Genomic DNA, 115,343 nt, shown 5'->3' on the forward strand with positions numbered 1-115,343 from the left:
GGATCAACCCGTCCGTGATGCAGGGCACGCGCAGCATCATGGTCTATGTCCGTGTGGAAAATGCCGACGCGAAGCTGCGCGCGGGCATGTTCGCGCGCGGCGCGCTGGTGCTTGGCGAGCGGTCCGCCGTGGTGGCCGTGCCCGTCTCGGCGGTGCGCATGGAAGGCGAGCGCGCTTTCGTCTACGCCATCGACAAGGATGTGCTGGCCGAGCGTCCGGTGCAACTGGGCGTGCGCGACGAAGGCAGCGGGCTGGTGGAGATCGTCTCCGGCCTCGACGCCGGCACCGAGATCGTGCGCACCAACCTCGGCACGCTGCGCAGCGGCAGCCAGGTGCGGCGCGTGAAGGCCTGAAGCTTAGCCACAGAACGGAACGCGCCCCATGTGGTTCACTCGCCTGTCCATCCGCAACCCCGTGCTGGCCACCATGATGATGATGGCCTTCATCGTGGTCGGGCTGTTCTCTTACCAGCGCCTGCCGGTCGACCAGTTCCCCGACATCACCTTCCCGGTGGTGGTGGTGCAGACCGAATACCCGGGCGCCGCGCCGGAATCGGTTGAATCCGACGTTACGCGCAAGGTCGAGGAGATCGTCAACACCATCTCCGGCATCGACGAGATCTTCTCGCACTCGTACCAGGGCACCTCGGTCGTGGTCATCAAGTTCGACCTCAGCGTCGATGTCGGCCAGGCCGCGCAGGACGTGCGCGACAAGATCGCGCTGATCCGGCCGCAGTTCCGCGACGAGGTCAAGGATCCGCGCGTGCTGCGCTACGATCCGTCCGACGCGCCGGTCTTCCACCTGTCTGTGTCCAACGCGACCGGCGCCAACCGCAGCCAGCGCGAGCTGACCACTATCGCCGACCAGATCGTGCGCAAGCGGCTGGAGACGGTGCGCGGCGTGGGTGCGATCAATATCGTCGGCGGCACCAAGCGCGAGGTCGAGATCCGCATCCGTCCCGCGCAGCTGGAAGCGCTGGGCATCGGCGTCGACCAGGTGATGAACGCGATCCGCAACGAGAACCAGGAGCTGCCCGCGGGCGAGCTGCGGTCCTCGTCGACCGAAACCGTGGTGCAGATCAAGGGCCGCGTGCCCACGCCAGATGCCTTCCGCAAGATCATCGTGGCGCGCCGCGCCGGCCAGCCGGTCACGCTGGGCGAGATCGCCGACGTGCGCGACGGGCAGGAGGAGCAGGAAAGCCTGGCGCTGCTCGACGGCAAGCGCGCCCTCTTCCTGTCGGTGGTGAAGGCACAGGGCCAGAACACCGTCGATACCGTAGACGGCCTGGCGCGCATGACCGACGAGGTGCGCAGGCTGGTGCCCGCCGGCGTGCAGCTCAACGTGGTCAACGACACCGCGCGCGGCATCCGCAGCAGCGTGAAGGAGGTGCGCTCCACGCTGCTGGAAGGCGCGTTCCTGACCGTGGCGATCGTGTTCCTGTTCCTCGGCTCGTGGCGCAGCACGGTCATCACCGGCCTGACGCTGCCGATCGCGCTGATCGGCACCTTCGGCGTGATGTATATGTGCGGCTTCACGCTCAACGTGATCACGCTGATGGCGCTGTCGCTGTGCGTGGGCCTGCTGATCGACGATGCCATCGTGGTGCGCGAGAACATCGTGCGCCACAACCTGATGGGCAAGGACCATCGCAGCGCGGCGCTGGACGGCACCAACGAGATCGGGCTGGCGGTGCTGGCCACCACCTTCTCGATCGTGGCGGTGTTCCTGCCGGTGGGCTTCATGGGCGGGATCATCGGGCGCTTCTTCCACCAGTTCGGCATTACGGTGGTGGCGGCGGTGCTGATCTCGATGTTCGTATCGTTCACGCTGGACCCGATGCTGTCGTCGGTCTGGCACGACCCGGATCTTCACGGCACCGGCAACAAGAAGAGCTGGTACGGACGCACCATTGGGCGGATGCTCGACTGGTTCTCGGCACGGATGGATCGCCTCGGCAATGGCTATGCCGCGATGCTGGGCTGGGCGCTCAAGCACCGGCTTGCAACCGCGATCATCGCTGCGGTGACCTTCTTCGGCAGCTTTGCGCTGGTGCCGCTGATCGGCACGGAGTTCGTGCCCAATGCCGACCTGGGCGAAACGCAGGTCGGCTTCACCACGCCGGTCGGCACGTCGATCGAAGTGACCGAGGCCAAGGTGAGGCAGGTGGAAGCCGCGCTGAAGTCCTTCCCGGAAGTCGCCTACACCTACGCCACCATCAACTCGGGCAATGCCTCGGGCCGCAACAACGCGCTGGTTTCGGTGCGCCTGATCGAGCGGCGCGCGCGCAAGCTTTCGACCGCGCAGCTCAACCCGCTGATCCGCGAGCGGCTGGCCGGCATCGCCGGCATCACGCTGACCATGGTCGGCATGCCCGATGGCGCCGGCGGCCAGAAGGCGATCCAGGTTTCCATCCAGGGCGACGACCTCAACGAGTTGCGCCGGCTGTCGCAGGAAGCCAGCAAGCGCATGCGGGCGATCCCCGGCCTGGCCGATCTGGACTCCAGCATGAAGGACGATCGCCCCACCATCGAGATCCGCATCCGCCGCGAGCTGGCCTCTGACCTGGGCGTGGGCGTGGCGCAGATCGGCAACGCGCTGCGGCCGCTGCTGGCCGGTGACGCCATCAGCTCCTGGCGCGCGCCCGATGACGAGAACTACGACGTGCGCGTGCGCCTGCCCAGGGACGCCCGCACCGGCATGGCCGACCTGAGCGCGCTGATGATCGCCAGCAGCCAGACCAACGCCGACGGCTCGCCAAAGATGGTGCCGCTGCGCCAGATCGCCGAACTGGTGCCGACCACCGGTGCCAACCAGATCAGCCGGCGCGACCTGAACCGCGAGGTCGAGCTGACCGCCAACGTGGCCGGGCGCTCCGCCGGCGAAGTGGCGCGCGACGTCAAGGCCACGCTGGACGGCATGAACTGGCCGGCGGGCTACAAATACCGTTTCGGCGGCTCGACCAAGTCGATGAACGAGTCCTTCGGCTACGCCGTGTCGGCGCTGGCGCTGGCGGTGATCTTCATCTACATGATCCTGGCCTCGCAGTTCGCCAGCTTCTTCCAGCCGATCGCCATCATGACCTCGCTGCCGCTGACGCTGGTCGGCGTGTTCGCGGCGCTGCTGCTGTTCCGCTCGACGCTGAACATGTTCTCGATCATCGGCTTCATCATGCTGATGGGGCTGGTGACGAAGAATGCGATCCTGCTGGTTGACTTCGCCAACCAGGCCCGGCGGGGCCATGTCGATGGAACGGACGGCAGCGACGGCCGCCAGCCGCTGTCGCGCGAGGCTGCGCTGGTCGAAGCCGCCCGCGTGCGCCTGCGCCCGATCCTGATGACGACGCTGGCGATGATCTTCGGCATGGTGCCGCTGGCCTTCAGCCTCGGCGAAGGCGCCGAGCAGCGCGCGCCGATGGGGCAAACCGTGATCGGCGGGATTATTACCTCTTCGATCCTGACGCTGGTGGTCGTGCCTGTGATCTATACGTATCTTGACGATTTCGGCGCGTGGCTGCGCCGGCTGTGGCAAGGAAAAGCGGCCGTGCCCTCCCCGGCCGCGCCCGCCCGGCCGGCCGCACAGGAATCGCCGCGGCCCACGGAAGCCAGCGCGGAATGAACCCGACGGCGCCCACAAGGTTAAAATAGCAGGTTAGACAAGACTGTCCGGCCGTGGGCACCGCGCGGCCGGCGCACAGAACGACAGCGGTTGGCCTTGGTAAGGAATGGCAAGATGGATCTCGAAAAAGCCCGATTCAACATGATCGAACAGCAAATCCGCCCGTGGGACGTGCTGGACCAGGAAATCCTGGACCTGCTGGCGGTGGTCAAGCGGGAGCAGTTCGTCCCGGCCGCGTACGCCTCGCTGGCGTTCGTCGACATGGAGATTCCGCTGCCCGCCGGGCAGAACATGCTGCCGCCGCGGGTCGAAGCCCGCCTCCTGCAGGACCTGGCCGTGCGCAAGCATGAGAACGTGCTGGAAATCGGCGCCGGCTCCGGCTACATGGCCGCCCTGCTGGCCAACCGCGCGCGCCACGTGCTGACCGTGGACATCGTGCCCGAGCTGGTCGAGCTGGCCCGCACCAACCTGGCCAACGCCGGCGTCACCAACGTCGACGTCGCCGAAGGCAATGCCGCCGACGGCTGGGCCGCCGCGGCGCCGTACGATGTGATCTGCATCTCGGGCTCGCTGCCGGCCCTGCCGCAGTCGATCCTGTCGCAGGTCAAGGTGGGCGGCCGCATCGCCGCCATCGTGGGCGATCTGCCGGTGATGGAAGCGCGCCTCATCACACGCGTGTCCGAGACCGAGTACCAGGTCGTCAACCTGTTCGAGACCGCGGTCAAGCCCCTGCAGGGCGCGGCCCGTCCGTCGCAGTTCCAGTTCTGAGGACGGTTTCATCATGCAGGTAATCAAGCCGACCGAACTGGCCCAGTGGCTGGCCGATGCCAGCCGCGCCAAGCCGGTCCTGCTGGATGTGCGGGAAGGCTGGGAGGTGCAGACCTGCGCCATGCCCGGCATCACCCATATCCCGATGCGCGACATCCCGGCACGCGCTGCCGAACTGGACGAAGACGCCGACATCGTCTGCATTTGCCACCATGGCATGCGCAGCATGCAGGTGGCCGCGTTCCTGGAGCGCCAGGGCTACGCCAAGGTCTACAACCTGACCGGCGGTGTCGACGCCTGGGCCAGCGAGGTGGACCCGGCGATGCCGAAGTACTGAAGCGCGTTGCGGCCTGCCCGGTCAGGCCGGCCGCTCCCGCTCGCATCTCAAGCAGCATTCCGAAGAAGAAACGACCGTAGGCCGAGGCTTGCGCCCGGCATTCTGGAGGTGTCATGACGTTTGCGCCCAACGCCCAGTCCGGAGCGATCCGGACGCGCCTGGCGATCGCGGCTTCCCTGCTCGCCCCGCTGCTGCTTGCCGTGCTGCCCGCGGCACCGGCAGGCGCGGCCGACCTGCTGCAAGTCTATCGCGATGCGCAATCCAATGACGCGCAGTTTGCCAGCGCCCGCTCGCAGTTGCTTGCCACGCGCGAGAAGCTGCCGCAGGGCCGCGCCGGGCTGCTGCCGCAGGTCGTCGGCACCGCTGGCGCCAACCGCACCAAGCTCGACCAGACTGCCTCGCTGCCGATTGGCGGCTCGCCCAGCGCTTCGGGCACGCGTTTCTTCAACAACAACAACTGGCAGTTGCAACTGAGCCAGCCGCTGTTCCGCTGGGACCGCTGGGAAACCTACAAGCAGGGCGAGCTGGCCGCGATGGCGGGTGAAGTCACCTTTCACCAGGCCGAACTCGACCTGATCACGCGCAGCGCGCAGGCATATTTCGACGTGCTCGCCGCGCAGGACAACCTGTACCTGGCGCGCGCGCAGAAGAAAGCCATCGGCGAACAGCTGGAACAGGCCAAGCGTAATTTCGAGGTCGGCACCGCCACTATCGTCGACTCCAATGACGCCCAGGCGCGCTACGACCTGGCCACCTCGACCGAGATCGCCGCGCAGAGCGACCTGGAGATCAGGCGCGCCACCCTGCAGCAGATCACCGGCAAGCCTGTCGACGAACTGATGGGCCTGCGCTCCGAGGCGCCCATTCCCGGCCCGCAGCCGCCCGACGTCAACGCCTGGGCCGCGCAGGCCGAGACCAGCAACCCGCAGGTCAACCTGGCCGGCTACAACCTGGAAACCGCGCAGCGCGAGACCAACAAGGCCAAGGCCGGGCACCTGCCGTCGGTCGACCTGGTGGCCTCGTATGGCTTCAACAACCAGACCGGCAGCGCCACGCAGGCAATCTCGACGCACTACAACGCTTCGCAGATCGGCGTGCAGTTGACCATGCCGATTTTCTCCGGGGGCCAGATCCAGTCGCGCGTGCGCGAGACCATTGCACTGGCCGACAAGGCCGCCAGCGACCTGGAATTCGCGCGTCGCACCGCCGCGCAGAGCGCACGGCAGACTTACTCCGGCGTATCCAATGGCCTGGCGCAGGTCAAGGCGCTGGAAGCCGCTGAGCGCTCGGCACAGAGCGCGGTGGAATCGAACCAGCTGGGTTATGAGGTCGGCGTGCGCATCAATATCGATGTCCTGAACGCCGAGGCGCAGCTGTTCTCCACGCGGCGCGACCTGGCCAAGGCACGTTATGACACCATCATGAACGGACTGCGGCTGAAGGCTTCGACCGGTGTGCTGGAGGAAGGCGACGTGGTGCAGATCAATACGCTGCTGACGTCGGTGCCGGGGACGATGTACAAGCTGCCGGTGCCGGCGCAGGCTGGCGGCAAGGCGCCGGCAAAGGCGCCGGCCACCGCGGATCGCCGCGGTGCGCGGCGCGATGGCGGAACACCGCGCTCCTGATCCCACTGACACGATACAAACGGGCCGCAATTGCGGCCCGTTTTCTTTGTGTTGGGATGCCAGAGCGGCGTTTGCCCCTCTTGCCGCACCGCAAAAGCGCTGCTACTGCGCACGCGTCCGCGACTCCACCTTCAGCAACTGCCACCGGATCGACGAAGCATCCGCCGGCGGGTTCGGCACCTGGTATTCGCGCACGCGCAGCTTGTACGAAACCCCCTGCTCGAAATCCAGACCCTCGATCGGCCCATACCAGAGCTGCCACGGCGCGTCCGGCGACTCGCGCCAGCGGTAGCACATCATCTTGCCGACGCCCGAACACTCCACGCGCTGCGAATCGATATAGACGACCTTCTCCACGCCGCCCGCTGCAGCGCTGGCGCCGCGCTTGCCCACGCCCTCGCGCTCGACAAACTGCAGCAGGTCGCCGCTGGCAGTCTTCCACATGATCTGCCGCCCGGTGCTGCCCGCCGACGGCTGCGTGCCGACAGTGGTGAACGATGCCTGCATCGCCTTGAGCAGCGCCGACTCCAGGTCCATGCGCGGCGGCGGGCAAGCCATGCGCGTGCCGGCCACGCGGTCGAAGCGCACGCCAGTGTCGGTCTTGCCGTAGCTGCCGGTAAAGCGGTTGCAACCGCTGGTGCCGCTGACCGTGCCCTGCGCGGCGTCGATGCCATCGCTGAACTCGAAGATGATGGGCTGGCCGTTGTCGCCATGCGGGATGTCGCGCAGCGTGCCGTCGGCCTGCTGCCAGCGCACCAGTTCCCAGCGGCTGGGACCGGACGGCTGCGTCTGGTTGAGGTTGGCGCCGGCACTGGGCAGGCCGGGGGCCGGCGCGGTGGTGCAGGCGGCAAGGGTAGCGGCGGCGGTGACAAGCGCAACGGCTGCGCTGCGCAGGCCGATGTGCCGGCCTGTACCGCGAAGGGATGTCTGCATTTCTGTAAGCTCCTGTGACTGGGTGTGAAGGCTGCTTCCGGGACGCTTGTGGCCCCAAATGGGGGGGCCAGCTGAGTTCTGTCGCGGCCTCCACGCTTCATGCTGGCTTAGAGCCTGGCGGATTCATCAGTTTGCGCGAGAAACCTCGGCCTTCAGGCCGGGGAGGGATAGCGCGCGACGCGAGGCGTCGCTCCTGGTCTCGCTCTCCATAGTTGAAGGCGGTACGAATGAATAACCATAGCCATCGCCGCGCTGGATCAGTTTGCAGTGCTTGTAGGAAATGCCCTGCACCGGGCCAGCGGCGGTCTGGATATTAAACGAGCCGGTTGCGCGGATTGCGACCCTCCCAACGTGCGTGCCCGCTTTCTTCCCAGACGGAACCACGGCCTTGACCATGTCACCGGTCTGGAAGCCGAATGCGCGTTTGCTACGCATGAGGTAGCCGCGGGGGAAGCCGTGTGCGGTAAGACGGGTCCGCTGATAATTACCCCGGCCGGTACACTTGATACGTAGCACCGGGCGTTGCCAGTTGGCGATGGAATCCACATGGCCGACGCAAACGGCGTCGAGAGCGTGCGACTTCGGGACCTCCAGGCGTCGCCGGTTGAACTTGGTCTGTCCGCCGGAGCCGGTTTCAACGGGCAGCCCAAAGGCTTTGATCGCGTCCAGCAGAGCGAAGCGGGTGGCATTCACGGCTGCGGCGTCGCGAAGCGGCGCTTTGGCACGGGCGAGAATGCGCCTGGCCCGCTCGGGATCCTTACGAAGAAAGGCTTCCAGCGGCAGATCTCCCTTCTTTTGGTTGCATGGGCGGCAGGCGAGCGTCAGATTGGAGACGCGACTGGATCCACCGTTGGCCTTGGCGACGATGTGCTCAGTCTCCAAGGGGCAATCGCTCGCGTCACAGTATGAGCAGACCCGGCCGAACTTCGCTAGCAGATACTCCTTGACCTCGTAGCCAAGGAGAGTGCCTTGTTGGTACTCAATGCCCGAGATCTCCGGATTTTCCATGGCCTGCATGTCAAAGCGCACCAGTTCCATGCTGAGCGCGCTCAAGGGGGCGAGTCTGATGAATCGGCTCACCCAGGCTGCGGTGGTATCGACGCGGTGGCGCAGGCTGGGCGCGAGCCAGCCCGTCGGCCTGCGTCGGTTGTCAAAGCGAGGCGCGCGGTAGCGTGTATTTCGTCCCCGCCGAGCGCGTCGCATGGAACACCGAGCTGTCAAGGCCTCGCTGATCTTCCGGCCGCGGTGGATGATCTCGGCCAACGACAGCACGAATGCATCGGGCGCGCCGCCCACGTCCGAGGCCACTTCACGCACGATCGCGACGCCGGTTTCCTTGCTGCCTGGATCGAGCTTGAGGCGTAGCGGCTGGCATTCGCTATCCGCTGCCAGGCGGTCCGTCAGTCGGATCACGAACGGTATCAGCCGATGCACACGCGCGCGCCGACGCTGGAGCAGCAAGCGTGCGCGCTTCTCGCTGCACGGCATCAGCGGTTTGCCGTGCTTATCCAACACAAAGACTGCCATGGCAATCTCTCCCAATAGTTGCCCTTACGGGCCTGGTTACGCGCCCCTTGCGGGGCGTCTCCCTTTGGCAATGTTGCGAACCGGCGATCTGCCCCGATCCGTTTCGTGCTTACCCTGTCGCTTGTCTGCAACCGGGGCTTCGAGAGGTTGGGACTAAGGAAGCATCCCAACGTCGGTCCTGCACCTATTCGCAACGTAGCGGATTGGTTACCGCTTTGCCTGGTCAACCCGAGCTTGTCAGTTGCCTTCCAAGCTCCGGCCTTTAGGTTTAGGCCGGGGTAGTTGACGCAAGTTCAGCATTGCCGGCTACACAATAATCAGTGTAACGTGCGCCGGATACCTCGCCGCGGCGACACCGACGCGCGGCTCTTTCATGCCCATATTGCCTTGGTCGCCTTGGTTGCCCCTGCCCCTCAAACCTCCCTGCCCGGCCGCAACATCTGCTTGCTGACCGGCACGTTGAACGCCATGGCCGGCGCCGAGCGGATGACGGCAACCGTCGCCAACGCCCTGGCCGGGCTCGGCCACAATGTCACCATCCTGAGCCTGTGGGACACGGCCAGCCAGTTCGCGCTGGACCCGCGCATCCGCCACGAAGCGCTGTTCGCGCAGCGGCCTTCGTTCAAGCGCGCTTACCTTGCGACCGTGGCCGGCATCCGCCGCCATTGCCGGGTCCACCAGATCGACGTGCTGGTGCAGGTCGACACCATGCTCGCCCTGTTCGTGCTGCCCGCCACCATTGGCCTCGGCATACACCACATCGCCTGGGAGCACTGCCACTTCGACGAGGATCTGGGCAAGCCCGCGCGCAAGCTGGCGCGGCGCCTGGCAGCGCGCTTCTGCCGGCAGGTGGTGGTGCTGACCGAACGGGACCGGCAACGCTGGCGGGAAGCCTTGCGCCCGCGCAGCGATATTGTCTGCCTGCCGAACCCGCTGCCCTTCCCGATGCCCGCCGCACCCGCGCAGCGCGAGCAGAAGACCGTACTTGCCATGGGACGGCTGGTCGCGGCCAAGGGGTTCGATGTGTTGCTGCACGCCTGGCAGAAGGTTGCCGCGCAGGTGCCGGGTTGGCAATTGGTGATCCACGGCGAGGGCGAGGAGCGCCCTGCCCTGACCGCGCTGATCGCCGAACTCAGGCTGCAGGACCGGGTCAGCCTGCCAGGCATCTGCCACGAGCCGGAGCAAGCGTACGGACGCGCGTCGGTGTTCTGCCTGAGTTCGCGATACGAAGGGTTCGGGCTGGTGCTGATCGAAGCCATGGCGTTCGGCCTGCCCATCGTCTCGACCGATTGCGAGACCGGCCCGCGCGAGCTGCTTACGCCCGGGCAAGACGCGGTGGTGGTCGCGACCGGCAGCGCGGACGCGCTTGCGCAGGCACTGCTGGCCGTGATCCGCGATCCGGAGACAGCCGCCCGGCTTGCCGGCGCCGGGCGCCGCAAGGCCGCCGGCTTTGCACTCGAGCGGATCGCGCTGCAGTGGGATGCCCTGGTCAAGGCTTCTGCGGCACACTGATCTGGCCGCTTAGTGTTCCAGCGCTGGCGCCAGCGCCGCCAGCGTGCGCACGGTAGCGCCGCGATGCAGCCCGGCAAAGGTCTGCGCATGGGCCCGCATATCCGCCAGGCGCGCCCGGTCCGACAGCACGCTGCCGGCGGTGCGCACCAACTCGTCCGCGTTGTCCACGCGCACGCACGCGCCCGCGGCAATGGCGTCTTCGGTCGCCTGCGCAAAGTTGAAGGTATGTGGGCCGATCAGCACCGGCGTGCCGACCGCGCAGGCCTCGATCAGGTTCTGCCCGCCCAGCGGCAACAGGCTGCCGCCGATAAAGGCAAGGTCCGACGCGGCGAAATACATCGCCATCTCGCCCATCGAATCGCCCAGCAGGATGTCCGCGTCCACGGGCGCCGTCTCGCCACCGAGGTCCAGCGCACTGCGGCGCGCCACCGAGAACCCCATGCGCGCCGCCATCGCCGCCACTTCATCGAAGCGCTGCGGATGGCGCGGAATCAGCAGCAACGCCGGACGCTGAACGTCGCCGGCCAGCACCTGCCAGCGCGAGAACGCGTCGAGCAGCAGTGGCTCTTCGCCTTCGCGGGTACTGGCCGCGGCCAGCACCTGGCGGCCATTGAACGCCTTGCGCAGCCGCTCGCCCAGCGCGACGCCCGCCGGCGCCGGCTGCATGTCGAACTTGAGGTTGCCCGTGATCTGCACTGCCGGCACGCCCAGCGCGCGGAAGCGCTCGGCATCGCCAGCTGTCTGCGCCAGCACGCCGGCAAAGTCCCGATACATGGTCGCCGCCGCGCGGCCGAAACGCGCCGTGCGCCGGAAGCTGCGGGGCGACAGGCGCGCATTGACCAGGTACAACGGCACACCCGCCTTGCGCGCGCCGCGCACCAGGTTCGGCCATACCTCGGTTTCCATCAGCATCCCCGCCTCGGGCCGGAAATACCGCAAGAACCGCCGCACCAGCCATGGCAGGTCGTATGGCAGGTAGCACTGCAGGATGCGCGGCTCGTTGCCGAACAACTGCGCGCCGGTCTGGCGCCCGGTCGGCGTCATGTGCGTCAGCAGCAGGCGGTGGTGCGGATAGGCGCCGAGCAAAGACTCGATCAGCGGCTGCGCGGCACGGGTCTCGCCCACAGACACGGCGTGGACCCACAGCCACGGCCCCTGGTTCGGCAGGCTGCCATATGCGCCCAGCCGCTCGCCGACATGGTGCAGGTAGCCGGGCTCCTTGCGCGCGCGCCATGCCAGCCGCAACAGCGCCAGCGGCAGCACCGCCACCCACAACAGGCTATAGACGAGGCGCAGCATCAGGCAGCCACCCTGCGCACGCGGCTGGCGGCCTCGTAGACTTCATCGACCGATGGCACTACGCCGTCGTCGCCGACGTTGGCGATGCGGTCGGACCAATAGCCTTCCGTCTTCCAGCGCCACGTGGCGGTATAGATTTCCACCGTCGGCCGGCACAGCGCCGCCGCGATATGGACCAGGCCTGTATCGACGCCGATCACCACTTCGGCCCGGTTGATCAGGCCAAAGCCCTGCATCACCGAGAACCTCGGCAGCACGCGGGCCTGCGGCACGCCTGCGGCGATCTCTTCGGCGGCCTGGCGCTCCTTGTCGTTGCCCCACGGCAGCAGCATCGTCAGGCCTTCAGCAGCCAGGCGGTTGCCCAGCGCGTGCCAGTTCTGCACTGCCCATTTCTTGCGCGCCCCCGCTGTCGCGTGGAAGCAGACGGCATAGCGCGCCGGCAGGTCCGCCCACAACGGATCATCGACATGCAGCCCCTGCGCCGCCGGCCCAAAGAACCTTGGCGGCTCCGCCGGCGTGATCCCGGTCAGCGCCGCGCCCAGCAGGCGCGAGCGCTGCACCGAATGGGTCTGGCGCGGCACGCGCACCGCGTCCGTGTACAACAGGCGCGCCGCCGGCTCGTAGCCCGAGCCCTGCGTCGCATTCCCCAGGCCGATAATGGGCGCACCGGGCGCGCGCGTCGCCACGCGTGCCACCACCGCGGTCTTGAGCAAGCCCTGGCTTTCGATCACGGCGTCGTAGCGCTCCTGGCGCAAGGCGTCGCGCACGGCGCCCATTTCCTGCCAGGTCGCGCCCTGCAGGATGCGCTTGCGCCAGCGCCGCAGTGCGAACGGGATGACCCGCCGCATGTCGGGCAACAGGCGCACCAGTTCCACATAACCCTCTTCCACCACCCAGTCGATCTCGGCACCGGGCCAGCGCGCGCGCAGGTCGTGCACCAGCGGCATGTTGTGCACCACGTCGCCGAGCGAGGACACCTTGACCAGCAGGATGCGCGGCCGCTCCGGCAGCGTGAACGGCACTGCGGCCGGCATGGGCTGCGCCACGCCGGCCGCGCCAACGGCATCGGAAGCCGGCGGTGCGGGCGGCACCGCCGTGCGCTCAGAACGGGAGTTGAGCATCCGGTTTCTCGGCCAGGATCACACGCTTGAACTCGGCCTGGATGCGCGCCAGCGCGGCATCGTTGTCCGCCTCGAAGCGCATCACCACCACCGGCGTGGTGTTCGACGGACGCGCCAGGCCGAAGCCATCGGCATATTCCACACGCACGCCATCGATCTTGTTGACCTCGCGCGCGCCTTCGAACTTCGCGTTCGCCTTGATCTTGTCGAGCAGCGTGAAGGGCTCGCCTTCCGCGCACTTGAGCTGCAGCTCCGGCGTGTTGTTGGCGTTCGGCAGCGCGTTCAGCACTGCGCTCGGGTCGGCGTGGCGCGACAGGATCTCCAGCAGGCGGGCGCCGGTGTACAGTCCGTCGTCAAAGCCATACCAGCGGTCCTTGAAGAACACGTGGCCGCTCATCTCGCCGGCGATCGGCGCGCCGGTTTCCTTCAGCTTGGCCTTGACCAGCGAATGGCCGGTCTTCCACATCAGCGGCTCGCCGCCGTGCTCGCGGATCCACGGGGCCAGCTTGCCGGTGCACTTCACGTCGTAGATCACTTGCGCACCCGGATTGCGCGACAGGATCTCCTCGGCAAACAGCATCAGCTGGCGGTCCGGGAAGATCACCTGCCCGTCCTTGGTCACCACGCCCAGGCGGTCGCCGTCGCCGTCGAAGGCCAGGCCCAGTTCGCAATCGGTCTCGCGCAGGGTCTTCATCAGGTCCTGCAGGTTCTCGATATGCGCAGGATCGGGATGGTGGTTCGGGAAGTTGCCGTCGACGTCGCAGAACAGCTCGGTCACCTCGCAACCCAGGCCGCGGAACAGGTCGCCGACGAAGGCGCCGGCGACGCCATTGCCCGCATCGAGCGCGATTTTCATCGGACGGGCGAGCTTGACGTCGCTGGTGATGCGGTCGAGATACTTTTGACGCACATCCACCTGCTTGTAAGTGCCCGCGCCGCTGGTGAACTTGCCGCCTTCGATACGTTGGCGCAGGGCCTGGATCTGTTCGCCGTAGATAGCCCGGCCGGCGAGGACCATCTTGAAGCCGTTGTAGTCGGGCGGGTTGTGGCTGCCGGTGACCATGATGCCCGAGGTGGCACGGACGCCATCGAGCTCGATGTTGGCGGCGAAGTAGACCATGGGGGTGGCGACCATGCCCAGGTCCACCACGTCCAGACCGGCTGCGCGCAGGCCCTCTACCAGGCCCCCGAGCAGGTCGGGCCCGGAAAGGCGCCCGTCGCGGCCGACCACGATCGACTTCTCACCCAGCTCCACAGCCGCCGTGCCGAACGACAGTCCGATCTGGCGAGCGACCTCGCGGGTGAGCGTTTTGCCCACGATGCCGCGGATGTCATAGGCTTTGAAGATAGAGGGATCGATTTGCATGTGGTTTCCTGTCAGTCTTGTCGGGCACGCCGCACACCACAAGGGCACGCCGGCGATACCGGATAGGGCTCTTGGAAAGAACCAAAGGGGGGTATTTTGCCGGATTGCGCGACTGGCGGGCGGTATAATCGCGGCAATATACCGGACAAGCGCAATTTTCAGCGTCTGTCCTACACCTGAGGCTACACTTCGCCGCCCGCCAGGCCGCGCCCTTCACTGTCCGGGCACATCGGCCCCGGAAGCGATCGCCCGGCCACCCGAACATGCCATAGATCCCCGGCATCTTCGGGCCACGTGGCGGTTGCGGCCTAGCAAATTTCGTAAGCAAACTTGACGTCCGCCGCACAGCCCTCGCCGCGCCTGCGCATCGCCTATCTGATCACCAATTCGGAGATCGGCGGGGCGCAGTCGCATGTTGCCGACCTGGTGCAGGCGGCACCGGCCGATGCCGACCTCATCCTGCTGGCTGGCGGCGATGGACCGCTGTTTGACATCGCCAGGCGCGCCGGCGCGCAAGTCATCCGGCTGGCGCGGCTGGACAACGCCCTGTCGCCCTTGCGCGCGGTGGGTGCATTGCGGGAACTGCTGCAGGCCCTGAAGCAGGCGCGCCCGGACCTGATCCATGCGCACAGCGCCAAGGCCGGCGCGCTGGGGCGCATTGCTGGGGGGCTCCTTGGCATTCCGGTGGTCTACACCGTGCACGGCTTCGCCTTCAAGCCACAGGCACCCACGCGCCAGCGGCTGGCGGCACGCGTTGCGGAATGGCTGCTCGCACCGCTGACCAGCCGGTTGATCTGCGTGGCCGAAGCCGAGCAGCGGCTGGCCAAGTCACTGCCCATTCCAGCCAGCCGTATCGCCGTCATCCCCAACGGGATTGCCGACAGCGCCACGCGCGCCTCGCCTGCCGCGCCGATGCGCCGCATTGTCATGGTCGCCCGCTTCGCGGCGCCCAAACGGCCCGACATCCTGATCCGAGCCTTCGCGTACGCGAACCTCACCGGCTGTGAACTGGTGCTGGCCGGCGACGGACCGCAACGCACCGCCATGGAGGCACTCGCCGCGCAACTCGCGCCGGGACGCGTGGCCTTTCCGGGCAATGTCGCCGACATCGCGGGCTTGCTGGCGTCGGCACAGGCATTCGTGCTCGCTTCGGACCATGAAGGCTTTCCGTTGTCGGTACTTGAAGCGATGCGGGCCGGGCTGCCGGTGATCGCGTCGGACCTGCCGGGCATCCGCGAGCAGATCCAGGATCCACGGCATGGCCTGCTGGTCGACCGCAACGATGCCGACGCGTTTTCCGCTGCGCTGGCGCGCATCGCGGGCGACGGCGCCTTGCGGGCGGAACTCGGCATCGCAGCGCGCCGCCGTTGGGAGCAGTGCTATGGGTTGGACCGCATGACCGAGGCAACGTGGCAAGTCTATCGCGATGCCTTGCCAAGACTTCCCGCCACCGCGCGGGTGCCAACATGATGAACGCCAAGACCGACAGCCTGCGCCGCCACGCCTTGCGTGGCCGCATCGGCGGTTCCGAGACCATGCGCCGGGTCAGCCGGATGCTCGCCTGGGCAGTGCTCGGGTTGACGCTGTTTGCGCTCAGCGGCGTGTTCGCCGAAGCCGCGCATCGGTCCGGCCTGGTCACCTATGTCTTCACGCGCACGCTGCTTTGGTCGGTGATGCCGTACCTGGCGGCGTTCATGCTGCTCCACCGCTCCCTGCACCTGCCGGCGATGGAGGGCAACAGCCTGGTCGGCCTGGCCGTGACACTGCCCTTTGCCGGTTTGCTGTTTGGCTTCGCGGCCTTGCATATCGAATATTCACGCGGCGCCCTGCTGCTGTCATATCTCATTACGCTTGGCTGGATCTGGGCCGGTTATCGCCGCTACGTGCATAACTACGTGCCGCTGTTTGGGTACACCGATCCGCATACTTTGGCCCAGCTCGAAGGCATCCTCGCCATGCCCGGCGCCGCGCCGGCGGCACGCATGCGCTTTGAACCGGTCGGCTCCCTGGAAGACGCCGGGCATTTCGACGGGCTGATGGTGGATCGCAGCGTGACTGGCGATCCGGAGCGTACCCGGCTGCTCGCGCATTACAAGATGAGCCATGTGCGGATGTATTCGGTCGAGCGCGTCGGTGAGATGCTGACCGGACGGGTCGGGCTGGCGCATATCGATGAGAACTTCCTGGACGACTATGCCGCGCATTATCTTTATGGATATTTGAAGCGGGCCATCGATATTCTTGCGGTACTCTGCCTGGCACCGGTAGCCGTGCCGCTGGGGCTCGCCGTTGCGCTATCGATTCGCCTCGAAACTCCTGGTGGCGCGATCTTCCGCCAGCAGCGCACCGGCCTGTTCGGCAAGCCATTCGTGATGCTCAAATTCCGCAGCATGGGCATCGACAGCAGCGCGCCCGCCATGTTCGCCATGCGCCGAGACCCGCGCGTGACCCGCGTCGGCCGCATCATCCGCAAATACCGCCTGGATGAGATCCCGCAATTGTGGAACGTGCTGGTCGGCCACATGAGCTTCATCGGGCCGAGGCCGGAGCAGGTGCCGATGGTCGAAGAGTTCTCCGAAACCATTTCCTATTACCCCTATCGCCACCTGGTACGCCCGGGCCTGTCCGGTTGGGCGCAGGTGCAGCAAGGTTATGCGGGCAGTCACGAGGAAACGGTGACCAAGCTGAGCTATGACCTGTATTACGTCAAGCATTGCTCGTTGGCGCTGGACCTGTTGATTGCGGTGAAGACGTTGCGGACGTTGGCGACGGGGTATGGGGCTCGGTGACTAGCCCGTTTGCCCAGCGAATGCGCATTCTCCTGCTCTCCACCGGACTGAAGACCGGCGGCGCCGAACAGCAGGTAGCCGGCCTGGCGCAGGCGTTCGTCCAGCAGGGTCACGACGTCGCGATCGTGAGCCTCACGCCCGGATGTGAGGTGACCTTGCCACAAGGCATCGCTGTCCTGCATCTCAATATGCACAAGACGGTGCCATCCATGGCGCGCGCCCTGCGGCAATTGAACAAGTTCGTGAGGCAGTGGCGGCCACACGTCATCCATGCCCACATGGTACACGCCAACCTGATGGGCCGCACACTCGCGGCGCTGACGACTGCACCACCGGTTATCTGCACGGCGCACAGCGCCCGCGAAGGCGGGCGCCTGCGCATGCTGGCCTATCGGCTGACCGACCGCTGGGCGGCATTGAACTCGCACGTGAGTGAAAGCGCCAGGCAGGCGATGATCGACGCAGGCGCCGTGGCGCCGGAACGTATCGTTGTCATGCCCAATGGCATCGACACCAATCGCTTCCACCCGGATCCGGCACTGCGGGAAGCCTCCCGCAAGACGCTGGGCATCGAAACTGGCACCAGGCTGGTGGTCAATATTGGCCGCCTGGTGCCAGAGAAGGCCCAACTCAGGCTAGTCCAAGCATTTGCCGCCATGGCGCAAGACCCCGAACACGCCGACACCCGCCTGCTGATAGCGGGAGAAGGCCCGATGCACGGCGAACTGGAAACAGCCATCCGCCACCATCGCGCGGAGAACTTCATCACCCTGGCCGGTACCCGCCGAGACATCCCCGCCCTGCTCAATGCCGCTGACCTCTTCGTGTTGTCCTCGGACGTGGAAGGCATGCCGCTGGCCGTAGGCGAAGCGCTGGCCTGCGGCTGCCCGGTGGTTGCCACCGATGCGGCTGGCGTGGCTGAACTGCTTGGCGATACCGGGACCATCGTTCCGCGCGGTAACGAGGACGCTCTCGCCAAAGCCATGTCCGACGCCCTGGCGCGTGGCCCCGGATCCGACACGGACCAGACCCGCCGCCGCCAGCGCGTGCTAGTGCACTGCAGTCTGGACGCTGTCGCGCACCGATGGCTGGCATGCTATGCGGCTGTGGCCAACGCCCATGGCGGCATAACCTGCGCGGAGCCGTCCTGATGCGGCGTCAGGTTGCCAGCAACCTTGCCTGGATGCTGATCGAGCGAGGGCTCCAGGTAGCCGGCGGCATCGGCATCGTGGCCATGTTGGCACGAGGTTTGGGACCAGAGGGGTTCGCACATTTTCAGTACGCGCAGGCAGTGGTTTATATCGCTGCGTCCGTTGCGTTGATTTGCAGCGCAGAAGTGATCATCCCTCGGTTGGTCGCAAGCACTGAGCCGATTGCCCAGCATCGCTTGCTGATGCATGCATTTGGATTGCGCTTCGGGGCCGGCGTAATTGCCTACTTGCTGATCGGCGCATTTCTGCTGGTCACAGGCCAAGGTCCGGATATCTGGGTGCCAACGCTAATCCTGGGCGTTGCGGTCATGCTGCGCGAACCGTTTGGCGTGGTGACTGCCTGGATGCAGTCACGCACATCGACCAGGCCCAATGCCGTCTTCAATGTCTCATCGCTGGCAGTCAAGGCAGCCTGCGTAGCACTGCTGTTCTGGGTCGGCAACCAGAGCGTTCCTGCCTATGCGGCCGCGTTCTCCATCGAGCCGCTCCTTGTTGCGATCCTTCTGACTCTGTACTACCTAACCCGCGCACCACGCACTCATGTAAAGGCTGACCCGGCGCTCGCTGGCGATCTTTTGAGAAGCGGGACCTTGTTCTGGGTGAGCTTCGTGCTGATGATGGGATCGCGGCGCGTGGACCAGTTGCTGCTAAAGCCGCTGGTCCCGTTGACGGAGTTCGGCGCCTATGCGGCCTCGATGCAGATCCTCGACAATTTTGTCGTGCTTGCAACGATCTTGTCAGCTGGCATTGCTCCTATCTATGTCTATGCTAAGCCCACTCTCGCGCAGGCGCGGCGCAACATCATGAAGATCACCGGCGGGATGTTCGCCGTTGGACTGGCAGGCGGGCTGGCCATAGCTGCCTGCGCTCACTGGATTGTTGATTTGCTCTACGGCCCGGCATTTGCCGAGGCCACCTCTCTGCTGCAGTTAGCCGCTCTCGCCTCGACCCTCGTCTTTGCTGATGTTGCCTTGACGCTGTTACCCATTTACATGCGCCGGCCGCATCTGGTTGCCATCAAATGGGGGTTGGTGTGCGCAGCCACGATAGCCATCGATGTAGCTGCCATCCCGGTCTTTGGCGCACGGGGAGCTATTTTGGGGTACGCGGCGGCCAATTTGCTGGCCGTGCTTTTCGGGTTCTTTGTCTGGTTGCGACAGGAACCGGCGGTGCTCTCTCGACGGGAGGCCGGCGCAAAAGTCTAGCCAATCACTGGTTTCGGGTTTTGACTGCGCTGATTCCATTGCCGTGACCGTGAGCCCTGTGGTCACGCGCGTGCCCTTCTAATACCCCTTCATCAGCGAAATTAGCCGCCCCCGCAAAGGCTACGCCATGGCTTGAATGCAACCTAGCATGCCATTGTGGCGCGCACTTAACCTGCCAATCGCCAACGCATGGAGGGGATCCGGTTAAAATGCGCGCTGCGGGCCGATAATACGTTGCTCGGGCAAGCAACGTGGCAAGCCCAAGTGCCGGAACGGGCTTCCGGCGAGAGTTACTTGCGCGCTACGCCGTACGAAGAAATTCGTGCAATGACAACACAAACTAACGAGAGCTCTCAGCTTAGTAGGGGGCATCCGTAGGGTCATGCACGAAAGGAAACAGAAAACAATTTCAGGGAGGGGTTTCGTGGTTGCCATGCCACTTGTAGTCGACTTAGACGGTACGCTGATTCGCACAGACATGCTGCACGAATCTGCCTTGCGCGTATTGCGTGACAGCCCGACCGACATCCTGCGCATGCCGGTTTGGCTTTCGCGAGGGAAAGCTGTACTCAAAGCACGCCTGGCTGCACTCGTAAACATCGATCCCGCCTCTCTGCCGTACAACACAGAGTTGCTTGAATGGCTCAAGATTCAAAAGGCTGCAGGCCGCAAGCTAATCCTGTGCACAGCGTCGGACAAGTCAGTGGCACTGGCCATTGCCGAGCACCTGACCATCTTTGATGAGGTTATGGCTAGTGACGGAGTTACTAACCTTGCCGGCCCCAACAAAGCAGCCGCTCTCCACCAGCGTTTCGGGCAAGCAGGCTTCGACTACGTTGGCAACTCGAGTGCCGACATCACGGTCTGGCGCTGCGCGCGCAATGCCATTGTTGTAAACGGTTCCGCCAGCCTCGCTAAGGCAGCAAGCGACTGTTGCAAGGTTGAGCGCGTATTTCCTGCAGAAGGTCTCAGCCTCACGGCGTGGCGTCGCATGCTACGTGTTCACCAATGGCTCAAGAACCTGCTGCTGTTCGTGCCAATGTTCGCCGGCCACGAACTGACCAACGGCACAACTTGGATCGCAATGATCCTGGCATTCTTTTCTTTCAGCGTTTGTGCGTCGTCCGTCTATATCGCAAATGATCTACTCGACCTGGAAAGCGACCGCCAGCATCCCCGCAAGCGATACCGCCCGTTTGCGTCAGGCCAGGTTCCTGCATGGATAGGCGTGATAGTAGCGCCAGTGCTGCTGCTGATCAGCGTGGCGTTGGCACTATTCGTCGGTGGCAACTTCCTGCCCTGGCTGCTTGTCTACTTCGTCGTCACCTGCGTCTACTCTCTGGCACTCAAGCGAATCATCCTGGTTGATTGCATGGTGCTAGCCTTGCTCTACACGCTGCGCATCATTGCTGGTGCCGCTGCGGCAACGCTCCCGATGACGTTTTGGCTGCTGGCGTTCTCCATTTTTCTGTTTCTCTCGCTAGCCTTCGTCAAGCGCTATGCCGAACTCGAAGTTCAGTTGCAGAGTGGAAAACAGAAAGTCCACGGCCGTGGTTACTACACTACCGACGCCTCGCTTATCCAGTCGCTTGGGATCGGCTCCGGCATCGCTTCGGTGCTGGTTCTGGCGCTCTACCTGGATAGCAGTTCGGTCTTGATGCTCTACCAGACCCCCGAGTTTGTCTGGGGCGCAGTGCTTGTCATGCTCTTCTGGATCAGTTGGATGTGGATGAAGGCCCATCGTGGAGAAATGCATGACGATCCGCTGATCTTCGCAGTCAAGGACCGCGCCAGCCAGATCGCCGGACTTGCCTTCGCTGCGGCACTGATTGCGGGAACGGTGAGTTGGTGATGACCACTGTCACCTCGTGGGGCCGTCTCGGCAGATGGGAACATGACGTCCAGCTGCTGACCGACCGCTCAAGCATCGCCAGCCACCTCGCCGGGCCGCGCCCAGGCCTTGCGCATGGAATGGGCCGCAGCTATGGCGACGTGTGCCTAAACCCTGGCAATGTGCTGTGGAAGACCACGGCACTGGACCACTTCATTGCCTTCGACGAGACGCAAGGCAGAATCGTCTGCGAAGCAGGGGTGCTGCTGCGCGACATCCAGCGTCTCGCCGTAACGCGCGGGTGGATGCTGCCGGTGACACCGGGCACGCAGTTGGTCACCGTGGGTGGCGCCATTGCAAACGATGTGCATGGCAAGAACCACCACGTGTTCGGCACGTTCGGTGACAACGTCCGCCGGCTGACTCTCGTACGTACCGATGGAACCCAGCTCGATTGCGGCCCCGACGAGAACGCGCCCTGGTTCGCCGCCACCATCGGCGGCCTCGGACTCACCGGCGTTGTTGTCACCGCCGAACTGCAATTGCGTCGAGTCAGCGGCCCATGGCTCGACACAGAGACAGTACCGTACGCCAGCCTCGACGAATTCTTCGAGATCGCGGACGGTTCGGAAGCCGGGTGGGAACACACCGTGTCCTGGATCGACTGCCTGAGTGCTGGCAAGCAGCGCGGCTTATTCATGCGTGGCAATCCGAGCGAAACGGCGAACGGGCCCCAACCGAAGAGTCGGGTTAGAACCATGCCTTTCGTGCCGCCGGTATCTCTTGTCAACGGCTTGACACTACGTCCGTTCAACATGACCTATTTCCACCTAAACAAGTGGAAAGCAGGCCGCGGCGTCGCCCACTACGAACCCTTCTTCTATCCGCTCGACAATCTTCACGAGTGGAACAGGATGTACGGACCGCGCGGATTCTTCCAGTACCAGAGCGTGGTGCCACGCTCGGTGGGGCGCGACGCCGTGCAGGCCATGTTGCAGGAAATCGCCCGCTCTGGTGAGGGTTCGTTCCTCGCCGTGCTCAAGACTTTCGGCGAGCGAGTTGCACCTGGCATGCTGAGCTTTCCAGAGCCGGGCGTGACACTCGCGCTTGACTTCCCCAACCGGGGCGAAAAGACCATGGCGCTGTTCGATCGTCTAGACGCCATCGTCCGCGGTGCTAAGGGGCGCCTCTACCCAGCCAAGGACGCACGAATGCCACGCGACCTCTTCGAATCCGGCTACTCCCGCCTGACGGAATTCCTTGCTTACCGTGACCCGGGCATCAGCTCCGCGCTGTCACGTCGACTCTTGGGACACTGAACTTGCAGAACCAGAACAAACGAATCGTAATCGTTGGCGCCACGTCGGCTATCGCCGAACACTGCGCCCGCAACTGGGTCGCTGAACCCGGCGCAGATCTCACGCTGGTGGTCCGCAACCGCAGCAAGGCGGAAACTATCGCCACTGACCTGCGAGTGCGCGGCCCAAGCGCGGCGGTTCGGATCGTCGAAGCGGACTTCGCCAATGCCGCCGCAATCCGTCATCTCGCGAACGAACTCGCCGAAACCGGCCCCATCGACATCGTTCTGATTGCACACGGCACACTGCCCGACCAGGATCAGTGCGAACAGGACCTAGAAATGGCGAACGAAGCCATGCACATCAATGGCATTTCGCCCGTGCTGTTTGCCGAAGCATTCGCCGGCAAGATGGCTGCCGTCAACCGAGGCACGCTAGGCATCATCGGCTCCGTCGCCGGTGACCGTGGCCGCAAATCTAACTATGTCTACGGCGCCGCAAAAGGCCTGGTGACACGCTACGCACAAGGCTTGCAGCATCGCATGGCATTGACGAAGCGCTCTGGCGTGAAAGTCGTGCTGATCAAGCCAGGGCCTACCGCGACGCCAATGACCGCACATCTGACAGCACAAACCGGCAAGATGGCCCAGGTCGAGGATGTCGCTAAATGTATTGTCAATGGCATGGCTGCGGGCATGCCTGTAGTTTACGCGCCAGGCAAGTGGGCAGTGATCATGATGGTGATCCGCCATTTGCCGCGGTTCGTGTTTGATCGGATGGATATCTGACGACCATCGCACCGGAGTCGGAGACCGGCCTGGCTGGCGCAATAGCCAATACCGTATCAGGCGACGTCCGCCGGGCCTAGACAAGTGCATATACAAACCCGTCTGAATTGATTGAGACAAGCGTGAAGAACCTGAATGACAAGATCATCCTTCCGGGCGGAGCCGGCCTGGTCGGACAAAACCTCGTAGCCCGACTGCGTGATCTGGGCTATACGAACATCGTGGTGCTGGACAAGCACCGCACCAACGTCGACGTGCTCAAGAAGACGCAGCCCGATGTCCATGTCGAGTGCGTCGATGTCGCATCCACCGGCGAATGGCTCAAACATTTCGAAGGCGCATCCGTCGTTGTCATGCTGCAAGCCCAGATCGGTGGCACCGACTGGCAGGATTTCGTCCGAAATAACGTCGACTCGACACGCGTGGTTCTCGATGCTATCAAGGCGAACAACGTGCCATACTTGGTGCACATCAGCTCATCTGTTGTCGAATCGGTGGCCGATGATTTCTACACACGCAGCAAGAAAGCTCAGGAAGACATGGTGCTGGCCAGTGGAATCCCTTGCCCTGTGCTGCGCCCAACGCTAATGTTCGGCTGGTTTGACCGCAAGCACCTCGGCTGGCTCTCGCGTTTCATGCAGAAAGTCCCGGTTTTCCCGATCCCTGGGAACGGACGCTATATGCGCCAACCGCTATATGTCGGCGACTTCTGCCGCATCATCATCAGTTGCATCGAGAACCGACGCGGCGCAGGTGTGTACAACATCTCCGGCCACGAGAAGGTCAACTACATCGACATCATCCGCGAAATCAAGCGGGCGACCCGCTCCAAAACGCCAATCGTCCGCATCCCGTATGGGCTGTTCTATGCGCTATTGTGGACTTGGTCGCTATTCGACAAGAATCCACCGTTCACGACGCAACAGCTCGCCGCACTTAGCGCCAAGGACGAATTCGAAGTCATCGACTGGCCTGGCATCTTCGGCGTCGATTCGACCCCGTTCAAGAAAGCTGTCGATGAAACCTTTAACGATCCGCGCTACAGCCGCGTGGTGCTGGAGTTCTGAATGTCGCAACGCATCGCCGTACTCGGCGCCGGCCCAATGGGACTGGGTGCTGCCTACCAACTCGTGCGCGATGGCCATAAGCCCGTCATTTACGAGGCCGATGACCGCGTCGGGGGCATGGCAGCCTGTTTCGATTTCGGCGGCACATCGATCGAACGCTACTACCATTTCCATGCAACGTCGGACGTTGCCTTTTTCGAAGTGCTGAAGGAACTAGGCCTCACAGACAAGCTGCAATGGCGCGAAACCAGGATGGGCTATTACTTTCAGGGACAAGTACAGCCATGGGGCAATCCGATCGCACTGCTGAAGTTCAAGGGCCTTAGCTTCTTCGCCAAGTTCCGCTATGGCCTGCACGCCTTCCTGTCGACCAAGCGCAACGACTGGCGCCCCCTCGACAAGGTCGAGGCGACCGGCTGGATCCGTCGCTGGATCGGTGAAGAGGCGTGGGAAGTTCTCTGGCGGCGCTTGTTCGACTACAAGTTTTACGACTACGCCGACAACCTGTCCGCAGCCTGGATCTGGAGCCGCATCCGCCGAATCGGCCGCTCACGCTATAACCTGTTCCACGAGAAGCTTGGCTATCTCGACGGCGGTTCGGACACATTGCTGAACGCCATGCGCGACGCCATCATTGCCGGTGGGGGCGAGTTCCGCCTGTCCACGCCCGTCCAGCGCGTCGTCATCGAGAATGGCATCGTCAAGGGTATAGAGACCAAAGGTGGCGTGGAAAGCTATGACAAGGTGATCAGCACCGTACCGCTCCCTTATGTCCCCCGCATCATGCCCGATCTGCCCACGGACGTGCTCGACAAGTTCAAGAACGTCAAGAACGTTGCGGTCGTCTGCGTCATTGCCAAGTTGAAGAAACCGGTCACGGAGAACTTCTGGCTCAATGTCAATGACCCCAACATGGACATCCCGGGTATTGTCGAATACACGAACCTGCGCAAGATGGATGATCACATCGTCTACGTACCATACTACGTGCCAGGCGAGCATCCGAAGTACCAAGAACCCGACAACGTCTTCATAGACAAGGTGAAGTCTTACCTTATGAAGATCAACCCGTCGCTGCAGGAAAGCGATTTCATTGAAGTCCGTGCCAGCCGTTATCGCTTCGCGCAACCGATCTGCGAGCCGGGATATCTCGACCGCCTGCCACCGATCCAGCTTCCGGTAAAGGGCCTGCTAGTCGCAGACACTTCATACTACTATCCGGAGGACCGGGGCATCTCGGAGAGCATCGGGCTATCCCGCAAGATGGCCAGGATGCTCTGATGCCATCTCGCACATTCCTACTGTTCCTACTGACCGGTGGCTTCGCCGCTGTCGTAAATTGGAGCAGCAGAATTTTCTATAACCTCTGGATGCCGTACTCGTATGCGATCGTGGTTGCATACCTGACCGGCATGGTGACGGCATTCGTGCTGGCGAAGATGTTTGTCTTCACCACCTCGACGCAATCTACCGGACGTTCGGCGCTGATATTCACGCTGGTCAACGTGGCAGCGGTCGCGCAAACTTGGGCGGTCAGCATGGTGCTGGCGTACCATGTACTGCCGGCGCTGGGTATGACCTGGTACGCAAAGGAGATCGCACATTTCGTGGGCGTGGCGGTGCCGGTGTTCACCAGTTATGTGGGACACAAGCGGTTTACGTTCCGCTAGAAGGCGCTGGCCGACCGGCGCCGAAGGGGCCTCGACAATCGATGTTGCCGTGCGTCCCCCTGCCTCCTCATCGGCGTTCTCGTCTGCGCCCCCAGTTGATCGCGATCGCAAGCGCACCGCTGACAAACATCTGGCGAAAATACCAGCCGACTTCGTTTGGCTTGCAGCAGCTTCTGCGATAAAGAACACCGGAGTGAAGTGCCCGTTGCAGGACTTCAGCATGTAGTCGCGGATAAATGAAATCTGGTGCCCGGTCCTTGCAAATGCAACGTTCAAGTACAGCCCCGACTCTGCACGCAGAAATCCGATCTGAACTCCCAGATACCGACAATAGAGCCAATGCAAGAGCGCGAATGCACCGCTCGCAGCAAACCCGGCAGCGAGCATGGCCGGCCAACGCAATATTTTTGTATTTATGAACTACCTAAAATAAATGAATCCGGCAATGAACCCGCAAGAAAAGCTTTACTCTATCTCGACGACGTCGCACATGAACGACGCGATTCGACCAGCCGCAACAGCCATCGCGGTTCCGTGGCTATACTTTCCGTTCCGTATCGGCCGCCATTTTCAGCCCGCAGGATAGTATGAGCAACCATTCGAGAATTGCCCCATTCCGACCGCTCGTCCGCACATACTCGGCGCTGCTGCAGGTCGCGGATCCGACAGATCGGATGTCCGTGCGCATCGACCAGACCAGCGCAAAAAGCGAACACCGCCACCGTGCAGACGCGGACCTTCATCGCTCCCTGACCGCAACCGACGGCTCCATCGAATACATCACCAACACAGCACGCCGGGCTTTTCACACAGCGGAATACACGATCTTCCACCTGGCAGTTGCCAAATCGGCGTACTAGTCAATGACCCGAGTCATATTCCTGGCCATCCTTTTTGCGATTGGCTATCAGGCCGTGATGTTGCTACTGGGCGCCCGAATTCTCCGGCGATCATGGCTGCAATCCTGTACCCTCGATGACAATATTCGAATCCTGCTTGCTCCCATCGTTGGCGTACTCGCCCACGCGTTGATCACGGCGGCGGCGCTGTCCGTCGATGCACGCATCGTCAAGTTTGTCCTTCCGGCAATCTGCATATTTCTGGGGCTGACTTGGAGGAAAACCCAGCTGGACCTCAAGACCGCGTGGCCCTCTTTGGGTCTGAACTGGGCCTATGGGTTGTTTTGCTTCGCCATTCTGGTTTCGTTCGAGTATGGCGCAGCTCGGGGCGAGAATCTGTTCTGGACGCTCTACCGGTTGACCGCCATTACACCTGGCGACTCGCCGCAGGCCCTTTGGCAGGCGCAATATCTCCTGTATGGGAAAAGCCTGGCCAATCTGCAAAACTTTTCACTTTTCGACAGGCCTTTTCTCGGCGGTTTGATTACACTTGGCGCTTTGACCGGTATCGGACGTCCACCGGGCAGCGAATACAATCTCTTCCCTGCAGAGTTACTGTATTTTTACATTGCGCTCTGGACTTGGCTTAATGCCAATATTGCGCTCGCCGTGACCTGGATAGGCCGCCGATTCGTGGCTCACGATGCGCGGGTGGTGCTTTACTTCATTGTGCTCGCGTCACCAGCGCTCGTATTCAATATCACAGGAACTTGGCCGAAGTTGTTCGGTGTCTATGTAGCCGTTTGTGCCGCCGCTTTGATGTTAAGCGGTCGCTATCTTGTCGCAGCGGTTATGAGCGGGATTACCTTTCTGATTCACGGCTCGTTCCTGTGGGCGCATCTTTCGCTCTGCGGGGTCCTGATCCTATATCTGATATTCTGCGCCCCAACGGTCCCGAAGCGCCTGACTGCTGCAGGCAGTGTCCTGGCAATTGCAGCGGCATTCCCGGGACTATGGTTCGTAGCGGAACGATTGACCGGAGACTCTTCTGCGCTGCGCCTTTACTATCTTTATGATGTTTCCGTCTCGCATGGCTTTCACCATGGCATCGAAGAGATCGCACGGAATTTCTATCGTCAAACGACAGCAGGCAATCTCTCCTCACTGCCATTCATGAATCTCTTGAAGGCGCTCGTTCCGTATGAGTTATTCATCTGGCTGGGATCGTTCTCGTATAAGCATCAGGAACTCACTTGGCGAAGCTTTGCCTCTGCACTGTTCTTGACGCAGATGAATCGCCCCTTGTTTGGTTTTTGTGTTACCGCTGGCATTGTCGCCATAGTTGGCATGGCGAGATCCTTAGGCACTAATTGGAAGCTGTCTCTGGCGGTCATTGCTTTTTTCCTGCTACCACTCATTCCGGGCATGGCGCTCTATCGGCGTGACGATCACTTCATCCTTGGCATTATGCTGTTCGCGCTGGTTCCAATGGTACTGGCAGTTGGTGCAGGGCTGTCATCCATGAGCGCGAAGGCATCCATCCTGCTGCTGAATCTCGTCGGTTTCGAGTATTGGCTTGTCTATCTATCGCGCTACCCGAGCTTGCGTTACCCAGGCGAATTCCATGAATTCTATGTCTGGCTCGTCGGCATCGCCCTCGTCGCTTCTGTGCTCGGCGTCGTCGCCATGCGTATGCGCATGTCAGCGCACGGATCATGGAGTACGGTGAGATGATGAGAGTACTGCCGTTTGGACAGTTGCTTTTCAGTACTCCAGGTCGTGCTTGCCTGTCCGCCACGGCAGCAGTGCTGCTCGCTGGCACGTTGGGTCCGACTGCTTTACTCCACTTACTTCATGATGGCGGATTCCGTACCAATAGGCAGACCGTTGAGCTTGCGATGTGGCCGCAAATCGAAGGGAGCCGTACCGCCAAGGTCAACGGTGGCGTCAACACCGATTTGAGAACAATCGAGGGTAACTTCGAGCACAAAGATATCTTCCTCAAGACCGGGCACGCTGTCCACATGCGTAAGGTGCCGGTCCACGGGCCATCGACCTTGATCGTTCATGTGCGTATCGACCCCGTGTGGAATGCCGGCGCCGTCATGGAGCCGGTCGTAATGAAGCTAACGGCGGCGACCCCAGAGGAAGCGAAGTCCGTCGAGCTGACCCTGTCAGGACCGCGCAACGTCACGGACCGATGGCATGATCTGGCCATTGATGTTAGCCAGTTCGAAGGCAAGTTGCTTGTCGTTTCCCTGCACACAATGGCGCGAAGCGACGGGATCTGGACTAACTGGAGAGACCCGCGCATCGCTCCCAGCAATTAGGGCCAACGATGCGCGGCTGGGCTTTGCGGTTGGATCGCCGTTTCCGTTTGCATGCTGGCTGCGGCACCCACTTCGGGTCTCACCTCAAACTCCAGGGTCGATAATTCCATGGCAATCTCCGGCTCGTAGGCTTGGATCCACGACGTGGACTGCGCAATGCGGAAGGCATCGACCGAGTAAGGCGCCGCCTCTCCCTGCTCGATGGCTCGTGTCAGTTTCTCGAATTCCCGGCTATCGTTGACTTTGGGCGACAACAGAAAGCCGCCTTCGCCGACGCTTGCTAGGTATCGATAGCTTACCCAGCGACCGCTCACATCTTTTACGTCGATCCGCAGATGAGGTGGGCGAAAGAGCAACCCGAGCAGTTTCCCCGAAAGGGTTTTCTTCATTTCCACCCTAACCCAGACTAGCTCTCCCCGACGCTCTGCGATGGAAACCTCATCGCCTAGCCGCGCCCGAAGATGCGTCACCCTCGCGTACTTCATGTGTCGCTTGTCCTCCGCCTGGAACAAGAGTCCCGCCGAAGTGAGCCCAGTCAAAGAATAGTGACTCCAGATCTCCGGCCAGCTCCTGCCGTCGTCCATCGAGCTAAAGCGCCCATCGATCGGCTCGACATGAAACAGCAGACGGTCAGGTCTCGTCTGTTGTGACAAGTGGGTGGCGTTGGCCTCAGCCAGTGCTGCCGTATAGGCGGAATAGCTCTGCATTACAGGCCTTGGATTCCATACCGCACCGTTAGCTATCACCGCCGTCTGGTGGTACGAGTAGCTATCCAGCGAGCCTTTTCCCTTCACCGGATGTTGGCGCGCAATTTCCTTTAAATCGCGGCGAAACCGCTTTTCAAATGAATGCGGATCGCTTGCTAGGGCTATAACCCCAAGTAGACTTTCCTCGGCATGCCGCGCCCACGTTTCCGCCAGTTGCCGGGGACCGAGATTGGCCTGAACCCGTATGCTGTAGCAGCAGAGCACAAGCGAAATCAGCACGAGCCCCATCGTCCGGACATCCGGCTTCCGACCGACATGCCACAGCGAGATCAGCATTAGCGTACCGGCGGCGATGACCTCGTGGATATCCTGCCGTACATAGGCGGCTTTGAACGAGAAGAATAACGTCATCAGCATTGCCAATGCCTCCACCGACCTTCGCGCGGCGACGGAAATGAGGAATGCGATGACCGCACCGACAACGAACAACACGACGGGCAGTAGGGATCCATCCAGCGACATCGCATCCGTATAACCGGAGACGATCGGAATCGCCTCGACGAAGTAGGCGTGAAGATCGGCCGGTTGTTGGCCAGAAAAAACCCAAAGGAGCATTAAGCAAAGCAGGTAGAGCACAATCGGTGCAACTCGCTGCCACGCCTTCCCTGGCAGAAAGAGCGATAGGCAAAGTATCGAGATGCTCGCAATCGCGAATGTCAGCTTTACCAGGCTGATAGCTGCCAATAGAATCAGTCCGAAAAGCGATATCGTGCCGATGCCCGTCGAATCATGCTTATCTTGTTGTAGACTGCAAAGTACAAGGTATGGTGAAAACAAGAATAGGGCGTCGCGCAGATATAGCACGCAGATGATCGTGATCGCGAATGCCCAGACTACGAAATGTGAGGTATTGCCGCATCCATGGGCCGCATTCGCCATTTACATGCGAGTAGAACAAAGCCAAGCAACGCGGAGACAGACTGCGCCCAGAAAAAAATATTTGGATAATAATTCCTGGTATATACCGCGCTGAACGGACCGAACGTAAAAATGACATCCGAACCGAAACGAAGACCATTAGCTGCTGCATAGTTCAAGCCGAGTTGCCACGAACGTTCCAAATCCTCGCCAGGAAATATAGGGGCCCATGGCATCACGAAAAGCAGCACGACCGCTGACATTAACATTACCACCATCAAACCGAGCGTCGATTCGTTTTCCCATTTCCGCAACAACGTCTTCTCCTTCTTCGGGTAGGACAGGAGTATATCCTGTGCGTGCACCCGGATCCTGTGCGTGCACCCGGATGAACCGGCATCGGCTCTAGCTTCGTTCGACAATGCGGCACTGCTAGCCCGTAAGGAGGTCAAGCGACTTACGACGGAGAATCGGGGCACAGTAGCGTCACTCACCGCCACCACGGCGATCGAGGTACAATGTTGAGCTTCCAATGCATCTTCAAGGCGGACTTCTCATGGGAGGAACTCTCTCTAGCTTTCCGACGAACGCAGCGATGTTCATCAAACCGACCCGACTCGTTTTGAGCGCGTGGACCGGACATGTGCCATTTGGCGCATGGTTAGTGGCTGAAACCAAGCCGCGTATCTTTGTTGAACTGGGATCGCATACTGGAATGTCGTATGCCGCACTCTGCCAAACCGTGGCTGCTGAGCATCTCGACACTAAATGTTATGCCGTCGATACCTGGCAAGGTGATGAACACGCCGGATATTATGGTGACGATGTGTTTTTCGATCTCGCCAAGTTCAACGAAGACAACTTTGCAAATTTCTCCCGCCTAATGCGAATGACATTCGATGAGGCAGCAGAATATTTTGCAGAGGGCACGGTCGATCTTTTGCATATTGACGGCCTGCACACCTACGACGCTGTACGCCATGATTTTGAGACCTGGCTGCCAAAGCTTTCGGATCGCGCCATAGTGATTTTCCACGACACCAACGTCCGCGAACGTGGATTTGGCGTGTGGCAGTATTGGAGCGAACTCACCAAACAGTACCCGGGTGTCGAGTTCGACCATTCGGCAGGATTGGGAGTGCTGCTGGTGGGAAAAAATCAGAGTCCCGCGGTGACCCGGCTGCTTGAGATCGCCAAGGAACCGAAGTTACTGCAATATACGAAGGAAATGTTCGCCAGTCTGGGCGATTCCGTTCTGCGGCGATGGGAACTCGATCGTGCAAGACGTGAGCAGTTCCAGGAAGTTCAGAGACTGCGGGAGCAGGTGGCGACGCTTTCGGTCGAGTTGCGCGAAAAAATCGGACTGAACGAAGAATTACAGCGCGAGGTGGTCATTTCCAAGGCGTTGCAGGAAGTCGCTACCATGACCGAGACGATCAAGACCCTGTCACAGGACATCAAGACCCTGTCACAGGACAATGAGGCGCTACGCGGCAAACTGAGGCAGTCCGAAGAGGTGGCAAATCAGTTGAAAAATTCCGTGTCCTATCGCATGACATGGCCACTGCGTCTGGTGCGAGGGCTATTCCGTCATTAAGAAATGCATGAAATAAAAAGGCTCCTGGTGAGCCTTTTTTTATGGCCGCCCACGCCAACGTCGTGAAATCATTCGGCGGCTGAAGCGAACGAAGCGCCACGCATTCCGCGTTGCCAGCAAATGCAGGATCGTTACGGCCAGGAAGATCAGGAACAACACCTGCTCCGAAATTCCCAGCTTCCACCCCAGCACGCCTACAAGCCCCATCAGCGCATTGCTGACGAGAATGATCCACACGATCGCATCCGGGCTTAGTTTCAAGCGCAGCAGAATATGGTGAAGATGCGTTCGATCGGCGGCGAGCGGATTCTTGCCTTTCATCATGCGGCGTAGCACGACCGCCAGCAAATCGATCAGCACAAAGCCCAAAACCCACAGCATGACCACCGGCGGCACATGGCGGCCTGAATTGTAGGGCGCCTGGGATAATTCAACGGCAAACCAGACGATCCCGAAACCCAGCACCAGGCTTCCGGCGTCACCGAGAAACACACGCATTTTCCCGCGCAACGGCGTGCTCATATTGAAGACCAGGAAGCCCAGAAGCGCGCCACAGAAAATCACGGAGATTCGTTGTGCCGCGCCATTTCCCAACTCGCCGCTGAGATAGGCAAACCAGGCGAACATGGAGAACGCGAGTCCGCCGCACAGGCCATCGAGCCCGTCGCTCATATTCATCGCATTCACGACGGAGACCGCAGCAAACAGCGTTAGCGGAATTCCCCAGTTCGCCAGTTCGATTTCGCGACGGCCGAACAGGTCGCCGAGCGACGTCAGATAGACCCCGCCCCAAGACGTCATCAGGATCGCGGCAAAGATCTGCACCGCCAGCTTGGCAACCGGCGGTACGCCGCGCGAATCGTCTAGCACGCCAATCAGCATCATCACAGTCACCCCCCCGAGCAAGGCCACGTAGTAGCCTTGGGCGCGCATGAACAGCATGGCCCCCGCCAACACAGCGATCGTGACGGCAATGCCGCCGACCAGAGGCACTTCGCCTACATGCCGTTTGCGCGCATCGGGACGGTCGACCAGGCCGCCAGCGCGTGCCAGTGGGCGCAGCAGGAAGATAAAAGAGGCACTAATGACGAATGCCGCTAATGGAACCCAAAAGAAATCGAACATGCCAGCCCATCAGTGAATATTGTTGTTATGGCCCTTGATGCGAAACCGCCAATAGGCGACCGAGCTCAATAGTCGACAAAGGCTCCGAATATGCCACATACGGTAGCGCCAGTTTCGATGGCTCGTACGCTGCGCATCGTGCACGACAATTCCATTCTGGACCCAACTGACAGCGCGCCCGGCCAGATGCACCCGAAGGCAGATATCGACATCTTCACAATAGAGGCGATAACGCTCGTCAAAGCCGGAGACCGCGTGGAACGTGGCCCGGTCGAAGACCAGGCACATTCCCGCAAGCCAATCGACCTGCTGCTCGGACGGCTCGGTGGCATAGTCCGCTTCGAATTGACGGTGCCACCAGCGACTGCACAGCCGCAGCGGCGTGGGAACGCGCCGGGCGCTATCCTCGACGCGCCCCGCGGGAGACACGACGCGCGGGCCCGCCACGCCCGCCTTCTGCGCGACGCTGGCCAGCAACGGCGTCAGGCTTTCTGGAGTCAGGCGAACGTCAGGATTCATGACGCAGAAGAACTCCGTCGTGCACAACCTGAACGCGGAGTTGTGATTTTCGCCGAATCCACGCGGCACGGCATTCTCGATCCAGTCGAGCACAAAGCCGGTCTGCGATTCGATCTGCGTCCGTGGCTCCGGCAAATTCTGCGTCACGACAACATGCATCGGCAGCACGGCAGCCGCATCGCGCAACTGCCGCAACAACGGGTCAAGCAACCTGCCCTGGCCGTGACTGACGATAGACACGGTAAGGCGAGGCGATGTGGAGCTTGGCTGCGGGAAATGCATTGCGCTCCTCACAGGCGAACGAGGTCACGCAGGACGCCGCCATAGCCGTCCGCGAATCGATGATAGCCGTGCATGCGGAACTCGCGCAGTATCCCCGCGACGCGGCCGGGCAGTCCGTGCGGGAAGGCAATGCGACGATCGAAGTGGCTCACAGCCTCGTCCAGCAGGGACAGTTTGCATGGCTCAACGCCGACACAGCCGGCAAGCCGCTCGCGGAGCGCGCCAATGCGGCGGCGCTTATAGCGAAGATGCTCGTCGTGGGGTGTCTTCCTGACCCGCCGACCGTAATGGACCAGCCGCGCGAACAGATTGGTCGGTACGCCGATGGCGTTGGTCCCGTGCTGCCGGTACTGCGTCAGCCGATCCGGCAACATCGCGACCGTCTTCGAGGCAGCCGCGCACGCTGCCAGCCACTCGTCATGAATCCAGTCTTCGGGAATCGGCAGTGCAAGCGCGAGCAGTTCGCGCCGGAATGCGGCCGTCGTGCCGGTTACCAGATTTCGGCGACAGTAGACTTCGAAAAAGCGTGCTTCCGCGATCAGGTCCTGTTCCAGCTTTGATATGCAGAGCGCCTCGAACAAGCTCTTACCCAAGTCTCGCCCCTGCTCGTCGATCAGATCCGCATCGGTATGGACCAGCAGCACGTCCGGCAGCGCCTCCATCCGGCAGGCGATCACTTCGATCTTGCTCGCGCTCCAGACATCGTCCTGATCGGCCAGGAAGATCACATCGGTCCGGAGCTGCTCGATGGCTTGCTGGAAATTGCGTCGCACACCCAGACGGGGTTCGTTGCGCAGCACCAGCACCTCGATCGACGTCGATGCACGCACCTCGCGTGCCCATTGCTCGATGACTTCCCAGCTACCGTCATCCGAGGCGTCGTCGCTAATGACAACCTGCAGCGGCTGGCGGCTCTGGTTGACCAGCGACTCCAGCTGCACACGCAAGAAGGCACCGCCATTGCATGTGCACATGGCGATACCGCAAGTGAGAGGTGCTACGACCGTCGCCGTATCAACTGGAGAATGCATAGATCCATGAATGCGCCGCGGCGCTCCTGCGTCGATACCCTTGTGGGCATCAACCGTTATTTGAGTACCGTTGGGAGTCGCCCACCTTTCATGGCCACATAAGCGGCAAGGGTCGCGATGTTTACCACCACCTGGGCCCACGCCACCCGCTCGACCATTTTCCCGGAGCGGGCCGCCTGCACGGCTACCAGACCCAGCAGCACCGCCGCAAATGGTTGCCAGCCATGCAGCAGCGGCACCGCGTGGTTCGAAAAGACCAGGCTCAGCAACAAGCTCGCGGCGCCAAGGTAGACCACAACCACCTTGAAGTCGAGCATTCCAGCCGCGCCCGGCTGCGCATACGGCGCCCCGCCGGAGCCGCCGAAACGGTACGCGTTCAAAAGTCCAATCAGAAAAAGCAGCAGGCCCATCGCACCGGCGAGATTCAACTGCGACGCCGCGAAGATCGTGTCGTAAGGCGCCCCATATGCGAGCAGATGCTCGGGCACGACGGTGTGCACGATGTTCACGATACGCGCGAGCAGGAACTGATACGTCGACATGCCATTAGACGAGAAATTCTGATCGACCAGGTCAGAGTCGATGCCGATCACGAGCTTTGCCCAGATAAACCAGGGTGCCACGCAAACGGCAAAACCGATACTGAGCGCCGCCGCCTGCTTCAGCTTCTCACCAAGACCGCGACTGCACAGCAACAGTCCCAGGACACCCACCCCCACATAGCCGATCGCATAGGGATGGGACCAATAGGCAAGGCCAAGCAACACGCCTGTCAGCAGGCTCTTGCGATATGACACCTGGGCAACTACCGCGAGCAGCACGAAGAACCCGGCCAGCGCCTTGGGCCAGGTGAAGATCGTCTGGAACAGGAAGTACGGGCTCGTGATGAATAGCAGCGAGAACAGCAAACTCTGGCGCGTATTCGGATTGACCATGCGGGTCAGGATCAAGCCCGCACCCAGCAGCAAGCACGCGTTCAGGAAAATGCCGACGCCCAAGAAAATCGAGAGCGGCTTGACGTCGCGAGCGAGCACGCGGAAGTCCGGCCACTGGGTGTCGACATATTCGTAGCGTGGCAGGTCATGGAGCGGCGTCACCGCTGCCAATGCCACGCGGATCGGCAGCCCCACCAGGCTGACCAGGATGGGTCGGTTCGTGACATGCTGGCCAGGCAGGATCGGGCTGTTTCGCTCGAACGAGATATCGCGTGCCAGATACTCCTGTGCCACGTAAGGCACCACGTTATCGGCTGGCAGGTTGCCCGTCAGATACTGGATCTGCACGGGCTGGACGGACTCTTTATTGACGTAGGCCCCATCCGCCAGCTTGGCCGGCAACGGATAGCGGCCGCTCGACAACGCGATCGCGAAGACCGCCAGCGCGAACGCGGCGGCATGGAACAGGACATCTTGCGTGCCGCCGCGCGGAAAGAACACGCGCATGCCATCGCGGCGCAGCATGGCCAAGCCGGTCAGTATAGGCGCGAGCAGGCCGACCCACGCCACTGTCCGCCGCACGGGCAGCGGCACCAAAGCCAGCAGAAGCCCCAGCAATGCCAGATAGACAACCGATACTGCGATCGCGATCGCCGAGCGCTCGAGCAGGCTTGCCTCCCTCTCCTGCTGCCGCGCTATGGCCTGACTGACCAGCGGCAGCGCACCCAGAAAGCAGAATGCAATCATCGCACCCAGCCCCCCCAACCCGTACTTCAATTCCCCAAGATCAATCATTCGGCCTTTTCTTCTTCGTCTTATTGCAGCGATGCGAGCATGGACCGCGCCCGTGCTTCGTAGGTATGGTCACGTAGCGCCCGGTCCTGTGCTGCCTGGGCAATACTGCGGCGCCGCTCCGGCTCCCCTGCCATCGACTCGACCAACTCCGCCAGTTCGGCGGGCGAGTCGAAGATCAGCATCTCGCTGCCGACGTCGAAGTGATCCAGCAGTTCCGGCCCCTCAAAATAGGTGCACTGCACCGCGCCCGCCATCGCCGCCTCGAAGGTCCGTGGACCGGGCGTACTGGCATCGAGCGAATAGCGGCTGTTGGCAAGGTTATAACGTCGTCCGATATTCAGCGTCACCCGTGACGAGGCGTATAGATCCGGAAGCGCCTCGTTATGGACCCGTTCATTGCGACAGAACGGCAATGCGGTGTCCCACTCCGCGCCGAGGATTTCGACCTTGAAATTGCCGAGCAGCGGCACGCAATCCGCCACCAGTTGACGCCGGTTCGGAAAGCCCACGCCACAGAAGAACACGTCGCGCGCGATATCCTGGCCGACCGGCCGGAAATGAGCGTCGCGGTCGGCGGCCAAAGGCAAGTGACCGACGCGGGGATGATCGAAGTGCTGCGCCGCCCAACGGTCGTTTGAAAAGATCATGTCCGCATAGCGATAGATCTTGTAGTTGAAATCGAACTCGTAGGGGTCGTCATGCAGCCAGAACACCAGCGATGCACCGCTCCGGGCGCAATAGGTCCGCAGACCGGTGTAATCGCAGCTGTCGGGCATGCAGGAGCCGAACACCACGATCAGATCTGGCCGGAAACGCTTGGCACTCTCGACGGCCGAGTCCAGCGACGTCGCGATGACATGACCGGGCTGCAGCACGCCTTCGAATCCACGTGCGACGTAGTTACGTAATACCGCGTTGTGATTGACTCGGTCGGGCGAAGCGCTGCAGACCAGGACCTTGATATCGTTGTTCATATGCGCCTTGCCACATAGCGCACGCATGCGCGTGCCGTCGATGTCGCGCCATACACCCTGTAATGCCGCACTGCGCGCCCAACTAATCCGACGATCCGGCGACGCAGCGTCGGACGACTGACCACGGCGCCCGCGCTCGGCGTCACCGCCCAGACCGGCGAGCCCAATGGGCGTTGCAACTGGGCGCGGCGCAGGGTCCCGACTTCCTTGACCTGCGAGCTCGCGCGTCGATGGAAGACGAGCGGCTGATAGACGTCCGCCAAGCCGTCGAAGTGTTCGCGCGGATGGGAAATCGGCGCAGTGGCAATGCCCGCCCGCAGTCGTTCGAGCAGGCCAGGCATCTCCGCCAGCCGATGCAGCGCCTGTACGAGCTGCCCCTCCGAATTCGGCGCGATCTTGATGCCGTTGATGTTGTCGAAGACACGCTCGCCCAGCGCGCCGATATCGGTGACGATCGGCACGAGGCCGAGGTCCCAGGCCTCGGACAAGGTCAGGCAATAGGTCTCCGGCCAGATCGACAGATGCAGCGAGACATCGCAGTCGCGGATAGCCGCCGGGATCTCACCGGGGTTGTAACCACCGTGTACGTGCACGAACGGATACTCGCTCTTGTTGGCAAGCCAGCTATATTGCCCTTCCACGCGGCCAAAGATATGGAACTCGACATTGGAATTGGCCAGCAAGGGAATGACGCGCGCGATGATGTCGCCGCCCTTGTGTGGCGTGAAGTTGCCGAGCACCGCGACCTTCAGCACCTGTCCGGGCTGGCGCGTCGCCTCAACGACGCGCGACACCGGCTCGATCGGCACGGGCAGCACTACTGTTTTCGGATGCGCCGCCACTGACGGAAAAATACGCGAGGCAAGATCCAGCGCCCCTTGCGTATTGAAGACCAGCGCATCGCAGAGCGCGAGCACACCATCCCAATAAGCGCGCCGTGCCGCCTGGCCGCCTGGCAGTATATGGTGGCCATTCCAGAGGCAAACATCGCACTGCGACAGTGATATCTCGTCCGGATGGCAGTACGTACCGCGGAACGACAGCAGCGTGAAATTGTGGCAGATCGTGAAGTAGTCGTGGAACGTTAGGGCCGTCGCCACGCCGAGCGCGCTTGCCACTTCGATCAGGCTCGGCACATGACCGAGCAGATGATGGAAATGAACGGCGCTGATGTTGTACTCGGACAGCAGCGAGGCAAACGCTTCCTCGCGTTCAGGGCAGCTCAGTACCCACGGCGAATAGATCTCAGTAAAACTGAACTTGCGCAGCACCTCGCCCTCGGCGTTCAGCAGCACTGTGTTGCGCGTATCGCCCTGCCGTTCCGGCACATAGAAGAAAACGTCGTACTGCGCTCCCAGCGACTTGCGCACCAATTCGAGATAGACCTCGACACCACCGAAATGCCCATTTCGAACGACATTGTGCGCAACCAGCAATAGCCGTGGTCGCTTGGCGGTCGTGACCGAGGTGGGCTGCGCCTCGACTACGGCAGAACCGAGATGCCGCTCCAGTTCGTCGAGCACATAGGCCACACGGTGCTCGTAGCAATGCTGTTCCAGCGCCTTTTTCTGGGCGAGGAAAGCGATCTCGTTGCGCCAGTCGATATCGGCACGGAGTGCGGCGACCTGCTGGACGAGCTGGGGTGCATCCTCGAAGTAGAGAAACTCTTCGCCGGGCACGAAATAGTTTTCGGCTTCCGTCAACTTCGATTGCACGAGCTGCACCGTGCCCGACAGCGCGGCCTCGAACAGCCGCGGCGGCGGCGTTTCCGCGAAATCGCGGTTGCCCGATGCGGAGAACACGCGCGGCAACACCAGCGTCGCCAGGCTCATATTGGCAAACCGCGCGAAGTCAACCGGCGACGTGCGCCAATTCAATTGGCTCGGCGGCAGGTTGAGGTCGATCGGCGGCAGATGCTCATTGGTGGGCAAAGCGATCTTGGCGCGGATGGCATGCTCGCCCCAATCGGCGTTGAGAAATTCCTTCAGCAGGGCAACCCGGTTCGGCCAAGCCGTGCCGGCGAAGAACAGGTCGTAGCGCAGCTTCGACGGGGCGGCAGCGAGCGGAAGCAGATGAAAGGGCTTGGCACCCGCCAACGGCAGATGCCGCCCCTTTTCGCCGTAGGACTTTACGCTAGCCGAATCGTTGGTGAAGACGAGATCGAACAGGCCGGCATTGCGGACGTTGACCTCCAGTTCGTATGGATCCTCCGTCACCCACAGCACCGAGCGTCCACAGACCGCGGCAACGCGCGCACAAACGGCGGGATTAAGTTCTTCGCCATCGAAGGCAAAGAACAGATTGCAGCGTTGGCGGATCGCCTCGTTCACCGCATTGTCGATTCCGGCCTTGACGACGCACTCGACCGTCCCGGTTGCCTGCAGGGCACGCTGGATGGCGAGGCAGATATAGTGGTTGGGGTTGCTGCTCTTCGTATCCAGCAGCAGGACACGATAGCGGCTGCCTGCCGGCGACATCACGTCGCCCACATCACCGGTCGCGATGGGAATTGGCGTGCTGGCTAGCATTTGCCTCCTAGATTGAGTGAGCGCAGGCATCCGGCCGTTGCTTGGCTGGGCCGGACGCCGGAACGAGCGTCACTTCGCGCATCGGTAAACCCACCAATCCGCCAATGTCACCGATGCCCTGCGTCTTGATCCCCATGGCATCGTGAATCCAATGCAGTTGGACGTGGTCCTGTTGCGTACCGTCGGCAACCGCGATCGAAATGGTGTAGTCCCCATCCGCGAGGGCCGGGAACACGAAACGGAACGACGCGCGGAACCGTGTGCCAGCAGCACAAGCCATGCCTGCCGAAGCGGCAAACGTATTGGAACCGAATAACGTCTGGCCCAGGCGATCGCGTACAAAGAACCCGACGATCGGGGACTCGATGACATCATCCGCCGCCACCTCGATCTCGAACTGCACTTCGTTGTGGTGATCGACGCTAGCCAGGCGCGTGCCCGCCGCATCCCGGAATTGCGCGGCGACGATACGGGCACCACCGGCGCCAAAGTGTGCCGCGTCAGCGCGGAACGGCAAGAAGCAAACCGTTCCCAGCCCCGCGAGTTCAGACGCTTCCGCAGTAGTCTGCTTATCTGACAGGCTCGCGAGGTTACGCTCGACGTCGACGGCCTGCGCTTGCGCTTCCCGTTCGCTCCCCTGATTCGCCTCGATCATTTCGCCAAGATAGCGGTCGCATACCGCCTTGGCAGGCCCGCTGGCGATCATCCGGCCATTCTGCAACCAGACTGCGCGCGTGCACAGTGCCTTGACGGCCGCGGTGTCGTGGCTGACGAACAGCACCGTTCCCGTGCGCATGAACTCCCGCAGGAAGCGCATGCACTTCTGCGTGAAGAAGGCGTCGCCCACGGCCAACGCTTCGTCGACCACGAGAATATCGGCATCCACGTGCGCGATGACTGCGAACGCAAGTCGCACGAACATGCCACTCGAATATGACTTGACCGGCTGGTCGATGAAGTCGCCGATATCGGCGAAGGCAACGATTTTCTCGAAGCGCTCATCGACCTGCACCCGCGTCAGGCCGAGCAACTGGCCGTTCAGATAGACGTTTTCGCGACCGGTGTACTCGGGGTTAAAGCCGGAACCGAGTTCCAGCAGAGCGGCAACGCGACCACGCGTGGCGACCTCCCCCTGAGTCGGGTTCAGCGTGCCGCAGATGATCTGCAGCAGCGTGCTCTTCCCCGAGCCATTGCGCCCGATGATGCCGACGGTCTCGCCACGATCTACGTGAAAGGAGATGTCGTCCAATGCATGAAAGTCACGTGCGCGTGCGGCAGCCGCACAGCGCAAGCGCTGCTTCGGGGCGGCGCTTGGGATCATACGCGCCGCCAGCGAAAAGAGCCCCTGGACGAGCCTGTCCTTCGGCCTGTCGTAGATACGAAAGACCTTGGAGACGCCCTTGACCGAGATAGCGTGATCAGAGGACATCGGCAAAACCTCGGCGGATTCGCTGGAAGCAGAAGAAGCCGGACCAGCAGAACAATGCGGCGATGCCCATATAGGCACCCCAATGGGCCCAATTGAGTGACTCGCCCCAGAACAGCACATTGCGCGCCTGCTCGATCGGGAACGTCAGCGGATTTAATTGCGCCACCTTCTGCCAGCGCGGCGACAGCGCATGCAGCGGGAAAAAGATCGGCGAAAGGAACATGAGCGCCGTGATCAGGATGTTAATGGTCTGGGCAATATCGCGCAGATAGACACCGAGCGCCGCCAGCCACCAAGTGGCGCCGAGCACGAACAGCAGGTAGGGAAACACGAGCACCGGCAACTGTAACGCAGTGGGCGGCACCAAGCCTTTTACAAACAATTCGAATGTCAGCAACACCGTTACGCTAACACACGCATGAAACAATGCCGAGCCAAGAATCGTCACCGGCAGGATTTCCAGGGGGAAGACCACCCGCTTGACGTAGTTGGCATTCCCTATGATCAGGGACGGCGCCCGGCTGATGCATTCCGCGAAAATATTGAACAGGATCAGCCCGGCGAACAGCAGAATAGCGAATTCCCCCCGCGTCGCGCTGCTATCGCCCCAGCGGGCCTTGAAGATCTCGCTGAAGACGAAGGTATAAACTGCCAGCATCAGCAGCGGCGTCACCAAAGACCAGGCGACTCCCATCACGGAGCCACGATAGCGCCCAACTGCCTCGCGCTTGGTCAGATCGAGAATCAGGGAGCGGTTGGCGATCAGCGATCGTAAGATTTCTTGTGGAGAGCCGCGATATGCCTGCATCGTTAATACCCAATGTGTGAAGTAAAACGCCTGAACATCAAGCGAATACTTCAGCAAGCGCCAGCGACTTACCTTCCTTGTCTTTCTGCGACACCAGCGGTTCGCCTTCGACGGGCCACGCGATGTTCAACGTCGAATCGTTCCACACGATGCTGCGCTCGTGTTCCGGGAACCAGTAATCCGTCGTCTTGTACAGAAATTCGGCCGACTCGGAGGTCACCACGAAGGCGTGTCCAAAGCCTTCTGGCACCCACAGTTGTCGCTTGTTCTCCGCAGACAGCGTCACGCCGACCCACTGACCGAACGTCGGCGAAGACTTGCGCAGGTCGACGGCGACATCGAACACTTCGCCGGATACCACGCGTACCAGCTTCCCCTGCGGGTGCTGGATCTGGTAATGGATGCCGCGCAACACTCCCTTCGCGGAACGCGAATGGTTGTCCTGCACGAAGGTGCGCTCAACGCCCGTCGCTTCCGCGAACTGCTTGGCATTGAAGCTTTCGAAGAAGAAGCCGCGCGCATCGCCGAACACCTTCGGCTCCAGGATCAGGACTTCGGGAATCGCGGTGCGGATGACGTTCAGGCTCATTTGATGGCTTCCGTGATGATCTGCTGCAGGTACTTTCCGTAGGCGTTTTTGCACAGCGGCGCTGCCAGTTCCTCGACGTGCTCGGCGGTGATCCAATGGCTGCGGAAGGCAATTTCCTCAGGACACGCGACCATCAGCCCCTGCCGGTTCTGTAGTGTGGCAATGAAGCTGGCGGCTTCGAGCAGTGAATCGTGCGTGCCCGTGTCCAGCCAGGCGTAGCCGCGGCCCATGATCTCGACGTCGAGCTGTCCCTTTTGCAGGTACTGCTTGTTGACGTCGGTGATCTCGAGCTCACCGCGTGCCGACGGCTTGATGTCGGCGGCGATATCGCAGACCTGGTTGTCGTAGAAGTAGAGGCCCGTCACCGCGTAGTTCGAACGAGGCTTGAGCGGCTTCTCCTCAAGCGACAACGCGCGGAAGTTCTCGTCGAACTCGACCACGCCGTAACGCTCCGGATCGTGGACGTGATAGGCGAACACGGTGGCGCCGTCATTTACGCTGGCAGCACGCGTCAGCTGGCTGACGAGGTCGTGACCGTGAAAGATGTTGTCGCCCAGGATCAACGTGGACGGATCGTTGCCGATGAAGTCGCGGCCGATGATGAACGCCTGGGCCAGGCCGTCCGGTGACGGCTGCACCGCATACTGCAGATTCAGACCCCACTTGCTGCCATCACCCAGCATGTCGCTAAAGCGAGGCGTGTCTTCCGGCGTCGAGATAATCAGGATGTCGCGAATCCCCGCCAGCATTAGCGTGGAAAGCGGATAGTAGATCATCGGCTTGTCGTAGACCGGCAGCAGTTGCTTCGATACCGATCGCGTGATCGGGTACAGGCGGGTACCGGATCCGCCAGCGAGAATAATGCCCTTGCGCATGATGACTGTCAGGTAAGGATCTGGTCGAGCAGGTGATGCACACCGTCTCGCCAATCCGGGAGATGGATACCGAAGGTGTCGCGCAGCTTCGATGTGTCGAGCCGCGAATTGGACGGCCTGGGCGCCGGCAGCGGGTAGGCGGTGGCCGGGATCGCTTCGATCGCGGCCGGGTCGACCTTCAATTCGATGCCCAGCGCTGCGGCATAGACCAGCACTTCAGTGGCATAGCCGTGCCAACTGGTTTCACCAGCGGCGGCGAGGTGGTAGATGCCGAACGGAAAGGCGTCGCGATCGGTGGTGAGCCAGCGACGGGCGACGATCTGGGCGGTGACGTCAGCGATCAGGGATGCGCAGGTTGGGGCGCCAACCTGGTCGACAATCACGCGCAGCGCGTCGCGCTCGCGACCCAGGCGCAGCATGGTCTTGGCGAAATTACCGCCATGCTGGCCGGCGACCCAGCAGGTGCGGAGCACCAGCGCATTCGCGCCGCTGGCGAGCACAGCCTGTTCGCCAGCGAGCTTGCTCTTGCCATAGACGGATTGCGGATTGACGGCATCGTTTTCGACGTAGGCGCCGTCCTTGGTGCCGTCGAAGACATAGTCGGTCGAATAGTGGACCAGCAGGCTGCCGAGCGCCCTTGCCTCCTCTGCAAGGATGCCGGGTGCGGTGCCATTGATGGCAAAAGCCAGATCCGCTTCGGTCTCAGCCTTATCGACTGCCGTGTAAGCCGCGGGGTTAACAATCACGTCGGGCCGGAAGTCACGCATTACACGACGGAGTTCGTCCGGATGCGACAAGTCGCAGCCAGTACGATCCATTGCAACCACATTTCCCAGCGGTGCAAGGCTCCGGCGCAGTTCGAACCCGACTTGCCCGTTGCTGCCCGTTACGAGAATGGTCGGAACCGCCCGCTTACGCTGCATATTGCTTCGCCACCCAATGCCGGTAATCGCCGGACATCACGTCCTGCACCCACGCCTGGTTATCCAGATACCACTGCACCGTCTTGCGCATCCCGGACTCAAATGTCTCAGCCGGCTTCCACCCCAACTCACGCTCCAGCTTGCGAGCATCGATGGCATAGCGACGGTCATGTCCCGGACGATCTTTCACGAACGTGATCTGGTCGCGGTAGGAACCGGTGGCCTTGGGACGCAGTTCGTCGAGCAGGTCGCACAGGGTGTGCACCACGTCGAGATTGGTCTTTTCGTTCCAGCCGCCGACGTTGTAGGTTTCACCCAGCTGGCCTCGTGCCAGCACTTCACGGATGGCGGAGCAGTGGTCCCGCACGTACAGCCAGTCGCGCACGTTTTGCCCGTCGCCATAGATCGGCAGCGGCTTGCCGCCGAGCGCATTGGCGATGATCAACGGGATCAGCTTTTCCGGGAAGTGGTATGGGCCGTAGTTGTTCGAACAGTTCGTCGTCAGGACCGGCAGGCCATACGTGTGGTGGTACGCGCGTACCAGATGATCCGAGGCTGCCTTGGATGCCGAGTATGGGCTATTGGGCGCGTACGGCGTAGTCTCCGAGAACTGGGGATCGGCCTCACTCAGCGAGCCGAACACCTCATCAGTGGAGACATGGAGGAAGCGGAAGTCAGACTTGGCCTGCCCTTCCAGAGTGCCCCAATAAGCGCGAGCCGCTTCCAGCAGCGTGAAGGTACCAACGATATTCGTCTGGATGAACTCGCCCGGACCATGGATGGACCGGTCTACATGGCTTTCCGCCGCGAAGTGCACCACAGCACGCGGCTTGTACGTAGCAAAGAGTTTGTCCAGTGCCTCCCGGTCACAAATGTCCGTTTGCGAGAACACGTGCCTCGGATCGTCCTCGACCGACGCCAGCGTCTTCCGATTGCCTGCATAAGTGAGCTTGTCGACGTTGATGACCCCATCCGCCGATTTGTCGCCCAGCCATGCCAGAACGAAATTGGCGCCAATGAAACCAGCGCCCCCAGTGACCAAAATATGGGACAAAACTTGCTCCTTGCCTCGATATGTTTCGACGACCCGACAAAAGCCGAGCGCCCACCTTGTCCTCTTCCAGGACGGCGGGGCGTTAAGTGCCTGCAGAAGTGGCGGTATTCTATCCGACGGAATGGTCTAACTTACTGCCCCACCCCCGCTTTTTGTTGCCTCATGTAACCGAGCCACGGTATATCGGTCACAAAACTACAAATAGAAGCGAAATAGTTGCTCAGATTCTCAATGACCAAGACTTACGTACCCGATACGCCACATTTCGCCATCGGCGACCTTCAAGGCTGCATGCCGTCCCTCTCTACCCTGCTCACCAAGCTCGGCGAGCAGCCTACCCTCCGCTTTGTCGGTGACCTCGTCAACCGCGGCCCTGCATCTCTGCAAACCCTTCGCACCATCCATGCCATGGCTCCCCGCGCCGAAATGGTCCTCGGCAACCATGACATCCACCTGCTTGCCGTAGCCGCCGGCGTCCGCAAGAAAGGCAAGTCCGATACTCTGGACGACATCCTCGCTGCGCCCGATTGTGAGGACTTGCTCACCTGGCTCCGCCACCGCCCCTTGGCTCTGCTCGAAAACAACTTCCTCCTAGTCCACGCCGGCGTCCTCCCCCAATGGACTGCCACCCAGGTCATCGACCTCGCCCAGGAAGTCGAAGAGCAACTCCAGGGACCCAACTGGCAAGGCTTCCTCGCCGATATCTTCGGCAATGCCGCCAACCGCTGGCACGACGGCCTGCGGGGCATCGAACGGCATCGCGTGGTGGTCAATGCACTTACCCGACTGCGCTATTGCACCGTCGATGGCGTGATGGACTTCAAGACCAAAGAAGGGCTCGGCAAGGCGCCGGATGGCTTTTTGCCGTGGTTCGATGTGCCGGGACGGCGCACCGGGGATGTGACCGTGGTGTGCGGGCACTGGTCGACGCTGGGCCTGGTGATGCGGCCGGACCTGATGGCGTTGGATACCGGTTGCGTCTGGGGCGGCAAGCTGACGGCTGCGCGCATGGCGGCGGATCCGGCCGAGCGGACCGTGGTCCAGGTCGATTGCCCGCAATATTGTGATCCGTTGGCCTGAGGCGCAATCCCGCGTTGGCGGGGAGGACAATCGCGCTAGCTGATGGCAGCGGAGGCAGCTTCGGGCCTGGCGGCAGGCTCGGCCGGCTGATTCAGCCGGTCGACCGTTGCCACTGCCTCGTTGCTGGCGCCCTGGGCGAGATGCCCGACCACCTCGCGGGCGGCGTCTGCCAGTTCGCGGCGGCCGGCGGAGGCCGGCGCCAGTGCCGGGCCGATGACGAGCCGGGCCCTGATGCGCGGGGCGCGCAGGACGGCGTTAAGTGACTGCAGCAGCGTGGTGTCGTCGATGTAGGCGGCCGCCAGCGTCGGTTGCCCGGTGGCGGCGTCCAGGTAGTTCAGGCCGACCGGCTGCACCGGCAGGCCGCCGGAAATCGGGGCCTGCATCAGGTTGGCGTGAAACGGCAGTACCCTGGTGCCGTCGGTGGTGGTGCCCTCGGGGAACACGCCGACCAGGTCGCCCTGCAGCATGACGTCGGTGATGTCGTGCAGGACCCGGTGGGCGTCGCGCTTTCGCGCCCGTTCGATGAAGATGGTGCCGGTCTTGTCGCACAGCCAGCCAATCAGCGGCCAGGCGCGGATCTCTGACTTGGCAACGAACCGCACTGGCTGCCAGCTATGGATCACATAGATGTCCAGCCACGAGATATGGTTGGACACCACCAGCGCGCCCTGGCGCGCGGCACCGTGTGGAGCCTCGCCGCGGATGTCGACGACCTCGACCTCCACGCCGCAGATGCGCAGCAGCCGCCGCGACCAGCGCCGGATGTGCCAGGCGCGCGACCGCGCGCCCAGCCACGGGAACAGCACCGCGCAGGTCAGCAGCCCGCGCAGCAGGTGCAGCACCAGCGCCGTCTTGCGCAGCCAGATCATGCGCTGGCGTGGTTGCCGTTACCGTTGCCGTAGACGATCTGGCCGCCGACCAGCGTCATCCGCACCTTGCCTTCCATCTCGTAGCCGAGCCACGGCGTGTTCTTGCCCTGGCTCTTGATCGAGCGGCGGTCGACCTTCCACACCTGCCTGGGGTCGAACACGCAGACATCGGCGGCGGCGCCGGCGGCCAGCGTGCCGGCCTTCAGGCCACTCACGCGTGCGGGCTCGGAGGTGATGCGGGCCAGCGCCTGAGCCAGCGGGACCTTGTGCTCGGCGGCCCAGCGCAGGGTCAGCGGCAGCAGCAGTTCCAGGCCGGTGGCGCCGGGGGTGGCTTCGGCGAAGGGCAGCAGCTTCTCGTCGTCGTCCACGGGGGTGTGGTCGGAGCACAGCGCGTCGATGGTGCCGTCGGCCAGCGCGGCGACGATGGCGTCGCGGTCGCGGGTGCTGCGCAACGGCGGCGAGAAGCGCATCTGGGAGTTGAAGTAGCCGATATCCATGTCGGTCAGCGAGACGTGGTGGATATTGACGTCGCAGCTGACCGGCAGGCCTTCGCGCTTAGCCTGGCGCACCAGTTCCAGCCCGGCGGCGGAGGACAGGCGGCACAGGTGCACACGGGCGCCGGTGGAGCGCATCAACTCGAAGATGGTGTGCAGTCGCACGGTCTCGGCGATCACGGATACGCCGGACAGGCCGAGGCGCGATGCGACCGCGCCGCTGGCGGCTACGCCGCCGCCCAGGAACGGGTCTTCCGGGCGCAGCCAGACCGTGAAGCCGAAGGTCTGCGCGTACTGCAGCGCGCGCAGCAGCACCTGGGTGTTGCGCACCGGCTGCTCGGCCTGGCTGAAGCCGACGCAGCCGGCTTCAGTCAGCTGGTTCATTTCGGTCAGCACTTCGCCTTTCAGCCCCAGTGTCAGCGCGCCCAGCGGGTAGACGTGGGTCTGGTTCAGCGTGCGGGCGCGGAACTTGAGCATCTCGACCAGGCCCGGCTCGTCCAGCACGGGGTCGGTGTCGGGCGGGCAGATCAGGCTGGTGACGCCTCCGGCAGCGGCTGCGACGACTTCGGATTCGAGGGTGGCCTTGTATTCGTAGCCGGGCTCGCGCAGGCGCGCGGACAGGTCGACCAGGCCGGGGCACACGATCAGGCCCTTGGCGTCAACGACCTTGTTGGCGGTGAAGTCCGCCGGGGCGCTGCCGACGCCGACGATCTTGCCGGCGGCGAGATAGAGGTCCTGCACGGCATCGGTGTTGCTGGCGGGGTCGATCAGGCGGCCGCCCTGGATGTGAATCTTCATAGCTTGGCTTGTCGTATCGGTCGTGTCGCTTGGCGTGTTCGGTAGGTCTTGGCTATGCCGCATCGTTGTCAGTCGTTGTTCCCGGCCACGATGCCCATCACCGCCATGCGCACGGCGATGCCGAAGGTCACCTGGTTCAGGATCACGGACTGCGGGCCGTCGGCCACGGCGGAGTCGATCTCCACGCCGCGGTTCATCGGGCCCGGGTGCATCACGATGGCGTCGGGCCTGGCCAGTGCCAGGCGCTCTGGTGTCAGGCCGTAGGCCTTGAAGTATTCCTGCGCCGACGGCAGCAGCGCGCCGCTCATGCGCTCGTTCTGCAGCCGCAGCATGATGACCACGTCGACGCCCTTGAGGCCCTCTTCCATGTTGTGGAAGACGCGCACGCCCATCTGCTCCAGGCCAGACGGCAGCAGCGTGCGCGGGCCGATGGCGCGCACTTCGGGCACGCCCAGCGTGGTCAGCGCGTGGATGTCGGAGCGAGCCACGCGCGAGTGCAGGATGTCGCCGACGATGGCCACCGTCAGCTTGGTGAAGTCCTTCTTGAAGTGCCGGATCGTGTACATATCCAGCAGACCCTGTGTCGGGTGCGCATGGCGGCCGTCGCCGGCGTTGATCACGTGCACGTGCGGCGCGACGTGCTCGGCGATCAGGTAAGGCGCACCCGAGCTGGCATGGCGCACCACGAACATGTCGGCGGACATGGCCGACAGGTTGTTGATGGTGTCGAGCAGCGACTCGCCCTTGCTGGTCGACGAGGCGTTGATGTTCAGGTTGAGCACGTCCGCCGACAGCCGCTTGGCCGCGATCTCGAAGGTGGTGCGGGTGCGGGTGGAGTTCTCGAAGAACAGGTTGAACACGCTCTTGCCGCGCAGCAGCGGCACCTTCTTGACATCGCGGTCTGAGTCGGACAGCGATACGAACTGGCTGGCGGTGTCGAGGATGTGCGTGATCATGTCACGCGACAACCCCTCGATCGACAGCAAATGCTTCAGTTCGCCATTCTTGGTGAGCTGCGGGTTGCGGAACGTCTTGGTCATGGCAGGTCGGGCGCGGGCAAAAAACGGGGTGGTCTGGTCTCGTGGCAGGCGCCAGGCGCGCGCTACAGCGTAATGCGGCGCCTGGCTGACAACGCCGGCTCAGCTGGCGGCGGTATCGGTAGGTTCGGTGGCGAAGGCGAAGCGCGCGTCGGCGCCCTCGCCCTGGCGCGACAGCACCAGCGTCGTGCCGCGCGGCAGTTCGATGTCCGCGGCCACGAGGTCAGCGGCAATCGGCAGCTGGCGCCCGCCGCGGTCAGCCAGCACGCCCAGCGCCACGCGCGCCGGACGGCCGTAGTCGAACAATTCGTTGACGGCGGCGCGGATGGTGCGGCCGGTGGCCAGCACGTCGTCGATCAGCAGGATGTTGCGGTCTTCCACGGCGAACGGCAGCGTGGTCGACTGGGCCTGGCTGTGCAGGCCTTTCTTGGCGTAGTCGTCGCGATGGAAGGCAACGTTGATCACGCCATGCTCGGGCAGATTCAGGTCCTTGGCCAGGCGCGCGGCGATCCACGCGCCGCCGGAATGGATGCCTGCCACCGACCAGCGTTCACGCTCGGCGTCGGGGATCAGGGCGCGGGCCTGGTCCAGCAGCTTGCGGTACAGCGACTCGGCGTCGGGTGCGGAAATCTGCGTCATAGCGGGAATTGGTCGAAATACTGTTGCAGGATGATGCGCGCGGCTTCGGCGTCGAGTTCGCCGCGGCGCGCGCCGGCCATCGAGGCGGCGCGCGAGGAATAGCGCTCGTCCACCCATTCCACCGGCAAGTCGAAGCGTCCGTTGAGCTGGTTGCCGAAGCGCCGCGCCAGCCGCATCATCGGCTGCTCGCCGCCTTCCGGGTTGACCGGCATGCCGACGATCAGCTGCACCGGGTTCCACGCCTGGATCAGTTCGCCGACGGCCTCGAAGCGGCCTTCAACGGTGATATTGGGGAGGATGGTCAGCGCACGCGCCTCGCGCGTGATGAAATTGCCCAGCGCGACGCCGATCTTTTTCTCGCCGTAGTCGAATGCCAGGACCGTGCCGTCGCGGGGCAGTTCGCGCCCCACGGCGTCAGGCATGCCCGGCCTCGCCCGACAGCATGTTGACGTCGACGCCCAGCAGGCCGATGGCCGCGGCAAAGCGCCCTTCCGGTGGCACGCTGAAGATGATCTCGGGATCGGCCAGAACGGTCAGCCAGCCGTTGCGGCTGAGTTCTTCTTCCAGTTGGCCGGCACCCCAGCCGGAATAGCCCAGCGTCAGCAGGAAGCGATGCGGCCCGCTGCCATTGGCCACGGCTTCCAGCACGTCCTTGGAGGTGGTCATCTCCAGCCCGCCCGGCACCGCCAGCGAGGAGACATAGACGCCGACCGGGTCGTGCAGCACGAAGCCGCGCTCGGTCTGCACCGGGCCACCGAAGTAGACGGGCTGGTGCGCCACCGGCTGGATTTCAAGCTTGAGGTCGATCTTGTCGAACAGCGTGGCCATGTCGATGTCGATGGGCCGGTTGATCACCAGCCCGAGCGCGCCACGCTCGTTGTGTTCGCAGATATAGACGACGGAACCCGAAAAGGTCGGATCGGCCATGCCAGGCATGGCAATCAGGAACTGATTGGTCAGATTGATGGGTGCTTCGGGCTTCGCCATGCCTTGCATTTTATCAAATCGCCGGGGGTCTTCCGGAAAAGATTGGCGGGCGTTGCAGTGCAGCAATGGGCGCCCGCGCGGGCCGCTTGCCGGGAGTTACGGACCGATGATACGGCCTTCCTTCATGCCTTGCGGGTCAGCGCCGCGAGTTCGTCCGCCGTGAGCCAGCGCCATTCCCCTTCCGCCAGCTCCGGCTCCAGCTGCAGGCTGCCGATGGCGCTGCGGTGCAGGGCGTTCACGTGGTTGCCAGCCGCGACGACCATGCGCTTCACCTGATGGTACTTCCCCTGCAGCAAGGTCAGCCGGAGGCTGTGTTCGCCAGTGATCTCACAGGCTTCTGCAGCGATCGGCGCCGGTTCGTCCAGCAGCTGCACCCCGCTGACAAGCGCGTGCACCTGTTCCGGCGTGACCGGCTCCGCAGTCGTCACTTCATAGACCTTGGGCACCTTGCGCTTGGGCGAGGTCTGGGCGTGGATGAACTGGCCGTCGTCGGTCAGCAGCAGCAGACCGGTGGTGTCATGGTCGAGCCGGCCCACGGCCTGGACCTCGCGCTGGCGCAGCGGCACCGGCAGCAGGTTATAGACGCTGGGATGGTGGCGCGGGCGCTGCGAGCACTCATAGCCAGCGGGCTTGTTCAGGATCAGGTAGGCCTTGGTGCAGGCGATCCATTCCTCGCCGTCGACGGTCAGGCGCAGGCCGTCCACCTCGAACTGGGCGCGCGGATCGTCGCAAGGCTCGCCGTTGACTTCGACCAGCCCGGCGGCGACCAGGTCGCCGCAGTAGCGGCGGGTGCCGAAGCCCTGGGATTGAAGAATGCGGTCGAGTGTCATGTGCTTCGTTGCTGTAATCGTTGGTTGGGTGGCGGGTCGTGCCGAACCGTTATGTTAGGGTATTGGCGCGACGCACCCCCGCGACAGCCGTTTTCCGGCATATTCCGACATTTCCCGGCATCATTGCGCGCATTCCTTCGACTCCGTCAGGCAGCGAGCATGCAGCCAGCAGACCCTTCGGCATCGGGCCGCAAACCTTACCGGATCGGCCAGGATTTCGAGCGCGGCCTGGTCTGGTTCCGGCGCGACCTGCGCGCCAGCGACCACGCGGCGCTGCATTATGCCCTCAGGCATTGTGCCCGGGTATGGTGTGTCTTCGTGTTCGATCGCGACATCCTCGACCCGCTGCTGGCGCGCGGCCTGCAGGCGGACCGGCGCGTCGAGTTTATCCTCGATTCGGTGCGGGAGCTGGCCGACACGCTGGCCGCGGCAGGCGGCGGGCTGATCGTGCTGGACGACCGCGCTGTCGACGCCGTTCCCGCGCTGGCGCAAGCGCTGGACGTCCAGGCGGTCTTTGCCAACCACGACTACGAACCTGCCGCCAGTGCCCGCGATGACACCGTGCGCCAGGCGCTGGCGGCACAGGTACGCCTGCTGTTCACGTTCAAGGATCAGGCCATCTTCGAGCGCGACGAGGTTCTGAACGGCCAGCGCAAGCCGTTCTCGGTGTTCACGCCGTACAAGAATGCCTGGCTGCGGACGGTGCAGCCGTTCGACCTGCGCCCGTATCCGATCGACCCGTACCTGCACGCGCTGGCGCCGGTGCCAAAGGCGTATCGCAAGCCGTTGCCGACGCTCGAACAGGTCGGCTTCCGCACCAGCAACCTCGCCGAGATCGCCATGCCGACCGGCACTGCGGGCGCGCAGGCCCTGTTCGAAGAATTCACCGAGCGCATCGGCGACTACGGCCGCCGCCGCGACTACCCTGCCCTGCGCGGCCCCAGCTACCTGTCGGTGCACCTGCGCTTCGGCACCATCTCGATCCGCACGCTGGCTCGCACGGCGCACGAGGCCGTGCTGCGCGGCGGCGCCGACAGCGCGGGCGCGGCGGTCTGGTTGTCGGAGCTGGTCTGGCGTGATTTCTATTTCATGATCCTGCACCACCATCCGCAAGTGGCCGACGGCGCCGCCTTCCACCCGGCCTACGACAAGATCCGCTGGCAGGACGGCGAAACCGGCGAGCGCTATTTCCGCGCCTGGTGCGATGCGGCCACCGGCTATCCGCTGGTCGATGCCGCCATGCTGCAGATCCGGCAGAGCGGCTATATGCACAACCGGCTGCGCATGGTCACGGCCAGCTTCCTGGTCAAGGACCTTGGCGTGGACTGGCGCCGCGGCGAGCAGTACTTTGCCGACCAGCTCAATGACTTCGATTTTTCCGCCAACAACGGGGGGTGGCAATGGGCGGCATCGACCGGCTGCGACGCGCAGCCGTGGTTCCGCATCTTCAACCCGGTAACGCAGTCGCAAAAGTTTGACCCCCAGGGCCGCTTTATCCGCAAATACCTGCCGCAGCTGGCGGCGTTACCGGACAAATACCTGCATGCGCCATGGACAGCGCCCGACAATGTGCTGGCCGACGCCGGCGTGCGGCTGGGCGAGGACTACCCGCGTCCGCTGGTGCAGCACGACGTGGCGCGCAAGGAAACGCTGGCGCGGTATGGGGTGGTGAAGGAAGCCGGCAAGCGCAGCGTGGCCGGCATGGTGCAGGAAGATCCGGACGACTGAACGCCCGGCATTGCGGCAGCGGCTGCCCGCTTGCTCAGGCCGCCAGCATCGCACTTTCGCGATAGTGCCGCTGCGCGTCCTCGAAGCGCTCGGTTTCCTCGAACAGCCGGGCCAGCGCCAGGTGCGTGCGCACGCGCAGCCGGCGCTGCTGGTCGATATCGGCGTATTTCAGCGCGCGCTCGAAGCTGGACTGGGCCTTGCCCCACAGCTTCTCGCCCAGGCACAGCACGCCCAGCGTGTAGTAGAGGTCGGCATCGGCCGGATGCGCGGCCAGCCATTTTTCGGCCTGCTGGATCTGCGGCAATGCGTGGCCGGGCACCGCGCAGTCGGCGTAGCGCAGCACCAGGCGGCTGTCCCAGTTGACCTTGAGCGCGTCCTCGACGATGCGGCGGGCTTCGTTCTGCCGGCCCAGCGCGGCAAAGTAGCGCGCGGCGGGTTCGGCGATGCGCGTGGCGCGGCGCTCGTCGGCGGACAGCGAGCGCCAGAATTCACCGAGGGCGTCGGCATCGTGGCGGCGCTCGTCGAGCATGGCCTCGACCGCCATCTGCTTTAGCCGCAGCGCCAGCACCGGATGCAGCGCGTTGCGCTTCTCCAGCGAACGCGCCAGGCGCAGCACCTCGGACCAGTTTTTCAGGTGCTGGTGCGCGCGCAGCGCGATGCGCTGCACGTGGATCTGGCGTCCGCCCTGCGCCTGCAGCTGGGCGATGGTTTCCAGCGCGCCGTCGGCATCGCGGGCGTCGACCAGCAGCTCGGCCATCGACACCAGCCGGGCCTGCTCGCGCTCGGGGTCGGTCACCTGCGACATCCAGGCATCGCGCCGTTCGGTCTCCTGCATCCGGTGCGCGGCGCGCGCGCCGATCAGTGCCGCGGTCTGGGCCTGGTCGTCCCACGACTGGGCCTCGCGCGCGCAGCGCTCGGCGCGGGCAAAGCGGCCGGCGAACAGGTTCTCGATCGATTCGCGCAGCGCCGCCTGCGCCTTGTTCATGCGGCTGCGCTCGCGGTAGGCGGCGGCGCGGCGGGGCATGTCGCCCAGATGGCGGATGGTGGACATCACCGTCCAGACCACGAAGAACACCAGCAGCAGCAAGGCCAGCGCCAGGTTCAGCGACAGCTCGACACGGTAAGGCGGATAGAACAGCACCACATTGCTGTGGTTGAACTGCGTGAACAGCGCCAGCCCGACGGCGCCGCCGAACAGGACCGCAACCCAGAACAGAAGGCGCATTGGGCTTACTCCTTCTTCAGGGCGTGCAACGCGCCCAGGCTCTCGGACATGGTCGGCAACTGCACCGTGACCGCGCCCGCCTGTGCCTGCCTGAGCAGGGTCAGCACGCCCTGCACGCGGCGCGACTTGGTGTCGAAATACCGGCCGATCATCGCCTGCGCGGCTGCGAGGTCGTTACGGAACACCGCCTCGTTGCGCGACAGCAGCGCCAGCCGCGCATTGAGCAGGCGCAGCTTGACGTTCTCGCGCAGGAACCAGCCCTGGTCGCCGGACAGCAGCAGCGCCTCGGCATCGTCGACCTTGCGGATGCGGACGACCTGGGCCATTTCTTCGCGCAGGTAATTCCACAAACGCGAGAACCAGCCGTTGGTGGTGCCAGCGGCCGCGGGGGCGCTGGCCGCGCCCTTGCCGGCAGCGGCATCCTTGCGGGCATCGGCCTCGGTGCGTTCGAGCATGCGTTCGCTGGATAGCAGCGGCAACGCATCGATCTGGTTGATGGCTTCGTCCAGCTTGATCGCGGCGCCGGTCAGGTCGGTGTCGGGCACGGCCTTCATGCGCGCGATGTCGCGGGCAATGGCACGGCGCAGCAGGTTGTATTGCGGCTTGTCGGTGCGCGCCAGGCGGGCGTCGGCGCTTTGCAGCGCGGCCAGCGCGACCTGCACGTTGCCGGTCAGCTGCAACTGCTGGCCAGCGTTGGTCAGCAGTTGCTGGATCTCGGCGATTTCCCAGTCGTCGCGGTTGCGCATCAGGTCCTGGTAGACCTGCTCCAGCGCCACCTGCTTGTCGCGGGTCTCGCCGACCTGGTTTTCGAGCGCGCCGACCTTGGCCTGCAGTTCCTTGACGGTGTCCTGCGCATTGCGCGTCAGCACGCGCGACTCCTGCACCAGCGCATCGTTGCTCTGCTGGCGCCGGGCGAGTTCGCCGGTCAGGTGGTCCACGCGCTGCTGCAGCCACCAGAAGCCGCCGGCAGTGGCCACCACCAGCACGGCCACCAGGGCCCACAGCGCCGCTGGCTTGCGCACGGCGGCAGGATGGCCGGCGGCGGACGCGGAAGCGCCAGGGCCCGGAGCGGGCGCGGAGGCCGCCGAAGCTGCCGAAGCCGCGGAAGGCGGCGGCGTAGCGGAGGAGGACGTGGTTTCTTGCGTCACGCGTTCGACCTTCGTTGACGTTGCAGGGACTGTGACAGCCAGCGCGAGCGCCGGTGCCTCGGCGCGCGCCGGGCTGGTGTCTGTTCTAGCGCTGGCGTGGCCCGCTCCGGACGAACCGGACGCTCCGGCCATGCCCGGCACGGCGGCCACCGGAGCCGGATGCGGCACCGGACCGGCGTGGGCATCGGCCCATTGCCGGCACGCCACGAGCAGGCCGGCATCGCCCGGCGCGGCGCGCAGGATATGGCTGAAGCCCAGTGCCAGCGCTTGTTCGGCGATTCTCGCATGCGGCGCGATGCACTGCACCTGCCTCAAGCCTGCATTTTCCTGCGGCGACAGGTGTTGACGCGCGAGCGTATCGAGGTTACGCACCGCCTCGGAGCTGGTCAGCAGCCATACATGGGGCGGCGCGCCGGCCTGCAGGCTGTCGCGCACGGCCTGCCACTGCATCGCGCCAGGCTCCGGCAGCGTGCGCCGGTAAGCCTCGACGGCCTCGACCACGGCACCGGCCTCGCGCAGGCGGTCGCCGAGCCAGTCGCGGCCGCCGTTGCCGCGGACGATCAGGACTGGCTTGCCGGCGAGCGTGGCGGGATCGAGCCGGGCCCAGAGCGCCTCGGAATCGAAGCGTGGGCCGTCAGCGTCGTGGGTGGCGTCGTGATTGGAACCGTGATTGCCATTGTCGCCGGCATCGCCGATGTCACCGGCCCCCTGCCCGTTGGTGGCGGCGCCAGCCGGCGCGATCACCCGGCAGGCGGGCGGCGCAATGCCGCGCTCGGCCAACGCAGCTACGCTGGCCGGGCCAACCACGGCCGCCGGCACCTGCGCCGGCCATTGCGCCGTGGCGACACCCTGCACGCCGGCCAGCGCATCCAGCGCATAGGCGATGGCGTTGGGACTGACAAAGACCACCAGCGCAAACTGCTCCAGCCGCGCCAATGCCGCGCGCAGCGGCGCGTCGTCGGCGGCCGGGCCGATCGCCAGCAGCGGAAAGCTGAGCACGTCGAGACCCGCGGCCTGCAGCGCCTCGGTCAGTTGCCGGGACTGCCCGGCGGGTCGTGTGACAACGACGGTCGGGCGGGGCATCGGGCAGCCTCAGGCGGGTGCTTGCGTGCCGGAGGAGCCGGCTGCCGGATCGGCGAGCGCGGCGAGAATCGCTTCAGCGCCCTGCGCCAGCAGGTCGCGCGCGCAAGCCTGGCCGAGGGCTTCCGCGGCAGCCAGGTCGGTGGCCGGGCCGGCAACGGCGGCGCGCAGCCCGCGCGTGCCGTCGGGCATCCCGACAAAGGCGTCGAGCTTGAGCTGGTCACCGTCCCAGTGCGCGTGGGCCGCCAGCGGCACCTGGCACGAACCGTTCAGCATGCGCGCCACGGCGCGCTCGGCGGCCACGGCCAGCAGCGTCGGCTGGTGGTTGAGCGGAACCAGCCAGGCGGCCAGCTCGGGGCGATTGGACGGGATCTCGATGCCCAGCGCGCCCTGCCCGGCGGCGGGCAGCGAGGCCTCGACCGGGATCAGCGCGCGGATGCGGTCGCCCATGCCCAGGCGCTTGAGCCCGGCGGCAGCCAGGATGATGGCGCCGTATTCGCCGCGGTCGAGCTTGCCGAGCCGGGTGTCGAGGTTGCCGCGCAGCGGCTTGACCACCAGGTGCGGATAGCGGCTGCGCAGCAAGGCTTCGCGGCGCAGGCTGGAGGTGCCGACCACGGTCCCGGGCGGCATCTCGTCGAGCGAGGCAAAGCTGTTCGAAACCAGCGCGTCGCGCGGATCCTCGCGCTCCATCACAGCGGTCAGCGCAAAGCCGGGAGGCAGCTCCATCGGCACATCCTTGAGCGAATGCACCGCCAGGTCCGCGCGGCCTTCGTCCATCGCGAACTCCAGTTCTTTGACAAACAAACCCTTGCCGCCGACTTTCGACAGCGTACGGTCTAGAATCTGGTCTCCGCGCGTGGTCATGCCAAGAATAGACACGTCGCACGCGGGATAGTATTGTTGCAATGCAGCACGCACATGTTCAGCCTGCCACAGGGCCAGACGGCTCTCGCGGGAGGCAATGACGAGCTTTTGCGGAAGGTTGCTAGACACGACAGCGGTAGAGGAAGACGGGATGGCGGATGCTTGCATCCGTGAATGGTAGCACGCGACCCAATAGCCCCTCCGCACCAATATAGATAAGCAGACGAGGAGATTGCATGACGCAGCACGCTGCGCGCCCCACCGGCCGCAAGACCGCTTCGGGCCCATCGAGTGCATCGGCCGCGAAGGACCCGGCCGCCGGATCGGGTGAAGCAAACGGCGCATCCGCCACCAAACCGACCCGCGCGGCCCGCCGCAGCGGCACCGAAGGCAGCAGCGGCACCAGCGGCACCAAGCCGCGCACCGCCAAGCGCGTCACCAAACCCCAGCTTTCCATCGTGTCGAGCAACGGAACCACTATCGCGGCCGCTGCCGGCCGCCGCACCCCCGACAAAGACCTGCCGCTGCGCGAGGACATCCGCTTCCTGGGCCGCCTGCTGGGCGAATGCCTGCGCGAGCAGGAAGGCGACGCCGCCTTCGAGGTGGTCGAGACCATCCGCCAGACCGCGGTGCGCTTCCGCCGCGAGAACGACCGTGCCGCCGGCGCCGAGCTGGACCGGCTGCTCAAGCGCCTGTCGCGCGACCAGACCAACCAGGTGGTGCGCGCGTTCAGCTATTTCTCGCACCTGGCCAATATCGCCGAGGACCAGCACCACAACCGCCGCCGCCGCGTGCATGCGCTGGCCGGCTCGCCGCCGCAGGCCGGCAGCCTGCAGCACGCGCTGGAAAAGATTGACGCCGCCGGCGTGACCGGCAAGCAGCTGCGCAAGTTCCTGGACGAAGCGCTGATCGTGCCGGTGCTGACCGCGCACCCGACCGAAGTCCAGCGCAAGAGCATCCTGGACGCCGAGCGCGAGATCGCCCGCCTGCTGGCCGAGCGCGACCTGCCGACGACCGCGCGCGAGCGCGAGCACAATACCGCTCAGCTGCGCGCCAAGGTCACCACGCTGTGGCAGACCCGCATGCTGCGCGACGCGCGCCTGACGGTGGCCGATGAGATCGACAACGCGCTGTCTTACTACCGCACCTGTTTCCTGCGCGGCATCCCGCAGCTGATGACGGAGCTGGAAGAAGACATTGCCGCGGTGTTCCCGACCACGCGCAAGCGCAAGGGCTCCCCGGGCACGCAGCCGGCACCGCTGGCGCCGTTCCTGCAGATGGGCTCGTGGATCGGTGGCGACCGCGACGGCAATCCCAACGTGACCGCCGAGACCCTGGAGCATGCCTCCAGCCAGCAGGCCCAGATGATCCTCGACTGGTACCTGGATGAAGTCCATGCGCTGGGCGCCGAACTGTCGATGTCGACGCTGATGGTCGACGCCAGCCCTGAGCTGCTGGCGCTGGCCGAGCGCTCGCCCGACCATTCCGAGCACCGTGCCGACGAGCCGTACCGCCGCGCGCTGATCGGCATCTACGCGCGCCTGGCCGCCACCTGCAAGACGCTGACCGGCCACGCCGCGCCGCGCCGCCCGGTGGCGCCGGCCGAGCCCTACGACAGCGCCGAGGCCTTCGCCGCCGACGTGCAGCTGGTGATCGACTCGCTGCGCGAAAACCACGGCCAGGCGCTGGCAGGCGCCCGCATCGACGCGCTGGCGCGTGCCATCGGCGTGTTCGGCTTCCACCTGGCGTCGGTCGACATGCGCCAGGTGTCGGACGTGCATGAGGCCGTCATCGCCGAGCTGTTCGCCGCCGCCGGCATCGCCCCGGACTACGCCGCGCTGTCCGAGCAGCGCAAGCTGGAACTGCTGCTGGCCGAGCTGCGCCAGCCGCGCCTGCTGACGCTGCCGTGGCACGAGTACTCCGAGCAGACCCGCAAGGAGCTGGCAATCTTTGCCGCCGCGCGCGAGCTGCGCAAGCGCTACGGCAAGCGCATCGCGCGCAACTACATCATCTCGCACACTGAGACGCTGTCTGACCTGGTCGAGGTCATGCTGCTGCAGAAGGAGTCCGGCATGCTGCAAGGCACGCTGGGCAGCAAGACCGACCCGGCGCGCATGGAGCTGATGGTGATCCCGCTGTTCGAGACCATCGAGGACTTGCGCAACGCCGCCGGCATCATGCAGTCGCTGCTGGACCTGCAAGGCTTCGATTCGGTGATCGCGCACCATGGCGTCGAGCAGGAAGTGATGCTCGGCTACTCGGACTCCAACAAGGACGGCGGCTTCCTGACCTCCACCTGGGAGCTGTACAAGGCCGAACTGGCGCTGGTGCAGCTGTTCGAGGAGCGCAAGGTCAAGCTGCGCCTGTTCCATGGCCGCGGCGGCACCGTCGGCCGTGGCGGCGGCCCGACCTACGACGCGATCCTGTCGCAGCCGCCGGGCACTGTGAACGGCCAGATCCGCCTGACCGAGCAGGGCGAGATCATCAACAGCAAGTTCGCCAACGCCGAGATCGGCCGGCGCAACCTGGAGACGGTGGTCGCCGCCACGCTGGAAGCATCGCTGCTGCCGCAGCAGAACGCGCCCAGGGACCTCGACATGTTCGAGGCGGTGATGCAGCAGCTGTCGGACCGCGCCTTCTCGGCCTATCGCGACCTGGTCTACGAGACCCCGGGCTTCAAGGATTACTTCTTCGCCACCACGCCGATCACCGAGATCGCCGACCTGAACCTGGGTTCGCGTCCGGCCTCGCGCAAGCTGATGGACAAGAAGCACCGCCGCATCGAAGACCTGCGGGCAATCCCGTGGGGCTTCTCGTGGGGCCAGTGCCGGCTGCTGCTGCCGGGCTGGTACGGCTTCGGCAGCGCGGTGAAGGCGTTGCTGGACAGCGCGCCGGACGACAAGGCACGCAAGTCCGCCGTCACCACGCTGCGCCGCATGGTCAAGACCTGGCCGTTCTTCTCCACGCTGCTGTCCAACATGGACATGGTGCTGGCCAAGACCGACCTGGCGGTGGCTTCGCGTTATGCACAACTGTGCGATGACGCGGCGCTGCGCCGCACCGTGTTCAACCGCATCAGCAAGGAATGGCACCTGACCAGCGAGATGCTCGCGCTGATCACCGGGCACCAGGACCGGCTGGCGGACAACCCACTGCTGGCGCGCTCGATCAAGAACCGTTTCGCCTACCTGGATCCGCTGAACCATTTGCAGGTGGAACTGCTGAAGCGCTACCGGGCGGGCAAGGACGGGGACGATATCCGCGTACGGCGGGGCATCCACCTGACCATCAACGGGGTGGCGGCGGGGCTGCGCAATACGGGCTGACGGCAATCGCGGGACCGCCGGTTTGCTCCCCTCTCCCATCAATGGGAGAGGGGAGCAAACAATCGGCAAATCCTTGCCGCTTCAGCCAACAAACGCCCCCGGCACCGGGTCCTCACCCAGCGCATGCAGCAGGATCGCCCAGTGCATGGCCTCGTCCCCGAGGATGCTGCCGGCGGCCCGGGTCAGCTCGCGGTTGTGGAAGTTCGGCAGCACACCCAGGTAGGCGGCGGTCGCGCCCTTCTCCAGTCCCGCGGCAAAGCGCAGCACATCGGCCTGGTTCTTCAGGCTCTCGGTCGGAAACTTGTATTCCGACGCTTTCTTCGCCATCACCGGCGTGCCCCCCAGCTTCGACACCGTCCCGGCCAGCACCTGCGCATGGGCCTTGTGGTGGTCCTGGAACTTCACCGCGGTGGTCAGCACCGGCTTCTGCAGCAGCCCGCTCTCCGCGCCGACCTGGTAGGCGGCGATCGCCTGGTATTCCAGCCCCAGCGCGGTATTCAGGATATTGATGTCGTCCCTGGTGCTGCCCGACTGCGTCTGCGCCCACGCCGGCATCGACTCGCCGAGCGTGATGACGGCCAGCGAGCCGAGCGCGAACAGGCCGGGCGCCTTGAGCAAGCCGCGCCGGCGGGCATCCGGCAGCGTGATGATGGTTCCGGCCTCGCGCGCGGGCTTCTGTGACATGCGGTCCATGGTGTTCTCCTGTGAGGGATGACAACGCGGCGCCCCGTTTGGCCGGGGTGCCTGGCTTGCGCCTGTCACTTCTACGCACGCGCCGCGCGTTTGGATGCGGCGCTACCTATAATCCGGCAAAGCTCCCTTGCAAGGACCCGTCCCGGTGCCGTCTTCCCCCCAGCCGTCCTATGCCGCGCCCGCCGGTCCCGATCGGCTGGAGGCGCTGCTGCAGGCCGTGGCGGTGGGCGACCGCCAGGCACTGCGCGGCCTCTATGACCTCACCGCAACGAAACTGTTTGGCCTCGCGCTGCGTATCACTGGCAGGCGCGATCGGGCGGAGGATGTCGTGCAGGAGAGCTTTATCAGTATCTGGCACCACGCCGGCGACTACCGGCCGCACCTGGCCGCGCCGATGACCTGGATGACAGCGATCGTGCGCAACCGGGCGCTCGACAGCCTGCGCCGCGCTGCCGCGGCGCGCGTGTCGCAAACCGTTGAGCTGGAAGAAGACCTGGGCGAGTGGCTGGCCGACGACGCCGCCGGCCCCGCCGAACTGGCCGATGCCAGCCAGCAGGCGCGCGCGCTGAACCGCTGCCTGCAACGGCTGGAGCAGGCGCAGCGGCAGGCCATCGTGCTGGCCTACCTGCAGGAGCTGAGCCACGCTGAGCTGGCGGCGCGGCTGCGCGTGCCGCTGGGCACGGTCAAGTCCTGGGTCCGCCGCGGCCTGGAACGGCTGCGCCACTGCATGGAGGCGGCAACATGAAGCTGGCCGCCCATCCCGAACTGCTCGACCGCCTCGCCGCCCAGTACGCGCTGGGCGTGCTGCGCGGTGGCGCGCGCCGGCGCATGGAACACCTCGCGCGCGAAGAGCCGGCGGTGCACGCCGCCATCCTGCGCTGGCAGGACCGGCTGGCCGGCGTGTCCGAGTTGCAGGCGACGGCAGAACCGGTCGACAAGGTCTGGTGCGGCATCGAAGCCCGGCTGGGCTGGAAGCCGCCCGTCGAACGTCCGGCTACGGTGCAGGCGGCCTCACCGGTTGCCTCACCGGCTGCCTCACCGGCGGCCGGCTGGTGGCAGCGGCTTTGGTCGACCCCGGTGTTCTGGCGCGGCGCGGCGGCGGCAATGGCCGTGGTGACGGTGCTGTCGATCGGGATTGGCATGCATGGGGCGCAGCAGCGCGAGGCCGCGCCAGCCGCGGTCATCGCCGTGCTCAATGACGACCAGGCCAGGCCCGCCATGCTGGTGTCGTGGGACGCGAGCGCACGCAGCCTGATCGTGCGTCGCCTGGATCACATTAAGCTGAGCGAACAGCAGGTGCTGCAGTTGTGGGCACTGCCCACCGACGGCAAGCCGCGCTCGCTCGGCGTGATCGGACGGGCGCCGCAGGCCCGCCTGGCGATGGCCGCGGCCCCCGCCGCGGTGCCGGCCCTGGCGGTCAGCATCGAGCCCACCGGCGGCTCGCCCAGTGCCGACGGGCCGAGCGGCCCGGTGGTGTTCAAGGGGCCTGTGCTCCACAACCCGCTGTAACGGCGCCGGGCCGGTGCCGCCATGCCCCCCGCGGACGATATAATCGCCCTTTTCCAAAATCTCCAATTCGCTTGCGCCCGCCGACGCTCATGCGCCGGCCGCCCGCGGCGAGCCACTGCAGCCGACGTCCATGTCCACCTCCCAACTTGCCAAGAAAGGCGAAGCCTGGTCCGCCCGCTTCTCCGAACCGATGTCCGACCTGGTGAAGCGCTACACCGCCTCGGTGTTCTTCGACAAGCGCCTGGCCCTGTTCGACATCCAGGGTTCGCTGGCCCACGCGGCCATGCTGGCCAGGCAGGGCATCATCGCCGAGGCGGACCGCGCCGAGATCGAGCGCGGCATGACGCAGATCCGCGGCGAGATCGAGGCCGGCAGCTTCGAGTGGAAGCTGGACCTGGAAGACGTCCACCTGAATATCGAGGCGCGCCTGACCGCGCTGGTGGGCGATGCCGGCAAGCGCCTGCACACCGGCCGCTCGCGCAATGACCAGGTTGCGACCGACATCCGCCTGTGGCTGCGCAGCGAGATCGACAACATCATCGGCCTGCTCGGCGCGCTGCGCGTGTCGCTGCTGGACCTGGCCGACCAGAACGCCGACACCATCCTGCCGGGGTTCACCCACCTGCAGGTCGCGCAGCCGGTCACTTTCGGCCACCACCTGCTGGCTTACGTGGAAATGTTCACCCGCGATGCCGAGCGCATGGCCGACTGCCGCAAACGCGTCAACCGCCTGCCGCTGGGCGCCGCCGCGCTGGCCGGCACCAGCTACCCGATCGACCGCGAGTTCGTGGCGCAGCAGCTGGGCTTTGACGGCGTCTGCCGCAACTCTCTGGACGCCGTGTCGGATCGCGACTTCGCCATCGAGTTCTGCGCCGCCGCCGCGCTGGTGATGACGCATGTGTCGCGCTTCTCGGAAGAACTGGTGCTGTGGATGAGCCCGCGCGTGGGCTTTATCGACATCGCCGACCGCTTCTGCACCGGCAGCTCGATCATGCCGCAGAAGAAGAATCCGGACGTGCCCGAACTGGCGCGCGGCAAGACCGGCCGCGTCAACGGCCACCTGATCGGCCTGCTGACGCTGATGAAGGGCCAGCCGCTGGCGTACAACAAGGACAACCAGGAAGACAAGGAGCCGCTGTTCGACACGGTCGATACCGTCGTGGACACGCTGCGCATCTTCGCCGACATGGTGCCGGGCATCACCGTCAAGCCGGAAGCGATGCGCGCCGCCGCGCTGCAGGGCTACGCCACCGCCACCGACCTGGCCGACTACCTGGTCAAGAAGGGCCTGCCCTTCCGCGACGCCCATGAGGCCGTGGCCCACGCCGTGCGTGCCTGCGACAGCCGCCAGTGCGACCTGGCCGACCTGACCGTGGCCGAGCTGCGCGACGTGTCCGGCCTGGGCGACAAGGCCGCGCTGATCGGCGACGACGTGCACACCGTGCTGACGCTGGAAGGCTCGGTCGCCGCGCGCAACCATATCGGCGGCACCGCGCCGGACCAGGTGCGCGCGGCCATCGCTGCAGCCCGCGCCGCGCTGTAAATGCCAGACTGCACGCTGTAAGTTTCGCGTAAGTTTTACGCAAGAAAAAGTCACCGTGGCGCGAGCCCGGTGGCTTTTTTCATTGGCGCTACCCGCTTTGGCGCAATCTCGCCATCGTCCGTAGGTAGTAGCCCCTAGCGCCTCCACTTTTTGTTACAGATAAACTAGGCGCCGCAAAAACCGGGGAGACAACCCATGTATTACTTGCTTGGTCTGTCACGACAGATCGACAGGTTGAATCAGCACACGGGCAGGCTTGCAAACATCATGATCCTGCTGTCGTGCCTGATCAGCGCAGGCAACGCCCTTCTGCGCTATGGCTTCAACTTGAGCGATAACTGGCCGCTCGAACTGCAGTGGTACATGTTTGCCATTGCCGTGATGTTCGGCGCCTCCTACACCTTCCAGCGCAATGAGCACGTGCGCGTAGACCTGATCTACGGCAACGTCTCCGAACGCGCGCAGCACTGGATCGACATCTTCGGCATCGTGGTGTTCCTGCTGCCGTCGTGCATCCTGTTCACCTGGCTGTCGTGGGAATCGCTGTTCCTGCCCTCGTGGCGCATCCTCGAGCAATCGGGCAACTCCGGCGGCCTGCCGCGTTACCCGATCAAGCTGGTGGTGCCCGTCGGCTTCGCCCTGCTGACGCTGCAGGGTGTGTCCGAACTGATCAAGCGCTTCGCCGCCCTCAAGGGCCTGGTGCGCATCGAATCCAAGTACGAGAGGCCGGTTCAATGATTCCGTTGGAATATATGCCGCCGATGATGTTCGGCGGCCTGGTGCTATTCATGCTGATCGGGTTCCCGGTCGCATTTTCCCTGTCGGCGGTGGGCCTGGCCTTCGGCTTCCTGGCGATCGAATGGGGCTACTTCCCGCTCAGTTTCCTGCAGGCAGTGCCTAGCCGCGTGTTTGGCAGCGTGCTGGGCAACGAGCTGCTGCTGGCGATCCCGTTCTTCACCTTCATGGGCGCGATCCTGGAGAAATGCGGGCTGGCCGAGGACATGCTCGATTCGATGGGCCAGCTGTTCGGCCCGGTGCGCGGCGGCCTGGGCTACTCGGTGATCATCGTCGGCTTCATCCTCGGCGCGATCACCGGCACGGTGGCGGCGCAGGTGATCGCCATGGCGATGATCTCGCTGCCGGTGATGATGCGCTACCGCTACAACATGAAGTACGCCACTGGCGTGCTGGCGGCATCGGGCACCATCACGCAGCTGGTGCCGCCTTCGCTGGTGCTGGTGGTGCTGGCCGACCAGCTCAAGACGCCGATGGGCAGCGCTGACGTCGGCAGCATGTACCTGGGCGCGTGGGGCCCGTCGGTGGTCCAGATCGCCCTGTTCGCGCTCTACACCTTCGTGCTGACCCGGCTCAAGCCCGACTGGCTGCCGCCGGTGCCGGCCGAGGCGCGCACGCTGCGCGGCTGGGCGCTGTGGCGCAAGTGCCTGCGCGGCATCGTCCCCTGCGCGGTGCTGATCTTCCTGGTGCTCGGCACGATCATGCTGGGCATCGCCACGCCGACGGAATCCGGCGCCATGGGCGCGGTCGGCGCGCTGGTGCTGGCGGTGATCCGTGACAAGGCGTTCACCAATATCGACCGCCAGGTCTACCGCGTCGGCATCGCCGCCACCCTGGTGGCCGCCGCGGTGGGCGTCTTCGCCTTCGGCTCGCATGTGTTCCGCATCCCGCTGGCCGTGGTCTACCTGGTCATCCTCTGGCTGTTGATCCGCGCCGGCCAGATGACCGAGCTGCGCCTGCTGATCGTCGATGCCTACCAGTCCACGGCGCGCATCACCGCGATGGTGGTGTTCATCCTGATCGGCTCCACCTGCTTCTCGGTGGTGTTCCAGGGCGTGGACGGCGGCGCGTGGGTCGAGCACCTGTTCACCTCGCTGCCGGGCGGCTGGATCGGCTTCCTGATCGTGGTGAACCTGTTCATCTTCTTCCTGGCCTTCTTCCTGGACTTCTTCGAGATCGCCTTTATCGTGGTGCCGATGCTGGCGCCGGTGGCGGTCAAGGTGCTGGCGCCGGTGGTGGCCGATTCGATGGGCGGCAACCCGGAGGCCGCAGCGACAGCCGCGCTGGTGTGGTTCGGCGTGATGCTGTGCGTGAACATGCAGACCTCGTTCATGCACCCGCCCTTCGGCTTCGCGCTGTTCTACCTGCGCGGGATCGCGCCGAAGGAAGTGAAGAGCTCGGACATCTACTGGGGCGCGCTGCCCTGGGTCGGCCTGCAGATGGTGATGGTGGTGGCGGTGATCTTCTGGCCGGGCATGGTGACGGGGCTGCTGGACAAGGGGTCGCTCAAGCACAGCGGCTCGGCGGAGGTCAGCATCCCGCTTGGCGGCGAGCCGGAAAAACCGGCCTCGATACCGGGGGCGCCGTCCGCGCCGGGTTCGCTGGAGTTGCCGGGCGCCCCGGCGCAGAGCGAGCCGGCCGCGCCGCAGTTCGAGTTCGAGAAGAAGAACTGAGCCCGGCATCGTCCGGACCGGCAAACTGGAAGTGCCCCGCAGCGATGCGGGGCTTTTTCATTGGCGCAAGCAAAAGAGAAAGCCCCGCTTGCGCGGGGCTTTTCAGGTGCCGACTTCAGCTGGCCGCTCAGGCTACCTGCTTCACGCAGTCCACGAAGTAAGCCTTCTTGCCGTCCACCTCGTCCTCCACCAGCCCGTGGATATCCGTCTCGAAGCCCGGGAACAGCTTGTTGAACTCGCGCGCGAACTTCAGGTACTGCACGATGGTGCGGTTAAAGCGCTCGCCCGGGATCAGCAGCGGAATGCCCGGCGGGTACGGCGTCAGCAGGATGGCGGTGACGCGCCCTTCCAGCTCGTCCACCGGCACGCGCTCGATCTCGCGGTGCGCCATCATCGCCCACGCGTCCGACGGCTTCATCGCCGGTTCCATATCCGACAAGTACATCTCGGTGGTCACGCGCGCCACGTCGTTGGCCTTGTACACGCTGTGGATCGCATCGCACAGGTCACGCAGGCCCATGCGCTCGTATTGCGGGTACTTGCCGACGAATTCCGGCAGCACGCGCCACAGCGGCTGGTTCTGGTCGTAGTCGTCCTTGAACTGCTGCAGCTCGGTCACCAGCGAGTTCCAGCGGCCCTTGGTGATGCCGATGGTGAACATGATGAAGAACGAATACAGCCCGGTCTTCTCGATGATGATGCCGTGCTCGGCCAGGTACTTGGTGACGATCGCCGCGGGAATGCCGCGCTCGCTGAACTCGCCGTCCACGTCGAGGCCCGGGGTGATAAGGGTGGCCTTGATCGGGTCAAGCAGGTTAAAGCCGTCGGCCAGGTCGCCGAAGCCATGCCAGCGCTCGTTGGCCTTGAGCATCCACTCCTCGCGGTCGCCGATGCCGTCTTCGATCAGCGCGTCGGGGCCCCACACCTTGAACCACCAGTCGCCGTTGTTGCCGGCATCGTACTCGCCCTCGACCTTGCGCATGGCGCGGCGGAAGTCCATCGCCTCCTGGATGCTTTCTTCAACCAGCGCAGTGCCGCCAGGCGCTTCCATCATCGCCGCGGCCACGTCGCACGAGGCAATGATCGAGTACTGCGGGCTGGTCGAGGTGTGCATCAGGTACGCCTCGTTGAAGCGGTAGCGGTCCAGCTTGCGCGTCTCGGAGTCTTGCACGAGGATCTGCGAGGCCTGCGACAGGCCGGCCAGCAGCTTGTGCGTGGACTGCGTGGCGAACACCAGCGCGTCCTTGCTGCGCGGGCGGTCCTTACCGATCGCGTGCATGTTGCGATAGAAGTCGTGGAACGCCGCGTGCGGCAGCCAGGCTTCATCGAAATGCAGCGTGTCGATCTCGGCCGCCAGCATCTCCTTGATCTGCTCGGCGTTGTACAGCACGCCGTCGTAGGTGCCCTGCGTGATCGTCAGGATACGCGGCTTCTGGTTCTTGGCCTTGCTGGCGAACGGGTGCGCGGCGATCTTGCGCCTGATCGTTTCCGGATCGAACTCGCTCTTCGGGATCGGGCCGATGATGCCGTAGTGGTTACGCGTGGGCATCAGGAACACGGGAATCGCGCCCGTCATCATGATCGCGTGCAGGATCGACTTGTGGCAGTTGCGGTCCACCACCACGATGTCCCCCGGCGCCACGTTGGCGTGCCACACCATCTTGTTCGACGTCGAGGTACCGTTGGTGACGAAGAACATGTGGTCCGAGTTGAAGATGCGCGCGGCATTGCGCTCGGACGCCGCCACCGGGCCGGTGTGGTCGAGCAGCTGGCCGAGTTCATCCACCGCGTTGCAGACGTCGGCGCGCAGCATGTTCTCGCCGAAGAACTGGTGGAACACCTGGCCCACCGGGCTCTTCAGGAATGCCACGCCGCCCGAGTGGCCCGGGCAGTGCCACGAGTAAGAGCTGTCCTGCGCGTAGTCGATCAGCGCCTTGAAGAACGGGGGCGCCAGCGTGTCCAGGTAGACCTTGGCCTCGCGGATGATATGGCGCGCGACGAACTCCGGCGTGTCCTCGAACATATGGATGAAGCCGTGCAGCTCGCGCAGGATATCGTTGGGGATATGGCGCGAGGTGCGGGTCTCACCATAAAGGAAGATCGGCAGGTCCGAGTTGCGGCGGCGCACTTCGGCAACGAAGGCGCGCAGCTTCTCGATCGCGGCGGCTTCGGGCTGGTCGTCGTCGCGCACGAACTCATCGTCGTCGATCGACACGATAAAGGTCGACGCGCGGCTGGACTGCTGCGCAAACGACGTCAGGTCGCCGTAGCTGGTCAGGCCCATGACCTCCATGCCTTCTTTCTCGATCGCCTCGGCCAGCGCGCGGATGCCCGAGCCGGAGATGTTCTCGGAGCGAAAGTCTTCGTCAATGATGATGACGGGAAAGCGGAATTTCATTGGGCATCCTTGATGGAAAGCAGGACATAAAGGACTTGAGCCACATGGCCGGCAGGGGTTCCCCTGCGACGGCGACATGTGGCTCTCACGTCAGGTCTTGGCGGCCCGCGCGGTCATCGCGGCGCGGCCTTTCCGGCAAACGCCGGCATTGTAATGCGATCAGGTCTTCGGCAGTGTGACACCGTGCTGGCCCTGGTACTTGCCGCCCCGGTCGGCGTACGAGGTCTCGCAGACTTCATCGCTTTCGAAGAACAGTACCTGGGCGCAGCCTTCGCCGGCGTAGATCTTGGCAGGCAGCGGCGTGGTGTTGGAGAACTCCAGCGTCACATAGCCTTCCCATTCCGGCTCGAACGGGGTCACGTTGACGATGATGCCGCAGCGCGCATAAGTGCTCTTGCCGAGGCAGATGGTCAGCACGCTGCGCGGGATGCGGAAATACTCCATCGTCCGCGCCAGCGCGAAGGAATTCGGCGGAATGATGCAGACATCACCCCTGAAGTCCACGAAGGACTTCTCGTCGAAGTTCTTCGGGTCGACGATGGTGCTGTTGATGTTGGTGAAGATCTTGAATTCGTCGGCGCAGCGGATGTCGTAGCCGTAGCTCGAGGTACCGTACGACACGATCTTGCGCCCGTCGGCCTCCCGGACCTGCCCTGGTTCGAACGGCTCGATCATGCCGTGCTGCTCCGCCATGCGGCGGATCCATTTGTCGGATTTGATGCTCATAGTTGGGAGGTAGACACACTGGCTCGGAGTGCGCCGCATTGTACAACCATTCCGCCCGCGTTCTGTTGAGACAGCGCCGCATCCTCGCCGACGCTTAATGTGATTCACGAATCATATTCAAGCTGCCGCGTCCTCGGGAACCCGGTGACGGAACCGTTCGCGGCCCGTGTAGAGCAGGAAATGCTTGCCGGTACAGCGCGCGAACAGCGTCAGGTTGACCCGCGTGGCCATCTGGTAGCCCATCTGCGTCACGCCCGAGCGCGACAGCAGGAACGGGATCCCCATCTGCGCGCCCTTGATGACCATCTCCGAAGTCAGGCGCCCGGTGGTGTAGAAGATCTTGTCGGCGCCAGTCATGCCTTCCAGCCACATGCGCCCGGCGATGGCATCCACCGCGTTGTGGCGGCCAACGTCCTCGACGAACATCAGCAACTCGGTTCCGCTGAATAGCGCGCAGCCATGGACCGAGCCCGCCTGCTTGTAGACCGACTGCTGCAACCGGATGGTGTCGATGATGCCGTACAGGGTGTCCTGGTCGAGCATGGCACCGACCGGCAAGCGGATATTGTCGACCTCGTCCAGCAGCGAGCCGAACACCGTGCCCTGCCCGCAGCCGGTAGTCACTACGCGGCGCGCGGTGCGTTCCTCGATGCGGTCGACGCCGGTGCGGGTGGTGACGGCGGCGGATTCCGTCTCCCAGTCGACCTGCACCGCGGCAATGTCCTCGATCGATTCGACCAGCCGCTGGTTGCGCAAGTAGCCCAGCACCAGGTGCTCGGGCGCGCCGCCCAGTGTCATCAGCGTGACCAGTTCGCGCTTGTCCAGGTAGACCGTCAGCGGGCGCTCGCCAGGCAGGTAAGCCGCGCGCACGCGCCCCTGCTCGTCGACGACTTCGACCTCTTCGATCAGCGGAACGGCTGCCTGGGTAAGCTCGGGACGCAAAATCATGACGGGAAGGCTCAGGGCTGCTGGAAGGTGCCCCGTGCCGTCCAGGCGAGCATCGGGGCTGCGGTTACGGTGCCTTTGCGGGGGATTGTACCCCGCCGGGCGCAGCCGGTCTGGCGTCGGGCCCGGTGCTGGCGACTGCGGGCGCCGGGGCTTCGGCGGGTGCGGATGCCACGGGCGGGGCGAACGGTCCCGGGTCGGCACATGGCGCACCCTGCGCCGCCGCGCGCGCTTCCTTGTTCTGTGCCTGGCGTTCGGCGTAATAGCGGGTCGCGATCTTGTCCTGCGCACGGCACAACTGGAAGGCTGCGACCTTGTCCGACCAGGCGGCGCGGGCCTTGGCCTCGGCGGCCTTGGCCTGCTGGGCTTCGCTCGGCGGCGGCAGCCTGGCCAGCGCGCCGGCGCTCAGGGTGGCGCCGGCGGCCAGGACGATCAGCGTCAGGGTGCGTGTCATGGTCGATGCCTTCCTAAGAATCAGGCGCCCAGCCGCATCAGGCTTCGCCAGGGGTATGCCGGGCGGACCGGCCTGCCGCCGCATCCGGGCCGGCCGGATCGGGCGAACGCTGGGCGGGGATCTTGCCGGACTGGATGTCGTCGTACCAGAGCTCGTGATGTTCCTTCGCCCAGGCTTCGTCGACCCAGCCGTCGCGCATGGCGCGGTACGCGCCTTCCATGCCGACCGTGCCCATGTAGATATGGCCACACGCCATCGCGATCATCAGCACGGCCGAGATGCCATGGATCACGTTGGCAATCTGCATGGTCGCGCGGTAGTAGTCCATGCCCGGTACGATCATGTCGAGCACCCAGCCCGAGGCCGACAGCACGATGCCGAAGATAAACACGCCGACCCAGAACCACATCTTCTCGCCGGCATTGAAGCGCCCGCTCGGCACGTGCTTGCCGGACGTCAGCCCGCCGAGGCGGGTGACCCAGCGCACATCGTCGCGGCTGGGCAGGTTATCGCGCACGAACACCACGAAGGCGACGATCACCGACAGCGTGAAGATCGGCCCGACCACGTTGTGCAGGTTCTTCAGGATGTAGGTGAGCCAGCCGAACAGCATGTGCCCCATCAGCGGCAGCAGGAAATGCTTGCCGAGCAGCATCACGATGCCCGACACCGCCAGCACCACGAACGAGATCGCCATGGTCCAGTGGACGATGCGCTCCAGTGGCGTGAAGCGCTCGATCATGCGGCCGGTGCGCGGCTCGCGCAGCGGGATGGTGCCGCGCCACAAATAGAAGCCAAGGATTGCCAGCGGCACTACCAGCAGCAGCCAGCCACCCCAGACGGTGATCACGCCATTGCGGAACAGGCGCCATTTCTGGCCGGTGCGCTGGATCAGCACGCCGGCTTCCTTGTCGGGCAGGCTGCTGTAGTGGCGCTGGTCGGAGTTGATCTCGCGCCAGACCGGCGCATTGTTGCCGGGCTGCGTGACGGTGCGTTGCTGCTGCGACTGGGCCTCGGCGGCGATGTCGCGGCGCGGCACGTCGAAGATGTTCTCAGACGCAATGCCCGCAAGCGGCTGCGCCGGATGCGTGGCGGGGTTGTTGGTATCGGCGCTGCCCGACGCGGTGGCCGGCCCGGTCGACGGCCCGGGGGCGGGAGCCTGGGCCGCGGCGGTTCCGGCCACGGCCATCAGGGCCAGCGCGCCGGCCACGAGCCAGCGGCGCCAGCCGGCGCCCTGCCCGCTGCGGCATGCATTGTGCGACGGCGTCATACGCCCTCCTTCAGATCATCGGGAGCCTGCGCGCGGATGGCGGCGCCTCCCCACTGCGGCGCATTCATTGCACGCGGTTGTACTCGTTCTGGTACTGGTTGCGCTGGCGGATCTGGTTATGCCAGCTGGTCTTGTCGCCCGCGGTCCAACCCTTGGAGACAAACGGGTCGTCGGGCGCGCCCTGGTAGGCCTGGGCGTCGGCCTTGCGGTGCGACTGGTTGATCGTCTGCGGCTTTTCGCCGCACGCGGCCAGCAGCGCACCGCACAGTGTCAGCAGGGTGATGGCGCAGGCGCGGCTCATGATGTCTGGCCTCCCTGAGCGCCGGTTGCGGCGGGGGTAGCCGGTGCAGCCGGCGCGGCCGGTGCGGCTGGCGTGGAGCGGGCCCCGGGCGCGTCCGGCGCGGCGGAACCAGCCGGAGCTGCCGGCGCGCCTGGCGCGGCCTTGGGCACGCCATAGGCCGTGCCCCAGCCGAACACGTCGCCGCCGGTACCGCGCTTGATCACGCGGTTGCGCAAGATGTCGGCGATCACATCGCCGTCACCGCCCAGCAGCGCCTTGGTCGAACACATCTCGGCGCACAAGGGCAGCTTGCCCTCGGCCAGCCGGTTGCGGCCGTATTTCTCGAACTCCGCCTCGCTGCCGTTCTTTTCCGGGCCGCCGGCGCAGAAGGTGCACTTGTCCATCTTGCCGCGCACGCCGAAGGTGCCGGTCGACGGAAACTGCGGCGCGCCGAACGGGCAGGCGTAGGAGCAGTAGCCGCAGCCAATGCAGACGTCCTTGTCGTGCAGCACCACGCCGTCGTCGGTGCGGTAGAAGCAGTCGACCGGGCACACCGCCATGCACGGCGCGTCGGAGCAATGCATGCAGGCTACCGAGATCGACTTTTCGGCGCCGACCATGCCGTCGTTGACGGTGACCACGCGGCGCCGGTTCACGCCCCACGGCACCTCGTGCTCGTTCTTGCAGGCCGTGACGCAGCTGTTGCACTCGATACAGCGCTCGGCGTCACAGATGAATTTCATGCGTGCCATGATGTCCCTCTGTCCTGTGACTTATGCAAACCGCTCGATCTGGCAAACGGTGGTCTTGGTCTCCTGCATCATCGTCACCGAGTCATAGCCATACGTGGTGGCGGTGTTGACGGCCTCGCCCCGCACCACCGGCATCGCGCCCTCGGGGTAGTAGTCCTTCAGGTCCTTGCCCTGCCACCAGCCCGAGAAGTGGAACGGGATAAAGGCGGTATCCGGCCCGACCCGCTCGGTCACCAGCGCACGCACCTTCAGCATTGCGCCGGTTGGCGTCTTGACCCAGCAGAAGTCGCCGTTGCGGATGCCGCGATCGGAGGCCGCGCGCGGGTTGATCTCGACGAAGTTCTCCTGCTGCAGCTCGGCCAGCCACGGGTTGGAGCGGGTTTCCTCGCCACCGCCCTCGTACTCGACCAGCCGCCCGGAGGTCAGGATGATCGGGAACTTCTCGTAGACCTTGTTCTCGATATTGCGCTGCTGCACCGACTTGTACAGCGTCGGCAGCCGCCAGAACGCCATCTTGTCGTCGTGGGTCGGGTACTTGGCGACCATGTCGGCCCGCGTGGAGTACAGCGGCTCGCGATGCTGCGGGATCGGGTCGGGGAAGTTCCACACCACCGCGCGCGCCTTGGCATTGCCGAACGGATGGCAGCCATGGTTCTTCAGCACCACGCGCTGGATGCCGCCGGAGAGGTCGGTCTTCCAGTTCTTGCCTTCGGCCTTGGCCTTCTCGGCGTCGGTCAGGTCATCCCACCAGCCCAGCTTCTTCAGCAGCACGTGGTCGAATTCCGGATAGCCGGTGGTGATTTCCGCGCCCACGGAATACGAGCCGTCCTCGGCCAGCAGGTTGACACCGTCGCGTTCCACGCCGAAGTTGGCGCGGAAGTTGCCGCCGCCGTCCATCACATGCTTGCTGGTGTCATACAGGTTGGGCGAGCCCGGGTGCTTGAGCTCCGGATTGCCGTAGCACGGCCACGGCAGGCCGAAGTAGTCGCCGGTCAGGTCGTAGCCGGTGAGGGGGTCCTTGCCTTGCTTGCAGCGCAGCGTCTTGACGTCGAACATCTGCATATTGCGCATATGCGACTTCAGCCGTTCCGGCGACTGGCCGGTGTAGCCAATGGTCCAGTTGCTGGCGTTGATCTCGCGCAGGATCGACTCTGGCTCCGGCTCCATCCAGGTGCGGCCGGCGCGCTTGACCTCGATCATCTTGTAGTTCTTCGACAGCTCCTTGCCGAAGCCGAACTTTTCGGCGAATGCGTGCATCAGCGTATGGTCGGGCATCGACTCAAACAGCGGCTCGATGACCTTCTCGCGCCATTGCAGCGAGCGGTTCGATGCCGTGCACGAACCCGACGTCTCGAACTGCGTGCATGCCGGCAGCAGGTACACGGCACGGTTCGGGTTGACCTTGTCGCCTTCTGCCGGCGGCATGTTGGCCATGGCCGCGGTGGCTGACGGATACGGATCGACCACCACCAGCAGGTCGAGCTTGTCCAGCGCCTTCTTCATCTCCAGCCCGCGCGTCTGCGAGTTGGGCGCATGGCCCCAGAAGAACACGCCGCGCACGTTGTTGTCCTGGTCGATCAGCTCGTTCTTCTCGGTGACGATATCGATCCAGCGCGACACCGTGGTGCCGGACTTCTCCATCATCGTCTGCGAGACGAACTGCTTCTTGATCCATTCGTAGTCCACGCCCCACACCGCCGCGTAGTGCTTCCACGCGCCGGTGGCGAGACCGTAGTACCCGGGCAGCGAGTCGGGGTTGGGCCCGACGTCGGTGGCGCCCTGCACATTGTCATGGCCGCGGAAGATATTGGCGCCGCCGCCCGACACGCCGATATTGCCCAGCGCCAGCTGCACGATGCACGACGCGCGCACGATCGCGTTGCCGATGGTGTGCTGGGTCTGGCCCATGCACCACACCAGCGTGCTGGGGCGGTTCTTGGCCATGGTTTCGGCGACAAGGTAGACCTGTGCCTCGGGCACACCGGTCACTTCCTCGACCTTGTCGGGCGTCCACTTGGCCAGCACCTCTTCCTTGACCTTGTCCATCCCATAGACGCGGTCGTTCAGGTACTTCTGGTCTTCCCAGCCGTTCTTGAAGATGTGGTACAGCATGCCGAACAGGAAGGCGATATCGGTGCCCGAGCGGATGCGCACATAGTGATGCGCCTTGGCCGCGGTGCGCGTGAAGCGCGGATCGACCACGATCACCTTGCAGCCGTTTTCCTTGGCGTGCAGCAGGTGCAGCATCGACACCGGGTGCGCCTCGGCCGCGTTCGAACCGATATACAACGCAGCCTTCGAGTTCTGCATATCGTTGTACGAGTTCGTCATCGCACCGTAGCCCCACGTGTTGGCCACGCCCGCCACGGTAGTCGAGTGGCAGATGCGCGCCTGGTGGTCAGTGTTGTTGGTGCCGAAGAACGAAACCCATTTGCGCAGCAGGTACGACTGCTCGTTGCTGTGCTTGGACGAGCCGACGAAGAACAGCGAATCCGGGCCGGTCTGCTGGCGGATCTCCTTCATCTTCGCGGTGATCTCGTCGAGCGCCTGGTCCCAGCCGATGCGCTGGTACTTGCCGTTGACCAGCTTCATCGGATATTTAAGCCGGTATTCACCGTGGCCGTGCTCGCGCAGCGCGGCGCCCTTGGCACAGTGCGCGCCCAGGTTGATGGGCGAATCGAACACCGGTTCCTGGCGGATCCACACGCCGTTCTGCACCACCGCATCGACGGCGCAGCCGACCGAGCAGTGGCCGCACACGGTGCGGCGCACGACGATGCCGTTCTTGCCGTCGGCAGCGCCCTTCTTGTCGTCGGCGGCATCGGCCTTGCGCAGCAGCGTCAGCTGCGACGCCGCCAGGCCGGCACCGACGCCGATGCCTGAGCGCTTGAGAAAGCTGCGGCGGTCCATGGTCGGCATGGCGCCGGCCAGGCTTGCGGCGAGCCGCTGTGAGAGGCGTCCGGTTCCGGCTTGCGCGCCGGCAGGGTCGTGCCGGTTGGCGAGGCCGTCAGCGAGGCGGGCGGATGCGCCCTGCGCCGCGCGTTTGCGGGTCAAGATCATGTCTCACCTCAGATGCGGACGAGAGCCGTCCGGTTGCAGGCGGCGCGGCGAACCACGCCGCCCTGGCATTTACACCAGTGTGGTCCGGTAGTACTTGCGAATGTGTTCGGAGACCCGGTAGCCCTTGCTGTCCGACGGGGTGTCGGTGGGTTCCGGCAGAGCGGCGGCCTGGTCCGGTAGTGCCGGTCCACGCGCTGTCAGCGCAGCCGCACCCGTTGCGGCAGCCACAACTCCAGCGCCCGCGAGAAACGTGCGGCGCGCGACCCGGGTTGGCTTCTCTCTCATGTGGGGGGCTCCTCGGCTGTCAAAGCCCGATGGTTTTCGCCGTTATGCGTTGTTATGCATATTCTAGAATCAACTCAGCGGAAAGACCATGCAATGCACGGGTTTTTCCTTACATTCCCGCTGATTTTGCGGTATAGCGCAGGCCCCCCTCGGATACCCGACCGCGCGCAGTCCTCTTCAGTTCATCTCAAGCGCGAGTGCCTCGACACCAGCGAAGGCGGCCAGCAGGCCGGCAACGCTGCGGTAGAAACGCGCCTGCGGGTGCGCGATCACTGCATCGCACAATTTCTCCACCCACGGCTGCAAGTGCTGCGCATAGAAGCGCTGCTGCTCGCCGAGGTTCGACACTGACAGGTCGTCGCCGGCCACCAGGAAGCGCATCACCTCGCACAGCGTGGCAATGTGGTCTTCGGTCTCGCTTACTTCCTCGTGGCGCTCCAGGCCATAGCGGGCCAGGTCTTCGCGCAGCGCCACCAGCGGGCGCTCGTTGAGGAAGCCGGTCAGGTAGAACGAGCCATACAGGAACACGTCCTGCCGGCCCACGCCGACGAACAGCTGCCGATATTCCTCTTCGGCCTGCGCCGCGGTGGTCTCGGATGCTGCGTCGCACAAGGCGTTCCAGGCTTTGCCCAGTACCGTATCCGCGTCTTCGCCAACGGCGCGGTTGGCAGCAATGTGGTGCAGCAGTGCCGCATCGGGGGCGCGATAAAACAGCGTGGCCAGCAACCCGTACAGGTCGGCGCGAGCGGTGTCCTCGGCATCGTCGGCGGGCGGTGCGGCGGTGAGCTGGATCGGCTGGAAATCTGTCATGTCGTGATGGTTTGTATCGAAAGCGGCTCAGCGCAGCGTGGCGCCGCTCACAGTGCCCGTATCGTGCTCGATCATGTCGACCACGCGGCAATCGGGGCACATTTTCAGCCGCTCGGCGGCGGCGCCGGAAAACGCCGGGTGGCCGGCCAGCCGGACCAGCATCGACTGCACCATCTGCGCCGTGCCGAACGGCCTCGCGCAGCGCACGCAGAGGAACGGCTGGGCCTCGTTGAGCGTGACCGGGCGGCGCGCCGCGTCGCCGGCGAGCAGGCGCGGCACCAGCGTGATGGCATCTTCCGGACAGGTCTTTTCGCACAGGCCGCACTGCACGCAGTTGCGCTCGATCAGGCTGAGCACGGGGCGCTCGGGGTTGTCGCGCAGCGCCTGCGACGGGCAGGCGCCGACGCACGCCATGCACAGGGTGCACTTGCCGGAATCGACGGCGATCGCGCCAATCGGCGCGGCGGCCGGCAACGGCACGATATTGGCGGGCACCGGCGCGTGGCGCACCAGGTGGTCGAGCACGAAGTCCAGCATCTCGCGCTTGGCGGCGACCGCGCCGAACGGCGCCGGCGGCAGCGCGTTGCGGCCGGGACGCAGCGCGGACAGGCCGGCATCCAGCGACGGCACATCGATCGCACTGGCCGCCTCGACCAGCGACAGCACCTCGGCGTCATAGCCCAGCCCCGCCAGCAGGGCGCGGCCGACTTCCATCTGCTCGCGCAGCGCGGTGCGGTACTGCGGCGCCTCGTCGCCGGTCAGCAGCACCGCCACGCGGCTGGCGCCCCAGCACACCGCGGCCAGCCACAGCTCCAGCCCGGCCGCGGCCGGGTGGAACAGCGACAGCGGCAGCACATGGGCGGGCACGCCGGCGGCACGGCCGGCGCGCGCGGCGCGGCCCAGCGCCAGCAAGGCGGGCGTGCCATATTCCTCGCCGTGCAGCAGCACGACCGGATCGCGCGCGCCGGCCTGCCGGTAGGCCGACAGCAGCGTGCGCAGCCGTGCGCCGGTGGTTTCAGGGCCGGGGTAGCCGTAACTGATGGCGCCGCTCGGACACACCGTGGTGCAGGCCCCGCAGCCCATGCAAAGGTTCGGCGTGACCTCGATGCGGCCCTTGCCGTCATGCCAGCTCGACTGGATCGCCCGGGTCGAGCAAATGTCGATACAAGCCGTGCAGCCGGTGGTCTGGTTGCGGCCGTGCGCGCACAAGGCTTCCTTGTAGCGGAAAAATTTCGGTTTCTCGAACTCGCCCACCAGGCCCACCAGCGTCAATGCCAGTGCTTGCTGCCGCGCCGGATCGGCGCCGGCATGCAGGTAGCCTTGCGGCGGCTGGTGCATGGTGAAAGCGGGCTGGTCGCACAGGTCGAAGACCAGGTCGAAGCGTCCCTGCATGGTGTTTGGCGGCCGGTCGAAGTCGATGGCCGCGGCCGCGCCGCAGGCGCGCACGCACTCGCGGTGCGAGCGGCAGCGCGACAGGTCGATCTGGTAGCTGAAATCGATCGCGTCCTCCGGGCAGGCTTCGATGCAGGCATTGCAGCGGGTGCACAGGTCCAGGTCGATCGGATTGCTTCGACCCGCGCCGGTTTCCCAACTGGCCTCGAAGGCGCCGAGCCAGCCGCTGAGCGATGCCAGCCGGCCGCTGTGGACGGGCCAGGCGCGCGCGGCCGGCTGTGCGGCAGCGCCCTCGCCCGCTGCGCTGCCCGTCAGCAATACCGTGACTTCGAGCTGCATCGCCGCGAGCCGCTCGGCCCAGGGCAGCGCGCGCTGCGCCGGCCCCAGCACCAGCACCGCGCCGTCGGAACGGTAGTCGACCACGGGCACCGGATCGGGCTCGGGCAACGCAGCCACCGCCAGCAACGCGGCAATCTTGGCATTGGCGGTCTTCGGATCGCGCCGCGCCCCCTGCGACCAGCCGCCAGTCTCGCGGATATTGACGAAACGGACCGGCGCGGTCACCACCGGCCGGCCGTCCTGGCCCTGCGCGGTCTGCGCTGCGACTTCGGTAAACAGCGCGCGTTCCTGCGTGCAGGCCACGATGACATCGTCGGTGCCGTCCAGCGCGGCGGTGAAGGCGCCGATCTCGCGCCGGCACAACAGGCGGTGGACCTTGAGCGGACCTTGTTGCGAGCCTTGCTGCGGGCCCTGGCTGGCTTCCGACAGCGCCGCCCCGTCCAGCGGCATGGTGTCGTTGCAATTGCAGATCAGCGTCGGCATGGCGAATGCGGCTGACCGGCCCGGACGTCCTTCTTGCGAGGGTCTGCGGCCCGGCGGATTGTGGGGATGCCTATTGTAGTGCGGCTGCCCGGTCGGGCTACGCGCACTTATCCAGGTCTTGCGGGTCTTGCGGGCCCTGTTCTGCGTTTTGACTGGCCAGCGGCGGCGGCGTTTCGGCGGCTGCGGGTATGTCCGTAGCGCCGGCCGGCTCGCCGGCCACGGCAGGCGCCGCCGGCGGTACATGGTCCGCTTGTGCGTCGGTTTGTGCGTGCGCTTGTGCGTCCGCTTGTGCGGCGGCCTGGGCTGCCGCACGCTCCTCGTCGGTCGGGTCGAACAGCCCCAGCGACTCGGCCTGGCGCAACTGGCGCAGGATCTCTGGCGGGATCGGGTCGGGCTTGCTGTAGTCGTCGATGTAGGTATCGAGGCCGTCCATCACATTGAAGTGCGGATCGGCGAACAGCGTCTTGAGCGCGGCGCGCTTGACCGATTCGTCGACCCCGCGCGCGACGAAGCGGGCGATGTTGTCGCCGGGGCGCAGCGCCGCCACGTCCGCCAGGGTCGGCAGCGGGACTTCCGGCTCGGCCACCGCGGTCGCGGCCTCCGGTGGCACGGGCAATGGCTGCGGCTCGGCAGGCTGCAACGGCTCCGCGGGCACGGCCACGCCCTCCCGCACCGCCGCCTTGCGGCGCGACCAGCGTGACAGGAAGGACGAATCGCTCATCGGCGTGTTCGAAGCAGTCGGGTCAGTAGCGCGCGCGGTCCTGCGGCGCCTTGAAGGATTCGGGCCGGCGCCGCTGCTTGGGCTCGGGCCGGTAATGCTCGCTGACGTAGGCCTGCAGCCAGTCGCGCTGCTCGGGCGCGAGCGGCACGTTCTCGACGATCTCGCCGGCGTCGAGCCAGCGGCCGGCTTCGTTGTATGACAGCGTGACCGTCATCGGCACCGGGTGGGCGTCTTCGCCGGTGCCGCCGCCATCCTCGTCCTCGGGCATGCGCCACAGCACGAACCAGCATGGCGTAGTCGAGGTCAGGTTCAGGTAGTAGCCTTCGCCCTGGTCGCGGAACAACTCGACCTCGAAGCCGGGATACAGCCAGCGCGCACCGTGTTCGTCGTGTTCGAGGCAGACCGGGTGCGTGCCGAACTCGCCGAGGTCCGGCAGCACCGCGTCGAGTTGCCACTTCCATGGCTGCCAGCGGCTGGCCAGCGCGACCCTGCGCATCACCACCGCCATGGTGACGGCGGGACGGGCGCCGGGTGGCGGCGACTGTGGCACGGGCGTGGTTTCGGCTTCCATGGCTGCTGGCGCGGCAAGCCGCGCGCTCAGGTGTTCTGCACGACGATGCTCGGGAACTTGCTGGTCATGTCGCGCGCCTTGTCGGCGACCTTGATCGCCACCTTGCGCGCGATGCCGCGGTACAGCTCGGCCACCGGGCTGTCGGGCTCGGCCACTACGGTCGGGCGGCCTGAATCGGCCTGCTCGCGGATCTGCAGGTTCAGCGGCAGGCTGCCCAGCAGCTCCACGCCATAGTCGGCGCACATCTTCTCGCCGCCGCCCTGGCCGAAAATATGCTCGACGTGGCCGCAGTTCGGGCAGCAGTACACCGCCATGTTCTCGACGATGCCGAGGATCGGGATGCCGACCTTCTCGAACATCTTCAGGCCCTTCTTGGCGTCGAGCAGCGCGATGTCCTGCGGCGTGGTGACGATCACCGCGCCGGTGACCGGCACCTTCTGCGACAGCGTCAGCTGAATGTCGCCGGTGCCCGGCGGCATGTCGACGATCAGGTAGTCGAGGTCGTGCCAGTTGGTCTGGCGCAGCAGCTGTTCCAGCGCCGAGGTAACCATCGGCCCGCGCCATACCATCGGATTGTCCTGCTCGATCAGGAAGCCGATCGAGTTGGCCTGCACGCCGTGGCCCTCCAGCGGCTCCATGGTCTGGCCGTCGGCGGATTCGGGGCGGCCGTCGATGCCGAGCATCATCGGCAGGCTGGGCCCGTAGATATCGGCATCGAGCATGCCCACGCGCGCGCCTTCGGCGGACAGCGCCAGCGCCAGATTGACGGCGGTGGTGGACTTGCCCACCCCGCCCTTGCCAGACGCCACCGCGATCACGTTCTTCACGCCCGGCAGCAGCTTGACGCCCCGCTGCACCGCGTGGGCGACGATCTTCATGGTCACGGCCACGCTGACATTGGTGACGCCCGGCAATTGCCGCACCGCGGCAACCACCAGCTTGCGAATCGGGTCTAGCTGGCTCTTGGCCGGATAGCCGAGTTCGACTTCCAGCGAAACCCCGCCCCCGTCGACCCGGATGTTCCGGGCCGAGCGCGTGGACACCAGGTCCTTGCCCGTGTTGGGGTCGATGACGGTGCGCAGGGCTTCGGTGACCTGCTCAGTGCTGACGCTCAAGACAAACTCCGCTTGGTTTTTCTGAATGTGGGGGATGGCCCGGACGGCCGGCGCCACCGGCTGGACTGGCACCTAATGTATCAAAGTTTGACGTCTTCCCCTGCCTAAGGAAGGGGATTCCCACACCTGGCGATGCACGTCCGCATCGGAGAATGTTCAGCGCAGCATTGGTATCACGGTCATGCACGGCACCGCAGCTACTACAGGACCACTCTCTTATTCGCAGTCCTGCGATACCTTTCGGCCGCGTCGTGCTGTCTTTCGAACCGCACGCCGAACAGGACTGGGTAGAACCGCTTTCATTCACTTCCTCAAAGGTGGCCCCGTGCGCAATCGCTTTGTAGCGGAGCTTGGCCCGGAAGGACGACCAGGATGCGTCATAGACGCTTTTCGCCATCTTGGTCCTGGCGAGTTTCACAGCCGACACGTTGCCAACTGCGATGTAATCGAAGCGGCGGACGAGGTCGAGCGCAAGCTTGTGCTGGAAGTCGGCGCGGGCATTCGCCACCTTGGCATGCAGCTTGGCGATATGCCGCTTGTGCTTTCGCGCACGCTGCGCCTTGGCCAGTCGTTCGGCGGCATGTCGGCCAAACCGGTCATTGAAAAACTTCTCGCCGGTCGAGAGCGTCGCGAAGTCCTTCAAGCCAAGGTCGATGCCGACGCCAGCTTGAATCGGGCGTGCCGGCACATCAGGAATCTCGATCACGATGTTGAGAAACCAGTTCCCGCGCGAATCCTGCGCAAAGTTTGTGCCGTCCTTGATCTTGCCTTCAGGCAACGGGCGGCTGTTGAACACGCGGAAGGTATTGCCGGCAAAGCGAAACGCCTCGCCTTCTCGTTTCAGATCGCGGCCCTTAAGAGGCACCCATCCCAGGCACTTCCTGCCGCGGTATCGCAGGTAAGGACGGCGATGCTGGCTGCGCGATTTCGCGTACTGCTCGCACGTCGCATTGACGGTGCCGGAATGGATACAGAGTTCCTTGCTGCTGCCAGTGGTCAGCACGTTCAGATCGAACCCGCTCGGCCACTTCTTACCCCATTTGACTTCGTGCTTCTGCGTGTCATTGCAGAAGTTCCAGACGAAGTTCACCGCTCGGCTCTGCCTATTGAGCAGGCCGTTGAGCGACTTCACCCGGTAGCGGTAGACAAGCACCATGCTGCTCATTCTAACGTTGGAATGCCGCCTGGCGACGCCGCTCCTTCACTTTCCGCCATGAAGGGCTGGGAGTGAAAGGAGCGAATCTGAAGCAACGCTCCATGGGAGTCCGAAAAGCGCGGGCAAACCCCTGCACCAGGTGTGGGATTACAGACATTTACAACTCTCACAACCTTGCACTTGTGCGCGCGTCGCCATATCCATATTGTAGTGCGGTTGGGCGGGCAGGCACCGCCGCGCCGGGCCGCGCCGCCGCCAACGCATACAAAGGGTTACGTGCGGTATCGCCATGGGGTTACCATCGCATGCGGTACCAGGAACATTTACGGGAACATCAGAAGGAGAACGCATGAAGATCAAGTTCGTCACTGTCTCGCTCGCCGCCGCCACCCTGCTGGCCGCGGGTTGCGCCACCGAACAGCAGACCCATACGGCGGTCGGTACCGGCGTGGGCGCCGCAGTCGGCGCCGGGCTTGGCAACCTGATCGGCGGCAATACCACGGGCACGCTGGTCGGCGCGGCCGTGGGCGGTGCCGTCGGCGGTGCGACCGGCTACAACTGGAATGCCATCCGTGGCAAGCTGAACAAGGACACCGCCGGCACCGGCACCCAGATCACCGAGCAGCCGGACGGCTCGCTGAAGGTGAACATCCCCAGCCAGGTGACCTTCGATACCGACAGCGCCAGCATCAAGCCGTCGTTCCGCTCGGTGCTCGACCAGGTCGCGCAGACGCTGGGCCAGCACCAGGACGTCAGTGCCAATGTCGTGGGCCATACCGACAGCACCGGCAACCCCAACTACAACATGCAGTTGTCGCAGCGCCGGGCGCAGAGCGTGGCGGGCTACCTGGGTGACCGCGGCGTCGCACGCAACCGCCTGACGGCCGAAGGCCGGGGCCAGGGCCAGCCCGTTGCAGACAATGCCACCGAGGCCGGCCGGCAACAAAATCGCCGCGTCGAAATTTTTTTGAAACCAATTCAGGGATGACCTAGTCATAGAAACAGGTACCGCTTGCCACCGTTGCTGGCTCGCGATGGGTGGCTGACCTCCCGGGCGGTGCCTGATTTCTCCTCCTTTTCCGTTGTGGAAAGCTGCGCCGGCTCTGACCGGCGCTTTTTTTTGCCTTTCTGCCCCGCAAGTGCCGGCCGGTGATCGCCCGATCGCCGAACATTCCGCCATGCGGAACCGACGCGTCCACGGCGGCCACTTGCTAAAATAGCCCTTCCCCGGCACGCGCCCGCCCTGCGCGCAGCGCCGTCGCCACTGATTTCCCCGCTCCTGACCGGCTCTTTCGTCTATGACCGCACGTCGCATCCTCGTCACATCCGCCCTGCCTTATGCCAACGGCCAGATCCATATCGGCCACCTGGTGGAATACATCCAGACCGATATCTGGGTGCGTTTCCAGCGCATGATGGGCAACGAGGTCTACTACGTCGGCGCCGACGATACGCACGGCACCCCCGTGATGCTGCGCGCCGAAAAGGAAGGCATCACCCCCAAGCAGCTGATCGACCGCGTCTGGACCGAGCACAAGCGCGATTTCGACAGTTTCCTGGTGTCGTTCGACAACTACTACAGCACCGACGCGGATGAAAACCGCGAGCTGTGCGAGAAGATCTACCTGGGCCTGAAGGCCGAGGACCTGATCGCCGAACGCGAGGTCGAGCAGTTCTTCGACCCGGTCAAGAACATGTTCCTGCCGGACCGCTTCATCAAGGGCGAATGCCCGAAGTGCGGCGCCAAGGACCAGTACGGCGATTCGTGTGAAGTCTGCGGCACTACCTACGTGCCGACCGACCTGAAGAACCCGTACTCGGTGGTGTCCGGCGCCACGCCGGTACGCAAGTCGTCGACGCACTTCTTCTTCAAGCTGTCCGATCCGCGCTGCGAGACCTTCCTGCGCGAATGGGTCGCCGACCTGGCCCAGCCCGAAGCCGCCAACAAGATGCAGGAATGGCTGGGCGCCGAGGGCGAGGCCTCGACCCTGTCCGACTGGGACATCTCGCGCGACGCACCCTACTTCGGCTTCGAGATCCCTGGCGCGCCCGGCAAGTATTTCTATGTGTGGCTGGACGCACCGATCGGCTACTACGCCAGCTTCAGGAACCTGGCGCAGCAGCGCGGCATCGACTTCGACGCGTGGGTCGGCCCGCACTCGACCGCCGAGCAGTACCACTTCATCGGCAAGGACATCCTGTACTTCCACACGCTGTTCTGGCCGGCGATGCTGCGCTTCTCGGGCTACCGCACCCCGACCAACGTGTTCGCCCACGGCTTCCTGACGGTGGACGGCGCCAAGATGAGCAAGTCGCGCGGCACCTTCATCACCGCGCAGAGCTACATCGACACCGGCATGAACCCGGAATGGCTGCGCTACTACTTCGCCGCCAAGCTCAACGCGAGCATGGAAGACCTGGACCTAAACCTGGATGACTTCATCGCCCGGGTCAACAGTGACCTGATCGGCAAGTACGTCAACATCGCCAGCCGCGCGGCGGGCTTCCTGGTCAAGCGCTTCGAAGGCAAGGTCGACGAGGCCGCGCTGGCACACCCGCTGCTGGAGCAGCTGCGCCAGGCCGCGCCGCAGATCGCGCAGCTGTATGAAGCGCGCGAGTACAGCAAGGCGCTGCGCCAGGTGATGGAGCTGACCGACGCGGTCAACGCCTTCGTCGACACCGAGAAGCCCTGGGAACTGGCCAAGGACGAAAGCAAGCGGGCCGCGCTGCACGCCGCCTGCTCGGTGTCGCTGGAAGCCTTCCGCCTGCTGACGGTGTACCTGAAGCCGGTGGTGCCGGACGTGGCCGCCGGCGTCGAGCGCTTCCTGAACGTCGAGCCGCTCGACTGGCGTGCGATCGACAAGCAGTTGTCCGCAGCCAGGCCGGTGCAGGCGTACCAGCACCTGATGACGCGCGTCGATGGCAAGCAGGTCGATGCGTTGCTGGCCGCCAACCGCGAATCGCTGCAGGCCACGGCTGCGCCCGCCGCCGCTGCACCATCGGTCGAGCCGGTGGCCGAGACCATCACCATCGACGATTTCGCCAAGGTGGACCTGCGCGTGGCCAGGATCGTCGAGTGCCAGAAGGTGGAAGGCTCGAACAAGCTGCTGCAGCTGACGCTCGACCTGGGCGAAGGCAAGACCCGCAATGTGTTCTCGGGCATCCAGTCGGCCTACACGCCGGAGCAACTGGTCGGCAAGCTGACCGTGGTGGTGGCCAACCTGGCACCGCGCAAGATGAAGTTCGGCATGTCCGAGGGCATGGTGCTGGCGGCATCGGCGGCTGACGAGAAGGCTGCGCCGGGCCTGTACATCCTGGAGCCGCACAGCGGTGCCGTGCCGGGCATGCGCATCCGCTGAAGCGGACCGGCAGGAAAAAAAACGGCGGCGCCTGCGGGCGACCGCCGTTTTTTTTGTCCCGCGCCCGCGTCAGCCGCCCTGCATCTTCGACGGATCGTCGCTGCGTGAAGTCGTCGTCACCGTGCCGTCGCTGTTGAAATGCACGTTGAAAAAGGCCTTGTCGGTCGAGGTCTCCATCCAGCGGTAGCCCCACACCTCTTCCTTCTTCAGCGCGAAGGCCTCGACCTTGGTCGGCTTGCCCAGCAGGCGGCGGATGTCGTCCTTGCTCATGCCGGCGCGCACGCGCGCGAAGTTCTCCGGCGTCAGCACCTGCTCGATGCGCGCCACCTTGCCGTCGGCGCCGATGGTGACCATCCACGTGGTCGTACCCTCCGGCCCGCGCGGATATTCCAGCCGGCGGCCGCCGTCGGCCTCTTCCCAGACGATCTCCGGCTTGCCGGCCTGGCGCCGCAGTTCTTCCTCGGTGGACTGGCCGGGCACGATGCCCTTGAACAACTCGCTGTCGGGCTTGATCGCGTTCCAGGTATTGCGCGCGGTCTCGCCCGCCTTCTTCATCGCTTCATCGACCTTCCGCTGGTCGCAGCCGAACAGCGCAAGCACAGAGGCAATCAGTCCCATGGCGGCAAGGCGTCGCGGCGACGCGTAGTTGGCGGGGCGTACTTCAGCGGCGCACGGGCTCGGCAATGACTGACGAGGCGGCCTGCGCGGCGCTTTCGGGGTCGAGTGTCTGGCCGTCATCCTGGCTCCTTCTGGTGCCGCTGCGGTTCGAGGCGCCCGAGAACAGGATCGCCCAGCTGTCGAAGCGGCGGTTGAACAAGACCGACAATCCGTTGATGGAACCGCCCTTGGCAATCAGCGACCAGCGCCGCGAGAACTGCCACGTCAGCTTTACCACGTTGGAGGCCGAGGTCAAGCTCTGTTCATAGCCCACCGAGATCTGGTCGGTGATGGCCTTGCCCATGCTGACCACCTGCTGGTCGTTCAGGCCCGCGGTGCTGGGCCCGATCGAGAACTCGTCGATGCCGAAATGCGAGACGATGCCCTTGCCCGCCTTGCCGCCGATCAGGCCGAGCGCCGCGCCGCCCAGCGCGGCACCGCCCAGCTGGCGCTGCTGGCCCGCGCCGGCGCTTTCGGCGCCGTAGCCGAACATCAGCCACGACAGCTTGTCTTCGTCCGGCACGTTGGGTTCCGACACCAGCCGCACGCGCGGCAGCCGCACCGTGCCGGTGACTTCGACACCCGCCTCCACTTCCTGGTTGCGGCGCATGGCGCGGATGTTCATGTTCGGGTTGTCGATCGGCCCATTGAAGTTGATGATACCGCGCACGATGTCCAGCTTGCGGCCAAAGGCCTCGTAGGTGCCGTCGGTCACGCGCACCGTGCCGATGGCCTTCAGCGGTACCAGCGGCTCGCTCTTGACCCCGAGCTGGCCGGCGAGCAGCAGGTCGGCGCCCGCGCCGCGGAAGCGGAAGTCGTTGCCCAGGTCGACGGTCAGGTCGATCACCGGGCTGAACTTGCTCGCCGGCTTGGTCTCGGGCGCCACCGGCGTCGCGGCGGTCTTGACCGCGCGCTGGTCCTTGCGGCGGATCACCACCACGTCGTCGCCCAGCACCGGTGCGCCGGCCTTGGGCAGGTCGAACAGGCCGCGGTCGACGCGGAACTTGCCGCGGATCACGATCTGCTTGTTCTCGTTGGCGATGCTGGCGTCGCCCGACACCACCAGCGTGCGCTCCGGGCTGGCGAACAGCTGCAGCTTGTCGGCGACGATCTTGCCGGTCAGGTTGGGATCGGCCTCGCCCAGCTTGACGTTGCCGGTGGCGGTGATCTTGCCGTCGCCGCCGTGGAACTCGACGTGCTTCAGCTCCACCGTGTTCTGGTCCAGCGCCACGCGCACGGTGCCGTCGGTCAGGCGCAAACCCATGTCGTACAGCGTGACGGCGAGGTTGTCGCCATCGATGGTGCCGGCCAGCAGCGGCGCGCCGACCGTGCCGCCCAGGCGCAGCGCGGCGGCCAGGCGCCCGTCGAAGGCATACTGCGGCCCGGTCAGCGCCTCCAGCGACTTCAGGCGCGGCACGTCGACCGTGACCGTGCCGGCCAGCGTCGACGCCGGCCCCACCGTCTGCAAACCCTGCTCCTGCACCAGCCCGGCCGAGGCATCGACCGCGACCTTGCCGATGCGCCCCGACACCATGCCGCCGCGCAACGCGATGCGGTTGCCGCCCGCTTCGGCGCGCAGGCTGGTCTCGCCCAGGCCCATCGTGGTGAAGCCGCGCCCGGCATTGACCGACAGATCGCCGCTGCGCCGGCGCACTTCGGCGAACCCGCTTGCGGTCTCGGCCAGCGCCAGGTTCCAGCTGCCGTCGATGACCAGGTCGGAGCGCACCGGCGGCTTTTCGCCGGTGATGGTTTCCATCAGCTCCAGCACGTGGCCGACCTGCAGGCCATTCAGGCTGCCCTGGGTGCGGATGCGGCCGTGGTCCCAGTCGAGGCTGTCGATGGCGAGCGTGGCGTTGTCCAGCAGCAGCCGCGTGGCGCCCAGGCGCACGCGCTGGTCGGCCACCAGCAGCTGCGTGGGCGCCGCCAGCCGCAGGTTGACGGTGCTGCGTTCTTCCAGCGTACGGATGGTGCCGTTCCAGCCCTCCTTGTCCTTCCAGGCGCCCTGCCCCGCCAGCACCAGCTGCAGCGGCCGGCGGTTCAGGGTGCCGGCGGCCTTGACGTCGAAGACGTGGTTGGCCTGGGTGCCATTGAGCGTGGCGTCGAGCGTGCTCAGGCTGGCCTGCGGCCCGCGGTAGTCGCGCGCGGCGAGCTGCACCGACAGCGGTCCGTCCAGCCCGCCGCGCACTTCGGCACGGCCAGTGGCGCTGGCTACCTTGTGCGGTCCGACCTCCAGCGCCTGCGCGTTGTAGTCGGCCACCACCTCGGGCTTCTTCAGCGTGCCGGTGATGGTGGCGTCGAGCTTGAGCTTGCCGGCCACGCCGAACTTGAGCCGCTCCAGTTGCGGCGCGTCGACCGCCAGCTTGAGCTGGTCGCCGCGCGCGCCGAAGCTGCCGCGCAGGTTGGCCTGGTTGCCGGCCATGTTGAGCGAGGCCTCGCTCGGCAGCAGCCGCTCGCCGGCCAGCCGCACCTTGCCGCCGCCGGTCATCGGCAGGCCGGCATATTCGCTCTCGTGCACGGCGAAATCCACCGCCACGCCAAGCACCGGGGCAATCTCGCCGCTGGCGCTGAAGTCGGCGTTGATGCGGCCCGCGGCCACCTTGGCCAGCCGCGACGGATCGAACGACGCCAGCTTGCCCTTGAAGCTGAACGGCTGCTTGTCCTTCAGGCCGAGCTTGCCTTCGGCGCTCAGCACGCCGGGACCCACGGTGGCGCGCAGCGTGGTCAGCGTAACGGTCTCGGCGTCCACGCTGGCATCGGCGAACAGCTTGAGCGCCGCGCCCGACAGGTCCAGCGCCACGCTCTGCCGGCCCGGTTCCATGCGTAACACCACCGGGCCGGACAAGCTGGCGCTGGTCGCCGAGCCGTGCAGCGCGGCCGGATCGAGCCGGCGCACGTCCAGGTCGAAGCCGCCGCGGCCGCCGCGCAGCGTGCCGCCGCCGGTGATCTCGGCCTTGCCGGGCAACGACACGCGCAGGTCGCTGATGGCCTGCGCCGATTCGCTCAGTTCGACGTGGGCGCGCACGGCATGGACCGGCAGGCGGTCCTTGTCGAGCGGGCCGGCTTCCAGGTTGCGGATCTCGATGTCGCCGGCGACGGCCAGCGGTGCCGGCGGTGCGGGCGGGGGTGCGGCGGCGGGAGCCGAGGCCGCCGGGGCCGCTGGGGCCGCCGGAGCCGATGCCGCGGGCGCACTCGCCGCTGGCGGCTGTGCTCCCGCGGCCACGCCGTCCACCGGCCGCAGGTCGGCATGCACCGTCAGGTTGGCCTGCGGCGCCGTGGGGCTGAACAGCCGCGGGTTGATGCGCTCGCCATCGACCAGCAGGTGCGTGAACGGCACCTTGCCGAACGGCGTCAGGTCGGCGCCGGCGCGCGCATGGATGCGGTCGCCATTGGCCTGCAGCTCGGCGCGCAAGGCTTCGAGCGTGCCCCTGGCGGTGGCGTTGACGGCGAAGGACTCCTTCTGCCAGCTCGCCTCCAGCAGCGCCTCGGCGCTGAGCGGAAACGGCGCACGCGCGCCGATCTGGGCGTTGGCGGCAAGCTTGCCGTACGGCGTCTCGAGCCGGTCCACACTGACGCGGTGGTGCTGGCCGTCGCTGTGCAGCGCGCCGGACAGGTTGGCGAACACCATCGGCTCGGCGGTGGGCGACGTGCCCTGCAGCAGCGCCAGCCGCTCCAGCGTCAGCGCATCGACGTCGATCGCCAGCGGCAGTTCCAGCGACTTCGGCATCTGCGCCGGCTCGGTGCCCGGCTCCGACGGGCCCAGTCGGACCTCGGCCTTGCCGATGCGAAGGTATTCGAAGTGCAGGCGGCGCGGCTGCCAGGTCATGGCCCAGCTGCCGTCGACGCGGTCCACGGTCACGCGGGTCTGGCCGCTGGCGAAGACCACGTCGCGCAGCCGCAAGCCATGCGCCACCGTGCCACCTTCGAGCCGGCCGCTGAGCATGCCGGCCGACAGCCGCGTGGCCAGCGTCCAAAGGTGGTGCGTGCCGGCCTCGGTGCTCAATGCCGCCACGCCCGCGCCGATCAGCGCCACCACCAGCACCAGCAGCACGCCGACCAGCCAGGCGAGCGCGCGCAATACGCCTCGGCGCTTGCGCGGCGCGGGCGGGTTCGGCTCATTGGGCGTGCCCTCGCCGGGCACGTCGGGCAGGTCGTGGGCGCTCATGCCGGCATCCCATGCGCGCGGGCGGCCATCAGAAGGCCACCCCCAGCGAGATATGCGGCCGGAACTGCTGCTCCTGGATGCCGTAGCCAACGTCCAGCTGCAGCGGTCCCACCGGCGTGCGCCAGCGCACGCCTACGCCGACGCCGTTGTAGATCGTCACGCCGCGCAGGTTGTCGGCGGCCGTGCCCAGGTCCCAGAACACCGCCACGCCCCAGTCAGGCTTGAACCAGTACTGGTACTCAAGGCTGCCGGTGCCGAGGTACTTGGCCGGCAGGATACTGGCGCCGCTGGGCGTGCCGATCGACTGGTAGGTGTAGCCGCGGATCGAATCGGTGCCGCCGGCGCGGAAGCGCAACGTCGCGGGGATCTGGCTCGAACTGTCGCCGGTCAGGTCCGCGCCCAGCTCCAGCCGCGCCACCACCAGGTCGCGCTTGCCCACCGGGATGTACTGGCGGATACGGCCATACAGGCGCAGGAAGGTGGCATCGCTGAGGAAACCCCGGGCGGCCACGCCGACCTGGGTGCTGATGACATTGCCGCGGCGCGGAAACACCGGGTTGTCGACATCGCGCCGGGTCCAGGCAAAGGCCGGCACCAGCGCCTTGCTGATCTGGGCGGCCTGGCCCTCGGGCAGCAGCTTGTCATAGTAGAAGTCAAGCGACGTGGTGAAGTCGTACTTCTCGCGCGAGCGCGAGCGCTTCAGGCCCGCGCGCAGGCTGGTGGTATCGGTGTTCTCGATATCGATGGTGTGCTCGTAGCTGCTGTACACGCTGTTGCGGTACGCGCCGGGGGCAGGCGGCATCGCCGCTTCGGCAAACAGGTAGGAACGCTTTTGTTCCAGCCGCGCCTGCGAGTCGAAGGTCCAGGCGCGGTTGAACAGGTTGTAGTAGGAATAGCGCCCTTCCACCTGGGCGCCGGTGTCGGTGGTAAAGCCGACGCCGCTGTTAAGCCGGTGCACCGGATATTCGCGCACGCGCACCGAGACCGGCGCGGTGACTACGCCGTCAGGGGCCTTGTCGGCATCCGGCGGCGGTTCCAGGTCGACCTGCACGTTGGAGAAATACGGCTGGTTCTGGATCGCGCGCTGCAGCTCCAGCAGCCGCTCCACGCGGTACGGCTCGCCCTCTCTGAGCGGATTGACGTTGTAAATGATCTGTTCCGGATAACGGCGCGTGCCGCTCACCGTCAGCGGCCCCAGCAGGTAGGCCGGTCCGCTGGCGTAGTGCGTGGACAGGTCGGCGCGCAGGTCGTCCGGTTCCACCCGCGCCTGCGACGCGGCCAGCCGCGCGCCGTAGTAGTTATGGCTTTGCAGCGTCACCAGCGCGTCTTCCTTGGCCTTGTCCCAGTCGGCCTGGCGGAACGGGTCGCCCACCGGCAGGCCCCACTTGGCCTGCATCTCGGCGACCTGCTCGGGCGAGCGCGTCGCCGCCGGGCCGGTCACCTGGATATCGACATTGCGGATCAGCGTGCGCGCGCCCGGGTCCACCGTGACGTGGACCACGCGCCGGTCGCCCTCGCCTTCCACACGGGTGGTGGTGGTCGGGTCGAAATAGCCTTCGGTCGAGGTGAACTGGCGCACCTGCTCGCCGACGGTCTCGACCATGTAGTCGAACTGGTCTTGCGACAGGTCGGTGCGGTCCTTGTAGCGCGCCAGGTCCAGGTGCTCTTCGAGCATCTCCTTGATCGGCTTGGGGGCTTCGACCTCGACCTTGTAGGCGCCGAGCGCAGCGCCGGCTGGCAGCAGCATCAGCACGGCAAGCGCGAACGCAGCCGCGCGCCCCCGCCAGCGCAGCGGCGCGGGATGTGCCGTATCCGGCCTCCCGGTGGGGGCGATCCTCATCCGTTGAAGGCGCCGGGCGCCCCGGGCACGGTGTCGGCAGGTTTAGCGGTGATAGCGGTGTCTCGCGGCATCGCCGATTGTCCACACATACGAAGTCGGTATTTGACCACACACCGCGCTGCCTCCGGAATCTTCCTACCCCCGCAAAGCAAGCCCAGGGCCAAATGCGACCCCGCGGCGGGCCGATACTGTAAAATCCTGCCCCACTGCATCCATTACACGCCCACGCGGCGCATACGGTTTCACCATGGCCATGTACGAATCCGAGATCACCCAGTTCCTGAAGCAGCTCAAGCAAGAGCGCCCGACGCTCGAAGCCGAGCAGCGCGACGGCCGCGCCCTGCTGTGGGACAAGGCGCCGATCGACCTGGAAGAGCGCGCCCGCGCCCAGGCATCGCGCGTGGCCCAGAAGCCGTACGTCTACTCGCAGGACAACTGATCTCCGCCAGCGCCGCGTGAGCACAGCCGATCAGGACAAGGTGCCGCTGCCCGTCGCGGTCGCCGGCGCTGCCGACAACCCTGCCGGAGCCTCGGGTCCCGCCGACATGGTCGACGGGATGGCGTTCGCGCGCCTGTACGGCGAGCCGCTGTTCAAGCTGCCGCAGGACCTGTACATCCCGCCCGATGCGCTCGAAATCTTCCTGGAAGCGTTCGAAGGCCCGCTGGACCTGCTGCTGTACCTGATCCGCAAGCAGAACTTCAACGTCCTCGACATCCCGATGTCGCAGGTCACGCGCCAGTACCTGTCGTATATCGAGCAGATCCGCAAGACCAACCTGGAGCTGGCGGCGGAATACCTGCTGATGGCGGCCATGCTGATCGAGATCAAGTCGCGCATGCTGCTGCCGGTCAAGAAATCCGACAGCGACGAAGACGCCGAGGACCCGCGCGCCGAGCTGGTGCGCCGCCTGCTGGAGTACGAGCAGATGAAGCTGGCCGCGCAGCGCCTGGACACGGTGCCGCAGCTGGGCCGTGACTTCCTGCGCTCGCAGGTCTATATCGAGCAGAGCCTGGCGCCGCGCTTCCCCGAAGTCGAGACGATCGACCTGCAAAGCGCCTGGGCCGACGTGCTCAAGCGCGCCAAGCTGAACCAGCACCACAAGATCTCGCGCGAGGAACTGTCGGTGCGCGAGCACATGAGCCAGATCCTGCGCCGGCTGCAGCATGCGCGCTTCATGGAGTTCTCGGAGCTGTTCGAGGATGCGATCCGCTCGGGCAAGGGCGTGCCGGTGGTGGTGGTCAACTTTATCGCCATGCTGGAGCTGTCGCGCGAGTCGCTGGTCGAGATCACCCAGGCCGAGCCGTTCGCGCCAATTTATGTGCGATTGGCGTACAGCCCTTCCTGACCCACCCGCAGGGCAGGGTCCACCCCCGCCCCACTTGATCTACAATCCGCCGACAGCCGGCACCATACGCCCAGAAGGCAAGACGCCCGAAGGCCCGGCATGGCACAGCGCCGCCCCCCGGAGACCGGCGCCACGGGTCACACCCTCACGACAGCACACCTAGCCAGATGAAAGTCATTTCCTCCATCCAAGAGCTGCGGGACCAGCTGCGCGGCCAGAACCGCGCTGCCTTCGTTCCTACCATGGGCAACCTGCACGAAGGCCACCTGTCGCTGATGCGCCTGGCGCGCCAGCACGGCGACCCGGTGGTGGCATCGATCTTCGTGAACCGCCTGCAGTTCGGCCCCAACGAGGATTTCGACAAGTACCCGCGTACGCTGCAGGACGATATCGAGAAGCTGCAGAGAGAAGGCGTCTATGTGCTGTTTGCGCCCTCCGAGCGCGATATGTACCCGGTGCCGCAGGAATACCGCGTCGAGCCGCCGCACGACCTGGGCGACATCCTGGAAGGCGAATTCCGCCCCGGCTTCTTCAAGGGCGTATGCACGGTGGTGATGAAGCTGTTCTCGTGCGCGCAGCCGCGCGTGGCCGTGTTCGGCAAGAAGGACTACCAGCAGCTGATGATCGTGCGCCGCATGGTGCAGCAGTTCGCGCTGCCGATCGACATCATCCCGGCCGAGACCATTCGCGACGAAGATGGCCTGGCGCTGTCTTCGCGCAACCGCTACCTGAGCCCCGACGAGCGCGCCGAGGCGCCGGTGCTGTACCGCACGCTGCATGAGGTGCGCGACACCGTGCTGGGCAGCGACCGCGCCGGGGCCGACCTGCTGGCAGTGGAGGCCAACGCCGTGGCGGCGCTGGCCAAGCGCGGCTGGAAGCCGGACTATATCTCGATCCGCCGGCGCAGCGACCTGCAGGCGCCGACGCACGAAGAATTCGTCGCCGGCGAGCCGCTGGTGGTGCTGACCGCGGCCAAGCTGGGCGCGACCCGCCTGATCGACAACCTGGAAATCTGAACCCGGGCGCAGGTTCGCGGGTTCGCAGAAAAAAAGCAGGCCGCCGGCCTGCTTTTTTCATGCCCGGCGCATGGCCGCGCGCTGCGCCGCCTTCGCGACATGGCGGCGGTGCCCGCGCCGGCGCTTCCACCAGATCAGCACGCCGGTCAGGGCAAACGCCAGCGGCGCCAAGCCGAACAGCGTAATGAAGATCCGCCCCGGCAGGCCGAACGCCTCGCCGGTATGCAGCGGGAACAGCCAGTTCAGCAGCGTGTCCCCGGCGGGGGCGTCGTGCGGGTCCTTCACGCCCAGCCGCGTACCGGTCCAGGCGTCGAGCCAGAGCCGGGTCGCGCCGCTGTCCTTGCGCACCTCGTCCGGCTGGCGCAGCCGCACTTCGAAGGCGTCGCCCGGCTTGCGCGGGAAGCTGATGCGGGTGACCTGCGCGTCGGGATACTGGGACTGCGCCGCCGCCATGATCTGGCCGGCATCGAGCGGACGGGCGTCGGGCGCGGGCGGGGCCGAAACGTGCTTGGCCGGCGGCGTGACCGTCATCACCCCCGCCACGATCGGCGTCACCCATTTCGGCAGGTTGAGATACCAGCCGGAAAAGGCAATGGTGGCCAGCACCGGCGCTGCCAGGATGCCGCCGGCCCGGTGCAGCGAGTAGTTGAAGCGCGACCACGAGCCGCCATGGCTGATCCGCAGCGCCTGCCCCCACGCGCGCAGTTTCGTCTTGGGCCACCACACCACCACGCCCAGCAGCGTGGTCAGCAGCATCAGCATGCCGGCCACGCCGGTGATGGTCTTGCCGGTCTCGCCACTGAGCAGGTAGCGGTGCAGGTGGAACAGCGTCGGCAGCAGCAGCCGGCGCGAGACGCCGGCCTCGCCCCACACGCGCTCGCCCTTCACTGCCAGCGTCACCGGATCGACCATCACCTGCCGCGAGCGGCCCGGCACGGCGCCCTCCGGCCCCTTGACCGGATACCAGGCGGTGAAGACGCCGTCGCCATGGGTCGGCAGCATCAGCAGGTTGGGCCGGCCGTACGGCGGCGCGGCCAGGCGTTCGGTCACGGCCTGGACTGTCGCCCCCGTAACGGGGCCGGTAGCGGGCGCCGAGGCAACCAGCAGGTCCGGGTTGAGCCAGGCATCGAGCTCATCGCGCCACGCAATGGCCATGCCGGTCAGGCCCAGCAGGACAAAGAGCAGGCCGAGGGTCAGCCCGAGATAGAGGTGCAGCTTGACGAAGACGACGCGCAGGCGGCCGGTGACCATGGCTTGTGTTGTGAATGTGGGGCGCTGCAGCGTGCGGCGATATGACTCGAAAGCCATATCACGACAGAATGCAAATGCGAAGGATTCGCGATTCTAGCAGGGAGATGTTGCGTGGAGACGGCATGATCCGCGCTGTGGCGGATCGGGCACCGTGCGGATCAGCGTTGCAGCGGCGCGAACATGGCGCCCAGGTCGAGGTGCGCCGCCAGGGTGTCGGCGAGCCGCTCGATCGACGCTTCGCGCAGCGCGTCGAGGTCCACTGCCTGCGCCTTGTCGAGTCCTGCCCAGCGCAGCAGCGCCTGGCACCCGGCCGGGTCGTCGAACAGGCCGTGGACGTAGGTCGCCAGCACCTGGCCATCGGCCGAGCAGGCACCGTCGGGACGCATGGAGCCGTCGCCGCGGTCGAGCCACACCGCGGGCCGGTCCAGCCCGGCACCGGTGGTGACGCCGAGGTGGATCTCGTAGCCCCGCACCGGCGCGTCGGCATCCGCCAGCCGCCCGCTGACCTGGCGCAACTGCTTCTCTGCCGCGAGCGTGGTTTCGTAGTCGAGCCATCCCAGCCCCGCGCTGCTGCCGGCAGGGCCTTCGCGGCCGTCGGGATCATGCACCTGCCGGCCCAGCATCTGCATCCCGCCGCAGATGCCGACCAGCTTGCCGCCGTAGCGCAGGTGCCGCTGCAGCGCCGCCTCCCAGCCGTTGGCGCGCAGGAAGGCCAGGTCGGCACGCACGCTCTTGCTGCCGGGCAGCACCACCAGGTCGGCGGGCGGGACCGGCATGCCGGGACCGATGAACTGCAGGTCCACCTGCGGATGCGCGCGCAGCGCGTCGAAGTCGGTATGGTTGGCGATGCGCGGCAGCACCGGCACGATCACGCGCAGCCGCTGCGCCCCGGACTTGGTGGCCTGCGTGCCGATGATGGCGTCCTCCGCATCCAGGTGCAGGCCGTGCAGGTACGGCAGCACGCCGAACACCGGCTTGCCGGTGCGCGCGGTGAGCCAGTCCAGCCCCGGTTCGAGCAGGCTGATATCGCCGCGGAAGCGGTTGATGATGAAGCCGGTCACGCGCGCGCGTTCGCTGTCGGACAGGCAATCGAGCGTACCGACCAGGTGCGCGAACACGCCGCCGCGGTCGATGTCGGCGACCAGCACCACCGGGCAGTCGACCCGCTCGGCGAAGCCCATGTTGGCGATATCGCGCTCGCGCAGGTTGATTTCCGCGGGGCTGCCCGCCCCTTCCACCAGCACCACGTCGTAGGCCTGTTCCAGCCGCGCATGCGACGCCAGCACCGCCTTCATCGCCTCGGGCTTGTAGGCGTGGTAGGCGCGGGCATCGAGGTCGAGCCGCGCGCGGCCGTGGATGATCACCTGCGCGCCGGTATCGCTGCTGGGCTTGAGCAGCACCGGGTTCATGTCGGTATGCGGCGCCAGCCGCGCGGCCTGCGCCTGCAGCGCCTGCGCGCGGCCGATCTCGCCGCCGTCGGCGGTCACCGCGCTGTTCAACGCCATGTTCTGCGGCTTGAATGGCGCCACGCGCGTGCCGGCGCGCGCCAGCAAGCGGCACAGCCCTGCGACCACGGTGCTCTTGCCGGCATCGGAGGTGGTGCCCTGAACCATCAGCGTGCCGCGCAGGGCACCCGGCGGCAAGGAAAGCGGGGAATCGGTATGCATCGGCGGATTATCGCACCGGCCCTCCATGCGAGGGCCGGATGCGGCGGCTACAATACGCGGATGGAAACCCAGGCAATCGCCCCTGAATCCGCCACCGCCAGCGCGGCGAAGCCGCTTGCGGCCGGCTCGTCCGGCGCGCGGCAGCTGACGCTGGTGCTGGGCGGCGCGCGCTCAGGCAAGAGCCACTACGCCGAACAACTGGCGAGCGAGCACGCCGGCATCACCGGCGGGCCGGTCACGTATATCGCCACCGCACGCCAGGATCCCGCACTGGCCGACCAGGAACTCGAAGTCCGCATCGCGCTGCACCGCGCCCGCCGTCCCGCCGACTGGCGCCTGGTGGAAGAGCCGGTGCGGCTGGCCGATGCGCTCTATGCCAACGCGCGCCACGACGGCTGCATCCTGGTGGACTGCATGACGCTGTGGATGAACAACCTGCTCTTCCCCGACGGCCGCAGCTATCCCGATCATGGCGTAATCACGCCGCCCGATGCCTTCACCGAAGAAATCGAGTCGCTGCTGACCGCGCTGCCAACGCTGCCCGGCCACGTGATCCTGGTCTCCAACGAGATCGGCTTCGGCGTGGTGCCGATGGGCGCGATCACCCGCTTCTATGTCGATGAACTCGGACGCCTGAACCAGAAGCTGGCCGCCGCCGCCGACCGCGTGCGGCTGCTGGTGGCGGGCATCCCTGTCCCGGTCAAGGGCGCCGATCCCGCATGCTGATGCAGGCCTGGCCGGCCTGGCCGGCTTGTGTGGCCGCGGCACTGGCGGGCGTACTGCTCGACCAGTGGCTGGGCGAGCCGCGCCGCTTCCATCCGCTGGTAGGCTTTGGCCGGCTCGCTACGGCCCTCGAACGACGCTTCAACCATCCTGAACGCCGCGGCGCGCCGTGGCGGCAGCGCCTGGCGGGCCTTGCCTGCTGGTGCGTACTGGTGCTGGTACCGGCGGCGCTCGCATGGTGGCTGGTCGATGCGGCGGCGCGCTGGCACCCGCTCGCGGCACTGGCGCTGCATGCCGCCGCGCTGTATGCCGCGCTCGGCGCGCGCAGCCTGCACCAGCATATCGCCCCGATTGCCGACGCCCTCGCTGCCTCCGACCTGCCAGCCGCACGCGCGCTGACTGCGCGCATTGTCTCGCGCGATACCGCCGATGCCGATGCCGAAGCGCTCGCGCGCGCGGCCTGCGAATCGGCGCTGGAAAACGGCAACGACGCCATCTTCGGCGCGCTGTTCTGGTTCCTGCTCGGCGGCGCGCCGGCGGTGATCGTGTTCCGGCTGGCCAATACGCTTGATGCGATGTGGGGCTACCGCACGCCGCGGCTGCAGTATTTCGGCTGGGCGGCGGCCCGCATCGACGATGGGCTCAACCTGGTTCCCGCACGGCTGACCGCGCTGTCGTATGCGCTGCTGGGCGCCACCGCGCAGGCGCTGCGCTGCTGGCGCACGCAGGCGCCGGCCTGGTCCAGCCCCAATGCCGGCCCGGTGATGGCGGCAGGCGCCGGCGCGGTCGGCGTGCAGCTTGGCGGTCCGGCGCGCTATCACGGCGAACTGGAACAACGCCCGCCGCTGGGCGCGGGCAGCGCACCGCAAGCCGGACACGTGATGGCGTGCCTGCGGCTGGTGCAGCGTACCTTGTGGCTGTGGCTGGCGCTTGCGGGCGCCAGCGCGCTGGCCGTTCTTGCCTTGTCCGCACCGACGTGAGCGCTGCCCTTCCCCCGATCCGCCATGGCGGCAACCTGCTGGCCGCGGTACGCCGCTACGGCCGCGCCGAAGCGGACTGGCTCGACTTGTCCACCGGCATCCATCCCGACGGCTATCCCGTGCCGGCGCTGCCCGCTTCCGCGTGGCAGCGGCTGCCGCAGGACGGGGATGGACTGGCCGAGCTGGCCGCCCAGGCCTTCGGCGCGCCGCAGGCCTTGCCGGTGGCCGGCTCGCAGGCCGCGATCCGCGCGCTGCCAGGCCTGCTGCGGCCGGGGCGCATCGGGATTGCCGCGCTCGGCTACAGCGAGTACGCACCGGCCTTCGCCGCGGCCGGACATACGGTGGTGCCACTGGACGAAGCGGATTTCGCCCGCACGAACCTTGCCGATGCGCTCGACCATCTGGTCGTCGTCAATCCCAACAACCCGACCGCCCGGCTGCTGCCGCCGGCAACGCTGCTGCGCTGGCATGCAGTGCTGGCCGGGCGCGGTGGCACGCTGCTGGTCGATGAAGCCTTCATCGATTGCCTGCCTGCGGCTTCGGTCGCCGCGCACAGCGGCATTGAGGGATTGGTTGTGCTGCGCTCGATCGGCAAGTTCTACGGTCTCGCCGGCATCCGCTGCGGCTTCGTGCTGGCGCACCAGCCGTTGCTCGATGCGCTGCATGAGCGGCTGGGCCACTGGACCGTCTCGGGGCCGGCGCGCGCCGTCGCCCGCCATGCGCTGGCGGACCGCCAGTGGCAAGAAGCCAACCGTGCGCATCTGGGCCTGTCCGGCGCGCGGCTCGGCACGCTGCTGGCACGCCACGGGCTGACCGCCGTGGTGCACCCGTTGTTTTGCTGGGTTCCGCATGCCGAGGCCCTGGCGCTGCACGAAGCACTGGCACGCCATGGCGTCTGGACCCGATACTTCGAAGCCGCCGGCGGCTGCCTGCCAAGCCTGCGCCTGGGCCTGCCGCCCGACCGGGACGAAAGCTGGCAACGGCTCGATGCCGCGCTGGCCGCCGTGACCGCCTGACCCTCACCATGCACACACTGAAATTCGCCATTGCCCCGGCGCTGGCCGCCACCGCCCTGCTTGCCGCGCCCTCCGCCCAAGCCTCGGTATCGGTGGTCGACGATGCCGGCCAGACCATCACACTGGCCCAGCCGGCGCGCCGCGTGGTCTCGCTGGCGCCGCACGTGACCGAGATGATCTTTGCCGCGGGCGGCGGCGATCGCATCGTCGGCACGGTCCACTACAGCGACTACCCGCCGCAGGCGCGCGACATCCCGCGCGTGGGCGACAACAAGGCGCTGGACCTGGAGCGCATCGCCGCGCTCAAGCCCGACCTGATCGTGGTCTGGCGCCATGGTAACGCGCAGAAGCAGACCGACCGCCTGCGCGCGCTCGGCCTGCCGCTGTTCTACAGCGAGCCGCGCAAGCTGGCATCGATCCCCGAAAACGTAGAGAAGCTGGGCACGCTGCTGGGCACGGAATCCACCGCGCGGCGCGCCGCCGACAGCTTCCGCCAGCAGGTGGAGACGCTGCGCAAGACCTACGCGGCGCGGCCGCCGGTGACCGTGTTCTACCAGGTCTGGCAGCAGCCGCTGATGACGCTCAACGGCCAGCACCTGGTCAGCGACATGCTGACGCTGTGCGGCGGGCGCAACCTGTTCGGGGCCGAGACGCCGCTGGTGCCGACGGTGTCGGTCGAGGCAGTGGTGGCGGGCAATCCGGAAGCGATGCTGACCGCGGGCATGGGCGCCACGCGCTCGGACCAGCCGCTGCCCGACTACGCGATGTGGCAGCGCTGGAAGCAGGTCACCGCGGTGGCGCGCAACAACCTGTTCGTGATCGACGGCGACCTCGTCAACCGCGCCGGCCCGCGCGTGGTGCAGGGCATCGAGCAGATCTGCAAGGACCTCGACCTGGCGCGCAGCCGGCGCCCGGCGCGCTGATCAGCCGCCGCGGTTCCACCCGCAGTTCCACCATTCGAGCCGCGCGGCTCCCGCACCCAGGCGGAAGCGGCAGCTCGCGCCGAAGCCCAGGGCCCAGTTGACCGTCACTGCCAGCGGCACGCCCAGCCAGTGCGCGGCCAGCATGCGCATCGGCCCGGCATGGCTCACAACCCACAAGCAATGGTCGTCCCGTACGTCGAGCGCATCGGCCCAGCCGACCACGCGCGCCATCGCCTGCGCCGGCGACTCGCCGCCATGCGGGCGCGCATGCAGCAGGTCCGCGGCCCACTGGTCCAGCGCGGCGCGGTCGATCGCATCCCACGCCACGCCTTCCCAGTTGCCGAAGTCCAGCTCGCGCAACAGCGGTTCGGTGGCAATGGCCGGCACGCCGGCCGGCAAGGTCTGCACCAGCGCCTGCGCCGTGCCAAGGGCGCGCGCCAGCGGGCTGCTGACGATGCGCGCGGGCGCCGGCAGGCCCGCCGCGATCTGCGCGGCCGCCGGCATCAGTGGCGACACCAGCGGCAAATCGAGGCAGCCGTAGCAGGTGCCCGCGGCTACCTCCGGCTGCGCATGGCGGATCAGGACCACGTCCATGCGGCAGCCACCAGGTAGAGCAGGATCTCCGCGCACTGCTGGGCCATGCCCAGGCAGTCGCCGGTATAGCCGCCGATGCGGCGCACGAAGTAGCGGCCGAGCAGCAGGCGCAGCCCCAGCAGGGCCGCCATGGCCGCCACGCAGAACGCCGGCGATAGCAGCCACAGCGGCACCACCCCGCACAGCAGCGCGAACACCAGCCCTGCCCCGGCCAGCCGCTGCGCCACCGGCTTCGCCTTGCCTTCCGCGCGCACGTATTGCAGCGTTGCCAGGTAGCTGACCGCCATCGCGCGGCTGGCGGCATGCGCGGCCACCAGCACCGCCAGTAATATCGCCGGCCCGCCCTGCGCGCCGATCGTCACCAGCAGTTGCCACTTGAGCAGCAGCGCCACCACCAGCGCGATCGCGCCGAACGCGCCGATGCGCGAGTCATGCATGATGCGCAGCACGTCTTCGCGCTGCCATGCGCCGCCGAAGGCATCGACGCAGTCGGCCAGCCCGTCCTCATGGAAGGCACCGGTCAGCAGCAGCGTGGCGGCCATGCCCAGCAGCACCGCCACGCCGATCGGCCACCACTGCAGCGCCCCCCACGTGACCAGCGCACCGGCGCCGCCGACCAGCAGCCCCACCAGCGGGAAATAGCGCGCGGCGGCGTGCAGGTAATGCGGTTCGAATCCGACCCAGCGCGCCAGCCAGCCCGGCAACGGCACACGCGTAAAGTAGCCCAGCGCGGTCAGGAAATAGCGCAGCTCGCCGCCGGGTCCGGCTGGCGTGGGTACCGGGTCGGACGGCACGCTCATGCCGAGGCGGTGCTGACGCCGGCGCCGCTGAAGGTCGCCATCTCGTTAAGGAACGCAACCGCGGACGCGAGCAGCGGCCACGCCAGCGCCGCGCCGGTGCCCTCACCCAGGCGCAGGTCCAGCGCCAGCAGCGGTTCGGCGCCGAAGTGGTCCAGCAGTGCACGGTGGCCGCGCTCGTGCGAGCAATGCGTGAACACGCAGTACTGCAGCACGTTGGGGTCGATGCGCTGCGCCACCAGCAGTGCAGCCGACGCGATAAAGCCGTCGACCAGGATCACCATGCGGCTGGCCGCGGCGGCGAGGAAGGCGCCGGCCATCATCGCGATCTCGAAGCCGCCGAACGTCGCCAGCACATCGAGCGGCGCCTGCGCATCGGCGTGCAGCGCGAGCGCGCCTTCCAGCACCTCGCGCTTGCGTGCCAGCCCGGCATCGTCCAGCCCGGTGCCGCGGCCGATGCAGTCCGCCAGCGGCAACCCGGTCAGCCGCTGCATCAGGCATGCGGCGGCCGACGTATTGGCAATGCCCATCTCGCCGAAGCCGATCACATTGCAGCCTTGCTGGGCATGCCGCAGCACGCGCGCCATGCCGGCGGTCATCGCCGCCGCGGCCTGCTCCGGCGTCATCGCCGGTTCCTGCGCGAAGTTGCGCGTGCCGTCGGCGATGCGGCAGTTGACCAGCCCGGGTGCCGCCGGCAGCGGCACGCGCACGCCGGCGTCGACGATTTCCAGCGCAATGCCGTGCTGGCGCGAGAACACATTGATCGCCGCGCCACCGCCCAGGAAATTCTTGACCATTTGCGCGGTGACTTCGGCCGGATAGGCGCTGACGCCCGCGTCGGCCACGCCGTGGTCGGCGGCAAAAACGATCACCGTGGGCCGCTGCAGCACCGGCCGCTGCGTGCCGAGGATCAGGCCCAGCTGCAGCGCCAGCGATTCCAGCCGGCCGAGCGCGCCGAGCGGCTTGGTCTTGTCGTCGATGGCGGCCTGCAGCGCGGGCCGCAGCGTGTTGTCGAGGGGAGTGATTTCGGGAAACTGCATGATGCTGTGGTTCTGGTGGTCTGTATCGGGGGCTACATCGGGGGCTACATCGGGGGCTACATCGGGGACTACATTTCCACGCCGCGCTGCGCCTTGATGCCCTGCTGGAAGGCGTGCTTGACCGGCGTCATGTCGGTGACGGTGTCGGCCGCCTCGACCAGCGCCGGCGGCGCGCCGCGGCCGGTGATGACTACGTGTTGCATCGGCGGGCGCGCGCGCAGGTCGGCGACGACCCGATCCACATCAAGATAGTGCAGCTTGAGCGCGATGTTGAGTTCGTCGAGCAGCACCAGCCCGATCGCCGGGTCGCGCAGCATGGCGCGAGCCACTTCCCACGCGGCTTCCGCCTTGGCCACGTCGCGCGAGCGGTCCTGGGTGTCCCAGGTATAGCCCTCGCCCATCACGTGGAACGCACATTCCTCGGGGAAGCGGCGCAGGAACATCTCTTCGCCGGTCGGCTGTGCGCCCTTGATGAACTGGACCACGCCGGCACGCATGCCGTGGCCGAGCGCGCGCACCACCATGCCAAAGCCGGAGCTGGATTTGCCCTTGCCGTTGCCGGTGGTGATGACGATCACGCCACGTTCGTCCTGCGCCGCGGCGATCTTGGCGTCGATCACTTCTTTCTTGCGCATCATGCGCGCCTTGTGGCGCGCGTCGCGCTCCGGGTCATCGGTGGCGGGGTTGTGGGAGTCAGTCATGGGTTCGGGTCTTGCGTAAAGGGACGCGGCGCCTTGGCGCCGTCGGGAATCAGTGCAGTATGCACGCCGTCGCTGACGCTGACGATGGGCGTGCGCAGCGCACGCGAGCAGCGTTCGGGGGTCAGCACCTCGGCCGCGGCGCCGTGCAGCGCGGTGCCGTCTTCGGCCATCAGCAAGGCATGGGTGGCGTAGCGCAGCGCCAGCGTCAGGTCGTGCAGGATCACCACGATGGCGTGGCGACCGGCGCGGGCCAGCGCGGCAAGCTGCTCCAGCACCAGGATCTGGTGGCGCAGGTCGAGGTGCGACACCGGCTCGTCGAGCAGCAGCAGCGGCGCCTGCTGCGCCAGCGCGGCAGCCAGCGAAGCGCGCTGCCGTTCGCCGCCGGACAGCGTCAGCACGTCGCGGGCCGCCAGTGCCTCGATGTCCATGGCGCGGATCGTGTCGCGCACCACGCGGTCATCCTCGCGCCCGGTCCAGCCCCAGCCGGACAGGTGCGGATGGCGGCCCACGCGCACCGCATCGAGCACCGACATCGAGAACGTATCGTGCACTGCCTGCGGCAGGTACGCGCGCTGGCGCGCCAGCGCCGACGGCGCGACCTGAGCCGCCGGCTTGCCGTCGATCTCGACGCTGCCGCCGTCCACGTGGCGCAGGCCCGCCAGCGCGGTCATCAGCGTGGACTTGCCGGCGCCGTTGGGACCGGCGATGCACCACAGCTGGCCGACGCCGATGTCCATCGTCAGGTGCTCGACCAGCACGCGCTGGCCGGTGCGCAGCCGCACATCGCGCAGCGCCAGCACGGGGCAGGCCGCAAGCGGCTGCGACCAGTCGGCGGGCGCGTTCATCGCGGCCTCCGCAGCAGCAGGTAGAGGAAGGTCGGCACGCCCAGCAGCGCCGTGATCACGCCCACTGGCAGCTGTGCCGGGGCGATCACGGTGCGGGCGATCAGGTCGGCCGCCATCAGCAGCGCGCCGCCCAGCAGCACCGCGGCCGGCAGCAGCAGGCGCTGGTCGTTGCCCCACGCCAGCCGCACCAGGTGCGGCACGACCAGGCCGACAAAGCCGATCGAACCGGCAGTGGTGATGGCCACGGCAATGCAAACCGAGGAGAGCAGGAAAGTCAGCAGCCGCACACGGCCTACGCGCACACCCAGCGACTGCGCCACGGTCTCGCCCAGCAGCATCACGTTGAGCGCGCGCGCCATCGGCATGGCCAGCAGCAGCGCGACGATCATCGTCGCCAGCGCGCCGCCGTAGCTTGCGGTGCCGCCCAGGTCGCCGGTCAGCCAGAACAGCATGCCGCGCAGCCGGGATTCCGGCGCCACGGCGAGGATCAGCGTGATCACCGCGCCCCACCCCGCGGCGAGGATCACGCCCGTCAGCAGCAAGCGCGCGCCAGCTTCGCGATGGCCGCCCTGCACCTGCGGGTGCAGCAGGTCGCGCCGCGCCAGCGTGGCCACCAGCAGCATCGAGCACAGCGCGCCGACGGCGGCGGCCGTCTGCACGCCCCACCACGGCGCCAGCACCAGCATCGCCAGCAAGGCGCCGACCGACGCACCGCCGGAGACGCCCAGCACATAGGGTTCGGCCAGCGGGTTGCGTAGAAGCACCTGCATCAGCGCGCCGGACAGGGCCAGCAGCCCGCCGCAGGCAAAGGCGGCGGCCGCGCGCGGCAGGCGCAGCTCGCGCACGATGGCGCCGGCGGTGCCGGTGTCAGCACCGGCGAGCGCCTGCCACAGCTCGCGCGCATCGAGCGAGACGCTGCCCAGCGCAAGCGACGCCGCGAAGACTACGGCTGACGCCAGGGCGAGCGCCAGCCACAACGCGAGGGCGCGCCGGAACTCAGACATGGCGCGCCCGTGCGCTCATCGCTGGCGCCAGCCCAGCGTGATGAAACCCGCGCGCCCCTGCGTGTTGTAGGGATAGGCGAGCTGGTAGTCCTTGTCGAACAGGTTTTCGACGCGGGCGGCAACAAACCATTGCTTGTCGATGTTGTAGCGGGCGTTGAGGTTGACGATACCGTATCCGCCCAGGCGGCGCGAGCCGGCGTCCATGCGCGACGACGATACCAGCCATTCGCCGCCGAAGCGCCAGTTGCCGAAGTTGCGGCCCACGTCCAGCGCGGCGTGGCGGCGCGCGCGGCGCAGCAGCTGGGTGTTGTTCTGCTCGTCGACCGGATTCTGGAACGTCACGCTGGCGCCGAGGTCGGTGCCGTAGACGGTGGCGCGCCACGACGCCTCGATACCCTGCACCTTGGCCTTGTTGACGTTCTCGGCCAGGAACATGCCGTTGGGCTGCAGCGCCGACACGATCAGGTCGTCATAGCGGGTCTCGAACGCGGTCACGCGCAGCAGCCCCGCCGTGGCGGTGGTGTACTGCACGCCCGCCTCGACCGACTTGGCGCGCTCGGGCTGCAGGTTGGGCTGGCCGAAGTTGGGGAAGTACAGCTCGTTGAAGGTCGGCGCGCGGAAGGCGTTGCTGACGCTGGCGATCAGCTTGAACGCATCGGTCACGTTATAGCCGTAGCCGGCGAAGAAGCTGCCCTGGTTGCCGAAGTCGGAATAGTGGTCGTTGCGCGCATTGAGCTGCAGCTGATGCTTGCCGATGCGCCCGTCGTAGCCGCCGAACACCGAGAACACGTTGCGCGTGGGCGCGCCATAGGAACTCGACACCAGCTCCTGCTGCAGGTAGTCGGTGCCGAACAGCAGCGTGTGGTTGGCGGCAACCGCGTACTCGTTCTGCCAGTTGAACTGGCGGTTGCGGGTATTGAAGGTGCCGTTGGGACGCCCGTTCAGGAAGGTGTCGCTGTTGTCCGCGCTCTGCGACAGCTTGAAGTGCGTGGTCCAGTCGGCGCCGACCTTGCCGTTGACGAAGGCCGACAGCGCGTACAACTCGCTGTTGGTGCGGTTGTCGTCGGTCGGGCGGCCGAAGGCACTGTCGAACGACAGCTTGCTCTTCGAGTAGTAGCCGCTGAAGCCCGCATCCCAGTCGGGCGTGAAGCGGTGCTTCACCTGGCCCGACACGCTCTGGTTCTCGTACGGGTTGTCGTTCGGGTTGGCGCGCGGCGCCTGCTGCGTATTGATCGCCGAGAAGCCATCGGTCTTGAATGCCGAGCCGGTCAGGTTGAACGAGGTATCGCCGACCTGCCCGCCGTAGCCAACGGTGCCCTGGCGCGTGTTGTTGCTGCCGTACTCCACCGCCGCATTGGCCGCGGGCGCCTGGCCCGCGCCGCTCTTGGTAAAGATCTGCACCACGCCGCCGATCGCGTCCGAGCCATACAGCGCCGACACGTTGCCGCGCACCACCTCGATCCGGTCGATCTGGTCGGGCAGGATATTGGCCAGCTGCGCGGTGCCGCTGCTGACGGACGAGACGCGCACGCCATCGATCAGGATCAGCGTCTGGTTGGAGTTGGCGCCGCGCATGAACAGCGAGGTGTTGGTGCCCATGCCGCCGTTGGCCGTGAGCTCCACACCGGCCTGGTTGCGCAGCAGCGTGCGCAGGTCGGGTGCCTGCGAATTGACGATATCGTCCTGCGTCACCACCGTGGTATGCGGCAGTGCCTCGGTAATGGATTGCGCGGTGCGGGTGGAAGTCACCACCACCGGGGCCAGCTGTTGGGCGGTGCCGCTGTCGGCGGCTTGCGCGAACGAGGTGGCCGGGACCAGGGTGAACGAGGCAATGGCTGCCGCAATCGCAGACGAAGTTGCGGGCACGAACGGACGCACCGCCGGGGCTGCCGGGCGGGTCGACCTGTGAAGCGATGAACGCATGATGCAGGACTAGGTAGGAACGGCCGGGCCCGTTCCCCCGCGGACCATATGGCGATGAGGCGTGCCGCGCACGGGCGGCAGCCCGCGTTCAGGCCGGTATCCGGGCTGGCGACTCGGAACCGGCGCCTTCCCGAACGTGAGGTTCAGTGGCGTGTGGCCGGTCCTGCGTGGACATGTGGCCGGGATCGGATCCCGGTCATTGCCGGCGGCCCTTCCGGCAGGCTGGTGCGGAAGTGGCTGGCGCTGGCGGATGCGCACGCGGTCGCTTACCGTTGCGGGGGCAGCACAGGTTGGCCCGTCCGGCGCGCGGCCGGCAAAGCTCCCTGTTTCCCGTTGAACTGCCCTTTCGCCAGGGACGAAAAGGGCGAGCACCTGGAACGTGCGCGAGTGTAGGGAGTTTCGCAACCCGCGTCAACGCGGTGCCCGTAGTGTTTTGTCACAACTCTGCCGAGGTTTTGGGTGCAGAAGGCTGCAACTTCCATGCAGGTACCCGGTCACAAACGCTTCCCATCGCATTGTGTGCGGCGGCGCATCGGCTAGAATCGCGTTACCTGACTTTTATCCCATCATGACAGGCCCTATGCTCAACGAACTCGAACAACTGGCCGCGAAGATCGGGCGCGTGCTGCACCATGCGGACACCCTGGCGGCAGAAAACCAGCGGCTGCGCGACGAGATCGCCCGGCTGGAGGGTGAAGCCACGCAGTTGCGCAACGAGCGCGAGGCCATGGCAGCCGACCGCGAGTTGCTCAACATCAAGATCGAAGAAGCGCAGCTGCGCATCCAGTCCATCCTTGACAAGCTACCGACAGCCAGCGACACGCGCCAGCTCGACCTGCTGGGCGAGGGCGCCGCGGCAGGCGCAGAGCCGCACAAGGCCCCCGGAGAACACGCATGAGCAACAAGCAAGTCGAAGTCAACATCGCCGGCCAGCCGTACCGATTTGCCATCGCGCCCGAGAACGAGGCCGCGCTGCTCGAGGCGATCGCACTGGTCGACACGCAGATGAACAAGCTGCGCAACGGCCTCGCCGCCAAGGGCGTCGAGCGCGTGGCGGTAATGGCCGCCATTTCGATCGCGTCCGATCTGCTGGCCCTGCAGCGCAAGCAGCAGGCCGAGGGCACGATTCCGGTCGAGGCCATCCATGCGCGCATCCGCGAACTGAACGAACGCGCCGACGAAGCGTTGCGGCAATACGCGCACGTGGGCACCGGCACGAGGGCTGAGCGGGCCGGTTGAAGCCCGCCCGGGCAGCCCCATATACCGTGGAAATGGGGGGATGTGCAGCGGATGCCGCGCTGTCGCGCAAAATGTAACGATACGCGCGTGTGGACTTGGTAAGGCCTGCGACGCGGTGTATAGTGTAGCCAGACTGCACGAGGCACCACAGAAGTGCAGCTAACTGGCCAGGTTATCGCGCCCGGCCGCCGTTTTCATCCCATCCTAGTTAGAAACGGCAAACGTCTGACATCCCGCAGGCAGGTCACCTACCCGACCGGTCGAAGCGGTTGTAGCGTCAGACGTTTGACAGTTTCCCTGCCTGGTTCGTGAGGGTCATAAACTCCTTGAACCGATATGCATTGCATGGTGCGGGATCATGTCGCGTGGGCGAGCGCGTCGTCGCATTCATAGTCTGGGCCTGGCTTGGACTCCCTGAGTGGATGATGTACCCGAAATGCGACTTCCGCAGCCACTCTGAACCTCACTTGGGTTCAGGATGCCGACCCAGCGGCCGAGGCGGGGACCCCCTAAAAAGGCGGTGGTTTTCTGAACCATCGCCTTTTTTCTTTGCGCACGCGCGTGCCCCATGCCCGCGCACCCCGACCCCTTCATCCACGAACCGCGCCGTGAGCCCGAACCCGAACAAACGCGCCCGCCAGTACTGGCTGATGAAATCGGAACCGGACGAGGCCAGTATCGACGACCTCGCCCGCGAGGGGACGCTGCCCTGGACCGGCGTGCGCAACTACCAGGCGCGCAACTTCATGCGCGACGCCATGCAGATCGGCGACGGGGTGCTGTTCTACCACTCGTCGTGCCCCGAGCCCGGCATTGCCGGCCTGGCGGAGGTCTGCTCCACGCCCTACCCCGACCCGACCCAGTTCGATGCCAAGAGCCCGTACTACGACGCCGCGTCCAAGTCCGATGCGCCGCGCTGGCTGCTGGTCGACGTGCGCTATGAACGCAAGAGCGCGCTGATTCCGCTGGCGGCGCTGCGCGAGCATGAGGAACTGGCCGACATGGTGGTGCTGCGCCGTGGCAACCGGCTCTCGATCACGCCGGTCACGCCGGCGGAATGGCGCTTCATTACCGCCAAGCTGATGCGCTGAGGCCGGGGCGCGGATCATCTATGCAGCTTGCTACCCTGCCGGTGCTGGTCCCTGCGCTGCTGGCCCTTGGCGCCTTTACCGGCTTCTGCGCCGGGCTGCTCGGCGTCGGCGGCGGCATGATGATGGTGCCATTCCTGACGCTGCTGTTCACCGCGCTGGGCTTTCCCATGGAAGCCATCGTCCATATGGCGATCGCCACGTCGATGGGCACCATCCTGTTCACTTCCCTGTCGTCGGTGCGCGCGCACCACAAGCGCGGCGCGGTGCGCTGGCCGGTGGTGCTGGCGCTGGCACCGGGCATCGTGCTCGGCGGCATGGTCGGCGCCGGGAAGGTCTTTGCCGCGCTCAAGACCAGCTGGCTGTCGCTTGCCTTCGCCGTGTTTGTCGGGTTTTCCGCGCTGCAGATGCTGCGCAGCCGCCGCCCGGCCCCGAGCCGGCAACTGCCGGGCGCGGCGGGCATGATGGGCACGGGTGGCGTGATCGGGTTCCTGTCGAGCCTGGTCGGTGCCGGCGGCGCCTTTGTCTCGGTACCGTTCATGACCTGGTGCAACGTGCCGATCCACAACGCGGTGGCGACATCGGCGGCGCTGGGCTTCCCGATCGCGGCGGCCAGCGTGGCGGGCTATGTCTGGAGCGGCTGGCAGATGCCGGGACTGCCGGCGGGATCGCTCGGCTACATCTACCTGCCGGCGTTGCTTGTCATTGCCGCGGCCAGCGTGCTGACCGCGCCGCTGGGCGCGCGCACCGCGCACCGGATGGATGTGGGGCAGTTGCGCAAGGCGTTTGCGCTGCTGCTGCTGTGCCTGGCCACCTATATGCTGTGGAAAGCCTGGCAGGCCTTCTGACCCGTACGAGTTTGCACCCCGCCTTTGCAACAATCGTTTGCAATCTCGCGGAACATTTCACGCCCTGTTTCCGTCTGATATCCACTATGTTTTTTTGGGAGTTCTCATGCCGCCTGTCCGGCATGCGCAAGGTCAAAAAAGGCAGATCAAGGAAGACTATCTGGGTAGCAAGGAACCGAAGGAAATTCTGGAATGACAATCGTCACCCGCACTCTCTATGCGACGTCGTCGTGCGTGTCTACGCTTCGCGCAGTGTGCAGGGCGACGGCGTTCGTCCGAGCAGACCTCTGGCGTCGCTACGGCGCGCTGGGGAACGTCGGCAAGAGTGCGGCCGATATTCGCAAGGAAGTGACGGCTGGCGGCTGGTATGCCTCGCTGGCGGTGGACGGCACAATCCGAGCCGAGACCACGAAGGACGCCGTCAATGACATCCTGACGTACAAGGCGGCTGCCTGCGCGAAGGTGCGACAAGCCATCGCAAAGCGGACCTCCGAGGAGGCAGAGCGAAAGCGACTCTATACCCTGCTCAAACGTGACAAGTGGCTCGAAGACAAGTACCTGCACCGGATGATGCGCAAGTACTTTCGGCACGGCGTTTCGAGTTGCGACAATCAGTTCATCGTCCGCTCGGACAAGCATCAGAGCCGCGTCAGGGACGGGCACCTTGTCGTCACCATACACATCGCTAGGCAGTACGGCCCTCCGATCGAGCTCACGACGAACAGCAACGGCAAGAACGTGGACATCACGGGTTGCAACCTGCGTGTGATCGTCAAGGGTGACGCGGTCGAAATCCACTACGCTACGGCGAAGGCCCACGGGCGCCCCTGCGGCTCGGGGGAAATTGGCGTCGACAAAGGCTACACCGAGGCCTTCGCCGATTCAGATGGCGAGCATCATGGGCAGACGTTCGGCGCCGTGCTGAGCGCTTTCAGCGACCAGGTTTCGAAGACCGGCAAAGCACGAAATCGGCTGCATGCTCTCGAAAAAGCCAATCGCAAAGCCGGTCGCATCGCCAAGGCGGAGCGC

99 protein-coding genes, 1 other RNA gene and 1 riboswitch (2 of these 101 cut by a window edge) are annotated in these 115,343 nt (G+C 65.4%); of the genes, 43 read left to right on the forward strand and 57 right to left on the reverse strand.

What is annotated here, in order from left to right:
* The 5 genes from LPA45_RS13250 to LPA45_RS13270 form a co-directional block, all read left to right on the forward strand.
* A protein-coding gene (locus tag LPA45_RS13250; protein ID WP_367394584.1) for an efflux RND transporter periplasmic adaptor subunit crosses the window boundary here: on the forward strand, positions 1-353 show its end. 760 nt of this gene lie to the left of the window's left edge; 353 of the gene's 1,113 nt are visible here — the last part of the coding sequence; its start codon lies off the left edge, out of view; its stop codon occupies positions 351-353.
* 28 nt (positions 354-381) lie between these two features.
* Positions 382-3,615 carry an efflux RND transporter permease subunit gene (locus LPA45_RS13255; protein ID WP_367394585.1) on the forward strand — a complete coding sequence of 1,078 codons (3,234 nt, stop codon included), beginning with the start codon at positions 382-384 and terminating at the stop codon, positions 3,613-3,615.
* A gap of 114 nt (positions 3,616-3,729) precedes the next feature.
* Positions 3,730-4,383: a protein-L-isoaspartate O-methyltransferase gene (locus LPA45_RS13260; protein ID WP_116317889.1), complete on the forward strand. Its 654-nt coding sequence runs from the start codon at positions 3,730-3,732 to the stop codon at positions 4,381-4,383.
* A 13-nt stretch (positions 4,384-4,396) separates the two neighbouring features.
* Positions 4,397-4,720, forward strand: a complete 324-nt coding sequence (locus LPA45_RS13265; protein WP_116317890.1) for a rhodanese-like domain-containing protein — start codon at positions 4,397-4,399, stop codon at positions 4,718-4,720.
* 113 nt (positions 4,721-4,833) lie between these two features.
* Positions 4,834-6,345 (forward strand): TolC family outer membrane protein, encoded by a 1,512-nt coding sequence (locus LPA45_RS13270; protein ID WP_367394586.1) that lies wholly within the window; start codon positions 4,834-4,836, stop codon positions 6,343-6,345.
* 102 nt (positions 6,346-6,447) lie between these two features.
* Here the strand turns inward: LPA45_RS13270 and LPA45_RS13275 are convergent, their stop codons facing one another.
* Together LPA45_RS13275 and iscB are read right to left on the reverse strand one after the other, a co-directional pair.
* A complete protein-coding gene (locus tag LPA45_RS13275) occupies positions 6,448-7,278 on the reverse strand; it encodes an META and DUF4377 domain-containing protein (protein ID WP_367394587.1) in 831 nt (276 codons plus the stop codon).
* Between the two features lie 126 nt (positions 7,279-7,404).
* On the reverse strand, positions 7,405-8,805 hold the full coding sequence (iscB, locus tag LPA45_RS13280; protein WP_367394588.1) for an RNA-guided endonuclease IscB: 1,401 nt from the start codon (positions 8,803-8,805) through the stop codon (positions 7,405-7,407).
* 468 nt (positions 8,806-9,273) lie between these two features.
* Here iscB and LPA45_RS13285 point away from each other — a divergent pair, with 468 nt between their 5' ends.
* Entirely contained in the window at positions 9,274-10,317 is a 1,044-nt protein-coding gene (locus LPA45_RS13285) for a glycosyltransferase family 4 protein (RefSeq protein ID WP_367395019.1), read from the forward strand.
* 9 nt (positions 10,318-10,326) lie between these two features.
* On the opposite strand, the gene waaA is transcribed toward LPA45_RS13285, so the two are convergent.
* Genes waaA through LPA45_RS13300 form a run of 3 tightly spaced genes read right to left on the reverse strand, consistent with a single transcriptional unit; the run spans position 10,327 to position 14,103 of the window.
* On the reverse strand, positions 10,327-11,616 hold the full coding sequence (gene waaA, locus LPA45_RS13290) for a lipid IV(A) 3-deoxy-D-manno-octulosonic acid transferase (protein ID WP_367394589.1): 1,290 nt from the start codon (positions 11,614-11,616) through the stop codon (positions 10,327-10,329).
* Positions 11,616-12,737: a lipopolysaccharide heptosyltransferase I gene (waaC, locus tag LPA45_RS13295; protein WP_367394590.1), complete on the reverse strand. Its 1,122-nt coding sequence runs from the start codon at positions 12,735-12,737 to the stop codon at positions 11,616-11,618. The genes waaA and waaC overlap by 1 nt, the downstream gene beginning before the upstream one ends.
* On the reverse strand, positions 12,718-14,103 hold the full coding sequence (locus LPA45_RS13300) for a phosphomannomutase/phosphoglucomutase (protein WP_367394591.1): 1,386 nt from the start codon (positions 14,101-14,103) through the stop codon (positions 12,718-12,720). Before LPA45_RS13300 ends, waaC begins: the two co-directional genes overlap by 20 nt.
* 330 nt (positions 14,104-14,433) lie before the next feature.
* On the opposite strand from LPA45_RS13300, the gene LPA45_RS13305 reads away from it, so the two are divergent.
* From LPA45_RS13305 to LPA45_RS13365, 13 genes are all read left to right on the forward strand, one after another.
* Entirely contained in the window at positions 14,434-15,573 is a 1,140-nt protein-coding gene (locus LPA45_RS13305) for a glycosyltransferase family 4 protein (protein WP_367394592.1), read from the forward strand.
* On the forward strand, positions 15,573-16,892 hold the full coding sequence (locus LPA45_RS13310; RefSeq protein ID WP_367395020.1) for a sugar transferase: 1,320 nt from the start codon (positions 15,573-15,575) through the stop codon (positions 16,890-16,892). Before LPA45_RS13305 ends, LPA45_RS13310 begins: the two co-directional genes overlap by 1 nt.
* Positions 16,893-16,912: 20 nt before the next feature.
* Positions 16,913-18,043: a glycosyltransferase gene (locus LPA45_RS13315; RefSeq protein WP_367394593.1), complete on the forward strand. Its 1,131-nt coding sequence runs from the start codon at positions 16,913-16,915 to the stop codon at positions 18,041-18,043.
* Positions 18,043-19,308 carry a lipopolysaccharide biosynthesis protein gene (locus LPA45_RS13320; protein ID WP_116317900.1) on the forward strand — a complete coding sequence of 422 codons (1,266 nt, stop codon included), beginning with the start codon at positions 18,043-18,045 and terminating at the stop codon, positions 19,306-19,308. Before LPA45_RS13315 ends, LPA45_RS13320 begins: the two co-directional genes overlap by 1 nt.
* A gap of 478 nt (positions 19,309-19,786) precedes the next feature.
* A complete protein-coding gene (locus LPA45_RS13325; protein WP_367394594.1) occupies positions 19,787-21,160 on the forward strand; it encodes a UbiA family prenyltransferase in 1,374 nt (457 codons plus the stop codon).
* On the forward strand, positions 21,160-22,458 hold the full coding sequence (locus LPA45_RS13330) for an FAD-binding oxidoreductase (RefSeq protein WP_116317902.1): 1,299 nt from the start codon (positions 21,160-21,162) through the stop codon (positions 22,456-22,458). The genes LPA45_RS13325 and LPA45_RS13330 overlap by 1 nt, the downstream gene beginning before the upstream one ends.
* 2 nt (positions 22,459-22,460) lie before the next feature.
* Positions 22,461-23,225, forward strand: a complete 765-nt coding sequence (locus LPA45_RS13335; RefSeq protein WP_116317903.1) for an SDR family NAD(P)-dependent oxidoreductase — start codon at positions 22,461-22,463, stop codon at positions 23,223-23,225.
* A gap of 122 nt (positions 23,226-23,347) precedes the next feature.
* Entirely contained in the window at positions 23,348-24,292 is a 945-nt protein-coding gene (locus tag LPA45_RS13340) for an NAD(P)-dependent oxidoreductase (RefSeq protein ID WP_116317904.1), read from the forward strand.
* A complete protein-coding gene (locus LPA45_RS13345; RefSeq protein ID WP_116317905.1) occupies positions 24,293-25,573 on the forward strand; it encodes an NAD(P)/FAD-dependent oxidoreductase in 1,281 nt (426 codons plus the stop codon). It begins immediately after the preceding gene.
* Complete coding sequence (locus LPA45_RS13350; RefSeq protein WP_116317906.1) at positions 25,573-25,962, forward strand: GtrA family protein; 390 nt, start codon at positions 25,573-25,575, stop codon at positions 25,960-25,962. Before LPA45_RS13345 ends, LPA45_RS13350 begins: the two co-directional genes overlap by 1 nt.
* Positions 25,963-26,549: 587 nt before the next feature.
* Entirely contained in the window at positions 26,550-26,822 is a 273-nt protein-coding gene (locus LPA45_RS13355) for a hypothetical protein (protein WP_147316185.1), read from the forward strand.
* Positions 26,823-26,825: 3 nt separating this feature from the next.
* Positions 26,826-28,535, forward strand: a complete 1,710-nt coding sequence (locus LPA45_RS13360) for a hypothetical protein (RefSeq protein ID WP_116317908.1) — start codon at positions 26,826-26,828, stop codon at positions 28,533-28,535.
* On the forward strand, positions 28,532-29,131 hold the full coding sequence (locus LPA45_RS13365) for a hypothetical protein (protein ID WP_147316186.1): 600 nt from the start codon (positions 28,532-28,534) through the stop codon (positions 29,129-29,131). Before LPA45_RS13360 ends, LPA45_RS13365 begins: the two co-directional genes overlap by 4 nt.
* On the opposite strand, the gene LPA45_RS13370 is transcribed toward LPA45_RS13365, so the two are convergent.
* A complete protein-coding gene (locus tag LPA45_RS13370; RefSeq protein ID WP_147316187.1) occupies positions 29,128-30,702 on the reverse strand; it encodes a hypothetical protein in 1,575 nt (524 codons plus the stop codon). The two genes, LPA45_RS13365 and LPA45_RS13370, sit on opposite strands and share 4 nt — an antisense overlap.
* Positions 30,703-30,731: 29 nt before the next feature.
* Entirely contained in the window at positions 30,732-31,178 is a 447-nt protein-coding gene (locus LPA45_RS13375) for a hypothetical protein (RefSeq protein ID WP_147316188.1), read from the reverse strand.
* Positions 31,179-31,351: 173 nt separating this feature from the next.
* Here LPA45_RS13375 and LPA45_RS13380 point away from each other — a divergent pair, with 173 nt between their 5' ends.
* Complete coding sequence (locus tag LPA45_RS13380) at positions 31,352-32,353, forward strand: class I SAM-dependent methyltransferase (RefSeq protein ID WP_158577636.1); 1,002 nt, start codon at positions 31,352-31,354, stop codon at positions 32,351-32,353.
* Between the two features lie 39 nt (positions 32,354-32,392).
* Here LPA45_RS13380 and LPA45_RS13385 read toward each other — a convergent pair whose 3' ends face one another.
* The 12 genes from LPA45_RS13385 to rfbB form a co-directional block, all read right to left on the reverse strand.
* Positions 32,393-33,478: an MraY family glycosyltransferase gene (locus LPA45_RS13385; RefSeq protein WP_116317912.1), complete on the reverse strand. Its 1,086-nt coding sequence runs from the start codon at positions 33,476-33,478 to the stop codon at positions 32,393-32,395.
* A gap of 9 nt (positions 33,479-33,487) precedes the next feature.
* Entirely contained in the window at positions 33,488-34,279 is a 792-nt protein-coding gene (locus tag LPA45_RS13390; RefSeq protein ID WP_116317913.1) for a glycosyltransferase, read from the reverse strand.
* A gap of 8 nt (positions 34,280-34,287) precedes the next feature.
* On the reverse strand, positions 34,288-35,220 hold the full coding sequence (locus tag LPA45_RS13395; RefSeq protein ID WP_233527988.1) for a glycosyltransferase family 2 protein: 933 nt from the start codon (positions 35,218-35,220) through the stop codon (positions 34,288-34,290).
* 146 nt (positions 35,221-35,366) lie between these two features.
* On the reverse strand, positions 35,367-37,040 hold the full coding sequence (locus tag LPA45_RS13400) for a hypothetical protein (RefSeq protein ID WP_147316189.1): 1,674 nt from the start codon (positions 37,038-37,040) through the stop codon (positions 35,367-35,369).
* 20 nt (positions 37,041-37,060) lie between these two features.
* Positions 37,061-38,014 carry a glycosyltransferase gene (locus LPA45_RS13405; RefSeq protein ID WP_116317916.1) on the reverse strand — a complete coding sequence of 318 codons (954 nt, stop codon included), beginning with the start codon at positions 38,012-38,014 and terminating at the stop codon, positions 37,061-37,063.
* Positions 38,011-40,542, reverse strand: a complete 2,532-nt coding sequence (locus LPA45_RS13410; protein ID WP_158577637.1) for a glycosyltransferase — start codon at positions 40,540-40,542, stop codon at positions 38,011-38,013. The genes LPA45_RS13405 and LPA45_RS13410 overlap by 4 nt, the downstream gene beginning before the upstream one ends.
* A gap of 7 nt (positions 40,543-40,549) precedes the next feature.
* Entirely contained in the window at positions 40,550-41,971 is a 1,422-nt protein-coding gene (locus tag LPA45_RS13415; RefSeq protein ID WP_116317918.1) for an ABC transporter ATP-binding protein, read from the reverse strand.
* On the reverse strand, positions 41,961-42,779 hold the full coding sequence (locus LPA45_RS13420) for an ABC transporter permease (protein ID WP_116317919.1): 819 nt from the start codon (positions 42,777-42,779) through the stop codon (positions 41,961-41,963). Before LPA45_RS13420 ends, LPA45_RS13415 begins: the two co-directional genes overlap by 11 nt.
* A gap of 37 nt (positions 42,780-42,816) precedes the next feature.
* A complete protein-coding gene (gene rfbC, locus LPA45_RS13425) occupies positions 42,817-43,368 on the reverse strand; it encodes a dTDP-4-dehydrorhamnose 3,5-epimerase (protein ID WP_116317920.1) in 552 nt (183 codons plus the stop codon).
* On the reverse strand, positions 43,365-44,243 hold the full coding sequence (gene rfbA / locus LPA45_RS13430; protein WP_116317921.1) for a glucose-1-phosphate thymidylyltransferase RfbA: 879 nt from the start codon (positions 44,241-44,243) through the stop codon (positions 43,365-43,367). Before rfbA ends, rfbC begins: the two co-directional genes overlap by 4 nt.
* Positions 44,244-44,251: 8 nt before the next feature.
* Positions 44,252-45,166 carry a dTDP-4-dehydrorhamnose reductase gene (rfbD, locus tag LPA45_RS13435; RefSeq protein ID WP_116317922.1) on the reverse strand — a complete coding sequence of 305 codons (915 nt, stop codon included), beginning with the start codon at positions 45,164-45,166 and terminating at the stop codon, positions 44,252-44,254.
* Complete coding sequence (gene rfbB / locus LPA45_RS13440; protein ID WP_116317923.1) at positions 45,156-46,220, reverse strand: dTDP-glucose 4,6-dehydratase; 1,065 nt, start codon at positions 46,218-46,220, stop codon at positions 45,156-45,158. Before rfbB ends, rfbD begins: the two co-directional genes overlap by 11 nt.
* Before the next feature lie 231 nt (positions 46,221-46,451).
* On the opposite strand from rfbB, the gene LPA45_RS13445 reads away from it, so the two are divergent.
* The gene (locus tag LPA45_RS13445) at positions 46,452-47,300 is read left to right on the forward strand and encodes a symmetrical bis(5'-nucleosyl)-tetraphosphatase (protein WP_367394595.1); all 849 of its coding nucleotides are present in this window, start codon (positions 46,452-46,454) and stop codon (positions 47,298-47,300) included.
* Between the two features lie 35 nt (positions 47,301-47,335).
* On the opposite strand, the gene LPA45_RS13450 is transcribed toward LPA45_RS13445, so the two are convergent.
* From LPA45_RS13450 to LPA45_RS13480, 7 genes are all read right to left on the reverse strand, one after another.
* Positions 47,336-48,169 (reverse strand): lysophospholipid acyltransferase family protein, encoded by an 834-nt coding sequence (locus LPA45_RS13450; protein WP_367394596.1) that lies wholly within the window; start codon positions 48,167-48,169, stop codon positions 47,336-47,338.
* Positions 48,166-49,461 carry a dihydroorotase gene (locus LPA45_RS13455; protein WP_367394597.1) on the reverse strand — a complete coding sequence of 432 codons (1,296 nt, stop codon included), beginning with the start codon at positions 49,459-49,461 and terminating at the stop codon, positions 48,166-48,168. The genes LPA45_RS13450 and LPA45_RS13455 overlap by 4 nt, the downstream gene beginning before the upstream one ends.
* Positions 49,462-49,529: 68 nt before the next feature.
* Complete coding sequence (locus LPA45_RS13460; RefSeq protein WP_116317927.1) at positions 49,530-50,501, reverse strand: aspartate carbamoyltransferase catalytic subunit; 972 nt, start codon at positions 50,499-50,501, stop codon at positions 49,530-49,532.
* Between the two features lie 99 nt (positions 50,502-50,600).
* Positions 50,601-51,137 carry a bifunctional pyr operon transcriptional regulator/uracil phosphoribosyltransferase PyrR gene (gene pyrR, locus LPA45_RS13465; RefSeq protein WP_116317928.1) on the reverse strand — a complete coding sequence of 179 codons (537 nt, stop codon included), beginning with the start codon at positions 51,135-51,137 and terminating at the stop codon, positions 50,601-50,603.
* Complete coding sequence (gene ruvX / locus LPA45_RS13470) at positions 51,134-51,559, reverse strand: Holliday junction resolvase RuvX (protein ID WP_367394598.1); 426 nt, start codon at positions 51,557-51,559, stop codon at positions 51,134-51,136. The genes pyrR and ruvX overlap by 4 nt, the downstream gene beginning before the upstream one ends.
* Entirely contained in the window at positions 51,552-52,124 is a 573-nt protein-coding gene (locus LPA45_RS13475) for a YqgE/AlgH family protein (RefSeq protein WP_063240247.1), read from the reverse strand. Before LPA45_RS13475 ends, ruvX begins: the two co-directional genes overlap by 8 nt.
* 122 nt (positions 52,125-52,246) lie before the next feature.
* On the reverse strand, positions 52,247-52,954 hold the full coding sequence (locus LPA45_RS13480) for a pseudouridine synthase (protein ID WP_367394599.1): 708 nt from the start codon (positions 52,952-52,954) through the stop codon (positions 52,247-52,249).
* Between the two features lie 159 nt (positions 52,955-53,113).
* On the opposite strand from LPA45_RS13480, the gene LPA45_RS13485 reads away from it, so the two are divergent.
* Positions 53,114-54,682: a deoxyribodipyrimidine photo-lyase gene (locus tag LPA45_RS13485; RefSeq protein ID WP_367394600.1), complete on the forward strand. Its 1,569-nt coding sequence runs from the start codon at positions 53,114-53,116 to the stop codon at positions 54,680-54,682.
* A gap of 34 nt (positions 54,683-54,716) precedes the next feature.
* Here the strand turns inward: LPA45_RS13485 and LPA45_RS13490 are convergent, their stop codons facing one another.
* From LPA45_RS13490 to hemC, 3 genes are read right to left on the reverse strand one after another with little or no spacing between them, the layout of a single operon-like run.
* Positions 54,717-55,907, reverse strand: coding sequence for a heme biosynthesis protein HemY (locus LPA45_RS13490; protein WP_116317932.1), 1,191 nt, complete (start codon positions 55,905-55,907; stop codon positions 54,717-54,719).
* Between the two features lie 5 nt (positions 55,908-55,912).
* On the reverse strand, positions 55,913-58,138 hold the full coding sequence (hemDX, locus tag LPA45_RS13495) for a fused uroporphyrinogen-III synthase HemD/membrane protein HemX (RefSeq protein WP_367394601.1): 2,226 nt from the start codon (positions 58,136-58,138) through the stop codon (positions 55,913-55,915).
* A gap of 9 nt (positions 58,139-58,147) precedes the next feature.
* Positions 58,148-59,167, reverse strand: a complete 1,020-nt coding sequence (gene hemC, locus LPA45_RS13500) for a hydroxymethylbilane synthase (protein ID WP_367394602.1) — start codon at positions 59,165-59,167, stop codon at positions 58,148-58,150.
* A 68-nt stretch (positions 59,168-59,235) separates the two neighbouring features.
* Between hemC and ppc the strand changes: the two genes are divergently transcribed.
* Positions 59,236-62,325: a phosphoenolpyruvate carboxylase gene (gene ppc / locus LPA45_RS13505; RefSeq protein WP_367394603.1), complete on the forward strand. Its 3,090-nt coding sequence runs from the start codon at positions 59,236-59,238 to the stop codon at positions 62,323-62,325.
* 81 nt (positions 62,326-62,406) lie between these two features.
* Here the strand turns inward: ppc and LPA45_RS13510 are convergent, their stop codons facing one another.
* Complete coding sequence (locus LPA45_RS13510; protein WP_376790608.1) at positions 62,407-63,018, reverse strand: ferritin-like domain-containing protein; 612 nt, start codon at positions 63,016-63,018, stop codon at positions 62,407-62,409.
* 145 nt (positions 63,019-63,163) lie between these two features.
* Here LPA45_RS13510 and LPA45_RS13515 point away from each other — a divergent pair, with 145 nt between their 5' ends.
* The 5 genes from LPA45_RS13515 to LPA45_RS13535 all read left to right on the forward strand — a co-directional run bounded on the left by LPA45_RS13515 (position 63,164) and on the right by LPA45_RS13535 (position 68,538).
* On the forward strand, positions 63,164-63,763 hold the full coding sequence (locus tag LPA45_RS13515; protein ID WP_317919853.1) for a sigma-70 family RNA polymerase sigma factor: 600 nt from the start codon (positions 63,164-63,166) through the stop codon (positions 63,761-63,763).
* The gene (locus LPA45_RS13520) at positions 63,760-64,527 is read left to right on the forward strand and encodes an anti-sigma factor domain-containing protein (protein ID WP_367394604.1); all 768 of its coding nucleotides are present in this window, start codon (positions 63,760-63,762) and stop codon (positions 64,525-64,527) included. The genes LPA45_RS13515 and LPA45_RS13520 overlap by 4 nt, the downstream gene beginning before the upstream one ends.
* Positions 64,528-64,657: 130 nt before the next feature.
* Positions 64,658-66,070: an argininosuccinate lyase gene (argH, locus tag LPA45_RS13525; RefSeq protein WP_116317938.1), complete on the forward strand. Its 1,413-nt coding sequence runs from the start codon at positions 64,658-64,660 to the stop codon at positions 66,068-66,070.
* 195 nt (positions 66,071-66,265) lie between these two features.
* A complete protein-coding gene (locus LPA45_RS13530) occupies positions 66,266-66,808 on the forward strand; it encodes a TRAP transporter small permease subunit (RefSeq protein ID WP_116317939.1) in 543 nt (180 codons plus the stop codon).
* Complete coding sequence (locus tag LPA45_RS13535) at positions 66,805-68,538, forward strand: TRAP transporter large permease subunit (RefSeq protein ID WP_116317940.1); 1,734 nt, start codon at positions 66,805-66,807, stop codon at positions 68,536-68,538. Before LPA45_RS13530 ends, LPA45_RS13535 begins: the two co-directional genes overlap by 4 nt.
* Before the next feature lie 127 nt (positions 68,539-68,665).
* On the opposite strand, the gene LPA45_RS13540 is transcribed toward LPA45_RS13535, so the two are convergent.
* From LPA45_RS13540 to LPA45_RS13610, 15 genes are all read right to left on the reverse strand, one after another.
* Positions 68,666-70,936 carry an arginine/lysine/ornithine decarboxylase gene (locus tag LPA45_RS13540; protein ID WP_317919845.1) on the reverse strand — a complete coding sequence of 757 codons (2,271 nt, stop codon included), beginning with the start codon at positions 70,934-70,936 and terminating at the stop codon, positions 68,666-68,668.
* A 159-nt stretch (positions 70,937-71,095) separates the two neighbouring features.
* Positions 71,096-71,662, reverse strand: a complete 567-nt coding sequence (gene dcd, locus LPA45_RS13545) for a dCTP deaminase (protein ID WP_116317942.1) — start codon at positions 71,660-71,662, stop codon at positions 71,096-71,098.
* A gap of 117 nt (positions 71,663-71,779) precedes the next feature.
* Positions 71,780-72,610 carry a formate dehydrogenase accessory sulfurtransferase FdhD gene (locus LPA45_RS13550; protein WP_317919844.1) on the reverse strand — a complete coding sequence of 277 codons (831 nt, stop codon included), beginning with the start codon at positions 72,608-72,610 and terminating at the stop codon, positions 71,780-71,782.
* A 64-nt stretch (positions 72,611-72,674) separates the two neighbouring features.
* Positions 72,675-73,061 (reverse strand): hypothetical protein, encoded by a 387-nt coding sequence (locus tag LPA45_RS13555; RefSeq protein WP_367394605.1) that lies wholly within the window; start codon positions 73,059-73,061, stop codon positions 72,675-72,677.
* Between the two features lie 37 nt (positions 73,062-73,098).
* Positions 73,099-74,331: a formate dehydrogenase subunit gamma gene (locus tag LPA45_RS13560; protein ID WP_116317945.1), complete on the reverse strand. Its 1,233-nt coding sequence runs from the start codon at positions 74,329-74,331 to the stop codon at positions 73,099-73,101.
* A 64-nt stretch (positions 74,332-74,395) separates the two neighbouring features.
* Complete coding sequence (locus tag LPA45_RS13565; protein WP_116317946.1) at positions 74,396-74,632, reverse strand: hypothetical protein; 237 nt, start codon at positions 74,630-74,632, stop codon at positions 74,396-74,398.
* Positions 74,629-75,363 carry a formate dehydrogenase FDH3 subunit beta gene (gene fdh3B / locus LPA45_RS13570; RefSeq protein WP_116317947.1) on the reverse strand — a complete coding sequence of 245 codons (735 nt, stop codon included), beginning with the start codon at positions 75,361-75,363 and terminating at the stop codon, positions 74,629-74,631. Before fdh3B ends, LPA45_RS13565 begins: the two co-directional genes overlap by 4 nt.
* 21 nt (positions 75,364-75,384) lie before the next feature.
* Positions 75,385-78,423, reverse strand: coding sequence for a molybdopterin-dependent oxidoreductase (locus tag LPA45_RS13575; protein WP_116317948.1), 3,039 nt, complete (start codon positions 78,421-78,423; stop codon positions 75,385-75,387).
* A 69-nt stretch (positions 78,424-78,492) separates the two neighbouring features.
* Entirely contained in the window at positions 78,493-78,708 is a 216-nt protein-coding gene (locus tag LPA45_RS13580; RefSeq protein WP_116317949.1) for a formate dehydrogenase, read from the reverse strand.
* 177 nt (positions 78,709-78,885) lie between these two features.
* A complete protein-coding gene (locus LPA45_RS13585) occupies positions 78,886-79,518 on the reverse strand; it encodes a molecular chaperone (RefSeq protein ID WP_116317950.1) in 633 nt (210 codons plus the stop codon).
* Positions 79,519-79,545: 27 nt separating this feature from the next.
* Positions 79,546-81,732, reverse strand: coding sequence for a 4Fe-4S binding protein (locus tag LPA45_RS13590; RefSeq protein WP_367394606.1), 2,187 nt, complete (start codon positions 81,730-81,732; stop codon positions 79,546-79,548).
* 97 nt (positions 81,733-81,829) lie between these two features.
* On the reverse strand, positions 81,830-82,453 hold the full coding sequence (locus tag LPA45_RS13595; RefSeq protein ID WP_367394607.1) for a DUF3306 domain-containing protein: 624 nt from the start codon (positions 82,451-82,453) through the stop codon (positions 81,830-81,832).
* 22 nt (positions 82,454-82,475) lie between these two features.
* Positions 82,476-83,024 carry a DUF3305 domain-containing protein gene (locus LPA45_RS13600; protein WP_116317953.1) on the reverse strand — a complete coding sequence of 183 codons (549 nt, stop codon included), beginning with the start codon at positions 83,022-83,024 and terminating at the stop codon, positions 82,476-82,478.
* Positions 83,025-83,050: 26 nt separating this feature from the next.
* Positions 83,051-84,139 carry an iron-sulfur cluster carrier protein ApbC gene (apbC, locus tag LPA45_RS13605; RefSeq protein ID WP_317919834.1) on the reverse strand — a complete coding sequence of 363 codons (1,089 nt, stop codon included), beginning with the start codon at positions 84,137-84,139 and terminating at the stop codon, positions 83,051-83,053.
* Positions 84,123-85,295: an RNA-guided endonuclease InsQ/TnpB family protein gene (locus LPA45_RS13610; RefSeq protein ID WP_367394608.1), complete on the reverse strand. Its 1,173-nt coding sequence runs from the start codon at positions 85,293-85,295 to the stop codon at positions 84,123-84,125. The genes apbC and LPA45_RS13610 overlap by 17 nt, the downstream gene beginning before the upstream one ends.
* A 349-nt stretch (positions 85,296-85,644) precedes the next feature.
* Between LPA45_RS13610 and LPA45_RS13615 the strand changes: the two genes are divergently transcribed.
* Both LPA45_RS13615 and metG read left to right on the forward strand, forming a co-directional pair.
* Complete coding sequence (locus LPA45_RS13615; protein WP_116317955.1) at positions 85,645-86,283, forward strand: OmpA family protein; 639 nt, start codon at positions 85,645-85,647, stop codon at positions 86,281-86,283.
* 310 nt (positions 86,284-86,593) lie between these two features.
* Positions 86,594-88,654, forward strand: coding sequence for a methionine--tRNA ligase (gene metG / locus LPA45_RS13620; protein WP_367394609.1), 2,061 nt, complete (start codon positions 86,594-86,596; stop codon positions 88,652-88,654).
* A gap of 69 nt (positions 88,655-88,723) precedes the next feature.
* On the opposite strand, the gene bamE is transcribed toward metG, so the two are convergent.
* The 3 genes from bamE to LPA45_RS13635 are packed head-to-tail and all read right to left on the reverse strand — an operon-like array spanning position 88,724 to position 95,313.
* Positions 88,724-89,272 carry an outer membrane protein assembly factor BamE gene (bamE, locus tag LPA45_RS13625; protein ID WP_116317957.1) on the reverse strand — a complete coding sequence of 183 codons (549 nt, stop codon included), beginning with the start codon at positions 89,270-89,272 and terminating at the stop codon, positions 88,724-88,726.
* A gap of 43 nt (positions 89,273-89,315) precedes the next feature.
* Positions 89,316-93,473, reverse strand: coding sequence for a translocation/assembly module TamB domain-containing protein (locus LPA45_RS13630; protein WP_367394610.1), 4,158 nt, complete (start codon positions 93,471-93,473; stop codon positions 89,316-89,318).
* A gap of 28 nt (positions 93,474-93,501) precedes the next feature.
* Positions 93,502-95,313, reverse strand: a complete 1,812-nt coding sequence (locus tag LPA45_RS13635) for an autotransporter assembly complex family protein (RefSeq protein ID WP_367394611.1) — start codon at positions 95,311-95,313, stop codon at positions 93,502-93,504.
* A 247-nt stretch (positions 95,314-95,560) separates the two neighbouring features.
* Here LPA45_RS13635 and LPA45_RS13640 point away from each other — a divergent pair, with 247 nt between their 5' ends.
* The 3 genes from LPA45_RS13640 (at position 95,561) to panC (ending at position 97,675) form a co-directional block, all read left to right on the forward strand.
* Positions 95,561-95,752 carry a DUF3460 family protein gene (locus LPA45_RS13640; RefSeq protein ID WP_029046065.1) on the forward strand — a complete coding sequence of 64 codons (192 nt, stop codon included), beginning with the start codon at positions 95,561-95,563 and terminating at the stop codon, positions 95,750-95,752.
* Positions 95,753-95,768: 16 nt separating this feature from the next.
* The gene (locus LPA45_RS13645; RefSeq protein ID WP_116317959.1) at positions 95,769-96,659 is read left to right on the forward strand and encodes a ScpA family protein; all 891 of its coding nucleotides are present in this window, start codon (positions 95,769-95,771) and stop codon (positions 96,657-96,659) included.
* 167 nt (positions 96,660-96,826) lie between these two features.
* Positions 96,827-97,675, forward strand: coding sequence for a pantoate--beta-alanine ligase (gene panC / locus LPA45_RS13650; RefSeq protein WP_116317960.1), 849 nt, complete (start codon positions 96,827-96,829; stop codon positions 97,673-97,675).
* A gap of 57 nt (positions 97,676-97,732) precedes the next feature.
* Here panC and LPA45_RS13655 read toward each other — a convergent pair whose 3' ends face one another.
* Positions 97,733-98,926: a PepSY-associated TM helix domain-containing protein gene (locus LPA45_RS13655; protein ID WP_367395022.1), complete on the reverse strand. Its 1,194-nt coding sequence runs from the start codon at positions 98,924-98,926 to the stop codon at positions 97,733-97,735.
* Between the two features lie 158 nt (positions 98,927-99,084).
* The gene (locus tag LPA45_RS13660; protein WP_367394612.1) at positions 99,085-100,593 is read right to left on the reverse strand and encodes a cobyric acid synthase; all 1,509 of its coding nucleotides are present in this window, start codon (positions 100,591-100,593) and stop codon (positions 99,085-99,087) included.
* Between the two features lie 60 nt (positions 100,594-100,653).
* On the opposite strand from LPA45_RS13660, the gene cobU reads away from it, so the two are divergent.
* From cobU to LPA45_RS13680, 4 genes are read left to right on the forward strand one after another with little or no spacing between them, the layout of a single operon-like run.
* Complete coding sequence (gene cobU / locus LPA45_RS13665; protein WP_116317963.1) at positions 100,654-101,319, forward strand: bifunctional adenosylcobinamide kinase/adenosylcobinamide-phosphate guanylyltransferase; 666 nt, start codon at positions 100,654-100,656, stop codon at positions 101,317-101,319.
* A complete protein-coding gene (cbiB, locus tag LPA45_RS13670) occupies positions 101,313-102,296 on the forward strand; it encodes an adenosylcobinamide-phosphate synthase CbiB (protein WP_317922992.1) in 984 nt (327 codons plus the stop codon). The genes cobU and cbiB overlap by 7 nt, the downstream gene beginning before the upstream one ends.
* On the forward strand, positions 102,293-103,312 hold the full coding sequence (gene cobD / locus LPA45_RS13675) for a threonine-phosphate decarboxylase CobD (protein WP_367394613.1): 1,020 nt from the start codon (positions 102,293-102,295) through the stop codon (positions 103,310-103,312). Before cbiB ends, cobD begins: the two co-directional genes overlap by 4 nt.
* 8 nt (positions 103,313-103,320) lie before the next feature.
* Positions 103,321-104,235 (forward strand): cobalamin-binding protein, encoded by a 915-nt coding sequence (locus LPA45_RS13680; RefSeq protein WP_367394614.1) that lies wholly within the window; start codon positions 103,321-103,323, stop codon positions 104,233-104,235.
* Here LPA45_RS13680 and LPA45_RS13685 read toward each other — a convergent pair whose 3' ends face one another.
* The 7 genes from LPA45_RS13685 to LPA45_RS13715 form a co-directional block, all read right to left on the reverse strand.
* A complete protein-coding gene (locus tag LPA45_RS13685) occupies positions 104,236-104,829 on the reverse strand; it encodes a histidine phosphatase family protein (protein ID WP_116317967.1) in 594 nt (197 codons plus the stop codon).
* On the reverse strand, positions 104,814-105,629 hold the full coding sequence (locus LPA45_RS13690; protein ID WP_317922995.1) for an adenosylcobinamide-GDP ribazoletransferase: 816 nt from the start codon (positions 105,627-105,629) through the stop codon (positions 104,814-104,816). The genes LPA45_RS13685 and LPA45_RS13690 overlap by 16 nt, the downstream gene beginning before the upstream one ends.
* Positions 105,626-106,666, reverse strand: a complete 1,041-nt coding sequence (gene cobT / locus LPA45_RS13695) for a nicotinate-nucleotide--dimethylbenzimidazole phosphoribosyltransferase (protein ID WP_317922996.1) — start codon at positions 106,664-106,666, stop codon at positions 105,626-105,628. The genes LPA45_RS13690 and cobT overlap by 4 nt, the downstream gene beginning before the upstream one ends.
* A gap of 68 nt (positions 106,667-106,734) precedes the next feature.
* Positions 106,735-107,367 carry a cob(I)yrinic acid a,c-diamide adenosyltransferase gene (cobO, locus tag LPA45_RS13700; RefSeq protein WP_116317970.1) on the reverse strand — a complete coding sequence of 211 codons (633 nt, stop codon included), beginning with the start codon at positions 107,365-107,367 and terminating at the stop codon, positions 106,735-106,737.
* On the reverse strand, positions 107,364-108,212 hold the full coding sequence (locus LPA45_RS13705; RefSeq protein WP_116317971.1) for an ABC transporter ATP-binding protein: 849 nt from the start codon (positions 108,210-108,212) through the stop codon (positions 107,364-107,366). Before LPA45_RS13705 ends, cobO begins: the two co-directional genes overlap by 4 nt.
* Positions 108,209-109,216: an iron ABC transporter permease gene (locus tag LPA45_RS13710; RefSeq protein WP_317922997.1), complete on the reverse strand. Its 1,008-nt coding sequence runs from the start codon at positions 109,214-109,216 to the stop codon at positions 108,209-108,211. The genes LPA45_RS13705 and LPA45_RS13710 overlap by 4 nt, the downstream gene beginning before the upstream one ends.
* Positions 109,217-109,231: 15 nt before the next feature.
* Positions 109,232-111,139: a TonB-dependent receptor domain-containing protein gene (locus tag LPA45_RS13715; RefSeq protein ID WP_317922998.1), complete on the reverse strand. Its 1,908-nt coding sequence runs from the start codon at positions 111,137-111,139 to the stop codon at positions 109,232-109,234.
* 73 nt (positions 111,140-111,212) lie between these two features.
* Positions 111,213-111,530: riboswitch (cobalamin riboswitch) on the reverse strand.
* A 189-nt stretch (positions 111,531-111,719) separates the two neighbouring features.
* Here LPA45_RS13715 and LPA45_RS13720 point away from each other — a divergent pair.
* The 6 genes from LPA45_RS13720 to LPA45_RS13745 form a co-directional block, all read left to right on the forward strand.
* Positions 111,720-112,037: a hypothetical protein gene (locus LPA45_RS13720; RefSeq protein ID WP_317922999.1), complete on the forward strand. Its 318-nt coding sequence runs from the start codon at positions 111,720-111,722 to the stop codon at positions 112,035-112,037.
* Complete coding sequence (locus LPA45_RS13725) at positions 112,034-112,378, forward strand: cell division protein ZapA (RefSeq protein ID WP_116317975.1); 345 nt, start codon at positions 112,034-112,036, stop codon at positions 112,376-112,378. The genes LPA45_RS13720 and LPA45_RS13725 overlap by 4 nt, the downstream gene beginning before the upstream one ends.
* A gap of 291 nt (positions 112,379-112,669) precedes the next feature.
* A non-coding RNA gene (gene ssrS / locus LPA45_RS13730) (6S RNA) lies at positions 112,670-112,887 on the forward strand.
* Between the two features lie 99 nt (positions 112,888-112,986).
* Entirely contained in the window at positions 112,987-113,469 is a 483-nt protein-coding gene (locus tag LPA45_RS13735) for an EVE domain-containing protein (protein ID WP_317923000.1), read from the forward strand.
* Between the two features lie 20 nt (positions 113,470-113,489).
* Positions 113,490-114,314, forward strand: coding sequence for a sulfite exporter TauE/SafE family protein (locus LPA45_RS13740; RefSeq protein ID WP_317923001.1), 825 nt, complete (start codon positions 113,490-113,492; stop codon positions 114,312-114,314).
* A gap of 192 nt (positions 114,315-114,506) precedes the next feature.
* Positions 114,507-115,343, forward strand: the 5' portion of a protein-coding gene (locus tag LPA45_RS13745) for a transposase (RefSeq protein WP_317923002.1). 555 nt of this gene lie beyond the right edge of the window; 837 of the gene's 1,392 nt are visible here — the first part of the coding sequence; its start codon is at positions 114,507-114,509; its stop codon lies beyond the right edge, outside the window.

This window comes from Cupriavidus sp. Agwp_2, from assembly GCF_040784895.1.
GTDB lineage: Bacteria > Pseudomonadota > Gammaproteobacteria > Burkholderiales > Burkholderiaceae > Cupriavidus.

Bases quoted from the DNA above. Each gene is read 5' to 3' on its own strand.
- LPA45_RS13310 (WP_367395020.1), top strand. From the start codon at position 15,573: ATGAACGCCAAGACCGACAGCCTGCGCCGCCACGCCTTGCGTGGCCGC.
- LPA45_RS13585 (WP_116317950.1), bottom strand. From the start codon at position 79,518: ATGACAGATTTCCAGCCGATCCAGCTCACCGCCGCACCGCCCGCCGAC.
- rfbA (WP_116317921.1), bottom strand. From the start codon at position 44,243: ATGCGCAAGGGCATTATTCTCGCTGGCGGATCCGGTACCCGCCTGTAC.
- LPA45_RS13385 (WP_116317912.1), bottom strand. From the start codon at position 33,478: ATGTTCGATTTCTTTTGGGTTCCATTAGCGGCATTCGTCATTAGTGCC.
- ruvX (WP_367394598.1), bottom strand. From the start codon at position 51,559: ATGCCTGACGCCGTGGGGCGCGAACTGCCCCGCGACGGCACGGTCCTG.
- LPA45_RS13265 (WP_116317890.1), top strand. From the start codon at position 4,397: ATGCAGGTAATCAAGCCGACCGAACTGGCCCAGTGGCTGGCCGATGCC.
- LPA45_RS13510 (WP_376790608.1), bottom strand. From the start codon at position 63,018: ATGGACCGCATGTCACAGAAGCCCGCGCGCGAGGCCGGAACCATCATC.
- LPA45_RS13655 (WP_367395022.1), bottom strand. From the start codon at position 98,926: ATGGTCACCGGCCGCCTGCGCGTCGTCTTCGTCAAGCTGCACCTCTAT.
- LPA45_RS13565 (WP_116317946.1), bottom strand. From the start codon at position 74,632: ATGAGCCGCGCCTGCGCCATCACCCTGCTGACACTGTGCGGTGCGCTG.
- cobT (WP_317922996.1), bottom strand. From the start codon at position 106,666: ATGCAGTTTCCCGAAATCACTCCCCTCGACAACACGCTGCGGCCCGCG.
- LPA45_RS13710 (WP_317922997.1), bottom strand. From the start codon at position 109,216: ATGTCTGAGTTCCGGCGCGCCCTCGCGTTGTGGCTGGCGCTCGCCCTG.
- LPA45_RS13690 (WP_317922995.1), bottom strand. From the start codon at position 105,629: ATGAGCGTGCCGTCCGACCCGGTACCCACGCCAGCCGGACCCGGCGGC.
- LPA45_RS13575 (WP_116317948.1), bottom strand. From the start codon at position 78,423: ATGATCTTGACCCGCAAACGCGCGGCGCAGGGCGCATCCGCCCGCCTC.
- LPA45_RS13450 (WP_367394596.1), bottom strand. From the start codon at position 48,169: ATGATCTGGCTGCGCAAGACGGCGCTGGTGCTGCACCTGCTGCGCGGG.
- LPA45_RS13540 (WP_317919845.1), bottom strand. From the start codon at position 70,936: ATGAAATTCCGCTTTCCCGTCATCATCATTGACGAAGACTTTCGCTCC.
- LPA45_RS13405 (WP_116317916.1), bottom strand. From the start codon at position 38,014: ATGAACAACGATATCAAGGTCCTGGTCTGCAGCGCTTCGCCCGACCGA.
- LPA45_RS13485 (WP_367394600.1), top strand. From the start codon at position 53,114: ATGCAGCCAGCAGACCCTTCGGCATCGGGCCGCAAACCTTACCGGATC.
- LPA45_RS13480 (WP_367394599.1), bottom strand. From the start codon at position 52,954: ATGACACTCGACCGCATTCTTCAATCCCAGGGCTTCGGCACCCGCCGC.
- LPA45_RS13455 (WP_367394597.1), bottom strand. From the start codon at position 49,461: ATGAAGATTCACATCCAGGGCGGCCGCCTGATCGACCCCGCCAGCAAC.
- cobU (WP_116317963.1), top strand. From the start codon at position 100,654: ATGGAAACCCAGGCAATCGCCCCTGAATCCGCCACCGCCAGCGCGGCG.
- LPA45_RS13360 (WP_116317908.1), top strand. From the start codon at position 26,826: ATGACCCGAGTCATATTCCTGGCCATCCTTTTTGCGATTGGCTATCAG.
- fdh3B (WP_116317947.1), bottom strand. From the start codon at position 75,363: ATGGCACGCATGAAATTCATCTGTGACGCCGAGCGCTGTATCGAGTGC.
- hemC (WP_367394602.1), bottom strand. From the start codon at position 59,167: ATGCAAGCATCCGCCATCCCGTCTTCCTCTACCGCTGTCGTGTCTAGC.
- ppc (WP_367394603.1), top strand. From the start codon at position 59,236: ATGACGCAGCACGCTGCGCGCCCCACCGGCCGCAAGACCGCTTCGGGC.
- LPA45_RS13720 (WP_317922999.1), top strand. From the start codon at position 111,720: ATGCTCAACGAACTCGAACAACTGGCCGCGAAGATCGGGCGCGTGCTG.
- LPA45_RS13300 (WP_367394591.1), bottom strand. From the start codon at position 14,103: ATGCAAATCGATCCCTCTATCTTCAAAGCCTATGACATCCGCGGCATC.
- LPA45_RS13600 (WP_116317953.1), bottom strand. From the start codon at position 83,024: ATGGAAGCCGAAACCACGCCCGTGCCACAGTCGCCGCCACCCGGCGCC.
- LPA45_RS13560 (WP_116317945.1), bottom strand. From the start codon at position 74,331: ATGACGCCGTCGCACAATGCATGCCGCAGCGGGCAGGGCGCCGGCTGG.
- LPA45_RS13705 (WP_116317971.1), bottom strand. From the start codon at position 108,212: ATGAACGCGCCCGCCGACTGGTCGCAGCCGCTTGCGGCCTGCCCCGTG.
- LPA45_RS13415 (WP_116317918.1), bottom strand. From the start codon at position 41,971: ATGTCCTCTGATCACGCTATCTCGGTCAAGGGCGTCTCCAAGGTCTTT.
- LPA45_RS13535 (WP_116317940.1), top strand. From the start codon at position 66,805: ATGATTCCGTTGGAATATATGCCGCCGATGATGTTCGGCGGCCTGGTG.
- rfbD (WP_116317922.1), bottom strand. From the start codon at position 45,166: ATGCAGCGTAAGCGGGCGGTTCCGACCATTCTCGTAACGGGCAGCAAC.
- cobO (WP_116317970.1), bottom strand. From the start codon at position 107,367: ATGACTGACTCCCACAACCCCGCCACCGATGACCCGGAGCGCGACGCG.
- LPA45_RS13715 (WP_317922998.1), bottom strand. From the start codon at position 111,139: ATGCGTTCATCGCTTCACAGGTCGACCCGCCCGGCAGCCCCGGCGGTG.
- LPA45_RS13595 (WP_367394607.1), bottom strand. From the start codon at position 82,453: ATGAGCGATTCGTCCTTCCTGTCACGCTGGTCGCGCCGCAAGGCGGCG.
- LPA45_RS13460 (WP_116317927.1), bottom strand. From the start codon at position 50,501: ATGACCAAGACGTTCCGCAACCCGCAGCTCACCAAGAATGGCGAACTG.
- LPA45_RS13260 (WP_116317889.1), top strand. From the start codon at position 3,730: ATGGATCTCGAAAAAGCCCGATTCAACATGATCGAACAGCAAATCCGC.
- LPA45_RS13270 (WP_367394586.1), top strand. From the start codon at position 4,834: ATGACGTTTGCGCCCAACGCCCAGTCCGGAGCGATCCGGACGCGCCTG.
- hemDX (WP_367394601.1), bottom strand. From the start codon at position 58,138: ATGCCCCGCCCGACCGTCGTTGTCACACGACCCGCCGGGCAGTCCCGG.
- LPA45_RS13590 (WP_367394606.1), bottom strand. From the start codon at position 81,732: ATGCCGACGCTGATCTGCAATTGCAACGACACCATGCCGCTGGACGGG.
- waaA (WP_367394589.1), bottom strand. From the start codon at position 11,616: ATGCTGCGCCTCGTCTATAGCCTGTTGTGGGTGGCGGTGCTGCCGCTG.
- argH (WP_116317938.1), top strand. From the start codon at position 64,658: ATGTCCACCTCCCAACTTGCCAAGAAAGGCGAAGCCTGGTCCGCCCGC.
- LPA45_RS13380 (WP_158577636.1), top strand. From the start codon at position 31,352: ATGTTCATCAAACCGACCCGACTCGTTTTGAGCGCGTGGACCGGACAT.
- LPA45_RS13275 (WP_367394587.1), bottom strand. From the start codon at position 7,278: ATGCAGACATCCCTTCGCGGTACAGGCCGGCACATCGGCCTGCGCAGC.
- LPA45_RS13530 (WP_116317939.1), top strand. From the start codon at position 66,266: ATGTATTACTTGCTTGGTCTGTCACGACAGATCGACAGGTTGAATCAG.
- cbiB (WP_317922992.1), top strand. From the start codon at position 101,313: ATGCTGATGCAGGCCTGGCCGGCCTGGCCGGCTTGTGTGGCCGCGGCA.
- LPA45_RS13420 (WP_116317919.1), bottom strand. From the start codon at position 42,779: ATGCAGGCATATCGCGGCTCTCCACAAGAAATCTTACGATCGCTGATC.
- LPA45_RS13520 (WP_367394604.1), top strand. From the start codon at position 63,760: ATGAAGCTGGCCGCCCATCCCGAACTGCTCGACCGCCTCGCCGCCCAG.
- LPA45_RS13400 (WP_147316189.1), bottom strand. From the start codon at position 37,040: ATGATTGATCTTGGGGAATTGAAGTACGGGTTGGGGGGGCTGGGTGCG.
- iscB (WP_367394588.1), bottom strand. From the start codon at position 8,805: ATGGCAGTCTTTGTGTTGGATAAGCACGGCAAACCGCTGATGCCGTGC.
- LPA45_RS13475 (WP_063240247.1), bottom strand. From the start codon at position 52,124: ATGGCGAAGCCCGAAGCACCCATCAATCTGACCAATCAGTTCCTGATT.
- panC (WP_116317960.1), top strand. From the start codon at position 96,827: ATGAAAGTCATTTCCTCCATCCAAGAGCTGCGGGACCAGCTGCGCGGC.
- LPA45_RS13635 (WP_367394611.1), bottom strand. From the start codon at position 95,313: ATGAGGATCGCCCCCACCGGGAGGCCGGATACGGCACATCCCGCGCCG.
- LPA45_RS13550 (WP_317919844.1), bottom strand. From the start codon at position 72,610: ATGATTTTGCGTCCCGAGCTTACCCAGGCAGCCGTTCCGCTGATCGAA.
- LPA45_RS13355 (WP_147316185.1), top strand. From the start codon at position 26,550: ATGAGCAACCATTCGAGAATTGCCCCATTCCGACCGCTCGTCCGCACA.
- rfbC (WP_116317920.1), bottom strand. From the start codon at position 43,368: ATGAGCCTGAACGTCATCCGCACCGCGATTCCCGAAGTCCTGATCCTG.
- LPA45_RS13255 (WP_367394585.1), top strand. From the start codon at position 382: ATGTGGTTCACTCGCCTGTCCATCCGCAACCCCGTGCTGGCCACCATG.
- LPA45_RS13445 (WP_367394595.1), top strand. From the start codon at position 46,452: ATGACCAAGACTTACGTACCCGATACGCCACATTTCGCCATCGGCGAC.
- LPA45_RS13615 (WP_116317955.1), top strand. From the start codon at position 85,645: ATGAAGATCAAGTTCGTCACTGTCTCGCTCGCCGCCGCCACCCTGCTG.
- LPA45_RS13410 (WP_158577637.1), bottom strand. From the start codon at position 40,542: ATGCTAGCCAGCACGCCAATTCCCATCGCGACCGGTGATGTGGGCGAC.
- dcd (WP_116317942.1), bottom strand. From the start codon at position 71,662: ATGAGCATCAAATCCGACAAATGGATCCGCCGCATGGCGGAGCAGCAC.
- LPA45_RS13315 (WP_367394593.1), top strand. From the start codon at position 16,913: ATGCGCATTCTCCTGCTCTCCACCGGACTGAAGACCGGCGGCGCCGAA.
- LPA45_RS13490 (WP_116317932.1), bottom strand. From the start codon at position 55,907: ATGCGCCTTCTGTTCTGGGTTGCGGTCCTGTTCGGCGGCGCCGTCGGG.
- LPA45_RS13555 (WP_367394605.1), bottom strand. From the start codon at position 73,061: ATGACACGCACCCTGACGCTGATCGTCCTGGCCGCCGGCGCCACCCTG.
- LPA45_RS13660 (WP_367394612.1), bottom strand. From the start codon at position 100,593: ATGCATACCGATTCCCCGCTTTCCTTGCCGCCGGGTGCCCTGCGCGGC.
- LPA45_RS13680 (WP_367394614.1), top strand. From the start codon at position 103,321: ATGCACACACTGAAATTCGCCATTGCCCCGGCGCTGGCCGCCACCGCC.
- pyrR (WP_116317928.1), bottom strand. From the start codon at position 51,137: ATGACGCAGATTTCCGCACCCGACGCCGAGTCGCTGTACCGCAAGCTG.
- LPA45_RS13640 (WP_029046065.1), top strand. From the start codon at position 95,561: ATGGCCATGTACGAATCCGAGATCACCCAGTTCCTGAAGCAGCTCAAG.
- LPA45_RS13610 (WP_367394608.1), bottom strand. From the start codon at position 85,295: ATGGTGCTTGTCTACCGCTACCGGGTGAAGTCGCTCAACGGCCTGCTC.
- LPA45_RS13345 (WP_116317905.1), top strand. From the start codon at position 24,293: ATGTCGCAACGCATCGCCGTACTCGGCGCCGGCCCAATGGGACTGGGT.
- LPA45_RS13725 (WP_116317975.1), top strand. From the start codon at position 112,034: ATGAGCAACAAGCAAGTCGAAGTCAACATCGCCGGCCAGCCGTACCGA.
- LPA45_RS13325 (WP_367394594.1), top strand. From the start codon at position 19,787: ATGCTGCACGAATCTGCCTTGCGCGTATTGCGTGACAGCCCGACCGAC.
- LPA45_RS13285 (WP_367395019.1), top strand. From the start codon at position 9,274: ATGGCCGGCGCCGAGCGGATGACGGCAACCGTCGCCAACGCCCTGGCC.
- waaC (WP_367394590.1), bottom strand. From the start codon at position 12,737: ATGCTCAACTCCCGTTCTGAGCGCACGGCGGTGCCGCCCGCACCGCCG.
- bamE (WP_116317957.1), bottom strand. From the start codon at position 89,272: ATGGGACTGATTGCCTCTGTGCTTGCGCTGTTCGGCTGCGACCAGCGG.
- metG (WP_367394609.1), top strand. From the start codon at position 86,594: ATGACCGCACGTCGCATCCTCGTCACATCCGCCCTGCCTTATGCCAAC.
- LPA45_RS13330 (WP_116317902.1), top strand. From the start codon at position 21,160: ATGACCACTGTCACCTCGTGGGGCCGTCTCGGCAGATGGGAACATGAC.
- LPA45_RS13350 (WP_116317906.1), top strand. From the start codon at position 25,573: ATGCCATCTCGCACATTCCTACTGTTCCTACTGACCGGTGGCTTCGCC.
- LPA45_RS13365 (WP_147316186.1), top strand. From the start codon at position 28,532: ATGATGAGAGTACTGCCGTTTGGACAGTTGCTTTTCAGTACTCCAGGT.
- LPA45_RS13390 (WP_116317913.1), bottom strand. From the start codon at position 34,279: ATGCATTTCCCGCAGCCAAGCTCCACATCGCCTCGCCTTACCGTGTCT.
- LPA45_RS13580 (WP_116317949.1), bottom strand. From the start codon at position 78,708: ATGAGAGAGAAGCCAACCCGGGTCGCGCGCCGCACGTTTCTCGCGGGC.
- LPA45_RS13320 (WP_116317900.1), top strand. From the start codon at position 18,043: ATGCGGCGTCAGGTTGCCAGCAACCTTGCCTGGATGCTGATCGAGCGA.
- LPA45_RS13630 (WP_367394610.1), bottom strand. From the start codon at position 93,473: ATGAGCGCCCACGACCTGCCCGACGTGCCCGGCGAGGGCACGCCCAAT.
- LPA45_RS13740 (WP_317923001.1), top strand. From the start codon at position 113,490: ATGCAGCTTGCTACCCTGCCGGTGCTGGTCCCTGCGCTGCTGGCCCTT.
- LPA45_RS13685 (WP_116317967.1), bottom strand. From the start codon at position 104,829: ATGGACGTGGTCCTGATCCGCCATGCGCAGCCGGAGGTAGCCGCGGGC.